Annotated in this window: 70 protein-coding genes, 1 rRNA gene and 1 other annotated feature (1 of these 72 running past the window's edge); of the genes, 45 read left to right on the top strand and 26 right to left on the bottom strand. The window is 44.8% G+C overall.

Going from position 1 to position 86,236, the window contains the following annotated elements:
- The first annotated feature begins 96 nt into the window (after window positions 1-96).
- Window positions 97-198, top strand: a sequence feature (23S ribosomal RNA rRNA prediction is too short).
- A 217-nt stretch (window positions 199-415) separates the two neighbouring features.
- Window positions 416-530, top strand: a 5S ribosomal RNA gene (gene rrf / locus CYL31_RS19670).
- 319 nt (window positions 531-849) lie between these two features.
- Window positions 850-1,416 (top strand): hypothetical protein, encoded by a 567-nt coding sequence (locus tag CYL31_RS19665; protein WP_212916830.1) that lies wholly within the window; start codon window positions 850-852, stop codon window positions 1,414-1,416.
- Here the strand turns inward: CYL31_RS19665 and CYL31_RS19660 are convergent.
- Window positions 1,386-2,354 carry a GlxA family transcriptional regulator gene (locus CYL31_RS19660; RefSeq protein ID WP_212916829.1) on the bottom strand — a complete coding sequence of 323 codons (969 nt, stop codon included), beginning with the start codon at window positions 2,352-2,354 and terminating at the stop codon, window positions 1,386-1,388. The two genes, CYL31_RS19665 and CYL31_RS19660, sit on opposite strands and share 31 nt — an antisense overlap.
- A 196-nt stretch (window positions 2,355-2,550) precedes the next feature.
- Window positions 2,551-3,510: a class 1 fructose-bisphosphatase gene (locus tag CYL31_RS19655; protein WP_212916828.1), complete on the bottom strand. Its 960-nt coding sequence runs from the start codon at window positions 3,508-3,510 to the stop codon at window positions 2,551-2,553.
- 147 nt (window positions 3,511-3,657) lie between these two features.
- On the opposite strand from CYL31_RS19655, the gene CYL31_RS19650 reads away from it, so the two are divergent.
- Window positions 3,658-4,626, top strand: coding sequence for a zinc transporter ZntB (locus CYL31_RS19650; protein ID WP_212916827.1), 969 nt, complete (start codon window positions 3,658-3,660; stop codon window positions 4,624-4,626).
- Between the two features lie 42 nt (window positions 4,627-4,668).
- Here the strand turns inward: CYL31_RS19650 and rpiA are convergent, their stop codons facing one another.
- Entirely contained in the window at window positions 4,669-5,340 is a 672-nt protein-coding gene (gene rpiA / locus CYL31_RS19645) for a ribose-5-phosphate isomerase RpiA (protein ID WP_212916826.1), read from the bottom strand.
- Between the two features lie 298 nt (window positions 5,341-5,638).
- Here rpiA and ilvA point away from each other — a divergent pair, with 298 nt between their 5' ends.
- The 4 genes from ilvA to CYL31_RS19625 all read left to right on the top strand — a co-directional run bounded on the left by ilvA (window position 5,639) and on the right by CYL31_RS19625 (window position 11,022).
- Complete coding sequence (gene ilvA / locus CYL31_RS19640; RefSeq protein ID WP_212916825.1) at window positions 5,639-7,144, top strand: threonine ammonia-lyase, biosynthetic; 1,506 nt, start codon at window positions 5,639-5,641, stop codon at window positions 7,142-7,144.
- A 133-nt stretch (window positions 7,145-7,277) separates the two neighbouring features.
- Window positions 7,278-9,011: an arginine--tRNA ligase gene (argS, locus tag CYL31_RS19635; RefSeq protein WP_212916824.1), complete on the top strand. Its 1,734-nt coding sequence runs from the start codon at window positions 7,278-7,280 to the stop codon at window positions 9,009-9,011.
- Between the two features lie 134 nt (window positions 9,012-9,145).
- Window positions 9,146-10,129 (top strand): asparaginase, encoded by a 984-nt coding sequence (locus tag CYL31_RS19630; protein WP_212916823.1) that lies wholly within the window; start codon window positions 9,146-9,148, stop codon window positions 10,127-10,129.
- A 23-nt stretch (window positions 10,130-10,152) separates the two neighbouring features.
- A complete protein-coding gene (locus CYL31_RS19625) occupies window positions 10,153-11,022 on the top strand; it encodes a DMT family transporter (RefSeq protein WP_212916822.1) in 870 nt (289 codons plus the stop codon).
- A 39-nt stretch (window positions 11,023-11,061) separates the two neighbouring features.
- On the opposite strand, the gene CYL31_RS19620 is transcribed toward CYL31_RS19625, so the two are convergent.
- The 6 genes from CYL31_RS19620 to CYL31_RS19595 all read right to left on the bottom strand — a co-directional run bounded on the left by CYL31_RS19620 (window position 11,062) and on the right by CYL31_RS19595 (window position 17,178).
- A complete protein-coding gene (locus CYL31_RS19620; RefSeq protein ID WP_212916821.1) occupies window positions 11,062-11,682 on the bottom strand; it encodes a ubiquinone biosynthesis accessory factor UbiJ in 621 nt (206 codons plus the stop codon).
- Between the two features lie 38 nt (window positions 11,683-11,720).
- Window positions 11,721-12,104 carry a gamma-butyrobetaine hydroxylase family protein gene (locus CYL31_RS19615; RefSeq protein ID WP_212916820.1) on the bottom strand — a complete coding sequence of 128 codons (384 nt, stop codon included), beginning with the start codon at window positions 12,102-12,104 and terminating at the stop codon, window positions 11,721-11,723.
- A gap of 80 nt (window positions 12,105-12,184) precedes the next feature.
- On the bottom strand, window positions 12,185-13,507 hold the full coding sequence (gene hslU, locus CYL31_RS19610; protein ID WP_212916819.1) for an ATP-dependent protease ATPase subunit HslU: 1,323 nt from the start codon (window positions 13,505-13,507) through the stop codon (window positions 12,185-12,187).
- Between the two features lie 73 nt (window positions 13,508-13,580).
- A complete protein-coding gene (hslV, locus tag CYL31_RS19605; protein WP_212916818.1) occupies window positions 13,581-14,132 on the bottom strand; it encodes an ATP-dependent protease subunit HslV in 552 nt (183 codons plus the stop codon).
- A 120-nt stretch (window positions 14,133-14,252) separates the two neighbouring features.
- Window positions 14,253-14,870, bottom strand: a complete 618-nt coding sequence (locus CYL31_RS19600) for an SPOR domain-containing protein (protein ID WP_212916817.1) — start codon at window positions 14,868-14,870, stop codon at window positions 14,253-14,255.
- Between the two features lie 76 nt (window positions 14,871-14,946).
- Complete coding sequence (locus CYL31_RS19595) at window positions 14,947-17,178, bottom strand: primosomal protein N' (protein WP_212916816.1); 2,232 nt, start codon at window positions 17,176-17,178, stop codon at window positions 14,947-14,949.
- 266 nt (window positions 17,179-17,444) lie between these two features.
- Here CYL31_RS19595 and rpmE point away from each other — a divergent pair, with 266 nt between their 5' ends.
- The 4 genes from rpmE (at window position 17,445) to CYL31_RS19575 (ending at window position 20,563) form a co-directional block, all read left to right on the top strand.
- Entirely contained in the window at window positions 17,445-17,660 is a 216-nt protein-coding gene (gene rpmE / locus CYL31_RS19590) for a 50S ribosomal protein L31 (protein WP_072840831.1), read from the top strand.
- 8 nt (window positions 17,661-17,668) lie between these two features.
- On the top strand, window positions 17,669-18,451 hold the full coding sequence (locus tag CYL31_RS19585) for a thermonuclease family protein (RefSeq protein ID WP_212916815.1): 783 nt from the start codon (window positions 17,669-17,671) through the stop codon (window positions 18,449-18,451).
- Window positions 18,452-18,621: 170 nt separating this feature from the next.
- Window positions 18,622-19,890 carry a malic enzyme-like NAD(P)-binding protein gene (locus tag CYL31_RS19580; protein WP_212916814.1) on the top strand — a complete coding sequence of 423 codons (1,269 nt, stop codon included), beginning with the start codon at window positions 18,622-18,624 and terminating at the stop codon, window positions 19,888-19,890.
- Window positions 19,891-20,002: 112 nt separating this feature from the next.
- Window positions 20,003-20,563, top strand: a complete 561-nt coding sequence (locus CYL31_RS19575) for an LOG family protein (protein WP_212916813.1) — start codon at window positions 20,003-20,005, stop codon at window positions 20,561-20,563.
- Window positions 20,564-20,631: 68 nt separating this feature from the next.
- On the opposite strand, the gene CYL31_RS19570 is transcribed toward CYL31_RS19575, so the two are convergent.
- Window positions 20,632-23,076 (bottom strand): penicillin-binding protein 1A, encoded by a 2,445-nt coding sequence (locus tag CYL31_RS19570; RefSeq protein WP_212916812.1) that lies wholly within the window; start codon window positions 23,074-23,076, stop codon window positions 20,632-20,634.
- Window positions 23,077-23,245: 169 nt separating this feature from the next.
- Between CYL31_RS19570 and CYL31_RS19565 the strand changes: the two genes are divergently transcribed.
- The 9 genes from CYL31_RS19565 to CYL31_RS19525 all read left to right on the top strand — a co-directional run bounded on the left by CYL31_RS19565 (window position 23,246) and on the right by CYL31_RS19525 (window position 36,199).
- A complete protein-coding gene (locus CYL31_RS19565) occupies window positions 23,246-24,208 on the top strand; it encodes a hypothetical protein (RefSeq protein ID WP_212916811.1) in 963 nt (320 codons plus the stop codon).
- Entirely contained in the window at window positions 24,180-24,890 is a 711-nt protein-coding gene (locus tag CYL31_RS19560; RefSeq protein ID WP_212916810.1) for a hypothetical protein, read from the top strand. Before CYL31_RS19565 ends, CYL31_RS19560 begins: the two co-directional genes overlap by 29 nt.
- On the top strand, window positions 24,883-26,064 hold the full coding sequence (locus CYL31_RS19555) for a secretin GspD/PilQ domain-containing protein (protein WP_212916809.1): 1,182 nt from the start codon (window positions 24,883-24,885) through the stop codon (window positions 26,062-26,064). The genes CYL31_RS19560 and CYL31_RS19555 overlap by 8 nt, the downstream gene beginning before the upstream one ends.
- A 42-nt stretch (window positions 26,065-26,106) precedes the next feature.
- Window positions 26,107-26,655 carry a shikimate kinase gene (locus CYL31_RS19550; RefSeq protein WP_072840823.1) on the top strand — a complete coding sequence of 183 codons (549 nt, stop codon included), beginning with the start codon at window positions 26,107-26,109 and terminating at the stop codon, window positions 26,653-26,655.
- Window positions 26,655-27,761, top strand: a complete 1,107-nt coding sequence (gene aroB, locus CYL31_RS19545; protein WP_212916808.1) for a 3-dehydroquinate synthase — start codon at window positions 26,655-26,657, stop codon at window positions 27,759-27,761. The genes CYL31_RS19550 and aroB overlap by 1 nt, the downstream gene beginning before the upstream one ends.
- Window positions 27,762-27,803: 42 nt before the next feature.
- Complete coding sequence (locus CYL31_RS19540) at window positions 27,804-29,360, top strand: SPOR domain-containing protein (RefSeq protein WP_212916807.1); 1,557 nt, start codon at window positions 27,804-27,806, stop codon at window positions 29,358-29,360.
- A gap of 518 nt (window positions 29,361-29,878) precedes the next feature.
- Window positions 29,879-34,330 carry a glutamate synthase large subunit gene (gene gltB / locus CYL31_RS19535; protein ID WP_212916806.1) on the top strand — a complete coding sequence of 1,484 codons (4,452 nt, stop codon included), beginning with the start codon at window positions 29,879-29,881 and terminating at the stop codon, window positions 34,328-34,330.
- Between the two features lie 118 nt (window positions 34,331-34,448).
- Window positions 34,449-35,870, top strand: coding sequence for a glutamate synthase small subunit GltD family protein (locus CYL31_RS19530; RefSeq protein ID WP_212916805.1), 1,422 nt, complete (start codon window positions 34,449-34,451; stop codon window positions 35,868-35,870).
- 158 nt (window positions 35,871-36,028) lie between these two features.
- The gene (locus CYL31_RS19525; protein WP_212916804.1) at window positions 36,029-36,199 is read left to right on the top strand and encodes a DUF6435 family protein; all 171 of its coding nucleotides are present in this window, start codon (window positions 36,029-36,031) and stop codon (window positions 36,197-36,199) included.
- 77 nt (window positions 36,200-36,276) lie between these two features.
- On the opposite strand, the gene CYL31_RS19520 is transcribed toward CYL31_RS19525, so the two are convergent.
- Entirely contained in the window at window positions 36,277-37,863 is a 1,587-nt protein-coding gene (locus CYL31_RS19520; protein WP_212916803.1) for a cation:proton antiporter domain-containing protein, read from the bottom strand.
- 294 nt (window positions 37,864-38,157) lie between these two features.
- Between CYL31_RS19520 and chvE the strand changes: the two genes are divergently transcribed.
- From chvE to CYL31_RS19485, 7 genes are all read left to right on the top strand, one after another.
- A complete protein-coding gene (gene chvE, locus CYL31_RS19515) occupies window positions 38,158-39,219 on the top strand; it encodes a multiple monosaccharide ABC transporter substrate-binding protein (RefSeq protein WP_212916802.1) in 1,062 nt (353 codons plus the stop codon).
- 125 nt (window positions 39,220-39,344) lie between these two features.
- The gene (mmsA, locus tag CYL31_RS19510) at window positions 39,345-40,883 is read left to right on the top strand and encodes a multiple monosaccharide ABC transporter ATP-binding protein (RefSeq protein ID WP_212916801.1); all 1,539 of its coding nucleotides are present in this window, start codon (window positions 39,345-39,347) and stop codon (window positions 40,881-40,883) included.
- Window positions 40,884-40,896: 13 nt separating this feature from the next.
- Entirely contained in the window at window positions 40,897-42,096 is a 1,200-nt protein-coding gene (gene mmsB, locus CYL31_RS19505) for a multiple monosaccharide ABC transporter permease (RefSeq protein WP_212916800.1), read from the top strand.
- 23 nt (window positions 42,097-42,119) lie between these two features.
- Window positions 42,120-43,088, top strand: a complete 969-nt coding sequence (gene araD1, locus CYL31_RS19500) for an AraD1 family protein (RefSeq protein WP_212916799.1) — start codon at window positions 42,120-42,122, stop codon at window positions 43,086-43,088.
- A complete protein-coding gene (locus CYL31_RS19495; RefSeq protein WP_212916798.1) occupies window positions 43,085-43,855 on the top strand; it encodes an SDR family NAD(P)-dependent oxidoreductase in 771 nt (256 codons plus the stop codon). Before araD1 ends, CYL31_RS19495 begins: the two co-directional genes overlap by 4 nt.
- Window positions 43,852-45,612 (top strand): L-arabinonate dehydratase, encoded by a 1,761-nt coding sequence (gene araD / locus CYL31_RS19490; RefSeq protein WP_212916797.1) that lies wholly within the window; start codon window positions 43,852-43,854, stop codon window positions 45,610-45,612. Before CYL31_RS19495 ends, araD begins: the two co-directional genes overlap by 4 nt.
- A gap of 170 nt (window positions 45,613-45,782) precedes the next feature.
- The gene (locus tag CYL31_RS19485) at window positions 45,783-47,291 is read left to right on the top strand and encodes an aldehyde dehydrogenase (NADP(+)) (protein ID WP_212916796.1); all 1,509 of its coding nucleotides are present in this window, start codon (window positions 45,783-45,785) and stop codon (window positions 47,289-47,291) included.
- A gap of 104 nt (window positions 47,292-47,395) precedes the next feature.
- Here the strand turns inward: CYL31_RS19485 and CYL31_RS19480 are convergent, their stop codons facing one another.
- Together CYL31_RS19480 and CYL31_RS19475 are read right to left on the bottom strand one after the other, a co-directional pair.
- Complete coding sequence (locus tag CYL31_RS19480; RefSeq protein WP_212916795.1) at window positions 47,396-48,340, bottom strand: LysR family transcriptional regulator; 945 nt, start codon at window positions 48,338-48,340, stop codon at window positions 47,396-47,398.
- Between the two features lie 132 nt (window positions 48,341-48,472).
- The gene (locus tag CYL31_RS19475; RefSeq protein ID WP_212916794.1) at window positions 48,473-49,483 is read right to left on the bottom strand and encodes an ABC transporter substrate-binding protein; all 1,011 of its coding nucleotides are present in this window, start codon (window positions 49,481-49,483) and stop codon (window positions 48,473-48,475) included.
- 565 nt (window positions 49,484-50,048) lie between these two features.
- On the opposite strand from CYL31_RS19475, the gene CYL31_RS19470 reads away from it, so the two are divergent.
- From CYL31_RS19470 to CYL31_RS19445, 6 genes are all read left to right on the top strand, one after another.
- Entirely contained in the window at window positions 50,049-51,407 is a 1,359-nt protein-coding gene (locus tag CYL31_RS19470) for an amidohydrolase family protein (RefSeq protein ID WP_212916793.1), read from the top strand.
- Window positions 51,408-51,470: 63 nt separating this feature from the next.
- Window positions 51,471-52,715, top strand: a complete 1,245-nt coding sequence (locus CYL31_RS19465) for a multidrug effflux MFS transporter (protein ID WP_212916792.1) — start codon at window positions 51,471-51,473, stop codon at window positions 52,713-52,715.
- A 106-nt stretch (window positions 52,716-52,821) separates the two neighbouring features.
- Window positions 52,822-54,156, top strand: a complete 1,335-nt coding sequence (locus CYL31_RS19460; protein WP_212916791.1) for an MATE family efflux transporter — start codon at window positions 52,822-52,824, stop codon at window positions 54,154-54,156.
- An 80-nt stretch (window positions 54,157-54,236) separates the two neighbouring features.
- On the top strand, window positions 54,237-55,064 hold the full coding sequence (locus CYL31_RS19455; protein ID WP_212916790.1) for an AraC family transcriptional regulator: 828 nt from the start codon (window positions 54,237-54,239) through the stop codon (window positions 55,062-55,064).
- Window positions 55,065-55,137: 73 nt separating this feature from the next.
- On the top strand, window positions 55,138-55,722 hold the full coding sequence (locus CYL31_RS19450) for a LysE family translocator (RefSeq protein WP_212916789.1): 585 nt from the start codon (window positions 55,138-55,140) through the stop codon (window positions 55,720-55,722).
- 147 nt (window positions 55,723-55,869) lie between these two features.
- Window positions 55,870-56,094 carry a DUF1127 domain-containing protein gene (locus tag CYL31_RS19445; RefSeq protein ID WP_212916788.1) on the top strand — a complete coding sequence of 75 codons (225 nt, stop codon included), beginning with the start codon at window positions 55,870-55,872 and terminating at the stop codon, window positions 56,092-56,094.
- A gap of 43 nt (window positions 56,095-56,137) precedes the next feature.
- Here CYL31_RS19445 and iadA read toward each other — a convergent pair whose 3' ends face one another.
- Complete coding sequence (gene iadA, locus CYL31_RS19440) at window positions 56,138-57,307, bottom strand: beta-aspartyl-peptidase (protein ID WP_249411634.1); 1,170 nt, start codon at window positions 57,305-57,307, stop codon at window positions 56,138-56,140.
- Between the two features lie 185 nt (window positions 57,308-57,492).
- On the opposite strand from iadA, the gene CYL31_RS19435 reads away from it, so the two are divergent.
- The 10 genes from CYL31_RS19435 (at window position 57,493) to CYL31_RS19390 (ending at window position 66,433) form a co-directional block, all read left to right on the top strand.
- Window positions 57,493-58,164 carry a GntR family transcriptional regulator gene (locus CYL31_RS19435; RefSeq protein WP_212916786.1) on the top strand — a complete coding sequence of 224 codons (672 nt, stop codon included), beginning with the start codon at window positions 57,493-57,495 and terminating at the stop codon, window positions 58,162-58,164.
- Between the two features lie 271 nt (window positions 58,165-58,435).
- Window positions 58,436-59,455 (top strand): amino acid ABC transporter substrate-binding protein, encoded by a 1,020-nt coding sequence (locus CYL31_RS19430; RefSeq protein WP_212916785.1) that lies wholly within the window; start codon window positions 58,436-58,438, stop codon window positions 59,453-59,455.
- 97 nt (window positions 59,456-59,552) lie between these two features.
- Window positions 59,553-60,686, top strand: a complete 1,134-nt coding sequence (locus CYL31_RS19425) for an amino acid ABC transporter permease (protein WP_212916784.1) — start codon at window positions 59,553-59,555, stop codon at window positions 60,684-60,686.
- Between the two features lies 1 nt (window position 60,687).
- Entirely contained in the window at window positions 60,688-61,806 is a 1,119-nt protein-coding gene (locus tag CYL31_RS19420) for an amino acid ABC transporter permease (RefSeq protein WP_212916783.1), read from the top strand.
- 12 nt (window positions 61,807-61,818) lie between these two features.
- Window positions 61,819-62,562: an amino acid ABC transporter ATP-binding protein gene (locus CYL31_RS19415; protein ID WP_212916782.1), complete on the top strand. Its 744-nt coding sequence runs from the start codon at window positions 61,819-61,821 to the stop codon at window positions 62,560-62,562.
- 295 nt (window positions 62,563-62,857) lie between these two features.
- Window positions 62,858-63,811: a magnesium/cobalt transporter CorA gene (gene corA / locus CYL31_RS19410; RefSeq protein WP_212916781.1), complete on the top strand. Its 954-nt coding sequence runs from the start codon at window positions 62,858-62,860 to the stop codon at window positions 63,809-63,811.
- Between the two features lie 196 nt (window positions 63,812-64,007).
- Complete coding sequence (locus tag CYL31_RS19405) at window positions 64,008-64,688, top strand: MotA/TolQ/ExbB proton channel family protein (RefSeq protein WP_212916780.1); 681 nt, start codon at window positions 64,008-64,010, stop codon at window positions 64,686-64,688.
- Window positions 64,678-65,103, top strand: a complete 426-nt coding sequence (locus CYL31_RS19400; RefSeq protein WP_212916779.1) for an ExbD/TolR family protein — start codon at window positions 64,678-64,680, stop codon at window positions 65,101-65,103. Before CYL31_RS19405 ends, CYL31_RS19400 begins: the two co-directional genes overlap by 11 nt.
- Window positions 65,100-65,531, top strand: coding sequence for an ExbD/TolR family protein (locus CYL31_RS19395; RefSeq protein ID WP_212916778.1), 432 nt, complete (start codon window positions 65,100-65,102; stop codon window positions 65,529-65,531). The genes CYL31_RS19400 and CYL31_RS19395 overlap by 4 nt, the downstream gene beginning before the upstream one ends.
- Window positions 65,528-66,433 carry an energy transducer TonB gene (locus CYL31_RS19390; protein ID WP_212916777.1) on the top strand — a complete coding sequence of 302 codons (906 nt, stop codon included), beginning with the start codon at window positions 65,528-65,530 and terminating at the stop codon, window positions 66,431-66,433. The genes CYL31_RS19395 and CYL31_RS19390 overlap by 4 nt, the downstream gene beginning before the upstream one ends.
- A gap of 97 nt (window positions 66,434-66,530) precedes the next feature.
- Here the strand turns inward: CYL31_RS19390 and mltA are convergent, their stop codons facing one another.
- Window positions 66,531-67,718 (bottom strand): murein transglycosylase A, encoded by a 1,188-nt coding sequence (gene mltA / locus CYL31_RS19385; protein ID WP_212916776.1) that lies wholly within the window; start codon window positions 67,716-67,718, stop codon window positions 66,531-66,533.
- Between the two features lie 143 nt (window positions 67,719-67,861).
- Window positions 67,862-68,440: a DNA-J related domain-containing protein gene (locus CYL31_RS19380; protein ID WP_212916775.1), complete on the bottom strand. Its 579-nt coding sequence runs from the start codon at window positions 68,438-68,440 to the stop codon at window positions 67,862-67,864.
- 110 nt (window positions 68,441-68,550) lie between these two features.
- Here CYL31_RS19380 and CYL31_RS19375 point away from each other — a divergent pair, with 110 nt between their 5' ends.
- Entirely contained in the window at window positions 68,551-69,228 is a 678-nt protein-coding gene (locus CYL31_RS19375) for a zinc metallopeptidase (protein ID WP_212916774.1), read from the top strand.
- Between the two features lie 389 nt (window positions 69,229-69,617).
- Window positions 69,618-71,552: a bifunctional 2',3'-cyclic-nucleotide 2'-phosphodiesterase/3'-nucleotidase gene (locus CYL31_RS19370; protein WP_212916773.1), complete on the top strand. Its 1,935-nt coding sequence runs from the start codon at window positions 69,618-69,620 to the stop codon at window positions 71,550-71,552.
- A 131-nt stretch (window positions 71,553-71,683) separates the two neighbouring features.
- On the opposite strand, the gene betA is transcribed toward CYL31_RS19370, so the two are convergent.
- The 10 genes from betA to CYL31_RS19320 all read right to left on the bottom strand — a co-directional run.
- Window positions 71,684-73,351, bottom strand: coding sequence for a choline dehydrogenase (gene betA, locus CYL31_RS19365; protein WP_212916772.1), 1,668 nt, complete (start codon window positions 73,349-73,351; stop codon window positions 71,684-71,686).
- Between the two features lie 35 nt (window positions 73,352-73,386).
- Complete coding sequence (betB, locus tag CYL31_RS19360) at window positions 73,387-74,844, bottom strand: betaine-aldehyde dehydrogenase (RefSeq protein WP_212916771.1); 1,458 nt, start codon at window positions 74,842-74,844, stop codon at window positions 73,387-73,389.
- 307 nt (window positions 74,845-75,151) lie between these two features.
- Window positions 75,152-75,457, bottom strand: a complete 306-nt coding sequence (locus CYL31_RS19355) for an isoamylase early set domain-containing protein (protein ID WP_212916770.1) — start codon at window positions 75,455-75,457, stop codon at window positions 75,152-75,154.
- Window positions 75,458-75,981: 524 nt separating this feature from the next.
- Window positions 75,982-77,712, bottom strand: a complete 1,731-nt coding sequence (gene olsF, locus CYL31_RS19350) for a bifunctional ornithine lipid synthase OlsF (protein ID WP_212916769.1) — start codon at window positions 77,710-77,712, stop codon at window positions 75,982-75,984.
- A gap of 262 nt (window positions 77,713-77,974) precedes the next feature.
- Entirely contained in the window at window positions 77,975-79,477 is a 1,503-nt protein-coding gene (locus CYL31_RS19345; protein ID WP_212916768.1) for a CoA-acylating methylmalonate-semialdehyde dehydrogenase, read from the bottom strand.
- Between the two features lie 82 nt (window positions 79,478-79,559).
- Window positions 79,560-80,459 carry a myo-inosose-2 dehydratase gene (gene iolE, locus CYL31_RS19340; RefSeq protein ID WP_212916767.1) on the bottom strand — a complete coding sequence of 300 codons (900 nt, stop codon included), beginning with the start codon at window positions 80,457-80,459 and terminating at the stop codon, window positions 79,560-79,562.
- Window positions 80,460-80,501: 42 nt separating this feature from the next.
- Window positions 80,502-82,352: a 3D-(3,5/4)-trihydroxycyclohexane-1,2-dione acylhydrolase (decyclizing) gene (gene iolD / locus CYL31_RS19335; RefSeq protein WP_212916766.1), complete on the bottom strand. Its 1,851-nt coding sequence runs from the start codon at window positions 82,350-82,352 to the stop codon at window positions 80,502-80,504.
- An 11-nt stretch (window positions 82,353-82,363) separates the two neighbouring features.
- Window positions 82,364-84,301 carry a bifunctional 5-dehydro-2-deoxygluconokinase/5-dehydro-2-deoxyphosphogluconate aldolase gene (locus tag CYL31_RS19330; RefSeq protein WP_212916765.1) on the bottom strand — a complete coding sequence of 646 codons (1,938 nt, stop codon included), beginning with the start codon at window positions 84,299-84,301 and terminating at the stop codon, window positions 82,364-82,366.
- A 442-nt stretch (window positions 84,302-84,743) separates the two neighbouring features.
- Window positions 84,744-85,754, bottom strand: coding sequence for a bifunctional inositol 2-dehydrogenase/D-chiro-inositol 1-dehydrogenase (gene iolG / locus CYL31_RS19325; RefSeq protein WP_212916764.1), 1,011 nt, complete (start codon window positions 85,752-85,754; stop codon window positions 84,744-84,746).
- 52 nt (window positions 85,755-85,806) lie between these two features.
- Window positions 85,807-86,236, bottom strand: the end of a protein-coding gene (locus CYL31_RS19320) for a sugar phosphate isomerase/epimerase family protein (protein WP_212916763.1). It continues 467 nt past the right edge of the window; 430 of the gene's 897 nt are visible here — the last part of the coding sequence; its start codon lies off the right edge, out of view; the stop codon is at window positions 85,807-85,809.

Below are 86,236 nucleotides of genomic sequence, written 5' to 3'. Positions count from 1 at the left end.
GGTTGTCACGCCAGTGGCATTGCCGGGTAGCTATGTTCGGACGGGATAACCGCTGAAAGCATCTAAGCGGGAAGCCTCCCTTAAGATAAGATCTCACTGGGACATAAGTCCCCTAAAGAGCCGTTCGAGACTAGGACGTTGATAGGTTGGGTGTGTAAGTGCTGTGAGGCATTGAGCTAACCAATACTAATTGCTCGTGAGGCTTGACCATATAACACCAAAGTGGTTTTTAAAACTACGACACAGATTACGATTAAGCATCAGCAATGATGCACATCGGTTTGACCTTGATTATCGCTATTTCAAAAAAGAATTGTTAAAGATCCAAGCACGTATTCGCGTGTTTTGAGACAAGCTAACGATAAAAAGTCAGCGCACAATACAGTGCACCTCAAAACAAACGCAAAACGAATTGCTTGACGATCATAGAGGCGTTGAACCACCTGATCCCATCCCGAACTCAGAAGTGAAAAGCGCCATCGCCGATGGTAGTGTGGGAGATCCCATGTGAGAGTAGGTCGTCGTCAAGCTTTATATTAAGAAGGCCCTGATAGCTAACGCTGTCAGGGCTTTTTTTCGTCTGCAGAAAATTCTTTTGCCTGTAGGAATGCCATCTTGTCATTGCCTTCGCTTGCGCCTGTTTCGCAAGCTCAACGCGTCTGCGTGAATCCAGTACTAAAGTGCCTGTTCTCTTTTACTTAAGTTACTAGTGTCTGAAACAAAGTGTTTTTTGTCACTTATTCATCTGTTTGTAAAAAACTTCATTCCGTAATATAGATCGAAAGTCATATCGATTTCGTTAGCTATTACGAGATTATAAGTTCTTGTAAATATTGGAGCAGAGTTTTTATGGATGCATTGCGAACAGTGTTAATTTTCCTTCATTTGATTGTTTTCGCATTTGCTATAAGTAAATTATATATAAGTGATTTTAATCTGTTTTTCCGACGTTCGAATTTATTTGAGTTGCAGTTATTGGGACGTCAGATGAGCTTCTTGCTTGGTGGGCTGTGGATTACAGGGACTGGAGTTGTTTTTATTGATACGTCTTTTGACCCTGTGTTGATTCTTGCATCTGATAAGCTTTTGGCGAAATTGGTTTGTGTGAGTGTTTTAACCATTAATGCGACTCTGATACATAATATTGTTTTTAAAAAGGCCCAGAAAGCTAAACTAAGTTATACAGATATGCTGGTCATGACCATCCCTGGAGCCATTAGCACATGCTCATGGACATTTGCTGGTTTCTTGGGAGTGGCACGTCCATTATCAGAGTATTTATCTTTTCAGCATTTTCTGATCTTATATGGTGTCTGCTTGTTTTTGGCAATTGCTTTAATGGTCTTTATCTCTCCTATTATTAGAAGAAATTGGAGTGAAAAGGGTTATGTTAAAGGCCCACTTTCTTTTTCATGATAAGGCTTGTTTGCTAGGTAAAAACGTTCCCGGAAAGCTTTAGGTGTTAGTCCCATTTCTTCGATAAAGCGTTTGCGGAGTGCGCTAGCGCTTTGGTAGCCCATAGAATAAGCAATACTTTCGAAGGGTTGTGAGGTGGTTTCGAGTAAATCACAGGTTTTTTGTATCCTAAGGTTTTGTATGTATCGAGTAGGTTTCAGTCCTGTTGCATTGAAAAATCGACGTTGGAGTGTGCGTTCACTTAAACAGGCTTTTTCTGCTAACATCGTAATGGAGAGGTGTTCTTGGTAGTGAGTGCCAAGGTAGTGTTGTAGATTTAATATAGTATCATCACCATGATTAAGGCGAGGAGTGAATTTGTGGTAATAGCGCTGTTCACGTTGGGATGTGTCTATAACAAGAATATGACCAAGTTCTCTTAATACGCTTGATTTACTGTATAGGGTAACCAACTCAAAACCTAGATCCAACCAAGACATCATTCCGCCTGATGTTATAACATCTCCTTGGTTGATTATTATTTCTCCTGTTTTTAAGGTTATATGAGGAAAAGTTTCTTTAAACTGATTTTCCAGCTTCCAATGAGTTGTACATGCTTTACCTTCTAATAAGCCGGCTCGGGCTGCGATAAACGCCCCTGCGCAGGTTGTTGCTACTATGGTTCCTTTTTTATGTTGAGAGTTTAGCCAATCAAGTAACTCTGGTGCAGGATTAATATAAAACTCTTCATCGTAGCTAGGGAGCAGCATCAACACATCTAAATTAGCATCAGATCTTAGTGTGTGAGAGTCGATAATTTGTGGTTCGAAGACGACATTAACACCTTGTTCTGTACAGATCTGGCTAGCCATTAAAAATAATTCTTCCAGTCCATAAAGTGCGGATCGTAATGTTCCTGGATAATGAATTAAACCAAGTTTTATTTTTTTATCTGCCATAATCTATCTATACAACCTTTTTATTTCGCGGAATTCAACGTCAGGCCATGTTCAGCCAAAGTATTAAATATAATTTTTAATAAGCAGTGTTTCTATTTAGAAAAATATATGACATTAGTGAAGTTTGACTATGATGAGAAAATGACTAATAAAAAAGGAGCCGAAGCTCCTTTTTTATTTTAAAACAAAGTTAATGTTAATAACTTAGGCACTTATCCACTTCGTTCGCGGCACCTAGTATGACGGCAACGCGTTGGTGAATAGCTTCTGGCTGGATGTCTAGAATGCGTTGAGTGTGAGTGTGGGCTTTACCGCCAGCTTGTTCTAGCAACATTGCCATTGGATTAGCTTCATACATTAGACGTAGTTTGCCAGCTTTAGATGGATCTTTGTTATCCCAAGGATAGATGAAGATACCGCCGCGACAAAGGATACGGTGTACGTCACCCACCATAGCTGCTACCCAGCGCATGTTAAAGTTCTTACCACGAGAACCTTCTTTTCCTTTTACTAAATCATTCACGTAGCTCTGCATATTCGCAGACCAGAAACGCTGATTAGACATGTTAATAGCGAACTCTTGAGTGTCTTTTGCCACTTGCACTTTTTCATGGGTTAACGTGAAGACACGTTTGGTTGGGTCGTAAGTAAACATATTGACGCCATTGCCAGTGGTAAGAACCAACATGGTTGATGGGCCGTAGAGAACATAGCCTGCTGCGACTTGTTCTTTGCCAGGAATCAAAAAATCAGCTTCGGTTGCTGGTTTGTCACCTGTTTGGTGATAGATCGAGAAGATAGTCCCGACCATTGCGTTGATGTCGATGTTAGAAGAGCCGTCTAATGGATCAAAGGCAATGAGGTATTCGCCATCTGTGTTTGCAGGAACAATGTAATCTTCTTCTTCTGAAGCAATGGCTCTAACAGCCGAACAAGCAACGAGTGCATCTTTCAACATGTCGTTAGAGATGACATCCAGCTTTTTCTGTTCTTCGCCTTGAACATTTTCATTACCAGCCATTCCTAGAATACCTGCAAGCGAGCCTTGTTTTAGCGCATCTGAAATAGCGATGCAGGTGTCAGTAGTAACCGTTAACACATCTTGTAATGTTTTCGGTGTCGCGCTGGTTGCTAAAACATCGGGTAGGTTTTGCATGGTTTGGCATTTCCTTGTTATTTGAAGTTGCTTAAATTATGCCACTCTAGACATTGAGTGTCAGCCAAGGTAGGAATATGAAGGCAAAATAAATAGGGAAAACCAACGTTTTCAGATAATCTACGCAAAATGTTGAGAGGAATAAATATGTCTGCGTTTGTTGTACACAACCTAGAACTGGATGGTCAAGGCGGCGCTACGTCGTTACCTGTTTCGGAGTTACCAAAAATCTTGCCTGATCAAGGTTGTCGTTGGGTGCATTTGGATGCTCTCCAAGACGATGGCTATGATTGGTTATCTAGCTTAGAAGGTATACCTGAGACGGCTATAGAGGCTTTATTTGCTGAGGAAACTCGCCCTCGTACGGTAAAAATGGGTAAGGGGTTATTACTAACTCTGCGTGGGGTGAATTTAAACCCAGAGTCTAATCCTTCTGACATGGTGTCTTTACGTCTTTGGGTAACGCCTCATTTTATTGTTTCTAGTCGTCGTCGTAAGTTGTTGTCTGTACAAGATGTCGTAAAGGATCTGGCTAATAACGAAGGCCCAACAAATACAGGTGATATTGTTGCAACGCTGACAGAAACCCTGACTGGCCGCATGGCGAAAATCATTACTGGCTTAGAAGATGAGCTAGCGGATTTAGAAGAAAGTATTGGTGAAGGCATAGAAGCTGGCCAGCGAGATTCACTTGTTCAGCGCCGTCTTGAAACTATTCGCCTAAGACGCTTCTTGGTTCCACAAAAAGAAGCCATTAATAAATTGTCGCAAGAATCTATTACCTGGATGACACCGGAGCAAACCGCACAAGTGCAGGAAGCTGCCAACGATATCACTCGTTATGTGGAAGGATTGGAGTCGCTGCGCGAGCGTTGCTTGTTGATGCAAGAAGAGTTTGCCAACTTACAAGCTGAAAAAATGAATGCTCGAATGTATGTACTTTCGATTCTGTCAGGTATTTTTATGCCGTTGGGCTTCTTAACTGGCTTGTTTGGTATCAACATTGGCGGTATGCCTGGAACTGATAGCAGCGCTGCTTTTTGGTTGTTTTGCGTAGTTTTGGTGGTGTTAGGCGGTGGGCAATTTGTGTTAATGAGAAAAAGCCGCTGGTTTTAATTTAGCGGCTTTTTCATATCTTATGCTTTAAAGCACTGAAGATTATTTTTTCAGTGTTTTAACGCCATCTTTCGTGGCTAATAGCAAAATGTCCGCGGAGCGTTTTGCGAACAATCCATTCGTCACTACACCAACAATGCCGTCGATGCTTTTTTCTAGTGCTATTGGATCAAGAATTTCTAAATTGTAGACATCAAGAATATGGTTGCCGTTGTCCGTAACAACGCCTTCACGATAAACCGGGTCTCCGCCTAATTTTACCAATTCGCGTGCAACATGGCCGCGTGCCATTGGAATTATTTCAACTGGTAACGGAAAATCTCCTAGGATTTTTACCAACTTAGATTCATCCGCGATGCAGACAAACTCATCACTGCATGCAGCAACGATTTTCTCGCGAGTGAGCGCAGCGCCACCGCCTTTGATCAAATGCAGATTGTCATTCGACTCATCCGCACCATCAACATACACGCGAATGCTGTCAACGCTGTTCAAATCATAGACAGGAATGCCGTGTTTTTTCAGACGTTCTGTAGAAGCTTCAGAGCTTGCCACTGTGCCGTCAAATAAACCTTTGTGCTTGGCTAATTCATCAATGAATAGATTTGCCGTAGAGCCTGTGCCAACACCGACGATAGTATCGGCTTCTAACATAGGAAGAATGTAAGCAACCGCAGCTTCTGCAACGGCTTGTTTTAATTCGTCTTGAGTCATGGTGATGTTCACCTTCTATTATAATTTTACTAGGGGGCGGTATTATTCGGCTTATCTTTTATGATAAACCACCTCTGATGGTGGTGATATTATAGGCGCTTCAAGATGTGATTGTTACCCCGCCTGATCAAGCTAATTATCGATTTTATGCCTTTTTGATGTGGATTTAGACGTGATCTATCTTTGCGCCAAGAGAGGTGAAAGAGTATATTTCCTACTCGGTTTTTTTTGACTAGCAGTCAGCGTAGATGTCGTTAAGAACATCGTGTTGTCGATTTATATTCGTTTAGGAAACACTATGCCTCATACCATGATCAAAAAGATTCTACAGGCGCGCGTTTATGACGTTGCCGTAGAAACACCACTGTCTCGAGCCAATCAATTGTCGAATCGATTGGGTAACGAGATTATTTTGAAGCGAGAAGATTTGCAGCCAGTTTTCTCTTTCAAAATTCGTGGGGCATACAACAAGATTTGTCAGTTAACACCGGAAGAGCGTGCTCGTGGCGTTATTGCAGCATCGGCTGGTAATCATGCGCAAGGCTTGGCTTTGGCGGCGAAAAAGCTTGGCATTCAAGCGACGATTGTGATGCCAGCGACCACGCCAGAAGTAAAAGTTAGCGCTGTACGTAATCACGGAGCAGAAGTGATTTTGTTTGGTGATGCCTTTGACGAAGCCTCGGCAAAATCACGTGAGATCATGGCGAAAACGGGTCAAGTTTACGTTCATCCATTCGATGATTTGGATACGATTGCGGGTCAAGGTACGATCGGCATGGAAATCCTGCATCAACATGAAGGAAATATTGACGCGATTTTTATTCCTGTTGGTGGCGGTGGTTTGATTGCTGGGATTTCTGCTTATATCAAGTACCTTCGTCCTGATATCAAAATCATCGGTGTAGAACCTGAAGATGCTGCTTGTCTAAAAATTGCTTTAGAAAAAGGCAAACCAACTCGTTTAGCGACTGTGGGTATTTTTGCGGAAGGCGTCGCGGTGGCTGAAATCGGACAAAACACCTTTGCTATTGCAAAAGACACAGTCGACGAAGTGATTACTGTTACCACAGATGAAATGTGTGCGGCGATCAAAGACATCTATGATGATACTCGCGCGATTACTGAACCTGCCGGTGCGTGTGCCTTAGCTGGCTTGAAAAAATACATCGAGCGCGAAGGTGCCAAAGGCCAAACACTTATCGCTATTAATAGTGGTGCTAATGTGAATTTTGACCGCTTGCGTCATGTATCCGAACGCGCGGAATTAGGCGAAAAACGCGAAGCCATTATTGCGGTGAAAATTCCAGAGCATCCAGGTAGCTTTAAAGATTTCTGTCAAGCCTTGGTAGGCCGTAACATCACTGAGTTTAACTACCGTTATGGTGACGATCAAGAAGCGGTGATCTTTGTTGGCGTCGCGCTAGGTGGTAGCCCGCATAGTCGCAAAGAGCTATTGGAAGATTTAAAAGAATACGAAATCACAGATTTAACTGATGATGAAACAACCAAAGTTCATGTTCGTCACATGATTGGTGGGCATTTACGAAGCGATAAAGGCGAGCTGTTGTATAGCTTTGAGTTCCCAGAGCGCCCAGGTGCTTTGTTGAAATTCTTGAACACGCTTGGCGGACAATGGAATATTTCCATGTTCCATTATCGCAATCATGGTGATGCTTATGGTCGTGTATTGGTGGGCTTGCAAGCGGTAGGCGAAGAAACCGATGTAACTCAATTCTTAGATGAGCTAGGTTATCCATATCAGGATGAAAATAACAACGAAGCTTGCAAGCTGTTCTTTCGCTAAAAGCGCGAAAATCGTTTATCATTAGCGCAACTATTTTTTGAATTCAGCCCTCTGATTGGTAACGATCAGAGGGCTGTGTGATTCTAGTAAGTCGCTATTGTAAGCGACAAACTTACTGCTTAAAGGTCTCCCTGTGAATATTCAAACACTTCTAAATCAACGCATTCAAGCGGCTATGGTTGCGGCTGGCGCGTCTGATACGGCACAAGCGTTAGTTCGTCAATCGGCAAAGGTTCAATTTGGTGATTACCAAGCTAATGGCATTATGGGCGCAGCGAAGGCGCTAAAAATGAATCCTCGTGATTTTGCCCAAGCCACACTAGAGAAATTGGATCTGTCTGATCTGGCAGATAAGGTCGAAATCGCTGGGCCAGGTTTTATTAATATTTTCTTAAAGAACGTTTGGTTGAGCAAAGAGTTGGTGCAATTGCGCACCAGTGATCGTCTAGATGTCAGTACTGTTGAAGCACCAGAAACGGTTGTTGTTGATTACTCTGCACCAAACCTTGCCAAAGAGATGCACGTTGGTCATTTGCGCTCTACCGTTATTGGTGATGCTGTTGTGCGTACGTTAGAATTCTTTGGTCATCACGTTGTTCGTCAAAACCACGTAGGTGATTGGGGTACGCAATTCGGTATGCTGTTGGCTTACATGGAACGCTTACGTGCGGAGAATACCAAAATCAGCATGGCGCTTTCTGATCTTGAAACCTTCTATCGTGCGGCGAAAACCTGCTTTGACGAGGACGAAGCTTTCGCTGCTCGTGCTCGTGAATTGGTTGTGGCGCTGCAGTCTGGTGATGAAGAATGTTTGGCGCTTTGGGATGAGTTTATCAATATCTCCATGACTCACTGTGAAGAAACCTACAAGATGTTAGGCGTTTCTTTAGAGCGTCAGCACGTGATGCCAGAAAGTGCTTATAACGATGACTTACAGAACGTTATCAATGAGCTAAAAGATCAAGGTTTGCTGCAAGAATCCAATGGCGCACAATGTGTTTTCATGGAAGAGTTTGCCAATAAAGAAGGCGAAATTACGCCAATTATCGTCCAAAAAACCGGTGGTGGTTTCTTGTATGCCACAACCGATTTAGCAGCGGTGCGTTTCCGTCAACATACCTTGAATGCCAACCGTGTGTTGTATTTTGTGGACGCGCGCCAGTCTTTGCATTTTCAACAGATTTTTACTTTGTCTCGTAAAGCGGGCTTTGTGAAACCAGAAACACAACTGGAACACATGCCGTTTGGTACGGTAATGGGCAGCGACGGTAAGCCATTCAAAACTCGTTCTGGTGGTGTTGCGAAATTGTCGTCTTTATTGGAAGAAGCCCAAGAGCGTGCTTATCAATTGGTGGCATCGAAGAACCCAGAAATGAGCGAAGAAGAATTGCGCAACATTGGTCGTGTGGTCGGTATTGCTTCAGTGAAATACGCTGATCTATCGAAAAACCGTACCAGTGATTATGTTTTCAACTGGGATACCATGTTGAGCTTCGAAGGCAACACAGCACCTTACTTGCTGTACGCTTATTCTCGCGTAGCGAGCATCGTTAAACGCTCTGAGATTGATGTGGCGAGCTTGACCGGTGATATCGCTATCGATGAGCCGCAAGAACGCGCCTTGGCGGTTAAGTTGTGCCAGTTTGAAGAAGCGATTCAACAGGTTGCTAACGACGGTATGCCACATTTCTTGTGTGCTTACTTGTACGACTTAGCGGGAACCTTTATGACTTTCTATGAAGCTTGTCCTATTTTGAATGCTGAAGACGAAGTGAAACATAGCCGTTTACAATTGGCGTTGAACACGGCTTCAACTCTGAAACTTGGCTTGTCTTTGCTAGGGATTGAAACCTTAGAGCGCATGTAAAATCTCTCTACCGGTTTGTTTTAATGAATAAAATAAAAGGCGCTTTTCTGCTCGATTAGCGCCTTTTATGTTTTAAATCTTAAGTGACATAATCCGCACGTAAAATAGGATTAATAAAGAGGAAGAATCAGCAGATGAAAATTTATATTGCCTACACAGGCGGCACGATTGGTATGGTGCCTTCGGATCAAGGCTTAATTCCCGATGCGGCCTTTGCTGATCATCTTACCCAACATTTAAACGAATCCGATGAGCTTGCCCACGATTTTGCGATTGCAAGTTATGCAACTTTGATCGACTCTTCTAACGCTACGCCAAAAGACTGGCAAACCATCGCTCGTGATATTGAAAGCAAATGGCATGACTTCGATGCTTTTATTGTTTTGCATGGTACAGACACCATGGCTTATACCTCAGCGGCGTTGTCTTTTATGTTTGCTCACAGTGACAAACCTATTATCGTGACTGGCTCGCAAGTGCCCATGTATAAGGTGCGTACTGATGCGATGATAAATGTCATGGGCGCCATCTCCGCTTGTGAAGAACTTAACTGTGAAAAGAATAGCAATGGCGTGTTTTTATTCTTCGCAGGGCGATTGATAGAAGGCGACCGAGCTCATAAAGCTCACACCAGTGACTGGCAAGCTTTCAGCTCGCCAAACTGTCCAGAGCTAGGCGTGTTAGGTATTGATTGGCGCTGGCGCTCTACGGATGTTGTGAAGCAACCAATGACCATTCAGATTCCTGAGATGAACGAAGGCGCAGTGACTATTCTGCCTGTTTTCCCAGGTGTGCAGGTCGCTCACTGGCAAGGCTTGTTGAGTGAGAATGTAAAAGGTGCTGTGTTGTTAAGCTATGGCGCAGGCAATGCCCCCGATAAAGATCCTGCTCTTTTAGCGCTATTAAAAGCTGCGACAGACCGCGGTGTTGTTATTGTTAATGTGAGCCAATGTGGCGCTGGAAGCATCGCCGCGGGCGCTTATGCGGCGGGTTCGGCTTTGGTGAAAGCGGGCGTGGTGTCAGGAACAGATATGACTTACGAAGCCGCGTTTGTGAAATTGAGCTTCTTGATCGGTTTAGGTCTTTCGAGCGAAAAAATTAAAAAACACTTTTCCTAATGGAAAGCTAAAAGGGAATTTACATGGCATTTTTATATGTGCTCTTAGTGCTGATTTGGTCAACAGGTTTTATCACGGGCAAACTCATCGTGGGTCTGATTGATCCTAACGTCTTTTTGAGTATTCGTTTTGTTTTGGCAGGTTTGCTGTTTCTTGCCATTGCCTTGTGGCAGCGTCGACGCTTTCCTTCATTGAAAGAGTTACCCAAGCACATCATTGCTGGTATGTTGATGAATGGTTTCTACCTTGGCTTTGCCTATGTGGCCATCGCCAAAGGCTTACCCGCTGGCGTTATGGCCTTAATCGGCGCATTACAGCCAGCATTGGTGACCTTGTTAGCCTTCTTGTTGATCAAGGAAAAAACGTCCTTTAAAGGCGTCATTGGCATGTTGGTTGGTATCGTAGGGCTCGTGTTAGTAATCAGTCCAGCACTAGAGTTAGATATGAGTCACGGAGGCGTTACTTTGCTGACGTTTACCTTGGCTTGCACAGCGATATTTGCCTTGTCACTTGGTGTCACCTACCAAAAAATGTCGATATCATCATCTGATATTTTTAGTTCTATGGCGATACAAAACCTTGCGGCTAGCGTCGTCTCCATTGGCTTTATGCTGTTGCTGGGTGAAACCTTATTTGCAGTTCAGCTGGAATCTTTCTTACTCGTCATCTGGGGCGTGCTTGTGTTATCTGGCGGCGGTGTTTTCTTAATGGTGTGGTTATTAAGAAAAGTTCGAGCCTCACAAGTTTCCACTATGTTGCTGTTAGCCCCACCGTTAGCAGCGGTAGAAAGTTATTTCTTATTCAATGAATCAATGACAAGCATTCAAATTATCGGCTTTGTGATAACGATTGTTGGTGTGTATTTCAGTCGGGCAAAATCCAGTGATAATTGAGAAGAAAAGCGAGGTTAGCCTTTCTTTTCTCAAGGACTCTTAGGCTTTCTTCTCTAGAATCCTCAGCTTAGCTTCAGCACGATCAATCAAGGTACTGAAGCGTTCCATTTCATCGACGAAGTTGTCGAATTCGATTTTGCTTGGCAGTAGCTGACTGTCAGTTTGTAGGTGATGAACCATCTGCATTCTGGCGTTGGTAGCGAATTCTTTGCTCCAAGACCATTGGGCGCGAAGTAGTCGAGCCATGGCCGCTGCGGATAAATCGCCAATATGATCAGCAAGTAATCCTTCCCAATCGAATTCAAAGTTCTCCATCACTTTATGCAGTGTCATTAAGGCTTGAGCATTGCCTTGAATGCGTAGGTCACCGTCAAAGAAACCATCGCCATCTAGCAATTTTCGGTACGCCGCGCTCGGCCCTTGAACAAGTGTGTCCAATCGAGGATCTAGTTCGATCTCATCTAGACTTTCAGGGCGATTAAGCATCACACCTTGTTCGAGAATATGGATCTGCAAAATAAAGGTGAAGTCTTCCACATAAAGAAAAACTTGTTGCCCTGCTAATTTGCTTAGGCGGTCTTGGGAAGGTGTGTCTTGTTTAAGGGCGAGGTTGATCGCATTTTCAATGGCGCTGAGTGCCGATAAACTGATTGAGCCCATAAAAAATCTTCCCGATGATGGTGTGAATGCGATTAAAACTAAACTTGGTGAATTTGAATTACCGAAGTGTCACGCGTCTGGCCTTCTTTTTCAAGGCGATCTAGGTACATTTGCCAGAGTTCGTCGTGATTTTTGCCAATATTGTAGAGATATTCCCAAGTATAGAGGCCAGTGTCGTGACCATCGTCGAAGGAAATTTTCAGCGCATAATTGCCCGCACCTTCTATATTGTTTATGCCAACGTGTTTTTTGCCGTATTGCAGAATTGGCATTTGCATACCGTGACCGCGTACTTCGGCAGAAGGCGAGTGGACGCGTAAGAACTCAGCGCTAAGTCGAAAACTTTGGCCATCGGCGAAAGTGAGTGCCAATTCACGGGATTGCTTGTGGTAATTGATAGTCGTAGGCGTAGGCGTTGTCATGATCTCAGTATCCTATGGAAGCCCCTTCAATGAAGGGGCTGTTTCTAAAGAAACGCTTTTCTTGTAGAAGTATGAGTCAATTACAGAATGTATTGGCTTAGGTCTTCGTTTTCAGCGATTTCGCCAAGCTGTTCATCAACGTATGCGGCGGTAATGTCGACCGTTTGGTCATTCGGCATGTCGCTAGCGGAATAGGACACTTCCTCAAGTAGACGTTCAAGTACCGTGTGCAATCGACGAGCACCGATGTTTTCTGTGCGTTCGTTCACTTGGAAAGCGATCTCGGCGATACGATGGATGCCTTCTTCAGTGAAGTTTAAGTTGATGTGCTCTGTTTTAGCGAGAGCAACATATTGCTTAGTTAACGACATACTTGGCTCGACCAAGATACGTTTGAAGTCGTCTACGGTTAGCGCATCTAGTTCAACGCGAATTGGCAAGCGACCTTGTAGCTCAGGAATTAAATCCGATGGTTTAGACAAGTGGAACGCGCCAGACGCAATAAATAGGATGTGATCGGTTTTGATCATGCCGTATTTTGTGCTAACCGTGCAACCTTCGACCAAAGGCAATAGATCACGCTGCACGCCTTCGCGGGATACTTCACCGCCAGAGCGTTCAGAGCTTTTTGCGACTTTATCGATTTCATCTAAGAAGACGATACCGTTTTGCTCAACGGCTTCAACCGCACGCGCTTTTAGTTCTTCTTCATTGACCAGTTTAGCAGCTTCTTCGTCACGAACTTGGCGCAATGCTTCTTTGACTTTCAATTTACGTTTTTTGGTTTTTTGTGAACCAAAACTAGAAAACATGTTTTGCAGCTGGCTAGTCATTTCTTCCATGCCAGGTGGTGTCATGATTTCTACGCCCATTGGTGAATCGGCAACGTCGATGTCGATTTCTTTGTCATCCAATTGACCTTCGCGTAATTTCTTACGGAAAGTCTGACGTGTGCTGTTGTCTTCTAGTTCTGGATCACCACCACGAGCTGGTGGTAATAGCACATCTAGAATGCGGTCTTCCGCAGCATCTTCGGCTTTGTGACGCAGTTTCGCAGTTTCTTGTTCGCGAAGCATCTTGATCGCCATCTCGACTAGATCGCGGATTATTGACTCAACATCGCGACCAACATAGCCCACTTCGGTGAATTTAGTTGCTTCGATTTTGATGAAAGGTGCGTTAGAAAGCTTAGCCAAACGACGCGCGATTTCGGTTTTACCAACACCGGTTGGCCCTATCATCAAAATGTTTTTAGGGGTGACTTCCGCACGCATTTCTTCAGGAAGTTGCATACGACGCCAGCGGTTACGCAGAGCGATGGCGACCGCACGCTTTGCTTTTTGCTGACCAATAATGTGGTTGTCTAAGGCGTTAACCGTCTCTCTTGGGGTCATGCTGCTCATTATCAATTCTCTTCTATGTTCTTGAATGATGGTTGCGTTGCTTTAAAGTCTGCTTTTCTATGTTGATAGAATGTTACTTAGACTTATCTTCAAGCTGTGCATCTATAGTGATTTCTTCGATAGTTAAGCTGTGATTAGTAAACACGCAAATATCAGCAGCGATGTTGAGGCTTTTCTCAACGATTTCTTTGGCTGATAAGTCAGTGTTGTCAATCAAGGCGCGAGCCGCTGCTTCTGCGAAGTTGCCGCCCGAGCCAATGGCTAATGCGCCGTGTTGTGGTTCGACCACATCGCCAGTGCCGGTAATGATTAGGGTGCTTTCTTTGTTGGCGACAATAAGCATGGCTTCTAGTTTGCGCAATGCTCGGTCTGAACGCCAGTCTTTAGCAAGATCTACCGCAGCACGCACAAGATGGCCTTGGTGTTTTTCTAGCTGACCTTCGAAGCGTTCGAATAAGGTGAAAGCATCCGCTGTACCGCCAGCGAAGCCAGCAATCACTTCACCACGGTATAGACGACGCACTTTACGAGCGTTGCCTTTCATCACAGTGTTGCCTAAAGATACTTGTCCATCGCCGCCTACGACGACTTGATTGCCTTTGCGTACAGTAAGAATCGTTGTCATGGTCTACTCCAGTTTCGATTCTAACGAAATGGGGGCAAGCCGGAGGATTTCAAGCAAGGATTGCATACAGAGTCAGCTTTCACTTTCCGTATGCAATCTATACGAGATGGTAAAGGAGGGTTATTGCTCTTTTTTGACTTTATAAGAGTAGGACGCAATATCCATAGAAACGAGCTTATCTTCTGCACGGTTCATTTTAGAGCGTGATTCATAAGGGCCAAGTACAACACGATACCAAGGTTGTTCGCCTTGACCGGTCGTTTTGCGAATACTCGTTTCTACCATTCCAGAAAGAATCAGCTTTGCGCGCATGCGGTCAGCATCTTCTGGATTACGGAAGGAAGCTGCTTGCAGCATGTAATAAAAATCTTGCTCGCCACGAGGTGTAGACTGATAGGCATCAACGTGACTGGTATCTACTTCGCTATTCTGCAGTATTTGATAAAATTCAAAAGTGTCTTTTTTCGGTGCCGCTGGCACGGGGATTGGCGCTTTCTCTTTTACGGGGGCAGCTGTTGGTTTAGGTGCTACGGCCTTAGGTTTTTCTATTACTATCGGCTTTGGTTTGGGGGCAACTTGGTTCAGTTGCGTTAACCCGTAAATAAAAGCCACGAGGATTGCGGGGACCAGAAGCCATAACCACCAGGCGGTTTTTCGTTTTGGCGGCGGCGGAGTGCGACGTGTTGCGCCTTTTTTTGGGCGACTTCCTTTTGCTGCAATTTGAACAGGATTAAACATAATTTGGGCTTTTTGCTTTTAGCTTTAGCGTAAATAAATAAACAGAGTGAGAGTTGCGCACATTATGCGTGCAAGATCAGTAAGTTTCCAGTGGATCTACATCAATTGCGAAACGAATTCTATGTTGTTTTGTAGATTGCTCTAACCATTCGGTCATCATTTGCGTCGCCTGATGTAAAGGCGCACGCTGCGCGGCTTTGATCGAAATCAGAGCGCGGTGCTGTCCCGCTTTGCGAACAATGATGGCAGCATAAGGGCCAACCAAATAAACGTCCTTGGCAAAGTGGGGTTCAAGGTCGTTTCTCATAGCGGCTAAAAGCTGCATGGCTTCTTGTTCATTGCCTGATTCGGCGCGAATGATAACTTGGTGATAAAAGGGGGGAAGTGAGAGCGATTTACGCTCCGACAAGCCATCAATAGCAAAGTGTTCGTAACCGAGATTGCATAAACATTCAATAGCCGCATGATCTGGGTGATATGTCTGTAGCAAAACGTGTCCAGGCTTTTTGGCGCGACCTGCGCGACCTGCGACTTGGATGATGAGCTGAGCGGTGCGCTCCATACCACGAAAGTCTGAAGAAAACAGACCTGCGTCAGCATCCATGATGATGACGAGTGTGACGTTAGGAAAATGATGACCTTTCGCCAGCATTTGTGTACCGATTAGAATAGCTTGATCATGTTCATGGATTTTCTGGGTCAGCTTTGCCATAGCAGATTTTCGCTGAGTGCTGTCACGATCAATACGCAAAATAGGTACATCTTTAAATAGTGTGCTTAGCTGGGTTTCTATTTGTTCCGTGCCTTCACCAACGGTAAATAACTCTTCTGACTGACACTCAGGGCAAGTATGAAGCAATGCTTTTTGCGTGTCGCAATGGTGACAATGGAGTTTGTTTGCTCGCTTATGCACCGTTAGGTTGACGTCACAATGATCACAAGCGGCAATCCAGCCACATTGGTGGCACATTAAGGTTGGCGCGTAGCCGCGGCGGTTTAGGAACACCAAGACTTGTTCTTTGCGTTCTAAACACAGTTTCATACTGGCAAGAGCATGTTCGCTAAAACCATGAATGAGAGTCTTGCCTCTTAGGTCCACTCTTTCCATTTCTGGGATATGGGCATTGCCTGCTCGTTGACGAAGTTTGAGCCAAGCAAAGCGCTTTTGCAGGGCGTTGGTTAGGCTCTCATAAGACGGTGTAGCCGAGGCAAGTAGCACCGGAATATTTAGTGCTTGGGCGCGTTTAACGGCAAGATCGCGAGCATGATAACGAAAGCCTTCATGCTGTTTGTAGGACGTGTCGTGTTCTTCATCAATCACTATCATGCCAAGGTTCGGCGCAGGGATGAAAGCCGCGGATCTTGTGCCGATAATAATTTTGGCATGGCCGCTAGCAGCCAATAACCAAGCATCCAGACGCTCTCTGTCACTCATATTGGAGTGCATTAAGACGATGTCGGTATTGAAGCGGATTTCAAAGCGTTTCAGCGTTTGAGGTGTCAGGCCTATCTCTGGCACCATGACAAGAATTTGCTTTCCTTCCTCGATCAAGCGTTCCATGACTCGAAGAAACACTTCCGTTTTACCGCTGCCTGTCACACCGTCCAATAACGCAACGTTAAATTGATGACGGTAATCTAATAAATGTTCTGTTGCGCGCATTTGTTCAGGGTTAAGTGTCGGTGGGACTTGAGTCTGATGTGCGTGCTTTTCTCCCCCTTTATTAAAAGAGCGAGGCTCTCGGCGCAGCAAACCTTTCTCTTCTAGACTTTTTCCGGCGGCAGGGGCAAGGTCTAAAACTGATGCAGCATGTTGGCTTAAGCCATTGGGGTGCTGTTGTACGGCTTTTAAAAAGTCTTGTTGGCGTGGTGCTCTACTGAGTTGTTCAAGAGACAATGATTGCCCTTCTGGCGTGGTAAGCCACCAGTTCTCCGTTCGAAATTCAGCACTTTCACCTTTGCGCAGTAGAACGGGTAAAGCATGAAAAATCACATCACCAATCGGATGATGGTAGTAACGCGCGGCCCATTCGCATAATGCCATCAGCTCTTCGGTAATGACTGGGCTTTGGTCGTGCATCGATGTCAGAGGTTTGACTTGTTCAGGGTCCCAATCACTGGTGTCGCTAAGTGCGACAATAACGCCAAGACGACTGCTTTTACCAAAAGGAACTTTGACACGCATGCCAGGTTTTAGCTCGTGTCTTAGGGCAATCGCTTTGGGGACTTTGTAGTCAAACAGTGTGCGCATTGGCACAGGTAAAGCGACTTTGATGAAAGGATAAGGAGTAAGAAGCGCCTCTGACATGCGTTAGGTTAGACCTTGTTTAGTAAAGCAAAAATAGGATGTCTTGATCATTTCTTAAGTGTACGTCAGAGTAGTGGGTCGGTGCGAGCCACAATTTTATGAGAAAAGCATGAAAAAAGGTTGCTGATTGGACAATAGATCCCTAAAATACGCGACTCTTGGCTCCACTGTACAATGTCTGTACAACGAAACGTGCGGTGCTTGACGCGGCGAAAGCCCATTTATATCGATCAAGTGGCGGCACACCAAACCTAAAGGTATATACGATGAAAAAAGATATCCACCCAAATTACTCTGCAGTTACTGCTACTTGTACTTGTGGTAACACTCTAAACCTAAATTCTACTTTAGGTAGCGACCTTCACGTCGACGTATGCAGCAACTGTCACCCATTCTACACAGGTCAACAGAAAATGGTTGATACTGGTGGTCGTGTTGATCGCTTCAACAAACGTTTCGGAGCACGTCGTACTACTAAGTAATTGGTGGCATGATAGTGATCGCATTAAAAAAGCGCCAAGTTCTCTTGGCGCTTTTTTTGTTTTTGTCCTTTGTCGCTCAAGCCAATGAAGCTTGTACGGCAATAGGCGAGCTCGAAAAAGCTCAGATCAAGAGAGTGGTGGATGGTGACACTATACATCTTGCCGATGGCCGAAAAGTTCGGCTGGTGGGTATAGATACACCTGAACTTGACCACAAAAAAGGCAATCATGAGCCTTATGCTGTCGCGGCAACAGACTTTCTCCGCTCTCGCCTCGATCAATTTGTCTACATACAAAGAGCGAAAAACGATCAAGATAGATATGGTCGTTATTTGTACTACCTTTTCGATAAAGATCGTATTTCACTGACGAGTCAGTTATTATCCGAAGGACTTGGTTATCGTATTGCTGTCCCTCCAAACTTAGCCTATCAAGACTGTTTCGAGGCGGCTGAAACCGCAGCTCGCAATGCGCATAAGGGATTATGGCAGCAAAATTTGCAATGGCAGCCAAAAGCTGGGTTTGCAATCTCCCGTGTCAACATCACTTCAATTACTCAGAACCGAGGAGGTTGGTGGCTAGAAACCGATCAGGATCTAGTGATCAATTTACCACTAGGCGTTACTGATTATTGGCCCGCCCAAGAAGTGTTTTATCTTGAGGGTAAGGAAATTGAAGTGCGTGGTTGGCAACATCAAAGGAAAAGTCGACATTCAGACTTTAAGTCTTGGGTACTTTCTGTAAGACATCCCAATGACTTGCTTGAAATCAAAGCTTCTCTCAAACATTGATTGATAGAATATTCCTATGGTTTTACGCTTTAAAGTATTGAGTAGATCGATTATTCTGACGACACAAAATTATAAGGTGCCACTTTCGAAGCTTTTGTAGGCTTGGGAACAAGGCCCCGTTTGGCTATGATAAAACTAATTAATTACACCAAATAGACGGAAACATCATAATGGCAGAAGATATAAAGCAAGCTGCACTGGACTACCATGAGTATCCAGTTCCAGGAAAACTGAGCGTAACTATTACGAAACCAACAGCGACCGCTCGTGACCTTTCTCTAGCTTACAGCCCAGGTGTGGCTGAGCCTTGTCGTGAAATCGCAAAAGATCCAGAAGCTGCTTACCGTTACACTGGTAAAGGTAACCTAGTTGCTGTTATTTCTGATGGCTCTGCGATTCTTGGATTGGGTAATCTAGGTCCATTGGCAAGTAAGCCAGTAATGGAAGGTAAAGGTTTATTGTTTAAGCGTTTTGCTGGCATTAACTCTGTTGATGTGGAAGTTGAATCTGAAAGCCCACAAGCATTCATTGATACTGTTGCTCGTATTGCGAACACTTACGGTGGTATCAACTTAGAAGATATCAAAGCGCCTGAGTGTTTTGAAATCGAACGTCAATTGATCGAACGTTGTTCTATCCCTGTTTTCCATGATGATCAACACGGTACAGCGATTGTTACCGCTGCAGGCCTTTTGAATGCGCTTGAGCTTCAAGGTAAAAATATTGCAGATGCAAAAATCGTTTGTCTAGGTGCTGGTGCTGCTGCAACAGCCTGTATGAAGCTGATCATTGCTTGTGGCGCACAGCGCGAAAACATCTTCGTTCTTGATCGTAATGGTGTTATTCACTCTGGCCGTACTGACTTGAATCAGTTTAAAGCTATGTTTGCGATTGATACTGACAAGCGCACGCTTGATGATGCGATTGATGGTGCTGACGTATTTATCGGCGTATCTGGCCCAGATCTATTGTCTGCTGATCAGCTTGCTAAAATGGCGGCGAACCCAATCGTTTTCGCTTGCTCAAACCCTGATCCAGAAATTAATCCAGAGCTTGCTCGTGCAACTCGTGATGACTTGATCATGGCGACTGGTCGTTCTGATTACCCTAACCAAGTAAATAACGTTCTTGGCTTCCCTTTCATCTTCCGTGGTGCTTTAGACGTTCGCGCGACTAAGATCAACGAAGAAATGAAATTGGCTGCAGTTCACGCGCTGAAAGATCTTGCGAAAGAAGAAGCGCCTGCTGATGTTGTTGCTGCATACGGCGGCGCACCATTGAGCTTTGGTAAAGAATACATCTTGCCAAAACCAATGGATGCTCGTTTGCTTAATGTTGTTTCTGCAGCAGTTGCTCGTGCAGCGGTTGATTCTGGTGTGGCTATGCTTCCATACCCAGCTTTCTACCCACTAGAGAATCTTGATCACTTCGGTGCTTAATCGAATAGTGATCTGCTAAAAAGGCGGCTCCCTCATAAGGAGTCGCCTTTTTTTGCGAAATTTTTTAGATGAAACACTGTAATAACATGGATAAACGTATAGGAGGAATGGAATGAAAGTGGCTATTTACTGTGGCTCGGCAGAGGGAAACTCTCCTGATTATGTCAATGGCGTAAAAGCTTTAGGCGAATACCTTGCTCGGCAAGGAGTAGATGTTGTCTACGGTGGAGGCAAGGTAGGCTTAATGGGAGTTATTGCTAATTCAGCTTTAAAAGCTGGTGGTAAGGTTATCGGTGTTATTCCTACACACCTTGAGTCCAAAGAAATTGCTCATACAGGTTTAACTGAGCTTCATGTTGTCGCTAATATGCATGAGCGCAAAGCTAAGATGAGTGAGTTGGCCGATGCTTTTGTCGCGCTTCCTGGTGGCGTAGGAACACTAGAGGAAATGTTTGAGATATGGACTTGGGGGCAGCTCGGGTTACACGATAAACCTTGTGCTTTTTACAATATAAATGGCTTTTACGATCCCTTGTTTACTATGGTGGAAAGCATGCAGAAGGCAGGATTTGTGAAACAGTCTTATATCGACATGATCATTAACGTGAATACGCCGGAAACTTTAGTGTCCGCTTTTAAAAATTATCAAGCGCCTCTGGCTAAGTGGAGTTAACGGGTTTACCGTTATAAAAAATGCCAGCGCTTAGGCTGGCATTTTTGGTTAAAAGAGCGAGACTGTAATCAGAATAAGTTTTCTAGTACGTTATTTTCTTGTTTCTCTTCTTGTGCCTCGTTACCAACGTTGTTGTTAAATGTTGGTAAGCTCAGGTCACGCTGTGCTGGCACATGGTCTTTTCTGAATATTTCAAAAATCGCATTAGATTGCCCCGGTAGCGCACGTTCACCTGTATTTGGATCAATTCTCACTGTAACCAAAGAAGACGGTTTCGTCACGAAATCAGGCGGCGTACCTTCTAGTGCTTCGCGCATGTAATCAATCCAAGGCGGTAATGAGACAGAGCCACCCCATTCACCACGTCCTAGAGGCGATGAGTTATCAAAACCGCTCCAAACCGACGTGACTAGATTGCCATTAAAGCCCGAGAACCAAGCATCACGACCATCGTTTGTGGTACCTGTTTTGCCTGCGAGATCATCACGTTGGAGTACTCGTGCGCGTCGACCGGTACCGTATTTAATAACATCTCGCATCATATCGTAAGTGATGTAGTTCACTTCTGGATCAAGCACTTGTGGTGCTATTGGCAAGCTACGAATACCTTCTGTTGTATTAAATAAGCCCATTTGTTGTTCGCCATCGTTGGTTTTTTCCAATGGAGTGCAGGTTAAGCAAACGGTAACAGGATTGGCTTGGAATAAGGTTTCATTGTTCCTATCTATGACTTTGTCTATCAGATACGGTTGTACTTGATAGCCGCCATTAGAGAAAACGGCATAGCCAGTTGCAATTTGCAGTGGCGATAAGTTTGCACTGCCTAAAGATAAAGATAAATTATGTGGTAACTCGTTTGGATCAAACCCAAAACGACGTAAGAAATCTAGTGTTGGTCTAATACCCATCTCGTCGAGCAAGCGAACGGAGACGATATTCTGCGAGCGATAGAGTGCTTGACGTAAACGGGTTGGGCCATAAAATTTTCCGCCATCGTTGGTTGGTCGCCAAGCAGACGCTAGGTTGGAGTCGTTAAAGACAACGGGAGCATCATTGATAATACTTGCCGCAGTGTAGCCTCGGTCTAGTGCGCTTGCGTAGATAAAGGGTTTAAAGTTCGACCCTGGTTGACGCTTAGACTGCGTGACGCGGTTGAATTTGTTTTCGTAGAAGTTAAAACCGCCCACCAACGCTTGAATTGCGCCATCTTTACTATTTAGCGAAATGAGCGCGCTTTGCACTTCAGGTTTTTGCGCGAGTAGCCATTTTTGCTGGTTGTCTGGGCGCAAGCGAACAATATCGCCAGGTACCAAAACATCCGAAACGGTGGAAGGTGAAGCGCCTTGGGAGTCCTCATTAATATAAGGTCTTGCCCATTTGACAGCATCCCATGGCAAGGTGGCACGCTCGCCATTCGCCAAACGCACATCAGCGGTGGTTTCTGTCGTTGAGATAACCAACGCTGTTTGCCAATTTTTGAAACGCTCTACGTCTTGTAGAGCTTTTTCTTGTTCTTCTAATGGTGCGTCAATCAAGTCAACACGAGTCTCAATAGAACCTCGGTAACCATGACGCATGTCGTAATCTAAAACGCCATTGAAAACCGCTTCGTTCGCGGCTTTTTGGCGTTTTGAGTCAATCGTCGTATAAACAGTCATACCTGTACTGTAAAGGTCGTCTCCGAACGTTCCGTAAAGTTCGGAGCGAACCATTTCTGCGATGTAGCCAGCTTCGATATCTGGCATAACGCCGTGGTTCTTAGCTGTAATTGGTGCTTCAACGGCATTTTGGTAGGCGTCTTTATTTATCATGCCGAGTGACAACATTCGTTGCAGAATCCAGTTACGACGAATCAGCGCACGAGAAGGGTTTACGACAGGGTTAAAACGTGAAGGCGCTTTTGGCAAGCCCGCAATCATGGCCAGTTGCGCAAGATCTAGTTCACTTAAGTTTTTGCCGTAATAAACCTGAGCTGCAGCTTCGAAACCATAGGCGCGATTACCCAGGTAGATTTTGTTAACGTACAACTCAAGAATCTCGTGTTTGGATAACTCTCGTTCCATTTTGAGTGCGATAAAGATTTCGGTAAATTTACGGGTGTAGGTTTGTTCAAATGAAAGGAAGTAGTTACGCGCTACCTGCATGGTGATGGTACTACCACCACCTTGTTTTTGACCTGTCGTGATGAGCTGAACAACGGCTCGACCTAAACCAAGAATGTCGACGCCTGGATGGTGATAAAAATTAGTGTCTTCCGCCGCCAAAATGGCATGTTCTAGATTTTCTGGGATCTCTGCATAATCGATAGGGGAACGGCGCTGCTCTCCAAACTCACCAATTAATTTATTGTCGGCGGTATAAATGCGCAGTGGGATTCTTAGCTCGATGTCTTTTAATTCGGCGACGGAAGGAATGCGGTCTTTTACGTTGTAGTAAATCGCGTAGGTAATTCCAATCGCGCAAAGCGTTCCAAATAGACCGAGGAAGAAAAGTATTTTGAGTGTTTTAGCCATATAAGTTCGATTAATGCAGTATGAGAAAATGGCATTATACCTAAGATGATCACAGAATAGGCGGTTAACTTTGCATCAAATCGTGTTATCTTGGTAAATATTTGGCACGGAAGCCAAACTGAAAACAATACTCTGTTGCTTACTATTTCAAGGATGAATGATGAAGCTCATGTCTGACTATTCTGTGGCGGTTTATTCGGCTCAAGAATGCACCTTATATAACTCTAATAAAGCCGCCAGCTTGGTGGACTTTTCTCTCTCAAGTAATACTTCACAGCCCGATTCTCAGCAATTAAGCACCATTCAACAAGGTCTGGTAGTCGATCAAAATCTTAAACTCTCTCGAATCATTATATTGGTTCCCGATGCTTGGTTATCTGTATCGCTGCATAGGGTTGATCATTTCATTCCTTCATCATTACGGCCTTTGGCAGCCTTGAGCTATGCCGTAGAAACGACATTTTCGCCACCTGATGCCTTGATGTTGAGCTATCAATATGAGGAATTGTCAACGCCTCAGTCTGAGTTGACGGTGTTTGCTTGCTCAAATGAATGGGGGGAGCAGCTGTGTTTGCCGTTTCAGTCGATTGCCAAGTTCTGTTTATTAATGCCGTTAAGTCAATGGGCCGCAATGCCGTTGCGTACTCGTTCTTGGGCTTCTTGTTCACGGCGAGCTTTGTCTGTGTTTCATCCTGAAAAAGAAAAACGCATAAAAGCTCGACGGCTTTGTTGGTATTTAATTGTGTGTAGTTTGTTGGTTCACTGTTTTGCTTCTATCCACTTTATTTCCTTGCATCAGCAGTCGGCGCAGGCGCATATCGAGCATCAACAAATACAAGCAACACAATCCGCATGGTCATCAACGCAAAACACCAATGAGTTTTCTGAATCTGTGTTGGGCTTGGTTCAGGCTTTGCCGATGTCTGCTCGACTCACATATTTTGAAAGTGAAGGTGAGCGAGCTTTTCTTCAAATAACATTATTGGAAGAAGATCTTAGCCTTTTGCTAATGGAGTGGCGTAAACATAACCCAGACTGGCGCTGGGAAATCGAGCAACAGCCACATTCTCTTTTTTCGCCAATGAGCCAAAAGGAGGTGGTGGATGTTTCTATCGAAGTTTTTAAAAGCTAATGCTGTGTCATTCATAAATATCAATGCTTCAGTGGTATTTCTTTTGATTCTTTTGCAAATTGCTATCTGGTATCCGTTTTTATCTCAAGCTCAAGATGAGTTAAATCGACAGGCGCGATTAAAGAATCATGCAGAGAACGATTGGAAAAAAGTTCAGCAACAAGCCAATCTATTACGCGACATTAGATCGCTTGACGAATCATGGTTACAACACAGAGTTGAAGACACCAAAAACGGTGTTCCAACGCAATGGTCTATCGAAGGTGTTGCACCACTGATGGAGTGGCAGACCGTACTTGAGAAGATCGAAGAGCGGTTTGCTTTAGGTTTGCTTTCTGTGTCTTGGCAAAGAAAGGCCGATGGCCAGTGGCAAGGGCGTTTGTTGTTTACTGTTCACCCCCCTAAGGCCAATCGCGAATACCATAATTGGTTGCCGACTAAGCTATACATGAATCGCTTTGTGCCAAATCATTGGCAGTTATTATCGACCATGAGGATGGGGGAAAACACATCGGCGCTAGTAGTCTATAAAGATACTCGGCATTGGATTCGAGAAGGCAGTTGGTTGCCCGATGCGGGCGTCTCTGTCGATGAAGTGTCTTTTAATCGCGTTATTCTGATGGCAAAAGATGGCTCTAAACAGGCTGTGGTGGTACGCAGACAAGGTAGTGATAATGAATAAGTTGCTGCTTCAATGTCTATTTATGTTTTCTCTTATTTTTCCTCGTATAGCATTAGCGATGGATGTGTATTTTGAGTCGCGCTCATTACAAGAAGTATTGCCTTGGTTGGCATCACAAATGAATGAAAGTGTGGTGATCAGCCCTGAAATTGACGATGTTTTAACGCTTTCTATCAGAGATGCGAGCTGGAAAGACGTGATGGAAGCGGTAGCTCAACAACCACATCTTCAGCTAGAGTGGCAAGGGCGAGTTGCGGTTCTTATGCCAGCGAAAGAATCAACAAGCGAGAATATTGAAAGTGCATCTTCTGTTTGTCAGCGATCTTATTGGGTATTGAGGCATGCCAAAGCAAAAGACGTTGGCGTGCATTTACGCACCTTGCACCCATCTATGTCTTTAGTTGTTGATGATCGGACGAATTCGATCATTGCCAACTTTTGTGGTTCTTCCGACAGTATTCAAGAAACACTCGCTTGGCTAGACACGCCATTAAGGCAAATTGAGATCAGCGCACAAATTGCTCAGGTAACTCGAAGCGCCCAGTCACAGTTCGGTGTGAACTGGCAAACGACTTTGTCGGATGGCGTTCGGTCATCGATTGGAGGTGCAATTGATTTAGGTGCGCTGACGCCAACGGCAAATCTGGATTTTTCAAACATCGGCGGTTCCGGCTTATTGGCATTTACCTTAGATATGATGGAAAGCGAAGGCCTGGCTGATGTGGTTTCAAAACCCAAAATTGTCACTTCGGAAGGTCAGCCGGCTCGAATTGAGTCGGGAACCGAGGTGCCTTATCAAACCGTTAATGATGACAAAGTCAGCATTGAATTTCGCCAAGCAGCACTTATGTTGGAGGTTACACCCTTTGTGAAAGAGGGTGAACATATTTTGTTGTCGCTGAATATACATCAGGATTCAGTCGGGGAGCTCATTAATGGTATTCCAAGCCTAAATACGAATCGACTAAAAACACAAGTCGTGGTGAAAAACCAAGAAACGCTTGTTTTAGGTGGGATTTTTCGGGAGGAGAGCTTTGAATCTGAGAGTCGAGTTCCTTTCTTTAGCGACATTCCTTGGCTGGGAGAGTTGTTTAAAAGACGTTCAGAACAGCAAGAAAAGGTTGAATTACTTGTATTTATTACTCCAAAGCTGCTACAAATGTCAGTTAACTAGGCCGCAGTCTAAATCTGCTTAATTCCGACGTAATTGAATACAATGATAAAAGCCCCCAATATTATTTTAGTAGGCCCGATGGGCGCAGGAAAAACGACGATAGGCCGTTTGATTTCTCAATCGATGGGCAAAGAATTTTATGATCTCGATAAAGTCATAGAAGACAATGCCGGCGCCGACATTCCTTGGATTTTTGAACGGGAAGGCGAAGATGGTTTTCGTAAGCGTGAAACTCAAGCATTGGCCTCTATAGCTGAATCGGACACCGGCGATTGCGTTTTAGCGACCGGTGGCGGTATCGTGATGCGTGAAGAAAACAGAGACATTCTTCGAGAAAATGCGCTAGTGGTATATTTGTACGCTTCCGTTGCCCAGCAATTATATCGCACCTCAAAAAGTACTCATCGTCCTCTTTTGCAAACGGGTGATCCGAGAGCAACGTTAAAAAAACTATTTGAAGTGCGTGACCCTCTATACAGAGAAGTAGCGACTTTAGTTATTGAAACGGATTCTCGTCATCCTCGTTCTGTTGCTAATAAGGTGCTAGACGCAATCAAGCGCCATCTTAAAATGGAGATAACCGTATCCTAATGCGCACGTTAACCGTTGACCTTGGCGATCGTAGCTACCCTATTTTTATTGGTAGTGGCATTCGCCAGCAGAAAGCTCTTTTTGATGATGCCATTCATGGCAAGCAAGTCATGATAGTAACCAATGAGACCATTGCGCCTTTGTATCTAGAGTCTATGGTGTCAATGTTATCGGTGGACTATAAAGTCGACACCTGTGTTTTACCTGATGGTGAAGTTTATAAGACGCTAGAAACCTATGGCATGATTATGTCAGCTTTATTAGAAGCAAAGCATAATCGAACCACGACTGTTATTGCCTTAGGTGGCGGAGTGGTGGGTGATATGGCAGGGTTTGCAGCGGCGACTTATCAGCGTGGTGTGCCTTTTATTCAAGTGCCAACGACTTTGCTCTCTCAAGTAGATTCTTCTGTCGGTGGAAAAACCGGCGTGAATCATCCGCTTGGGAAAAACATGATTGGTGCGTTTTATCAGCCTCAAGCTGTGATTATTGATACTGAAACCTTGCTGAGCTTACCTCAACGTGAATTATCAGCAGGCATGGCGGAAGTCATTAAATACGGTTTAATTTGCGATGTGCCATTTTTTGATTGGCTAGAGCAAGAAATGCCTCAGTTGATGGCATTAGACAACGACAAAATTAGCGATGCGATTTACCGGTCTTGTTTGGCGAAAGCCACTGTTGTAGCACAAGACGAGAGAGAAGGCGGAATTCGTGCTATTTTAAACCTAGGCCATACGTTTGGTCATGCGATTGAAACCGAAATGGGTTATGGCAATTGGTTGCACGGCGAGGCGGTTGCGGCAGGTAGTGTGTTAGCCGTTGATCTTTCTTGGCGTATGGGCAATTTAACAGAAGAAGATGTCAGTCGCTCTGTGGCACTTTTTCAAGCGGCAAATTTACCTGTTTTACCACCTGCCCAGATGACGCTTGAGTGTTTCATTGAGCGCATGGCGTTGGATAAAAAAGTACTCGATGGCAGTTTGCGTTTGGTGCTGCTTGGCGCATTGGGTGATGCGATTGTAACATCGGATTTTCCAATGGAAGACTTTAACTCTTGTCTTTTAGATGCGCTTGAAGCGAGTAAACAAACTAAGCTTGTTTAACATTGCTTACTCTTGTTAGTTATTTATTGTTGAAGGACGACTATGCCTAAGCCAGACTTTCAGTTTGATCTAGAGGATGCGCTTAATCAGCCCCCAAAAGCCACGCTGAGGGATCCTTTTGGCTCGAAAGACGCCTCGCTGTATTTTGCGTCTGAAGAAGGCAATCAGCAGCTGGCTTTGCTTGAGCATTTGAGTCGTTACAGTAGTTTGTTGTCTGTGGTTCAAGGGCCACAAGGCAGCGGCAAAAGTCGATTTTTGATGGAATTTGCTCGTCACCAAGATGACACGACAGTTGTTAGTCACGTCAAAGCGACTATGCTGATGACGGCAGGGCAGTTGCTGCAAGCCATGTATGCTGGTTTTGCTAGTCATTTCACACAGCCTCCAAATGAAACCACTTTTGGCCCTTTGCTTAAGTTTTCCCATGACTTAGATGAAAAAGGCCAAGCGGCTTTGGTGTTAATTGATAATGCTCAAGAGCTAAACACCGATGCGGTAAGTATGTTGCTAGACATGATGTCGCTGGCAACAGAAAATCAAACCGTTCCTCATATTGTCTTGTTCAGTGAATATTCCTTATCACGCAATCTTGATGCCTATCAGCGCTCTCGTTATGAGCAACTGAGTCATTCATTTACTTTAGCCCCTTACTCATTAGAGCAAACACGTGCTTACTTATTACATAGGGTACGTGCGGTTGGTGGCGGGATTAATTTGCCGTTTAATGACAAGCAAGTGAAACAGATTTATCAAGAGTCTGGTGGCTACCCAGGTCGAATTAATCAGCTTGCTCAGGCCATGATGGGCAATGGTAATAAACCTGCAAAATCTGCTATGCGTTTTAATCTGGCTGTGGGGTTTCCTTTAGCGCATATGGCGCTGCTTTCAGTGGTCATGCTCGGCATTTTAGTCGCCGTGTTATTTTCTGATAAATCAGAGACGCCAATAACTTCCTCGGCCGATAGAAGTAGTAATGTGATCCCTTTAAGCCCAAGGCAAGGGCAATCCTCTGCGGAAACGATTGCACGTATTGATGCAATGCAGCGTAAGATCGGCCAAGAAGGTGAAATTATACTGCCACCAATTCCTGCGGGGTCTTCTTCACTGCCTGCGATAAGCATGTCTAATGCTCCATCTGCAGAACAGCCTAATACGTCATCTATGATAACCCCAGCAATTTCTACTGCACCTATTCGTTCTGAGGCACCTTTAGCGCAAGCCGCTCCAACTGTCGATGCGCCAGCAGAAATGGTGCCGACTAGAAATGAACAAGCTAATCTAAAAGTCTCACAAGATCGCTTCGATAAAACGGAATGGTGGTTATCGCAAAACCCAAATCGTTACACCTTGCAGTTGTTAGGTACTCATAATAAGGGAACCGTACAGGATTTTATTCGTGATCAAGGTGGTGTGGATGCTTTTGGTTACTTTAAGTCGAAGCACAATGGCAAGGATTGGTTTGTCGTGGTTTATGGTTCTTATCGTAATCGTAGCGAAGCTATTGCTGCGGCAGAAACGCTTCCTAAAGATATCCGAGATCTTAATCCTTGGGCACGAAGCGCTCGTGGTATTCAGGATGATATTAAGAAAGCCCAGTGATTTCTGCTGAGATTTCGGCCTCGTCTTGGCTTCGCTCGGGACTTAGCGCAAAGATCTCATGCTGTTTTGCGTTTACTGTTTACGCTTTATATCTCCGATACCGAGTTTTCTGCTGATTCAAAGTGTATAAAACGTCGTCAAAGTCTCTTTTTGTGAGACTTTTGTATAGCAAACCTCTTAATTTAGTAAAAATCACTGTAATTCCCTGAAAAACATGAATGAACAGTGGAATTTTCTGTTTGGAAAAACTCCAGCCATAGATAATTCTCTAAGTCCTCGTTATTTGCCGCTAAAACCCCTGTAAAAACCGCCAAAATAACATAAAGCAGGCCTTGCCTCGTTTGAGTAGTGCTCTTCGTCAGGGTAGTATGATCGTCCATTTCGGTGGTATTTAGGGTAGATGATAGTCATTCTCGAAGCGGAGTTCCTTTACGCTTTCGCTTTTTAGCCCAGCCACCTGATAATCGAATTTATATCTAATTTTAATAATTTTACGTTTTAACTGTGGGAGTTGGTGTATGAATGCAGGCCTTTATCGTCCTGGCGAGTTCAAAGACAACTGTGGCTTTGGCTTAATTGCTCATATGGAAGGCAATACTAGCCATGAATTACTTAAGACAGCCATTGAGTCTTTGACATGTATGACACACCGTGGCGGCATCGCTGCTGATGGCAAAACTGGTGACGGCTGTGGTCTTCTTATCCAAAAGCCGGATCTATTTTTACGTGGTGAAGCACACGCTTTATTTAATCACACCTTGTCTGACCTTTACGGTATCGGCATGGTGTTTCTTGATCAAGATGACACGCTTGCCAGTGAGCAACGTGAAACTTTGACGAAAAAATTGACTGATGAAGGTTTGAATGTGGTTGGTTGGCGTGAAGTGCCAATTGATGCGTCTTGTCTTGGTGTTATCGCGATGGATTGCTTGCCTCGTATCGAGCAAGTATTTGTCGACAGCAACCGTATGGACGCTCGTACTTTCGCAACACGTTTGTTTGTCGCTCGCCGCCAAACTGAAATCGCACTAGCGCAATACGAAAATTTCTACATCTGTTCTTTGTCTGACAAAGTGTTGGCATACAAAGGTTTGATGATGCCAGTGGATTTGCCTTTCTTTTATAAAGATTTGGGCAACGAAAAAATGCAAACAGCGATTTGTGTTTTCCATCAACGTTTCTCTACCAATACGCTTCCTAAGTGGCCATTGGCGCAACCGTTCCGCATGTTGGCGCACAACGGTGAGATCAATACCATCGAAGGTAACCGCAACTGGGCATTGGCTCGTAGCAGCAAGCTACGCACGCCGCTGATCCCTGAACTGCAAGATCTTCAACCTATTGTTAACTTGACGGGTTCTGATTCTTCTTCCATGGATAACATGTTGGAAGTCTTGGTAACCGGTGGCGTGGATATTTTCCGTGCTGCGCGTTTGATTATTCCACCAGCGTGGCAAAACGTTGAAAACATGGATCCAGAGTTGCGTGCTTTCTACCAGTACAACTCTATGCACATGGATCCTTGGGACGGCCCAGCTGGCTTGGTAATGACTGACGGTCGTCATGCTATTTGTATGCTTGACCGTAACGGTTTGCGTCCTGCTCGTTGGGTTATCACTAAGAACGGCTTTATTACGCTGGCTTCTGAAGTCGGTACTTACGGCTACAAGTCAGAAGATGTTGTGTCAAAAGGTCGTGTTGGCCCTGGCCAAATGTTGGTTATTGACACACAAAACGGCAAAGTACTACACACTGATGATATCGATAATCGTCTTAAATCCATGCACCCATACAAAAAATGGTTGAAGCAGGAAGCGATTCGTATTGAGTCATTGTTGGAAGAATCGTCTCTTGAATTCGAACCTTTCACTAAAGAAGAAATGCTGACGTATCAGAAGATGTTCCAAGTATCTTTTGAAGAGCGCGAACAAATTTTCCGTCCATTGGCTGAAAGTGGCCATGAAGCGGTTGGTTCTATGGGTGATGACACGCCGATGGCGGTTATGTCTAGTCAAACTCGTCCAGTGACAGATTATTTCCGTCAGAAGTTTGCGCAGGTAACCAACCCACCAATCGATCCACTACGTGAATCTGTGGTGATGTCGTTGGAAACCTGTATTGGTGTGGAGCGTAACTTATTTGAAGAAACGCCAAAGCACGCAAATCGCATCATCTTGTCATCGCCTGTACTGTCACCACGTAAATACAGTCGTTTATTAGCATTAGACGATCACCGTTTCCGTTTGGTGCGTTTGAATACCAATTACAATCCAGAAAACGTTTCTCTTGAGCAAGCGATTAAAGACTTGCAATTGAAAGCGGAAGAAGTTGTGCGTAATGGCGCGGTAATCGTGGTACTGACGGATCGTGATATCGCAAAAGGCCATTTGCCAATTCCTTCTCCTATGGCAGTCGGTGCTGTGCATCATCATTTGTCTAAGCAAGGTTTGCGTTGTGATTCCAACATCATCGCTGATACTGGTTTTGCACGTGACCCTCATCAATTTGCTGTGTTATTAGGCTTTGGCGCAACGGCTGTTTATCCGTATCTTTCTTATCGCTTAATCAATGACATGATAGATAAAGGCGAAGTATTGGGTGATCCAATTGCTTGTCACGTGAAATACCGTAAAGGTATTAACAAAGGCTTGATGAAGATAATCTCTAAAATGGGGATCTCGACGATTGCTTCTTACCGTGGTGCGCAGCTATTTGAAGCAGTTGGTTTGGACACGAAAGTGGTTGAACTATGTTTCAAAGGCGTTCCAAGCCGCATCAAAGGCGCACGTTTTGAAGATTTCCAAAAGGATCAAGAATCCATCGCGAGCAACGCGTGGAAATTGCGTAAGCCAATTCAGCAGGGTGGTTACCTAAAATACGTCCATGAAGCGGAATACCATGCCTTTAACCCAGACGTGGTTCGCAATTTGCAAACGGCAGTTGGTAGTGGGCGTTTTGAAGATTTCACCAAATACACAGAGCTAGTTAACAACCGCCCAGCGTCTATGTTGCGCGATTTGTTTACCTTGTCTGATAAAGCGAAAGCCATTGCTTTGGACAAAGTTGAATCCATTGAAGAGATTCTACCTCGCTTCGACTCGGCAGGTATGTCTTTGGGTGCCTTGTCACCAGAAGCACACGAAGCCCTAGCGCAAGCGATGAACGAATTAGGCTGTCGCTCTAACTCTGGTGAGGGTGGTGAAGATCCAGCTCGTCACGGTACTGAGCGTCGCTCTAAGATTAAGCAAATTGCTTCTGGCCGTTTTGGCGTTACACCAGAATATTTGGTCAACGCTGAAGTACTACAGATTAAAGTAGCACAAGGCGCAAAACCGGGTGAAGGCGGTCAGTTACCTGGCGGTAAAGTAAATGGCTTAATCGCTCGCCTACGCTATGCGGTTCCTGGTGTTACCTTGATTTCACCACCGCCACATCACGATATTTATTCTATCGAAGATTTGGCACAGCTGATTTTTGATTTGAAACAAGTGAATCCAGATGCGCTAATCTCTGTGAAACTGGTTTCTGAACCGGGTGTTGGTACGATTGCCGCTGGTGTAGCGAAAGCTTACGCGGATTTGATCACCATCTCTGGTTATGACGGTGGTACGGCAGCATCGCCAATTACGTCAATTCGCCATGCGGGATCGCCTTGGGAATTAGGTTTAGCAGAAGCGCAACAAGCACTTCGTTCTAACGATCTTCGTGGCAAAATTCGCTTGCAAACAGACGGTGGTTTAAAAACTGGTTTGGACGTAGTGAAAGCGGCGATTCTTGGTGCAGAAAGCTTTGGTTTTGGTACCACGCCAATGGTTGCCATGGGCTGTAAGTTCTTGCGTATATGTCATTTGAATAACTGTGCTACGGGTGTGGCGACTCAGGACCAAATGCTGCGTGATGAACACTTCATCGGCACAGTAGACATGATTAAAAACTTCTTCCGTTTTATGGCAGAAGATACACGTCAATGGCTAGCGAAGTTGGGCGTTGCTCGTTTACAAGATTTGATCGGTCGTACTGATCTGTTGGCCATCTTGCCGGGTGAAACTGATAAACAGCGTAATTTGGATTTGTCACCGATCTTGAAAAACGATGCAATCCCTGCTGATAAAGCACAATACTGTGAAACACCATTTAACCCACCACACGATAAAGGCCTATTAGCTTTGAAAATGTGGGACACAGTTAAAGACGTGATTGAAGAAAAAGAAGGCGGCGAATTTGCTTTTGACGTGACTAACTGTGACCGTTCTATCGGTGCGCGTTTGTCTGGTGAGATTGCGAAGCGTTACGGTAACCAAGGTATGTCTGATGTGCCATTAACATTGAAGTTGACTGGTACTGCTGGTCAAAGTTTCGGTGTATGGAACGCAGGTGGTTTAAACATGTACCTAGAAGGCGATGCTAACGATTACGTTGGTAAAGGCATGACAGGTGGCAAGTTGGTTATTCGTTCTCCTAAAGGGTCGATCTTCAAATCACAAGATTCTGCCATTATTGGTAACACCTGTTTGTATGGTGCTACTGGCGGTAAATTGTTCGCGGCAGGTACAGCGGGTGAGCGTTTTGCAGTACGTAACTCTGGAACGCATACGGTTATCGAAGGCGCAGGCGATCACTGCTGTGAATACATGACTGGCGGTATGGTAACTGTGCTTGGTAATACAGGTTACAACTTTGGTGCGGGTATGACAGGCGGTTTCGCTTACGTACTCGATTTAGACCGTACCTTCGTGGATAAGTACAACCACGAATTGGTGGAAATTCACCGCATCGGTACGGAATTAACGGAAGAGTATCGTTCACACCTCCGCTCTGTGATCGAAGAATACGTCCGAGAAACTGACAGCGAATGGGGCCAAGAGATCTTAGAAAACTTCTACGACTACATTGGCAAGTTCTGGCTAGTGAAACCAAAAGCAGCAAGTTTAGGCGCGCTATTGGCTAACACTCGTCAACGTCCGGAATAAAACACGCTGTTATGGGGCTTGGTTTGATTGAGTTTAGATCAAGCCCTGTGAACGAATCAGTCTGACCCATTTGAGAGAAGCGCCGCTTGTTTACAGGCGGCCGAGGAGATAGCAGCTTATGTCTGAGCGCTTGAATAACGCATTTCAATTCGTCGAAGTGGATCGAAAGGATCCTAAGAAAAAGCCTTTAATTACACGTAAAGGGCAGTTCGTCGAAATTTATAAACCATTTGAAGAAGCCGGTGCGAAAGATCAAGCACACCGCTGTCTAGAATGTGGCAACCCTTATTGTGAGTGGAAATGCCCAGTACATAACTACATTCCAAACTGGCTTAAGCTAGTGAGCGAAGGTAGCATTTTGGAAGCGGCTGAGTTGAGCCACCAAACCAACTCTTTACCAGAAGTGTGTGGTCGTGTTTGCCCACAAGATCGTCTTTGTGAAGGTGCTTGTACCCTTGGTGAAGGTGGCTTTGGTGCGGTGACGATCGGTTCTGTTGAAAAATATATTACAGACACGGCGTTTGCTTTGGGCTGGCGTCCTGATATGTCTAACGTAGTACCGGTTAATAAAACAGTTGCTATCGTTGGTGCAGGTCCTGCTGGTCTTGCTTGTGCGGACATATTGGTGCGTAACGGCATCAAACCAGTCGTATTTGATAAGTACCCAGAAATTGGTGGCTTGCTGACGTTTGGTATTCCAGAATTCAAACTGGAAAAAAGCGTTATGACACGCCGTCGTGAAATTTTTGAAGAAATGGGCGTTGAGTTTGTACTTGGAACGTCTGTTGGTGACGATGTGCCATTTGAACATGTATTGGAAGAGTACGATGCCGTGTTTTTAGGCATGGGTACTTATAAATACATGAAAGGCGGTTTCCCAGGTGAAGACTTACCAGGCGTTCATGATGCCTTGGATTACCTGATTTCTAACGTCAATCATTGCCTAGACTTCGAAGAAGACGAAGCTGATTACGTGAATCTAAAAGGCAAGCAAGTCGTTGTCTTGGGTGGTGGTGATACGGCAATGGACTGTAACCGTACGGCGATTCGTCAAGGTGCGAAAAGCGTGACGTGTGCCTACCGTCGTGACCAAGAAAACATGCCCGGCTCTCGTAAAGAAGTGCAGAATGCCAAAGAAGAGGGCGTACAGTTCCTTTTCAACCGTCAACCAGTGGAAATCATTGGTAACGGAAAAGTGGAAGGCGTTAAAGTAGTGGAAACACAGCTTGGCGAGCCCGATGAAAATGGCCGCCGTAGCCCTGAAATCATCGAAGGTAGTGAGCAAATTATACCTGCTGATACCGTATTGATTGCCTTTGGTTTCCAAGCTAGCCCAGCGCCTTGGTTTGAAAAATTCGGTATCGAAACAGACGCTCGTGGACGTGTTATTGCGCCTAAGAAAGGTAAGTACATGTTCCAGACAACCAACGAGAAAATCTTTGCTGGTGGCGACATGGTGCGTGGTTCTGACCTAGTGGTAACAGCTATTGATGAAGGTCGTAAGGCAGCTGAAGGGATTATGGATTTCCTAGACGTCTAAGCACCGCTACTACGCTCGAAAGCTTGTACAGCTTTAAGTTAAAACGCCAATCAGAGTAATCTGATTGGCGTTTTTGTTTTGGTAATTTTTCAGTCAAAACGATCTAAATCCCGTTCAGCGTCGTATGAACACTATTAACTCACAACAACAGGCTAATTATGTTTTCTTTTCTTAAGTCCGACCCGATTAAAAAGCTCGATAAAGAATATGGCGAGTTACTAGAAAAAGCCATGCAAGCCCAACGCGGCGGCGACATCAGACTCTATTCAGAATTGACTGAAAAAGCCGAAGTGGTGAAAGCCAAAATAGATGAAGCTAGGTCTGCATAAATAGATTCAATAAAAAAACGCAGTGCCATTTTAATGGCACTGCGTTTTTTGGTTTAGCACATAGCGCTTTTTAGTGACTAAGAAGGCATGGCGTTTTCCATTGGCCGAATCAGCGCCAAACTTTCTTCTGCGAAACCCGTACCCGCTTCGGTGTAGAAGTTGAAGACGTTGTCTATGCCGCTGTTGATGAGGATTTCTCTTTCATCTTGATAACGTGCTATGGCTGCGATTTGGCCTGTGTAGTTGGCTTTACGTAGCTGTATGGCGACATTAGTGGTGTCTTCCGTGGCAGGTAATGCCAACAGAACGAGCTCAATTCTAGATGTGTCCAAACGTTCCCATAAGTCAGCGTCTTCACCGTCCCCGTAGAAGACGTTTTCTTGGTCGGCTTGCATTTGGTTAATACGATTGCGATCCGCATCCATACCAGCGACTGTGTCGCCAACCAGACCTTTCAACGACTCAAACGCACCACGTCCGACTCGACCTAAACCCACCACGAGAATGTCGCTGTTTACTGGTTGTACAAAGCGATCTTCTGGTAAACAATCTGCGCTTTCAAAGCGACGAATGACGTCTTTGTTTTTACGATACATGCGGTGCACATTACGGTACAAAATACTGGTAATGACGAAGGAGAAAGACACCGCAAGCGCTAATACGACGAGCCATTCTTTTTCTAACCAGCCGTTTGCCACACTCAGTGCAACGACAATTAAGCCAAATTCACTGTAGTTAGAAAGAATGATCGATGATAAAAATGATGTTCGGCCGCGCAGTTTCATTTTTGTCATTAGTACGAAGAAGAGTGCGAACTTCAATAGAATCACTAAAGTAATGATCAGGCTGATGCCGATCATGCTTAATGTAGGTAATGCGGTGAAGCCGATGGACAAGAAAAAACCAATTAAAAACAAGTCTTTGAAATTCATTAGCGACTTGTTCATTTCGGCAGCTTTAGGGTGAGATGCTAATAAAATACCAACGATCAGCGCGCCTAAATCGCCTTTTACGCCAACCAGATAAAACAGTTCATAACCACCTAGCGCAAGAAATAATCCTGTTAATGGCAGCATTTCCCCGTGACCCGCTTTGTCGACGATTTTATTGATAAGCGGACGAATCAGCAGTAAACCAAATAACCCCAGTGCCCAGATTGAAGGTACTTTGCCTGTGGCTGCGACAAGAAAAACCACAGCGACTATGTCCTGCATAACCAAAATGCCAAGGGACAACTGTCCGTGACGAGTTTTTAATTCACTGCCTTCTTCTAGCAATTTCATTACACAAACAGTACTAGAAAAGCTGAGTGCGAAACCGATAAGCGCGGCGGTTTTAAAATCAAGCACACCAAAATACGGCAGGCTCAAGGTGCCGAGTAATAAAGCAATACCTGCAAATAGGATAGTGCTTATTCCCATATGACTTAATGTCGATGCCCAGACTTCACGTTTTAGAAGGTCTTTAACATGCAGTTTTAAGCCGATGCTAAATAGCATGAGCGTAATGCCGATATTGGCGAGAGAGTCCAATGTGTTGCTTGGTTCTAAGCCTGCATAGTTAAGTAAAAAACCTGCTAACAAGAAACCAATTAATGGCGGTAAATTGATCATCTTGACGGCAAGCCCGCATACAAATGCGAATAAGATCCAAATAAATTCCATAGATTCCTTCTAGTTTATAACGTGTGTAAAGGGGGTATTTATCATACGAAATTTACGTAAGTAGCGCAGCACGTAATGCCGCGAATTCGGTTTTCTTGTTTAATAAAAGTAACATGACAAAAATGGTATGTTAAGAAGCGTTTATTCTATTTGAATGATATGTTCATTTTGCCTACTCTGCATAACAGGTTTTTCAAGACCTGATTGGCTCGAAAAAATAATCATAAAAATAATTCTATGGCCACCTGAAGCTTGTTCCTGACGGTGCTTGCTTGGCCGTAACAGGAGAAGCTAATGAACTATCTAAAAAATGCCATTGCTGGTTTAGTACTAGGTGCCACTGCGCTGAGTTCCGCTAGTGCCTTGGCTGCTAATGGTTATGTTGGTATTGCTATGCCGACTAAGTCTTCCGCTCGCTGGATCACCGATGGTGACTCCATGGTAAAACTCTTCCAAGACGCTGGTTACAAAGTTGATCTGCAATACGCGGAAGATGAAATTCCGAATCAACTTTCTCAAATCGAAAACATGATCGTAAAAGGCGTCGATGTATTGGTCATCGCCGCGATTGATGGAACGACCTTATCTAATGCACTGGAAAACGCTGATGCTGCTGGTATTAAAGTTATCTCCTATGACCGTTTGATTAAAAACAGCCCTTATGTGAGCTACTACGCGACGTTCGATAACTTCAAAGTCGGTGTGTTGCAGGCTAAGTCCTTGGTAAGCGGTATGGAAAAACGTGGTAAAGGTCCTTACAACGTCGAGTTGTTTGGAGGCTCTCCAGACGATAACAACGCTTATTTCTTCTATAACGGCGCCATGTCTGTGCTTCAGCCAATGATTGATTCTGGCAAGGTAAATGTTGTCTCTGGTCAAATGGGCATGGATAAAGTGGGTACCTTACGTTGGGACGGTGCAACTGCTCAAGCGCGTATGGATAACTTGCTGTCTGCCCATTACACAACCAAACGTGTAGATGGCGTATTGTCACCATATGACGGTATTTCTATCGGTATTTTGTCATCACTTAAGGGTGTAGGTTACGGTTCTGGCAATTTGAAAATGCCTATCGTAACGGGTCAAGATGCGGAAGTGCCATCGGTGAAATCCATTATCGCAGGCGAGCAATACTCCACTGTTTTCAAAGACACTCGTGAATTAGCCAATGTGACTGTTGGTATGGTGCAAGCTGTATTAAATGGTGCGAAGCCTGAAATCAATGATACTAAAACCTATGACAACGGTATCAAAGTTGTTCCAAGCTATTTGCTTGAGCCTGTAACCGTTGATAAATCCAACTGGCAAGATGTGTTGCTAGGTAGCGGTTATTACACGAAGTCTCAGGTCGAATAAGCGCACGATGACTGTGCTTACCAATACTTTGTTAAATTTATCCTGATTCAACAATAATAAACCAGCAGAGGCGTTGTTGACCGTGTGTCGATACGGCAAGAACGCGTCTGCTAATGGGATGTTTTATGGAAAATATTATTTTGGAAATGCGCAGCATTACCAAGACGTTTCCTGGAGTTAAAGCCCTCGATGCGGTGAACCTTAAAGTTCGTGCTGGCGAGATTCACGCTTTAGTGGGTGAAAATGGTGCGGGTAAATCGACTCTCATGAAGGTGTTGAGTGGGGTTTATCCATACGGAAGTTACGAAGGCGATATTCTTTTTAATGATGAGACCGTGGCGTTTTCCGGTATTACGGACAGCGAAGAGAAAGGCATCATCATTATTCACCAAGAGCTAGCGCTCGTGCCGCTTTTATCAATCGCAGAGAATCTATTTTTAGGTAACGAGAATGTAGAAGGTGGCGTGATTAATTGGCCAAAAACCTATTCTCGTACGCAAGAATTGTTAGCCAAAGTCGGCTTGAAAGAGTCTCCTTCGACCTTAGTGGGTCAATTGGGAGTGGGTAAGCAGCAACTTATTGAGATTGCCAAAGCCCTTGCCAAAGATGTGAAGTTATTGATTCTGGATGAGCCAACGGCTGCGCTACAAGAGAACGATAGCGCGAAGTTACTTGACCTATTGTTGGAATTTAAAGCTCAGGGTATTTCCTCCATCCTAATTACCCACAAATTAAACGAAATCAGCCGTGTAGCAGACAGCATCACAGTGATTCGTGATGGCGCTTCTGTATCTACTCTAGATTGTCATGCGCAGAGCATCAGTGAAGCAGACATTATTCGCGATATGGTTGGCCGAGATATGGCGAACCGTTACCCAGCAAGGAAGCACCCGACCCAAGAAGGTCATTTAGGCAAAACGCTCATGGAAGTAAGCCGTTGGAATGTGTGGCATCCCGATGCGTTAGATCGTCAGATGATTCATGATATTGAATTCAACGTGCACGCCGGTGAAATTGTCGGGATTGCGGGTTTGATGGGCTCAGGACGAACTGAATTGGCAATGAGTTTGTTTGGTCAGAGTTATGGCAAAAACATCCAAGGCGAAGTGCGTTTACGCGGCGAAATCGCCGATTTATCAACCGTGCCAAAGGCCATAAAAAGTGGTTTGGCGTACGTCACCGAAGACCGTAAAGAGCTGGGTTTGATCCTAGAAGAAACCATCCAGACCAACACTACGTTAGCGAACCTTGATCGTGTGTCTTCAAATGGTGTAATTGACGGAAACATTGAACGTCAGGTGTCAGAGGATTATCGACAAGCGCTCAATATTCGCACTCCTAGCGTCTTTCAAAAGGTGATGAACCTATCAGGCGGTAACCAACAAAAAGTGGTGTTGAGTAAGTGGTTGTATTCGCAGCCAGACGTTTTGATTCTAGACGAGCCAACCCGCGGCATAGATGTGGGGGCTAAGTTCGAAATTTACAGCATCATCAATGAGCTGGCCGATGACGGTAAAGGCGTGGTGATGATTTCTTCAGAGATGCCAGAGTTACTTGGCATGTGTGATCGTATTTACGTGATGAACGAAGGCCGCTTTGTTGGTGAGTTAGACAAAGCTGATGCGAGCCAAGAGAAAATCATGTCAATGATAGTGAAAGCGTAACGGAGCAATAATAATGACAACAAAAGAAACCTCTACAGTGGTCCAATCGGCACCGTCTGTTACCAGCTACTTGAAATCGCATATGCGTGATTACGGTATGTTGATCGCACTGGTTGTGATCATGGGCATGTTTCAGTTTTTGACCGATGGCACCTTGATGCGTCCGGTTAACTTAACCAACTTATTCTTACAAAACAGCTACATCATCATTATGGCGATTGGCATGTTACTGGTCATTGTTGCAGGACATATCGATTTATCGGTTGGCTCTGTAGCAGGCTTCGTTGGGGCATTGGCTGCCGTGATGTCGGTTAACTATGACTTGCCAACGATTGTTGTAGTGCCTGTGTGTCTTGTTGTTGGTTTGATCATTGGTGGTTTACAAGGCTATTGGATTGCCTACTGGAAAATCCCAGCCTTTATCGTCACCTTGGCGGGCATGTTGGTTTTTCGCGGTTTGACTCTTGCTTTGCTGGAAGGTCAGTCAGTGGGACCATTTCCAAAAAGCTTTCAGCTATTAAGTACAGGCTTTATACCGGATGTGTTTGGTGTGGGGCGTCCAAATGTGACTGCATTGGTGTTAGGTGTGTTGGCAGCCAGTGCAATTGTTTTCTTGGCCGCTCGCAGTCGATCTCGTGCCTTGAAATACGGGATTCAAGATGAGCCTTTTTCTTTCTTCATTGTGAAAAATGCTCTAGTTGCTATCGCTATCATTTATTTATCTTATTTATTAAGTACTTACCGTGGTTTGCCAAATGTGTTGATGACTATGGCGGTGTTGATCGCTATTTATACCTTCTTGACTAATAGCACCACAATTGGTCGTCGCATCTACGCTTTGGGTGGCAATGTTAAGGCGGCGAAGCTATCGGGCATTAATACCGAACGCTTAACCTTTTTGACCTTTGCCAACATGGGCATGTTGGCCGCATTGGCAGGTTTGATCTTTGCTGCGCGCTTAAATACAGCGACGCCAAAAGCGGGTTTCGCCATGGAGTTAGATGTTATTGCTGCCGTATTTATCGGTGGCGCTTCCATGTCGGGCGGCGTTGGTAAAATCATCGGTGCGGTGATTGGTGCCTTCATCATGGGCGTAATGAATAACGGGATGTCGATATTGGGTATAGGGATTGATTGGCAGCAGGTTATTAAGGGCTTGGTATTGCTCGCTGCGGTTATCTTCGACGTCTACAACAAACAAAAAGCGCGCTAAGAACGCGGGTTAAGGAGCGATTTATGTTGTTTTTATCTCAAATTAAACAAGGTGGTGTGGTGTGTCGTGAAGGCAGCGAAGCACACCTTGTTCTTCACGCATCGAGTGTTTACGAACTCGCAAAAGAAGCCGTTAAAAATGGCGTGCCGCTGAAGTCTATTATTGAAAAACATGGTTTGGGTGAGTCGGTAAATTTAGCTGAGCTTGCTAAGAACAATCAGCTTGATTGTCCTGTGCGTCACCCAGACCCAGCACACATGTATCTGACTGGTACCGGTTTAACGCATTTAGGTTCCGCTGCAACACGCAATGCCATGCATGCGAAAAGCGAAGAGCTGACCGATTCGATGAAAATTTTCCAAATGGGTGTTGAAGGTGGCAAACCAAAAGACGGTCAAGAAGGTGTTCAGCCTGAATGGTTTTATAAAGGCAATGGTGCTGGCGTGATTGCACCGGGTGACGCTTTGCCTTCACCATCTTTTGCTTTAGATGGCGGTGAAGAACCAGAAATCGCTGGTTTTTACTTAGTTGGCGAAGACGGCAAAGTGCATCGTCTTGGTTACACCTTGGCGAATGAATTCTCTGATCACATTACAGAGCGCCAAAACTATTTGTATCTAGCACACTCAAAATTGCGTCCAGCAGCGTTTGGTCCTGAGTTGCTGGTGGGCGAATTGCCTATGCACATCGATGGTCATTCGCGCATCGAACGTGGCGAGAAAACCTTATGGGAAAAAGGCTTTTTATCCGGTGAAGACAATATGTCGCACACCTTTAAAAACTTAGAACATCATCATTTCAAATATTCGATTTTCCGTCAGCCTGGCGATCTGCATGTTCATATGTTTGGCACAGCGACCTTGTCGTTTGCTGATGGTATTCAAGCACAAGAAGGCGATGTCTTTGAAATTTCCTCTCCGACGTTTGGTTTGCCATTACGCAACGCCTTGGCGAAAGCGGATCAACTCGACACCGAGGTAGCGCCGTTATGAATAAAACAAAGAGCGCCGTTTACCCAGATTTAAAAGATCGCTCAGTCTTTATTTCCGGTGGTGCAACGGGCATTGGTGCAGCGATTGTTGAGGCGTATGCCAAACAAGGCGCAAAAACGGCCTTTGTGGATTTGGATGAAAAAGCCGGTACGGCGCTCGCCAAACGTCTGACCAAAGACGGTTGTGAAGTGCGCTTTGAAGTGTGTGACATCACCAACATTCAAGACTATCAAAGCAAAATCCGCGCTGCGGCAGAGGCGTTTGGGCCAATTTCAGTCTTGATGAACAACGCCGCCAACGACGTACGTCATTCTTTAGAATCGCTGACAGAAGAGCGTTTTGATGAGCTAGTAGGTGTGAATATCAAACACGCTATGTTTGCCGCTCAAGCGGTTGCGCCGATGATGCGTAAATTGGGTGGTGGTTCGATTATCAATTTTGGTTCTGTGGGCTGGATGATGGCAACGGCCGGTTATCCAACTTACGGCACGAGCAAAGCGGCGACCCACGGTTTAACTCGATCCCTTGCTCGTGATTTGGGTAGTTCTGGTATTCGTGTGAATACCTTGGTACCGGGCTGGGTGATGACTGAAAAACAACTGCGCATGTGGGTTGATGACGCGGCAGAAGAAAAAATTAAACAGAGCCAATGCCTAACAGGCAAAGTGCTTCCTGAACATATCGCCAACATGGCGCTGTTTTTAGGGTCCGATGCGGCGGCAATGTGCTCGGCGCAAAACTTTATCGTTGATGGAGGTTGGGTATGAGTGATTCTGAGAAAAATAAGTTCGTACCGAAAACATGGCCCCGCAAATTACGTTCAACCGAATGGTTTGGCGGTACCTCACGTGATCATATTTACCACCGCAGCTGGATGAAAAACCAAGGCTTGCCAGCGGATTTATTTGATGGTCGTCCAGTGATCGGCATTTGTAATACGTGGTCGCAGCTTACACCGTGCAACGCCCATCTTCGTGATCTTGCTGATCGAGTAAAACACGGTATTTATGAGGCGGGTGGTTTGCCACTGGAATTTCCTGTGTTCTCTGTGGGTGAAAGCTCACTGCGTCCGACGGCTATGATGTATCGCAACATGGCAGCGATGGATGTGGAAGAGGCTTTACGAGCCAATCCGCTTGATGGCGTTGTCTTATTGGCAGGTTGTGACAAAACTACTCCAGCGCTGCTTATGGGCGCCTGTAGTGTCGATATTCCATCGATTGTCGTATCTGGTGGCCCGATGTTGAATGGCTACTTCAGAGGCGAGCGCGTGGGATCTGGCACGGCCTTGTGGCAAATGTCGGAAGACATTAAAGCGGGCAAGATGACCCAAGAAGACTTCCTTGAGGCCGAGCAATCTATGTCTCGCTCAGCGGGTTCTTGTAACACCATGGGCACTGCTAGCACCATGGCGTCTATGGCAGAAGCTTTGGGTATGGCGTTATCGGGTAACGCAGCGATTCCAGCGGTAGACAGCCGTCGTCGAGTGATGGCGCACCTTACTGGCCGTCGTATTGTCGACATGGTGAAAGACGATTTGAAACCGTCTGATATTTTGACTCGCCAAGCGTTTGAAAACGCGATTCGCGTCAACGGCGCGATTGGTGGCTCCACCAATGCGGTGATTCATTTATTGGCTATTGCTGGTCGTGTTGGTGTGGATTTAACCCTAGATGATTGGGATAAATTGGGCCAAGAAATCGCCACCATTGTTAACCTGATGCCATCAGGTAAATATTTGATGGAAGAATTTTTCTACGCAGGCGGTTTGCCTGTGGTAATTAAGCATCTGGCAGAAGCTGGAAAACTACATAAAAACGCCATTACCGTGTCTGGTGAATCTATTTGGGAAGAAGTCAAAGAGGTTCGTAATTGGAACCCAGACGTCATTTTGCCAGTGGAAAAAGCACTGACACAAAAAGGCGGTATTGTTGTATTAAAAGGTAACCTTGCGCCACAAGGTGCGGTACTGAAACCTTCTGCGGCATCGGCGCATTTATTGCAACACCGTGGCCGCGCTGTGGTATTCGAAGACATTGATGACTACAAAGCTAAGATCAATGATGAAGCCTTGGATATCGATGAAAACTGCGTCATGGTGCTAAAAAACTGTGGGCCAAAAGGTTATCCAGGTATGGCTGAGGTTGGCAACATGGGCTTGCCACCAAAAGTGTTGCGCAAGGGCATTAAAGACATGGTGCGTATTTCAGATGCGCGTATGTCAGGAACGGCTTATGGCACTGTGGTTTTACATACCACACCAGAAGCGGCTGCTGGTGGCCCATTGGCGGTCATTCAAAATGGCGACATGATTGAGTTAGACGTAGAAAATCGCCGTCTTCATGTGGACATTTCCGATGAAGAAATGGCAACACGTTTAGCGAACTGGAAAAGTCATTTGGAACCACCAAAAAGTGGTTACATCAAATTATTCCATGACCACGTACAAGGTGCCGATACGGGTGCCGATTTTGACTTCCTAAAAGGTTGTCGAGGCGCTGCGGTACCAAAAGATAGCCATTAAATTAAGTTTTTAAGTCTGACCCTGCCTTGTGATGGCAGCACCGCCCCAACGGACATCCCTGTCCGCGAGGGGCGTAACGCCCATCCTTGGGCTTGATGCTCGCCATCGCTAGGCAACTTCAGCGTTTAACTTAATGCATTGAATTTCATTTATTAAAGAGAGGAGTGAGTATGTTAACGGGACAGCATTTTATTGCCGGTAAATGGGTAAAGGGCGACGCAACATTTTCTTCAACGCCTGCTACAGGATCTTCTCATGAATTTGCCGTTGGTCGCGTGTCTGATGTAGACGCAGCGGTAGAAGCCGCCGAAGCGGCGTTTGAAGAATTTGGTTATTCCACTCGTGAAGATCGCGCGGCTTTTCTAAATGCGATTGCTGATGAAATTGATGTGCTAGGCGATCAAATTACAGAGATCGGTGTACAGGAAACAGGTTTGCCAGCAGCACGTTTGCAAGGGGAACGCGGTCGTACAACAGGTCAGCTGCGTTTATTTGCTGAGCGTATTTTATCGGGCGAATACTTGGATCGTCGTTTTGATGAAGCCTTGCCTGATCGCGCACCGTTGCCACGTCCTGATATGTACATGGTACAGCGTCCGATTGGTCCTGTTGCAGTGTTTGGTGCGTCTAACTTTCCGTTGGCGTTTTCAACGGCAGGTGGCGATACGGCGGCGGCTCTCGCGGCGGGTTGTCCAGTTGTGGTGAAAGGGCATTCTGCTCATCCGGGAACAGGCGAGCTTGTTGCTCAAGCAGTTGAAGTGGCGATGAAACGTTGCAAGATGCCAGCGGGTGTTTTCTCCTTGATTCAAGGCGGTAATCGCCAAGTTGGTCAAGCTCTAGTACAGCATCCGCTTATTAAAGCTGTTGGCTTTACTGGCAGCTTGGCGGGTGGTCGTGCCTTGTTTGATTTGTGTGCAGCACGTCCAGAACCAATTCCTTTCTTTGGTGAGCTGGGTTCTGTGAACCCAATGTTTGTGATGCCGGAAGCGGTTAAAAATCGAGCGGCAGAGTTAGGTAAAGGCTGGGCGGGTTCATTGACTATGGGCGCAGGGCAGTTCTGTACTAACCCTGGTATTGCGGTGATGTTGGATAACGCAGATTCAAAAACCATGATTGCAGCGGCGAGTGCAGCTCTATCTGAGATCTCTGCGCAAACCATGCTGACGGATGGCATTGCTGATGCATACCGTTCTGGTGTTGCTGCAATAGAAAAAACAGGTATTGAATCGGTTGTTCGTAACGCAGACACAACAGATAGAACGGCATTGCCAAACTTGTTTACGGTAACGGGTCAAGCATGGCTAGATCACCCAACTCTTCATCAAGAAGTTTTTGGTCCTCTTGGCTTGGTGGTTCTGGCAGAAAGCGTCGAGCAAATGGTCGAGTTGGCTCGTCATTTGGAAGGTCAGCTGACCTGTACCATTCATCTTGATGAAGGCGATCATGCGGCTTGTCAGAAGCTTTTGCCTGTGTTGGAACGCAAAGCGGGCCGCTTGTTGGCGAATGGGTTCCCAACAGGAGTTGAAGTGAACGATACCATGGTACATGGTGGGCCGTATCCTGCGTCGACAAATTTCGGTGCAACCTCAGTCGGCACCTTGTCTATTCGTCGTTTCTTGCGTCCTGTTTGTTATCAAAATATTCCAAAAGCATTGTTACCAAAAGATCTAGCTGGCTAGTTCTTAAGCATTAAATATCCCAAGGCGGGTTATTAAGCGAGTTCGGTTTTGAAAGCAACCGACTCGCTTTTTTTTACTGTTTCGCAAAGGTTAAGAGCGAGTATTTACGTGTTGGTAGGTTTCTGTTCGAGCTCAGCAAGCACCAAGCGCTTAAGTTGACTGGCAAGAGGCGATAATTGGCGACCGCGCATTTGCAATAAATAATAAGGACTCATGATTATTTTTCGGTCTAGTTTGAGCGCTCTTAGATCCGCTCGTACTTTATGACCAATCAGCAAATCGCTGACTTCTCTTGCGATAGGTGCAATGGCATTTGATGACACGAGAATAGCAATTAAGGCGAGCAAAGACGTACTGTTGGTGATGCTTAATGGTAGCTCCGCGCGCTCTTCCATAAAAGCGGCTTCGACCGCTTCGCGTATTGGCGCGCGATGAGATTGCATAACCCATTCAAAGTGAGCCAGATCTTTTATCCTAACAATATCTAAGTTGGCTAATGGATGATCTTTGCGAACCAATAGATTGACCGATTCAGTGCGCGCTGGGTAAATTTCAAATTCGTTGGCATCGTATTGTTTGGGGATTCGCGCGAGGACGAAGTCATTGTGACCAGCAATTAAATCCCGTACCAAAATATCACTGGTATCAACATTGATGTCAATCTCGGCCTTTGGGGCGATGGCACGCAATTGCTGAATAGCAGGAATCACAAAACCGACGGCCGCGCCTGTTACCGCGCCAATAGCGGTGGTTCCACCGCCGCCTTCTTTTAGCTCGTCCACTTCACGGGCAAGATCGCGTAACTCAACCAAGAGGTTGTGCGCCCGACGTGCCACTGCTTGACCAACTAAGGTTGGTTCCATGCCTTTGGCGTGACGAATAAATAAACGTGTACCGATAGTTTGTTCAATTTCACTCAACATGCGTGATGCGGCAGGCTGTGTCATCGCCATTTCATCCGCAGCAATGCCAAGTTGACCATGCTCGGAAATAACCGAAATTAAACGCAGTTGATTGAGTTTTAAATGCTTGGCCAGACCTATGTCCATATCGACCTCTGTTGTTATTTTTAATGAAGATATCTTACTCCAAATAGAAGGTATTTGCGTCTAATAGCAATAATAAAGCCCAAATAAATGGGCTTTATTACCGTTTCTCTTTTACAAGGTGATGATCTTTATTTAAGGCTGAAACTGGCGATTAACGGCGCTTTCAGGGTCAAAACTTCCGACAGGAATATTCTGTGCTTTGGCGGTCCATTTCCATGTGGTGGCGAGTCGCTCTTTGGTAAATGCACCGTAACCATCTTGATCGCTGACGGCGTTATAAACTAAAGATTTAATGGACTTAATTGTGTCCGTTGCTGTGTTAGCATCGACTTCTGGCACCATGTCATGAACGATTTTTCCGCTTTCTTCTGGATGCTCCCAAGTATATTCGATGGCTTTTTTATAAGCTGCAACAAAGCGTTTGGTCACGTCTGGATGTTTATTAATAAAGCGATCAGATGCAATGATAGAAGTGGAGTAAAACTCTAATCCGGCATCGTACCAAGGCAATACGCGCAAGGTTTGGCCAGCACTTTTGGCTTGTTGTTGATAAATTACGGTGTCAGTTACCCATGAAATAACGACGTCTGTGTTACCAGAAAGTAACATTGGGTTTAGAGCACCGGCGTCTGCTTTGACCAATTTTATGCTGTTTGGATCAACGTCATTCACTTCTAACAGCAAGGGTAAAAAGACATTTGAGGAGGTATAAGGCGAGGTGACGATACGTTTACCTGCAACGTCTTTTACGCTGTTAATGTCTGAGTCAGCAGGTACAAAGAAAGCATGGGGAGCTTTGCTAAATACAGAATAAATCGCAGAAACTGGTACATCGTTTTGAGCTTTTGCCATTAACAGTGCGACCAAGTCGGACAAACCTAAATCGGCATTTCCGGTGGCGAGTTTACTAATAGCGTCGGTGGAACCTCGTCCACTTGCTACAGTTACGTCTAAATCAACGTCTTTGAAAAAACCTTTTTTGATGCCAACGTAAACGGGTGCTTTGTCGCCCCCCGGTAGCCAATCAAGCTGAAACTTCACTTCATCAGCAGCGAATACGGTACTGCCATTCAAAGCTGTAAATGCCAGGGCCCCAGCTAGGCATAGATGACGAAATAGCGGTGTTCTTAGTTGGTTGTTCATTGTTTTCTCCATGCTTCATCATAGATTCGGCGTTGCTTTTTTTAAGCAAACCAAACTCAGTCACTGAAACAACCACAAAGAAAACAAGATGAGGAAAGAGCGAGAGGGCTGGGTACACAGTCGAGTAAGATAGAAACGGCTGTCACTTCCCTTTCGACATCCTCTTTGGGTTGTCGACAAGGCAGTGAGCAATGCCCGAACTTGGTTTGTTGGAACCCGACACCAAATTTGACCGCTTCTACTCATTGCGTCACGCAAACTATTTGCGCTACTAATGACTAAGCAACAAGCAGGCCAAATACACTCGTCTATAAATTCAGCAATAATACGGTTGTTAGTGCTCTGTTTTGCACTTGAATTGGGCGTGTTGCAGTCTCGTCGCACCATAAATATGATTAATAGCATGCGAAATATGATGAATGGTTGGTGCTTGCTGTGTGCTCATTGCCGTTGCATAGACTGGTACAAGGTTTGCTTGGTCTAGTTAAATTGTATGTGAATTAAAGAGTAGAAGCGGTTAAGCCTTTTGGCCTGGACATTGCTCTTTCCTAAAAAGGAGAGTGTTATGCCCCAGTATTTAATCCGCCAAGCCAAAGCCGTTGCAGGTTATGAGCTTCCTCAAGATATTCGTATTAAAGATGGCGTGATTGCCGCCATTGCTCCGACGCTAAATCGCGAGCCTGATGACGAGTTAATAGACGCGTCTCACTGTGTGGTTTACCCAGGTTTTGTGAATACTCACCATCATCTTGCTCAATCGATACTAAAAGGCGTTCCTGCTGGTTTGAACCAAGGTTTAGGGGAATGGCTGGCAAGCGTGCCGTATCGATTTTGGCCACAAATTACGCCAGATTTAATGTATATTGCAGCGAAATTAGGCCTGTACGAGCAATTGCGTTCTGGTGTGACGACCTGTGCAGATCATCATTATTTGTACCATGCGAGCACATCACCAGAATTGGAAGACGCTGTTTGGCGAGCTGCTGAAGATTTAGGTATTCGCTTAGTTTTATGTCGTGGTGGCGCAACGGTGCAAGGCAGTCATAAAGGCATGAAAGACAGCGGCATTGTTCCTGAATCATTAGAACTGTCATTAGATCGTCTTGATGCTTCCTACAAACGCTACCATGATGCCAGCCCATTCAGCATGCGACGCTTGGTCGTCGCGCCGACCAGTTTGGTTCACACATCGCCAGCAGAAGACCTACGTCTTTATGCTCAGTGGGCAAAAGAGCGAAACCTGCTGCGCCACTCACATTTATTGGAAGTGTCTTTTGATGAGCAAATGGCGCAACAAAACTTTGGTATGAGCGCCATTGATTACGCCGCCCATTGTGATTGGTTAGGCGACGATGTGTGGTTTGCTCACTTGGTACAAGCGGATGCTCATGCGATTGAATTATTGGCGCAGACCAAGACGCGAATCGCCCATTGCCCCACATCAAACTGCCGACTAGGCAGCGGCATTGCACCGGTTCTTGCAATGGAAAAAGCCGGCATTCCTATTACCCTTGGTGTTGATGGATCGGCATCAAGTGAAAATGCTTCTATGCTACAAGAGTTGAATCTAGCTTGGTTGTTGCATCGTACTCAAGGCGGCCCAGCTGCCACGAATGTGGCGCAAGTGCTTAAATGGGGAACCCAAAACGGCGCGGATCTTTTGGGGCTTAAAACAGGGCAAATAGCCGAAGGTTATGCTGCTGATTTGGTGCTGTATTCCCTTGATGTACCGCGCTTTTCTGGCGTACACAGCCCGTTAGAAACGCCAATCTTATGTGGTGAACCGGCGCTGATTAAACACAGCTTTGTAAACGGTAAGCGAGTGGTTGAAAACGGCCAAGTGCTCGGAGTGGACGAAGCCGAGTTAATTCATGACGTAAAAGCCGCGGTGCTGGAATTATTGGCAAGAGCCCCATCTAATTAATTGCGAGATACTTGAATAGGCGAGTAAACTATTGATCCATTTTATTCGTCATTAAGGAAAGGGATGTCGCTTTTTCATTCATCACAACCTATTGAATCGTCAGTAAAACGCTTGGCCGAAAAAGAATTGGTGGCGTTGTTTGCCTTAATGATGTCGCTGACAGCGTTGAGCATGGACGCCATGTTGCCAGCGTTTCCCAATATTGCTGAGTCATTGGCGATTGTGGATTACCAAAAAACTCAGTGGATTGTTTCGGCAATGATTCTGGGTATGGTGTTTGGTGAGATCGTTTTTGGTCCGTTGTCGGACGCGATAGGTCGTAAAAAAAGTATTTTAATTGGCATCAGTATTTATATTGTAGGCTCTATCATTGCGCTATTGGCGTCGTCCATCGAGGTGTTTTTACTGGGGCGTATTATCCAAGGATTTGGTGTTGCAGGGCCAAAAATTGCGTCTCGCGCCTTGATTCGAGATTTGTACAAGGGCGCGGCTATGGCACGCATTATGTCCTTTGTGATGATGGTATTTATTCTTGTCCCCATGCTTGCGCCTTCATTGGGGCAGTTGGTTATTAAAGTGGCCGATTGGCGCTGGATTTTTGCGTTATTAATGATACAAGCCGCTGTTGCTGGTGGCTGGCTCTTGTTACGTCAACCTGAAACATTATCAAAAGACAACCGTGTCCCATTGAATAGAACGCGTTTAATGAAGGATGTACGTTTTATATTGAGCCGCCGAGATGTGATGGCGTTTACCATTTTGTTAGGTTGTATTTTTGGTGCCTTGATGCTGTACATAAGTACGGCACAGTCTATTTTTCAGGATGTCTATAATACGGGCGACCGTTTTCCTTTGTTTTTTGGCATGCTGGCGATAGGGTCTTCTATTATCAATTTTTCAAACGGCAAAATTGTCCTGCGAGTTGGTATGCTACGCTGTGTGGTTGGCGCGTTAAGTGTGATGTGTTCGACAGCGTTTGTTCTTTTGGTCGTGGCGGTATTTTTCGCTGGCGTACCGCCTTTTGTTTTTTTCATGGTGCTGGGTATGGTGATGTTTTCTTGCCTCGGCATGGTATTCGGCAATGTGAACGCCATGGCAATGGAGCCATTGGGGGCAGTGGCTGGGCTTGGAGCATCACTGATTTCGTCTTTATCAAGCTTGATTGCCATCGTGTTGGCGACCATCGCTGGGCAGTTCTATAACTTTACGGTTATTCCTTTGGCCAGCAGTTTTGCACTTTTTTCTATGCTTGCCTTAGTCATGCTGAGGTATGGATACAATTACAGCCAACGTCATACTGAAGAATAAGGTTTTTCAGCGCATAGTTAGTTTGGTGAAGATGGGTGTCATCCTGTGTTCACCAAAATAGGTTAGAATATAAGCTCAGTTTTTTAGTAAGAGCACACCTATTTCTATGTCATCCCAAATATCCCAATCTGATTCCTTAGCTAAGCAACTTTTTTCCATGACATGGCCGATGATGTTTGGCATTTTGTCGTTGATGAGTTTCCAGCTGGTGGACAGTGCTTTTATCGGACAATTGGGTATTTTGCCCTTAGCTGCACAGGGTTTTACTCTGCCCATTCAGATGGTTGTCATTGGTCTGCAAGTCGGGTTAGGGATCGCAACAACGGCGATTATTTCTCGTGCGTTAGGGGCAGGTAATACGCGTTATGCCAAGCAATTAGGTGGTTTGGTATTAATGATGGGAAGCGTGGGGATTGCTTTATTTAGTGTGATCATTTGGTTCTCACGTCATCCTATTTTGGCGTTATTGAGTGCGCCGGATTCTGTTTATCCTGTTATTGATTCTTACTGGCCTCACTGGTTACTCAGCGCTTGGGTCGGGGCGCTCATCTATTTTTATTACAGCATTTGTCGATCTAATGGTAATACCATGTTGCCAGGTATCATGATGATTGTGACCAGCGTGCTTAACTTGGTGCTGGATCCAATTTTTATCTTCACTTTTGATCTTGGTTTGAATGGCGCCGCGATGGCAACTACGGTGGCGTTTGCTTTAGGTACTTTGATTGTTGCGCCGCAAGTCGCTCGTAAGCATTGGATTACCTTTGATTGGCAAGACTTAAATATCGGCAAAAGCTTGGCATCGATTGGTCATATTATGGGGCCTGCGATGGTCAGTCAGTTGTTGCCGCCTGTGTCTTCTATGTTAGCCACTAAGTTAATTGCTGGGTTTGGTACGGCCGCGGTGGCTTCTTGGGCGCTGGGCTCGCGATTTGAATTTTTCTCCATTGTGGCCGTATTGGCGCTGACTATGTCTATGCCTCCCATGGTAGGGCGATTATTAGGCGAAGGTCGCTTGGATGATGTGCGTTACGTGGTGCGTTTGGCGTGTCGTTTTGTGTTGTCGTTTCAGTTAGTGATCGCCGTCATTACTTTTTTTATCTCGGGCGTATTGGCAAACCTAATGACCAGCGATGAAGACGTCTCGACGATTTTGCATTGGCATTTGATGATAGTGCCGGTGAGCTTAGGTCTACTCGGCATCTGTATGTTGATGGTGTCTATCTCTAACGCCTTAGGAAAATCCTACACAGCTCTAACAATATCGGCATTGCGCTTGTTTGCTTTCTTCTTACCTTGCTTGTGGGTTGGCTCGGAACTCGCTGGACTCAAAGGACTTTTCTTCGGTGTCCTGATTGGCAATATACTTGCCGGTATTTGTGCTTGGTACATGTATCGAAGAGCGCTTGAGCAGGTGGAGAAAACGCTCAGGAAGGCCTAATACCGCAATATCGTCCAATCTTTTATCGTCTTTCTTCGCTAGTCTATTACTATGGTTTAGGCTAGTTTCGGGAGGTTGTTATGTCAGTAGAAAATCGTTTTCAGTTTGCAAAAAGCGCTGTGCTTGATGAAGTCATGTTGCTGGAAGCTTCTATGAGCGATTTTTCCTATGGCACTCATGCCCATGAGGAGTTTTCTTTCGGCGTAACTTTATCGGGTCGTCAGGATTTCTTCGCTTTAGGTGAACACCACAAAAGTCATGCTGGCAATGTGATTGTGTTTAATCCAGAAGACGCTCACGACGGTCATTCTGGTGCTGACGATCCGCTTCATTACAAAATGCTTTATGTTCATCCTGACCAATTAAGTCCTATGCTTGAGAGTGCTGGCGTTCGCCGAGCACGAGACTTTCGTATCGAACATCCAGTGCAAAACGATAGTGTGCTCAAAACACATATTTTACGTTTGGCGGCTTTAGTGGAAAGTTCGTCAACGTCTGCATTGGAATACTCGTCTGCCTTGTTTGAATTTGCTGAATATTTGGCACGTCAAAAAGGCATCCAAATAGAAGCTAAGCCGCGATTGAAAGATCCTATCTTTGAGCGAGTTCGTGATTATCTACATGCTCATGTAGGGGAAGAAGTGTCTCTCGATGACTTAAGTCAAGTGGCGCATATGTCTAAGTATCATTTATTGCGCTGCTTCCGTGGTTATTTCGGTATGACGCCTCATCAATATTGGCAAAATTATCGTATTAACCGCGCCAAAGAAGCGCTTGAATTGGGTATGCCGTTGGCTGATGTGGCGTTTACCTTTGGCTTCACGGATCTGAGTTACTTTAACCGGCGATTCAAACCCATGTTTGGGCTCACTCCTTATCAATTTAGGCGTACTTTGCTGCGTACCTAGCTGCAACACTCGCTCTAGCTCTCACACTTTTTCCATATTTTGTTTTAATCAAATATCCATTTGAGGGATTCCTATGCTTGAAATACTCATCTATGCCTTTGGCGTTATGTACAGTCCTGGCCCTGCTAATATGCTAGCGCTTTTTGCGGGTGTGAATGGTCAGGGTTGGCGTGCTTTTTTGTATTGTGTGGGCGTAGGGCTTGCCATGTTGATCTTGTTCTTACTTATTGGCTATGTAGGTGGCGAAATCATTCCCAAAGAATACCAATCGGTTATTGCCATATTGGGAGGAATTTATATCGCCTATCTTGGTGGGAAAATCCTGCAAGCGAGCTTTCAGTCTGCAACGATGAAGGCTAAAAATACAGAGGTGAGTTTTAAAACAGGGCTGATATTACAGCTTTGTAATCCTAAAGCTTTAGTCGCAATCGTGCCTATTGTCACTGTGCAATTTCCTCGAGAGCAGATTGCAGATGGGCAAATTGCTGTATGGTCATTTGGGCTGGCTGTCATGGCTTGCGGGGCGCCGAGCGTTTATTTAGCAGCCGGTTCCTGTCTTAAAAAAGCCGCGATGAACCCCAAGGTAATGGCGTGGGTTAACCGTGTGATGGCGCTATTGCTATTCTATGTTGCCTATCGATTTATTGTTAATCCGTAAAACACACAGAATGTGTGAAAAATGACAATACAGATTGTCTGTATTGAATTCTGTGTGCCTTTTTAATGATCTGTCTGCGTCTGTTTGGCTGGTATTAAGCCATCTATCATTGCTCACTCAGACAGTTTATTTGATTAGGGGATTGGTATGATCATTATTGCGTTACTTAAGCATTTTTCTAGTTGTTTTGAGCGTTATAAGACGCGTAAAAAACTCAGCGCGCTGTCTCATGATTTACGCAAAGACCTTGGCATCATGCAAGACAGCTTTGAGGCCGAAGTTGGCAAAGGTAATGTGTTTACTCTGATCAAAGAGTTGATTGCTGCTCCTCAGTTAGCAGCTGCAAAAAAGAACAGCGCTGAGGGGGAGTAGGAGACTCCTTGCTCTCAAAAAAAAAGAGCAAGGAGTTTTTTGTTTAGTCCTCAAACGTGCCTTTGATTTGAGTTATCGCACCTCTTACATGGCAAACGCCTTTAGCAAAGGTGTGTTGTATGTCGAGGTTTTCATCAAGGATCAAAAAGTCAGCGTCCTTTCCTAACGATATTTCTCCTTTGTCATTTGCCAATCCTAGGCATTGAGCTGGTGCTTGAGTGAAAGGAATAACCGCGTCAGTGATCGACATATTTTCGACCTGAATCATTTCTTTTAGCTGATGGAGTAAAGAGCCAAATCCCGCCACTTTTAGACCAATAAGCTCGCGTTTTTCATTGAATATTGGCACAGAGCCATTACCGTCTGAGCTAATGCAAACTCGGCTAGTATCAATGTTTTGTGTTTTACAGCGAGTGAGGAACGTGGATACTTTAACGCTGCCTGTCGCACCTTTGTCTGGGTTGATGCCAGCGGTCAAATCAACAAAACCACCTTGCTTCAACCACTCCATACCTTGCTCTGCCAGTAATTCGGTGCGATTGACGTGAGTCGGGATGAACTGAGAAACTGGAATGTCAGACTGTTCTACTACCTCAAACAGCGGTCCAAAGCCTTTCTGGGAATTGCCAAGATGTACGACAACGCGACCACACTTTCCAGAAATAAGACCCGCAACGCGGGCTTCTGAAGCCATGCGAGATAGTTCTTCGATTGTTGGTTGTGAAGATCGATGGTCGGAAAGGGCGGTTTTTAAGCCAATGACTCTGTCGATAAAAACAATATCTCGCTGAATTGATTGAGTAATTGTTTCGGTTGGAACCTTGTAGCCGCCAGTAAACATATAGGCGCTTACACCTTCGGTAGTCAGGGCTTTTGTTTTAGCGTACAGGCTTTCATTGTGGCGCGTTGCACTGTCAGTTCCTAATAAACCAACAACCGTGGTAATGCCTGCTCGTGTTAAATGACTGAGTAGCACTTCGGGCGTACGAGTGTGATAGCCGCCTTCGCCACCGCCACCGATTAAGTGTACATGACCATCGACAAAACCAGGGATGAGTGTTTGTTCTTGTGCATCAATAATATCGATATCAGCGATGCCTGTGATATCAATCTTGCTTTCTATCTTTAAAATTTTGCCCGCAGCGATCAAAATATCTTTGATACCAAGTGCCTCAGGTGCATACACATTTGCATTTTTGACGAGAGTGAACATATATAAAACCATAATGGATACATTTTGTTGGTATTTTTATATCAAATGGGTACATTAATCAAGTTGCAATCGTCTGTATTTCTCTTGTCTACAGTCGCAGATATAACGACTCTATGTTAAAATCTTGTTCATATTTTATGCGGTTTTATTCAGAAACTTCATTAATCTCAATTAGATAGGCTTTCATGAGCGAAAATAACAAACAAAAAGCAGTACTGTCGGTTACGGAAGACATACGAGCTAAGATCTTGGATGGTACTTATCCTGAAGGAATGGCACTTTCGCAAGTGGATATTGCCAGCACTTATCAAGTTAGCCGCACGCCAGTGCGCGAAGCTTTGCAGATACTAGCAGGAGAAGAGCTGGTTGAGATTCGTGACACAGGCAGGGCAACGGTTACAACAATTTCCCCGGAAAGTTTCCTTGAAAAATGTGAGCTTAGAGCTTTAATTGAAGTAAAATTGCTAGAATTATCGATTCCTTTAATGGGCACTGAAGATATTGCAAAAGCCCGTGAAATCAATGAAAGTCTGAAAAAATGCGCACCTGAAGAGTGGACGCCATTGAACTATCTGTTCCATGAAGTCTTATATAAACCAGCCAATCGTCCTTTGATGCAAAATGTGATCAAAGACCTACATCATCGCCATTATGCGCGCTTAAAGTCTTTTATTTTGAGTCACCGTAATACGCCGCGCTCATTGCGCGAACACGATGAATTGATAGATCGGTGTGAACGGCAAGACATAGAAGGCGCTTGTTACGCGCTGGAAAGCCATATCATGATGAGTGCTTATGCACTGGCCGAACAGTTAAAAGCACAGCAATTAAAACGTCGTCAAACCGCTTCACTTTAAACCTTCCAGTATCAACTACATGTATTTTCTCAATGGCCTTTGCAATAGTCTTCTTAGGGATTTTCTTTAGGAAGGCATTGTTATTCATCTACCAAACTCCTTGTGCCAATACTCCTTATTTGGGTTTACCCTTATCTTATTTTGAGTCAAGTGTGTTCTAAATTTTGTAATTAACTTGAATTTATGTATCCATTTATTCATTATTGACTCTTAATATGTATCCAAAGTATTCTTTATTCGTCACATCGGAACTCAATATAGGATTACAACAATGAAAAAACTAATTGCGACTGCGATCATTGGTGCTGGGGTTTTATCCGCTAGTGCTTCTGTTTACGCAGCGGACAAGCTAGAAGAAGTAAAAGCACGTGGTGTTATGAAGTGCGGTATCCATCCTGGTAAAGCGGGTTTTTCAACGCCTGATACAAAAGGTAATTGGACTGGATTGGATGTTGAGCTTTGTAAAGCTGTTGCTGCGGCTGTATTTGGCGATGCCTCTAAAGTTGAGTTCATTACAATGAACTCGCGTAACCGTTTGACGGCTTTAGTGACAGACGAAATTGATATGTTGGCGCGTTCTACCACTTTCACCGCAACGCGTGATGGCTTGAATGGTGTTGATGTCACTACACCTTGGTTCTATGACGGCCAAGCCTTGATGGTTAAAAAAGAATTGGGTGTGAACTCGATTGAAGAATTAGACGGCGCGACTATTTGTACTTACCCAGGTACGACGAGCGAGAAAAACATTAACGACTACTTTGAGTCGCGTGGTTTAAGTTATAAAGCACTCATCGTAGAGGGTAGCGCAGAATCTACAGCGGCTTATCTAGCGAATCGTTGTGATGCTGTGACCAATGATGCTTCTGCACTGGCGGCTGATCGCCAAGGTATGCCAGACCCATCAGCAAACGTCATTCTACCTGAGCGTATTTCCAAAGAACCACTTGGTGCTTATGTAAAACAAGGCAATGATGAATGGCGTCAAGTAGTGACTTGGACGGCTATGGCATTGATTGAAGCCGAAGAAATGGGCATTACTCAAGGCAATATAGACGAAAAACTAAAAAGCACAAAACCTGATGTTATGCGCTTACTTGGCACTGAAGGTAGTTTAGGTAAGAACTTTGGCTTGGATGATAAATGGGCTTACAACGCCATTAAGGCTGTGGGTAACTACGGCGAAATCTTTGATCGTAACTTAGGTAAGGATTCCGCGCTTAAGTTCGATCGCGGCTTAAATAACCTTTATACCAAAGGCGGTCTGTTATACGCCTACCCGTTCCGTTAATCATAATCTTAGCCAGTTTACCCTTAGGTAAGCTGGCTTTTCATTGTCATTAGCGTTTGAAAGCTCCACTTGTAAGCACCATCTATGGCAGTTGTTTATGCATTCTTTTTTATATAACCGAAAAGTTCGAGACACTCTGATACAGCTCGTATTTTTTGCAGTCATTTGTTTTGGGATTACTTATCTTGTCCTAAATGCTGCGACCAATATGCGCGATGCGGGTTTGACTAGCGGCTTTGATTTTCTCTTTCAGCGTGCAGGCTACGATATTAGCTATAGCTTGATTCACTATGATCCAAAAACCTCTACGCATTTAATGGCGTGGGCAGCGGGTATGGTCAATACGATTGCGTTTGCCGTTGTGGCTATTTTGCTAACAACTGTGCTTGCTTTGTGTTTGGCTATTATGCGTTTGTCGCAGAATTTCTTATTGTCTAAAGTGTCTCTTTGCCTTGTTGAATATGTTCGTAACGTACCTATTTTGGTGCATATTTCAGTTTGGTATACCTTGTCGCTGATGCTGCCAAGTGTGCGTCAGGCGTTTAATTTTGGAGATGTATCGTTTCTTTCAAATCGTGGTTTATCCATTCCTAGTGTTGAATGGAATTACGGTCTGCTGGCATCTTTAGTGTTTGCTGCGTTATGGATTGTATTGTGCTTTTTGGTCAACAAAAGAGTCTCTACAGCAGGACGACGTATTGTCTCTGTGCTGCTGATGACCGTCGTTTTGGTGGTGTTGGCAAGCCTCGTATTTACGCCAGTTATTAGCTTTACTTCACCTAAATTAGTTGGCTTTAACTTCAAACATGGTTGGACGCTTCCTCCAGAATTTATAATGCTTATAATCGCAGTGAGTACTTACTCTTCGGCGCATGGTTCAGAAGTCATTCGAGGCAGTATTTTGGCTATTTCAAAAGGGCAAATGGAAGCCGGTTTAGCGCTTGGCGTTAAACCTAATGTGGTGATGAATAAGGTGATTATTCCGCAAGCTCTACATTCTATTATTCCGCCAATGACGTCTATTTATATCAACGTACTAAAAGCCGCTGCATTGGGTTCGGTGGTTGGCTTTATGGACATTATGGGCACCATGGGTGGGAGTAGTTTAAATATTACAGGCCAAGCCATTGAGTGCATCGTGATCGTGATGGTGAGTTATGGGATTTTGAATCTGATACTGGCGGCCATTATGGGACGTTTCAACAAAGCTATGCAGTTGAAAGGGCGATAAGATGAATCATCAAGCGAGCATCGAAAAAATAACCGGTAAGCCGATTGAAGCGAGAGCAAAAAAATCGACGCCTTTAAGTTTTAGCCGAGTTGTTGTGTGGATAAAACGTAACCTTTTCAACACTTGGCTAGACAGTTTAGTCACTTTGGCCATTATTGCACTCTTGTGTTTACTGTTGCCAAAAGCTTTAGATTGGCTGTTTTTCTCTGCCACCTTTAGTGGAACAAGCCGTGCGGATTGTGCTCCGGGCGCTGCGTGTTGGATTCCGATCCGACAATACATGGATTATTACATCTACGGACCTTTTCCTGAATCAGAGCAATGGCGAGTGAACTCGGCATTTGCCGTGGGGCTTTTTGCCTTTCCTTTATTGTTTAGCCAACGAATTCCACAAAAATGGATCGTGGTTTATATCCTCGTTTTGCCTGTTGTGCTTTGGTTGTTGCTTAAAGGTGGCTTTATCTTTGAAGACATTTCAACCAGTGCGTTGGGTGGCCTGACGCTGACCTTCTTCTTGGGCATTATTGCCATGTGTTTATCATTGCCTGTGGCCATTCTTTTAGCATTGGGCCGGCGTTCACAGTTGCCTATCTTGCGTTGGGCTTGCATCGGCTACATCGAGATTATTCGTTCTGTACCTGTGATTACCTTCTTGTTCATGGCGTCTTTAGTGTTGCAGCTTTTCTTGCCAAGTGGCGTATCTATCGACGTATTGTTCCGAGTCTTGTTCGTGCTGATTTTCGTTTCGGCTGTGTACAAAGCAGAGATCATTCGAGGTGCGATCCAAGCTGTGCCAAAAGGCCAAATTGAAGCCTCTTATGCGATGGGCTGTGGCTACTGGAAAACTATGGCGTATGTAGTTATGCCGCAAGCATTACGTAATTCAGTCCCTGCGCTAATTACTAACTTCATTGGTTTATTTAAAGAAACCACCTTGGTGATGATTCTTGGTTTATTAGAAGTTATGGGCGCGATTAATGCGACTTTTCATAACGCGGAATGGCTTGGTCTTCATGCAGAAGGTCCAATCGTTATTTCGGCGTTTTTCTTCATCGCTTGTTTTTCTATTGCACAGTACGGCGCGCATCTAGAGCGACGTATCAAACGCACAAAACATTAATTGGAATGCATTATGTCTGAACAAACAGTAGTAAAGCTGGATCAAGTTAATAAATGGTACGGTAAATATCATGCGCTGCGCGATATCGATTTAGCAGTAGCCAAAGGCGAAACCATCGTAATTTGTGGACCTTCTGGTTCAGGGAAATCCACCTTGATTCGTTGCCTTAATAATTTAGAGCAACACGACGAAGGAGATATCACTATTTGCGATATCACCATCCGTGACAATGTTAAAGACATTGAGAAAATTCGTCGTCATACGGGGATGGTGTTTCAGCACTTTAATCTTTTCCCCCATATGACGGTGCTAGATAACTGTACTTTTGGTTTACGTCATGTGTTGGGTATGTCAGTGGCACAGGCGAATGAAGTCGCGCGTGATTTGCTTGATAAAGTGAAAATCGGTGATCAAGAGCAGAAGTATCCAGGTCAACTGTCTGGTGGTCAGCAGCAGCGTGTTGCCATCGCCAGAGCGCTAACTATGTCTCCTGACATTATGTTATTTGATGAACCAACCTCAGCACTTGATCCTGAAATGATTTCTGAAGTGCTGGAAATTATGCGCTCATTGTCGAAAGACGGTATGACAATGATTTGTGTAACTCACGAAATGGGTTTTGCCAAAGAATTCGCGGATCGAATTGTCTTTATGGAAGCGGGCAGTGTAATTGAGATATCACCGCCAGAAGAATTTTTCGTGAAGCCAAAAACAGAGCGGGCCAAAGTTTTCTTGGATCAAATTTTAGCGCATTGATTTTTTTTGGTTTTAGCAATGAAATTTAAAGTTTCTTATCCAACTCGATAAGAAGTGGACCATCTCCTCCCAGGGAAAAGGTCTTTTTGGGGGTAATTCAGTTCACACTGTATTGCCTCTTTTTTTGTCCTGCTGTTTCTTTCCTGCGTGAGATACAATAAGTGCTCTTGCAACCATACAAACCTATTTCAACGTCATAAAACACACATCTCCAGTGTTTATTCTATAGGTTGCGAGCCGTGCCAAATTACGTGATTAGGCTGAAATAAGGTGCCGAGCATATCGAGGAAGTAGCATGTTAAGATTTTTTAAAATCCGCAATGGATTGATTCAAGAAATTTCCAAAGAAGATGAGAATTTTGCCACCCTTCAAAAAGAGGCGAACTGGATTGACGCCGCAGAACCCGATGACGATGAGCGATTACAGCTTAAGGCGTTATTGAGAACAGACCTTCCCGAATCCGATGATGTCGAAGAGATTGAAGCGTCCGCTCGTTGCTTCGTTGACCAAGCAGGCATTCATGTTCACTCATTGTTTTTAAATCAAACGGAAGGGCGCCATAAAACGTCAACCGTTGCTTGTATCTTGCAGCAAGGCAGGCTGATCACCATTCGTGAAACAGAATTAGCTGATTTTAGGTTGTTACGTATGCGTGCGCGACGAGGTCACATTGTGGTGGATTCAGCCGCTCATTTGTTGGTGACTTTACTTGAAAATAAAGTCGAGAACCACGCGGATACGCTAGAAGATTATCATCGTCAGTTGGAAGGTGTGAGCCATCTTGTACTCGAAGACGACGAGACAGAGCTGGATACGATTATTGAAAAATTGGCGCGCTTAGAAGACAGTAACGGCAAAATTCGTCTTTGTCTGATGGATACGCAACGCAATATTTCTTTTCTGCTGCGTCACTTACCTAATCGACAAGACTATTCAGAAACTCTTCGTGAGGTCATGCGTGACGTGGAAACCTTGATGTCTCATACGACTTTCTTGTTCGATAAAATCAACTTCTTGATGGATTCGACACAGGGTTTTATTAACATTGAACAGAATAAAATCATCAAGATTTTCTCTATCGCTTCGGTGGTGTTTTTACCGCCAACTTTGGTTGCCAGTATTTACGGGATGAACTTTAAAATCATGCCTGAATTGGGCTTTGATTACGGCTATCCGGCAGCGTTAGGCTTGATGGTGTTTTCAGCATTTGCACCTTATTGGTATTTTAAACACCGCGGCTGGTTGTAAGCCGCTTATTTTCTTTCTTCTATAAAACTGCATGATCTTGTTGAGTTTGACATGGTTATGCAGCTTTTCTTGTTAGCCTTTACAGTTACTGTGCATTTCTGCCCTGTATATCTTTTTATTTGAGTAATTACTTATTGAAAATGCGGTTGAGAATGACTACCATTTGTTTAATGTTTTTTATTCTTTGGAGAGTGTCGTGGAAGATTCAGTACAGCAGAAAATAGTCGACTTTTTGCAGGTCGGTGGACCTGTGGTATGGATACTGATGGTATTTTCTGTCGTTGCTTTGACAATTGTTTTGTTAAAACTGTGGCAGTTTTCTTCACTTCGCGCGGAGAGTTTAAAAACCAGTAATTTAGCCTTAGATGAATGGCGTAGTGACGAAAATGGTGAAAAAGCGCTTGAGCAGTTAGATGAAAAACGTCCTATCGATGCTTTAGTAGGTTATACCATGCGCGCTTTGTTAGCCGCGAATACCAGTGCCGATTTGATTCGTGAGGAAGTAGAGCGCCGAGCGATGAATCAGCTAAATCAACTTCGCTCTTTTCTACGTCCTTTAGAAATTATTGCGACCTTGAGCCCATTGTTAGGTCTGCTAGGTACCGTATTGGGTATGATCACCGCTTTCCAGCAAATGGAAGGTGCGGGAAACCAAGTTGATCCTTCCGTATTATCTGGTGGTATTTGGCAGGCGCTGTTAACCACCGCAGTGGGTTTGGCAGTAGCGATTCCCGTCGTCACACTGCAAAGCTGGTTAGAGCGAAAAGTAGAACGTATTGCACACAACATGAATGATGCTGTTACTCAGGTTTTTACTAGCAAGCAGGCTAAGCATCTAGTCGAAAAGGCCAACCAAGAGATGTTGCATGCCGCTTAACCTTTCTCAGCCCAAACGTAAAAACGCAATTAGCCTAACACCACTAATCGATGTGGTGTTTATCTTGCTGTTGTTTTTTATGTTGACCTCAAGTTTTGTGCCTTGGCGCATCGTTGATACACCGTTATCTGTGGCATCCGATGTTCAAACGCCGCCTCAAGAAAAAGACAACCTTATCCTGACATTGAAGCAAAATGATGATCAGGTTTGGGTTGATGGAAAAGCAGTTAGTTTCTCCGATCAGTCCCGTTTTCAAACACTCGTCACAGATCATAACGAGGGTGTTTTTATCATCAAAGCAGAAGACGGAGTGACCTTACAGACCTTGATGCATCTTGCTGATCGCTTAAAACTCAATGGCGCAAAAACCGTGTCTATTGCGAATGCTTTTGCGATGCCGCCGGAGACAAAATGAAAATAGGTCAAAAATACGCCGCGAGAAACGCCAGCAGCGACGACAACATGGTGCCACTGATTAACGTGGTGTTTCTGATGTTGGTGTTTTTTATGGTGGCGGGGCAAATTCAAAAAGCAGATCCTATTCCTGTAATGCCTCCACAATCTATTAATGATAACCGCGCTGTTACAGATCCCAATATTGAAATTGTATTGGGCGCCGATGATAGTCTTTATGTTGATGACAAGCTGTTTGCCATCGATGATGTTCAAGCCTATCTAGAGCAGCAGTTTGCTTCTGCTTCAGATAAAGAGGGCTTTTGGGTACAAATCAAAGCCGATGGTGCTATTTCTCTAGAAAAGCTACGACCGATATTTAATCAGGTGCGTTTAGCGGGTCTTACAAAAGTAAGTTTGGCGACACAGCTTGAGCGAGGGAATAAATGATTTCCAAGCGTCATTGGATTATTGCTGGTGGTCTGGCTCTCTCTGTTCACGCTGGCGCTTTCTATGCCGTATTTTATGCCCCAACAGCAGGTAGTCAGGCCGCAGGTAATCAAGGCATTGAGTTCGATTTGGGAATGGTTGGTGATCTTGGTGCTGCGGCACAAAATACAGCTGCTCAAGAAGAAGTAAAAGAGGTTGAGGAAGCAGTAGAAGAGCCGATTGAAGAGGTTCAAGAAGAAGTTGAACCAGAAGTCGAGCCTGAACCTGTGGTTGAGCCTGAACCTGTGGTTGAACCAGAGCCTGTGGTTGAACCAGAACCAGTCGTTGAGCCAGAACCTGTTGTTGAGCCAGAAATCATCAAAGAGCCAGAGCCTGTTGAAATCAAGCAAGCATCACCAATCGAAGTTAAAAAGCCTGAGCCTAAGCCAAAACCAGAGCCAAAACCAGAGCCAAAACCGAAATCGAAACCTGAGCCAAAGCCAGAGCCGAAAAAAGCGGCGCCAGTGGTAAAAGCCGCTCCTAAACAAGTTGCACCGCCATCAATGGCGAATCAAAAAGCAACAACAGGAAGCTCAAACGCGGCAACGAGTGGCGGTAATCCTGGCGCTAAGGCAAACTATTTTACACAGTTAACATCGATATTTGCTCAGAATAAACGTTATCCAAGAGCATCCCGTCGCCGCAATGAAGAGGGCGTTGTTTCCTTGTCTTTTGTTGCTCACGCGGATGGTTCTGTATCAGACGTAAAGATCACCGAGAGTTCAGGTCATAAACGTTTGGATAATGCGGTATTGGATATGATAAAGCGTTCTACGCCTTTGCCTAAATTTTCAAAGGAAATGGCGGAAACTGAGTTACGGATCAACTTACCCGTGTCCTTTAAGCTAAGTGACCTTATGTGATGATCAAACTAATATAAAATCAAGAGCTGGATAACAAAGAAACGCCGCGCTTTGAATATCAAAGCGCGGCGTTTTCGTTTCATTGTTGGAAATAAGGTTAGCGTGCGATCAGCTTTTCAGGTGTTGGATTTTTTGGAAGCAATAACCAAACCTTGCCAAAATGTTTTAACTGACCAGCATGAATGTGCGCTTCCTCGCCTACGCCTTGGTACCAATCGATATGCCCTGGTCCTTTAATTGCGCCACCTTTGTCTTGGGCGAGCAAGAGACGAAACTCATGACCGATTAAATTACCATAAACGTCTAGTTTAGGAACTTGAGCCAACAGAATAGAGCCAAGAGGAATGACTTTTGGATCCACTGCAGCAGAATACAAAGGTGTTAATGGCACGTTAGCTGCGCCAACAGGATTTTGAGGGCCTTCGCTAAAAAACAAATAACTTGGGTTGGTAGATAGAATTTCACGATTACGATCTGGGTGATCACTTAGCCATTGGCGAATGCTTTGAGCCGAAATATTGGCTCGGTCAATCTCGCCTTTTTCAATAAGCACTTTTCCTAAGCTTCGATAAGGATGTCCGTTAACGCCGCCCCAAGATAAGAGTTTGCGTTCGCCATTTTCATACTCGACTACGCCGGAACCTTGTACGTGCAAGAAAAAATTGTCGACTAAACTGGATGTATAGGCGATTTCCAATCCTTGTCCGGCCAGTGCATTTTCAAAATCTATCTGTTCACGAGACGGGTATTTTCCGTCGGCATTTCGTTGTGCTGGTTTACGGTAAAGCGGATAGCGGTAAACTTCATCTGGTAAGTGTCGGACTGGCAAAATAGGCACATAGTAGCCAGTTATTTGTACGTTGCCTCTTTGATCTTGCCCTGCTAATTGGTGAGCAATTAATTGCGGTTGCTGTGCGGGATTGTGTAGCCATTTACCAATTTCTTGTGCAACGATTTTCAAATCCGCCACACTGGTTTGTGTATTTTCAAGTACGAAATCTTTATCGCCAATACGGTTCAAGTACTTTAGTTGTTGCTGTAAGCCACTTTCGAAACTGGCATCTGGCATTGGCAAGCCAGGTGGAAGACTTTCCTTTAAATATAAGGTGTCACGCTTTAGTGCCGCGGTGTCTCGACCATTGTTTTCAAAGTCATTGGAGTTGTCGATTTCGTTTACACTGCAACTACTAAGTAGAGTAAAAGAAATGAGACAAAGTGGGCGGATTAGGAAGCGGCGATGTGTTTTAGAGGGTAAAAGGTGTCGTAAAAAAGAAGAAAAAATCATAAGCCCTATTTCTATAAAATGAATCGGTAAAGTAACTATATGCAGCATTTTGACCGCACAAGAAGAGCGAGGTTCATCTTGGATTTTTATAGAAATGAAAGCAATGACTGAAGGGGAGTTTTACACTTTCCCAGCGTTAGTGTTTAGAACATCAGGTATTCGTAGGCTTGCCTGAGTCCAATGAAAATGTCTTGGTCGCCGCCTCTGTCTGGATGATGTTTTTGGGCCAGCTTGCGGTACTGTTGTTTTATTGTTGCTTTGGTTGGGTTATTGCTGTCGATTTGTAGGGTTTTGAGTGCAGAGTCTCGGTTACCAGGTAAACTAATGCCTTTGTAGAAGCTATTGAGAAGGCGAGAAACTTCATCTTCATCGGTTTTTTCGTACTCCTCCCAGTCTAAATAGTAAGCAGCTAACTTTGCGTCTACGCTGTCGTTTAAACTGGTACTGGCAGACAATTGGATCTCTGATGCGCTAAGTAGATGGATTCGAAGTGCACTGATGTTTAACATCAGGTTTTCTTCTTGCCAAAGGCTGCTTTGTAATTGATACAAAGCATTCATGATAAGAAAATGCTGGCGAAATAGCTGCAAGTTGGCATCGTCGGCAAGCTTGCTAAATTCTGGTAGCTGATCTTTTAACGCTTTTAGTATGTCAAACTCACTCATACCATTTGGATGGTTTTTTAGGATCGCGAGAATCGGACCAACTAAAGGATTTTTCATATCTAGCTCGTATACTTTAGGCATTTATTACAGTGTATGTGATGAACCTAAAAAGGGTCAAAGTTGAGCCAGATATTTTTTGTTAATTTGGATAGTAGAAAGACAACGTTATGTTATGGATTATTGGTATTGTCATTGCTCTTTTATTATTTGTTGGGCCAAGCGCTTGGGTAAAATTTACCTTAAAACGCTACGCCACGGATCGTGACGATTTAGCGGGCACAGGTGGCGAACTCGCGACCCACTTAGTGAAACGGTTTGAGCTGAATGACGTAAAAGTAGAAGCAGCAAAAGAAGGCCAAGACCATTTCGACTTTGGCCAACATGCGGTTCGCCTTAGCCCGAGTGTACTTAATGGTCGCTCATTAACTGCTGTCGCCGTGGCTGCTCATGAAGTAGGGCACGCCATTGCTCATGAAAAGAAACAAAAGATCTCTCATTTAAGTTCTCGCTATTTACCCTTGGCGCATTTTGCCCGTCGTATTACCGCTGGGCTGTTACTCGGCTGGCCGCTGATTTCGGTGCTGCTGCATTTGCCTTACGCCGTAGCGCTTCATGCGCTGGTGGTTGGCATGTCAGGTTTATTAGCCGTGCTGGTACAAGTCGCGATACTGCCGGAAGAATGGGACGCCAGCTTCAACAAAGCACTACCCATATTGAGAGAAGGCAACTACATCCCACAGGAAGATCTACCCAAAGTGAAACGCATCTTAACCGCCTGCGCCATGACCTACGTCGCTGCTGCGTTAATCAAAGTACTCTTCGTGTGGCGATGGTTTAAACGCTAACTCCCTTCTTTACTCCGCCTCGTAGGTCGGATGAGGGAGGCACGACCGTAATCCGACGTGTTGATGTAAGTCGCGTCTTCAGGCCGACAGATCACGTCCTCACAAGACTCGAACCAAACGGCGTTTATCTTCACTCTCTAACTTAAGGAAAGTACGCCTACCTCATCAAAACGCCGTTTGGTTCTCATTGTATGGATGCATTAAACCTTGTAGGTCGGATGAGAGAGGCACGAGCGTAATCCGACGTATTTGACCTTCTTATACACACAAAATCGATAAACAACTGTCATAAAAAAGGCATGAACTTCGCATAAAATCGTCTTAATATGAAAACTGACTTTTTGGTTAGTATTTTGATACGCAGATGATTGTATGAATGGAGTTTTTGCATGACGTTTTTTGTTCCTAAGGGCGCGACGCTTTTCGCCTCTTCTTTGTTGTTTGCTGCGATGGCGCAGGCTTCTACTATTGACTTGCGGGTCATGGAAACCACGGATATTCACATGAATTTGGTGGATTACGATTACTACGGCGATAAGCAAAGTGATGCGGTTGGTTTGTCTCGTGTTGCGACCTTGATAAAAGCGGCGCGTGCGGAAGTGACGAACTCTGTGTTGGTGGATAACGGTGACTTATTACAGGGCACGCCGTTGGGCGATTATGTTGCCAAAGGTCGAGTGCTGCGCTTTGGTGAGACGCATCCTGCGTTTAAAGCGATGAATTTGTTGGATTACGATGTGGGTAATATCGGTAACCACGAATTTAACTATGGCTTAGACTTTTTAATGAAGAGTTTAAGTGGCGCTAATTTCCCTTACGTTAACTCGAATGTCTATGTGGACGATGGCGATAACGATGCGTCTAACGATCAGCCTTACTTCCAACCTTATATCATCAAAGACAAAACCTTCGTCGATTCTGACGGCAAAAAACAAACGGTCAAAATCGGTTACATTGGTTTTGTACCACCGCAAATTATGACCTGGGATAAAGACAATTTAACCCATAAAGTTATTGCCAAAGACATTATCGAAACCGCTAATAAATACGTGCCTGAAATGAAAGCCAAAGGCGCGGATGTGATTATTGCGATTCCACACAGTGGCATGATGAACTCGCCTTACATGAAAGGCGAAGAAAACGCGTCTTATCATCTTGCAAAAGTAGACGGCATTGATGCGATTTTATTTGGTCACTCTCATCGCATTTTTCCTGGCGACAAAGCATTAGACGCTTTTGAAGGTGTGGATGGCGAAAAAGGCACGGTGTTTGGTAAGCCTGCCACTATGCCTGGGTTCTGGGGATCTCACCTTGGGGTGATTGATTTAAAACTAGAGCCAGCGGGTAATGGTTGGAAAGTTGCCGATGGCAAGGCCGAAGTGCGTGCCATCTCTCGCCGTGAAGGCCGAACTACTGTAGCTTTGGTTGAAGCCGATGCGAGCATTAATGACGCTGTGAAAACCGAACACGAAGGTACTTTGGCTTATATGCGTCGCAAAGTGGGTGAATCCACTGCAGACATTAATAGCTTCTTTGCACTCGTGCAGGATGATCCATCCATTCAGATCGTGAACAATGCGCAGATTTGGTATGTGGAAAACATTGTTCGTGGTACGTCTTATGAAGGCTTGCCTATTTTATCTGCGGCAGCGCCGTTTAAGGCTGGTGGTCGCGGTGGTCCAGACTATTACACGGATGTGCCAAAAGGCGATATCGCCCTGAAAAACGTCAGTGATTTGTACATCTACCCGAACGATTTAAAAGTGGTGAAGTTGACTGGTGCGCAAGTGGTGGAATGGTTAGAAGCGGCTGCTGGGCAGTTTAATCAGATCGACCCTAATGTAACTGAGCCTCAACAGTTGGTGAATGCGTCTTTCCCAACCTATAACTTCGATGTGATTGATGGTATTTCTTACAAGATCGATGTCACCCAGCCTGCTCGCTACAACGGAGATGGGGAAGTGGTGAATAAAGACGCGCATCGTATTACCAAGGCGATGTTTAACGGCGAACCATTAAGAATGAAAGATGAGTTCTTGGTAGCAACCAATAACTATCGCGCTGGCGGCGGCGGTCATTTCCCTAACCTGAATGGTGAAACCATCGTGATTGATGCCCCAGACAAAAACCGTGATGTGGTAGCAAATTACTTACTGAGCCAGACAACCATAAATCCAGCGGCTGACGGCAATTGGTCGTTTACCGAGTTTGGCAAAGCAAAAGTCTTGTTTACAAGCTCGCCAAAAGCAAAAGAAGCCGCGGCTAAAAACATGATGTATCAGTCTTTAGATGAAAATGGTTTTGCTGTGTTTCAGATCAAATAGCTCAGATGAAATAGCTCAGATGAAATAGCTGAGTTGCAATAACGGCTATTGAAATAGAACGAAGCGCCTAAACAAAAAAAACGCCTGCTAGGATTTAGCAGGCGTTTTTTTGTGAGCTTTTTTGCCTTTTATTAACGCTGTTTGGTTTCAAACTCTGGGTGAATCCAAACGGGCGCGTTTAGGCTTGGCAAGGCGTCTTTGCCCAAAATCATGTCGGCGGCTTTTTCTGCCACCATGATAGTCGGCGCATTCAAGTTACCGTTGGTGATAGTCGGGAAAATAGACGAATCCACCACTCGTAGGTTTTCGAGACCTCGCACTTGGCACTGCTCGTTTAACACGGCCATTGGGTCGTTGTCGTCGCCCATCTTACAAGTACAAGATGGATGATAAGCACTTTCCACGTTTTCTTTTACCCATTGGTCGATTTCTTCATCGCTCTGGATATTCATGCCTGGCTGAATTTCATCGCCACGATAATCGTCTAGTGCGGATTGTTGCAACACTTCACGAGTTAGGCGGATGGTGTCGCGCCAGTCCTGCTTGTCTTGTTCGGTAGAAATGTAGTTAAACAAGATGCGCGGCTTCGCCGCTGGATTAGCAGATTCAATCCATAACTTACCACGGCTTTCTGGCTTGTTTGGGCCAACGTGTACTTGGAATCCATGACCTTCAACTGCTGCTTGACCATCGTAACGCATGGCGGCTGGCAAGAAGTGATATTGAATGTTTGGCCATTTAAGACCCGCACGAGAGCGAATAAAACCACAGGATTCAAAGTGGTTGGTTGCGCCAAGGCCCGTTTTAAATAACATCCAGCGGGTACCGATCAAGCCTTTGCTGATCAAGCCAAGTTTGCTGTTTAACGTCACAGGCTTCTTGCAGTAGTACTGGAAGTAGACTTCCAAATGATCTTGCAGGTTTTCACCCACGCCTGGTAATTCGTGAAGCACAGGAACGCCAGCTTTTTCTAGTACGTCTTTTGGACCTACGCCAGACAGTTGCAATAATTGAGGTGAGCCAACTGAGCCTGCTGAAAGAATGACCTCTTTGCTGGCCGTTGCTTGTTGGGTTTGACCGTTTTTGCTGAATTCAATGCCTGTGGCGGTTTTGCCATTGAACAATACTTTATGGCTTAGCACGCCCGTTTTTAGCGTCAAGTTAGGGCGTTGCATAGCACGACGTAAATAGGCGTTAGACGTAGAAGCACGCACGCCATTTTTTACCGTCATGTGCATTGGGCCAAAACCTTCCTGACGAAACGCGTTGTAGTCGTCAGTTTTGCCGTAACCGGCTTCTTCGCCTGCATCGATAAAGGCTTGGTAAAGCGGGTTGTAGGTCATGTCGTTGCCGTTGTTGGTCGACAATGGGCCGTCGCCGCCACGGTATAAGTCCGCGCCGCCTTTCCATGTTTCGGCTTTTTTAAAGTAAGGCAGGCAAGTTTGGTAGTTCCAACCTTTGGCGCCGTTTTCTTCCCACTGGTCGAAATCACACGCATGACCACGCACATAAACCATGCCGTTAATAGACGATGAACCGCCTAGTACTTTGCCGCGTGGACAATGCATTTCACGGCCATCAAGACCTGGTTCTTTGTCTGTGTGGAATTGCCACGCGTATTTTGTCGTGTTCATTGGGTAAGACAAGGCGGTTGGCATTTGGATAAAGACGCTCTTGTCTGAGCCGCCCATTTCCAATAGCAACACCTTGTGTTCGCCACTTTCTGTCAGTCGATCGGCTAGCACACAGCCTGCGGAGCCAGCACCGACGATAATGTAATCGTACGTTTCGTTTGCCATGACTGTTCTCATCTATTAAGAGTTAAGCGCTTCGCTTAGTAAGGGCTTTGAATGTCGTTTAGGTCAACAAAGACACTCTTGGTTTGTGTGTAGTGGTACAAAGTTTCGATGCCGTTTTCACGACCGATACCAGACTCTTTGTAACCGCCCACTGGCATTTCAGCAGGAGAAGAACCCCATGCGTTAATCCAGCAAATACCAGCCTGCATTTGGCTGATAACGCGATGGGCGCGAGCAAAGTCTTTGGTGAAGACGCCAGCGGCCAAACCAAGTTTGGTGTCGTTAGCGCGAGCAATAACTTCGTCTTCGTCGGTGAAGCTAAGCACAGACATCACAGGGCCGAAGATTTCATCACGTACCTGTGGCATGTCGTCGGTGCAATCAGTGAAGACAGTCGGAGCAACAAAGGCGCCTTTGTCTAAGCCGTTTTCAGTGACTTGATAACCGCCGCATAACAAGGTCGCACCAGCGTCTTTCGCCGCTTGAATGTAGCCCAAGACTTTTTTCATGTGGTCTTTGGAAATCAACGCGCCGACTTGCGTGTTCATATCCATTGGATCGCCAATAATCATGGCTTCAGTACGTTCTTTTAGTTCTTTAGTGAAAGCGTCCAGCATGTCAGCGTGAACGAATACACGAGTACCGTTGGTGCAAACTTCGCCTTGTGTGTAGAAGTTGGCTAGCATCGCCGCAGAAACTGCTTGATCGACAGGCATGTCTGGGAAGATGATCATTGGCGATTTACCACCAAGTTCCATGGTTACCTGCTTCAAAGATTGCGCAGAAGCGGCCATGACTTTTTTGCCTGTTCCCACTTCACCAGTGAAAGAGACTTTGTCGATGTCTGGGTGGTTGGTGATCATTTGACCTGTACGACCGTCCCCTTGAATGACGTTGAAAACACCATCAGGCAAGCCTGCTTGGGTGTATATTTCAGCCAGTTTAAGCGCAGTAAGTGGTGTTTCTTCTGATGGTTTGAAGATCATCGCGTTACCCGCAGCCAGCGCAGGACCAGATTTCCACATAGCGATTTGAATAGGGTAGTTCCATGCGCCGATGCCAGCGCAAATACCAAGTGGCTCGCGACGAGTGTAGAAGAAGTTGCCATTGCCAAGGTCTTGGTAATCGCCTTGGATTTTATCGGTTAGGCCTGCGTAATATTCGATCACGTCAGCGCCCGTTTGAATGTCTACGCAAATGGCTTCTTGAAGTGGCTTGCCTGTGTCCAATACTTCGAGACGTGCAAGTTCTTCATTGTTTTCACGCAATAGCTCAGCGGCTTTTTTAAGGATGCGTCCGCGTTCAACAGGGCTCATTGCGGCCCACACTTTTTGACCTTGTTTTGCAGACTTAATAGCAGCATCTAGTTCAGCTTGTCCTGCGTGTTCTACTGTTGCAATCACTTCGCCTGTCGCAGGGTTGATTGTCTCAAAGTGTTCACCGCTGGTGGATGCATGGTAGCGGCCATGAATGTATTGCTGCTGATGTGCCATGATGTGCCTCTTTATGTCTGTTCAATGCTCTGTTTGGAGGGCATTGAGATATTTGAGTTTTTATTAAACGCGCGTTTAATAAAAACAATTGTACATATTTTGACTATAAATTGCAGCTTGAATCCATGAATTAGTGGTTTTGGGGCAAAAAGATGACGTTATGGTACGAAGAGTATTACTGATTGAATGTGGGAATATTGGGCATAAGACATCCCTCAAAGCAAGGCAGAGAGAGGCAAAACGTCTCGGCTTAAAGTCTAAAATCGAGACGCATTGTTTGTGGCAGTATAGAAACTAAGAAGTGCTACTACAGGCTGATGACGCCGTTGGTGTCGTAGCTGATAGGGCTTGGAACATAGGCGTCAGCCATGTCATCGTTTAGCCATTCTGTGCCGTCCAGAACATAACGAAATTGGTACGAGGTTTCGATATCCAAGTTAAGAGTCGACACAAAAATACCAGACTTCTGTTTTTTCATTGGGTTGGCTGTGCTGTCCCAATTATTAAAGTCACCAACGACAGCGACGCTTTTGGCATCACCAATCGCTTCAGCAGGTAAGGCGAATTTCACTTTGCATTCAGGTTTGGTTTTTAAATAGGTTTTCTCAATCATTTCCAGCTCCATGGTCTAACGATAGACAAATTTGTAAGGCTACTGCAAAAGCCCGAGGGTAGATGAAACGTGTTTTTTAAACGATTTTTTGAATAAGCTCTTTTATTCGTAAAGCAAAGCTTACGCCATATTTTATAACTGATTAATTCTTAAACAAAAATCTTGATTGCTTGCTTTGGGTTTTATCTGCCCCGATCCATTTTAGTGTCTAACATGATGTTAGATGCGCTATTTCAGGGCTTACAAAACTGTATGCGTTTTAAACAGTAAATTCACATTTTAGACAGTTTTCATGTCCTATACTCAAATAACACCAACAAAAATAACGAGGTGTTTTTATGGAAATTCAAACAGTCGTTCTTATCCTATTAAGTGTAATGCTGATCATTAAGATTGTTTATCTTGTTTTCTTCAAACGATCTGGGCAACAAGAAGACGACCATTCACATGGACATCACGCTCATGGTCATCATGCCCATAGTCGCCACTATCGTGGACATCACCATGATTCGCGATAGTTAGAGTTAGGGTTGATTGCCAGCGTTGTGACCTCGGTAACGTTTGTTTTTCGCTTCTTTGACTGTATTTAGGTCTACTAGGACTAAACCGTCCACGCAGTAGCCAAAGTCGGCATCGACACCAAAGTCTAAGAAGCGAACTCCGCCCGTCTCGCACAACTCACTATATTGTTTGAACAGTGTCGGTACGCTGGCGCCAAAGTGGCTGAGCTGTTCTTTGAGTATTCTAAAGTCTTCTTCATAGTCATCGCCGCTGAACATGCCTGAAATGATGTCAGAGTGCTCTGCGTTTACTTGATAAGGCGTGAATGAACGCGCCAAGTGCTCCTTGTCTGCATAATAGAGTTTGTAGAAGGAGACGATGAAATCTTTTGCCACTTGTGGGTAGCTGTTGCTTAGACTTACAGGACCAAACATGTAGCGGATTTCAGGGTGTCTGTCTAAATATGCGCCAATACCGTACCACAAATAATCTAAGCTGCGTTTGCCCCAATATTTTGGTTGAATAAAGCTGCGTCCAAGTTCAATGCCTTGTTCGAAGTAGGGCTCCATATCGCAAGAGTATTGGAACAATTCGGCGCTGTAGATACGATTTGGCGTGTCTGATTTCATATATTTAGCGACTTCGCCAATTCGATAAGCGCCAACGATTTCGAGCTCTTCTTCATCCCATAAAATCAAATGACGATAATATTGGTCGAACTTGTCTAAATCAGAGCGCTCGCCTGTGCCTTCACCGACTTTACGGAAGGCGATTTCGCGCAAACGACCAATTTCTTTCATCGTTATCGACATCGGATCGTAATCAACCAAGTAAATTTGTTTGTTGTCTTTGGTGCTGCCAAGATGCTCGGCTATTTTGAGCTCTTGTTTGATCATCTGTCTATTTTGCGGATGCTCAACGGTTTTTTCGGTTTTTAACAGTGGCTTTTTGCCTTTGGCTATACGGTACAAATGGCGTTTTACTAGTTTGTTTTTCTCTTTATCACTTAAAGGTAATTTTGCCAGTTCTTGAATCGGAATGGCTTGGCCAACTTGCATGGGGATTTTACGATTTCGTTGGCGGAACATCTCGTTAGCTAGCTGTATTGTGGAAAGCGGACGATACAAAATAGAGCTGGTGTAAAACAGCATAGAATTTCGGCCGCCAATGTGAACCGGTAACAAGGGGCTGTTGGTTTTTTGCGCTAGCTTAAGATAGTTCTGATTCCAGTGCTGATCTTTTACGCCGCTTGGCGACATTCGAGACACTTCGCCGGCAGGGAAAATAATCACCGCTTCTTCATTATGTAAGCAGCTCATAATGGCTTTCAGCTGTTGGCGTCCGGTTTTTCCACCAAGGTTATCGACAGGCAGCACCAGCTGCTTTAAACCGTCAAAGCCCATTAATAAATCATTGGCGACAATTTTCACATCTGGGCGGATTTCACCGATTAATCGAAGTAAAGCGAGACCATCTAAGGCGCCAAGAGGGTGATTGGCGATGATCATCACCCGTCCACTAGCTGGGATATTTCGACGATCAACTTGGCTCACTTGATAGCTAAAGTTGAAGTGATCCAGTACTCGATCAATAAATTCGAAGCCGACACAGCCGTTGTTTTTTTCCAGGAATTGGTTTACTTCACTTTCGTGGAATAAGCGCTTTAGCACGCTTAACGTTGGGCGAGTGATAAATGGGCTTTTATCGAAAAACTGAGGGGATTTACTGGCAATCATTTGCTCGACTTGTATCACAGTGACGCTCCGCTCTAATAAGTTTTAGATATCTTATTAATGAGAGTAGAGCGTTAATATGACAGAAGCGTGACGTTTGTATGGCGGATATATGACCTGAAATATTAATGAATACGAGATAAAAAAAAGCCCACCAAAAAGTGGGCTAAAAAGTCGCTTACTAGAGAGTTAGACAATAAACAATCTGCGACTGAGCTAGGGTGATCCCGTTACATAGAATAGTATTGGGAAAAACTTTGCTTGGTACTATGTCTATAAATGCTTACTTCATCGTTGGCATTGAGAATTCTGCACCAGCGCGAAGGCCTGTTGGCCAGCGTGCTGTGATGGTTTTCATGCGAGTGTAGAAGCGCACGCCATCTGGACCGTGCATGTGCAATGGGCCAAACAAGGAGCGTTTCCAGCCACCAAAACTATGGAATGCCATTGGCACAGGAATTGGCACATTCACGCCAACCATGCCCACTTGAACGTCTTCACAGAATTGACGAGCGGTATCGCCATCACGAGTGAAGATCGACGTGCCATTGCCATATTCGTGGGCATTGATCATATCCAATGCTTCTTGGTAACTGCTAGCACGAACAACACATAAAACAGGGCCAAAAATTTCTTCGTTATAGATGCGCATGCCTTGTTTCACATTGTCGAACAAGGTCGGTCCGACGAAGTAACCATTTTCATTGCCTGGATAGACAAAATCGCGACCATCACGAACCAAAGTTGCGCCTTCTTCCACCCCGATACCTATGTAGTCTTTGATTTTTGCGCAATGCTCTTTGGAGATAACTGGGCCCATGTGAGCCTCTTCTGGCAAGCCGACACCTGGGCCGACGCGCATTCCGTCGATTTCGATACTTAAGCTGTCGATCAAATTATCGGCAACGTCATCGCCTACACAGACAGCAACAGAAATCGCCATACAACGTTCCCCCGCTGAGCCGTATGCTGCTCCCATTAGGGAACCAACGACTTGGCTTGGATCTGCATCTGGCATGACGATCATATGGTTTTTGGCACCGCCAAGCGCTTGCACGCGTTTACCGTGAGCAGAGGCCGTTGCATAAATGTATTCAGCAATAGGTGTGGAACCGACAAAACTAACCGCTTGTACTCGTTCATCCGTTAGTAAAACGTCTACCGCTTCTTTGTCACCATTAACGATATTGAAAACGCCGTCAGGAAGACCCGCTTCAGTAAGTAACTCTGCCAAACGTAGAGGAACAGAAGGGTCTTTTTCTGATGGTTTCATCACAAAAGTGTTACCGCTGGCAATGGCAACAGGGAACATCCACATTGGAACCATGGCTGGGAAGTTGAACGGTGAAATGCCCGCACAAACGCCAAGAGGCTGCATCAAAGACATGCTGTCTACACCGCGACCAACGTTTAGGCTATGTTCGCCTTTTTGTAGGTGTGGAATGCCACAAGCAAATTCTACTACTTCGATACCACGGGTTAACTCACCTTTGGCATCGGAAAATACTTTACCGTGCTCGCTGGTGATCATCTCTGCGATTTCGTCTGCGTGTTGTTCTAACAATGCTTTAAATTTAAACATGACACGAGCACGATTAAGTGGTGTGACCTTGCTCCATGTTTTGAACGCTTCTTGTGCTGATTCAATCGCAGTGCGAGTTTCGTCGGCACTAGAAAGTGCAACACTAAGACTTTGTGCGCCAGTTGCTGGATTGTAGACTGGACCTGTACGGCCGCTTTGGCTGGCAATTTGCTGACCGTTAATGTAGTTACCTAATGTTTTCATGAGAATACCTAACGTTTGCATGTGTTTTTGTTGAGGCTAACACTATTCATCTAGCGTTAGCCTCATGAATAAAAGAGGGCGATTATTTTACGATTTCTAACCCAGATTCAGCGCATAGCGCTTTTAGGTTGTTTGCTCCAAGCGTTGCGTAAGTTAATGGGTGCGCAACGGCTGGATCTTGTTCTGCTTCTACCACTAACCAACCTGAATAGTTGCTGGCTTTAAGTTGTTTGAACAAGCTGCTGTAATCGATAAAGCCATCGCCAGGTACAGTAAATACGCCATTTAACATCGCATTCAAGAAGCTTATATCGCGGTTTTTAGCGTCTTTTAAGATCTCAGGGCGGAGATCTTTGCAATGCACGTGAATGATACGATCCGCGTGTTTTGCTTGAACTTCTAATGGATTACCGCCTGCAAAAGTCATGTGGCCCGTATCTAAAAGTAAGCCAACAGAAGGGCCGGTGTATTTCATCAACAAGTCAACTTCGTGTTGGCTTTCAATGACGGTTCCCATGTGATGGTGGTAAGCAATTTGAACGCCTTCAGATAGGCAGTAGTCTGCGACTTGAGTCAGCTTCTTACTCATTTCAGCGATCTTTTCTTCGCTGATAATAGGGCGGTGCGACAATGGGGTTTCTATTTGTCCATGGATACAGCCTGTTACTTCGCAGTACACCATGGCTTTCGCACCAAGGGATTTTAATAAGTGAAGATGAGGTTTAATGGCTTCGATCTCTTCTTCTACACTGCGAGTTAATAATTCGCCGCTGAACCAGCCTGAAACCAAGTCCAAACCATGCGCTTTTAAGATAGGGCCAAGCACTTCTGGCGTGCGAGGGAATTTTTGGCCTAATTCGAAGCCGCTAAAGCCTGCTTGTTTGCCTTCTGTCAAACAGGTTTCAAGGGAGGTTTCTGCTCCCAGTGTTGGTAGATCGTCGTTTGTCCATGTTAATGGGTTAATGCCGATTCTGACGCTCATATTATTATTCTCCGATCAGTAAATGCTAAATGATGTTGAGTGTTACAAATTTTTAAATTGGCGTTCTTTATGAGCGTCGTAGTTTTTTCTTGCTTGGCGGACTTGCTCGCGCTCAGACACTTCTGGTATAGCCACATCCCACCAATGACCGCCACCTTCTGTGACAATGGTCGGATCGGTATCGAGCGTAATTAGGTAGCTAATCGGCGATGCTTTTGCACGCTCTAGAGCTGCTTCTAGCTCGGAAATAGTACTCACTTTTTCTGAGTTCGCACCGAGTGCTTTGGCATGAGCTGCAAAGTCTGTTTTTGGTGCACCTTCTGGTGTAGTTAGGCAGTCGTCCAACATATTGTTAAAACCAGGGCCACCACAAAACTGTTGTAGGCGATGGATACAGCCAAAACCGCGGTTATCCAATACAACGGCGATGATTTTTTTCCCTAACATCACCGAAGTAGCTATTTCGGAGTTCAGCATTAAGTAAGAACCATCGCCTACCATAACGAAAACTTCGGACTCTGGACTCGCCATTTTTGCGCCTAAACCGCCAGCTAATTCATAACCCATGCAGGAATAACCGTATTCCATGTGATAGCCGCGGTTATAACGAGTACGCCACAGTTTTTGTAGTTCACCAGGCAAACCTCCTGCTGCACAAACCACCATGTCTTTTTCGCCAGCGGCACGGTTTACAGCTCCAACAACTTCGGCATCGCTTGGTAAACTCGTTCCTCGATCAGTTGTCACTTTGTCGACAACCTGTTGCCAATTAACGCGTTCTGCTTCGGCTTTTTTGATCCAAGATGGTTCTATTTTCCAACCTTGCAGAGCTTTACTTAATAGAGGAAGCGTTGATTTGGCGTCACCTACTAATGCTTGGCTCTTATGTTTGATCGCATCAAAGGAAGCCACGTTTAGGCTCACTATTTTTGCATTTGGGTTTATAAGAGAACGAGAGCCTGAGGTGAAATCCCCAAGGCGTGTGCCTACCGCAATAATAAGATCTGCATCGGCGCATAGATTATTCGTTGATGCAGCACCAGTTACACCTATGCTGCCCATGTTGTGTTTGTGGTCCCAAGGAAGCGCACCTTTGCCGGCTTGTGTTTCGCCAACTGGTAGTTGGAACTGACTGACAAATGCGTCAAATTCTTTTAATGCACTAGAATAATGAAGACCACCACCAGCAATAACGACTGGCTTTTTAGCTTGTCTAATTAGTTTTAAAGCATCATTTAGCTCATAAAAATCAGGCGTTTGGCGACGTAGACGATGGATTTTTTCATCGAATAAACTCACTGGGTAGTCGAACGCCATGGTTTGAACGTCTTGCGGTAATGCTAACGTTGCAGGGCCACATTCAATTGGATCGGTCAATACACGCATGGCTTGTGGCAATGCTGTGATTAGTTGTTCTGGACGAGTAATACGATCGAAAAATCGGCTAACTGGGCGGAAACAATCATTCGATGTGATGGTCATATCCTGAAAGCTTTCTACTTGCTGTAATACTGGGTCAGGCATGCGAGTAGCAAAAGTATCGCCAGGAAGAAATAAAACCGGAATACGGTTCACATGGGCAACAGCAGCAGCCGTTACCATGTTTACGGCACCAGGGCCCGCAGATGCAGTGCAGGCCATCATTTGTTGGCGATTTTTCGTTTTTGCATAAGCAATAGCAGCGTGTGCCATGCCTTGTTCATTGTGCGCGCGATAAGTCGGAAGTTTGTCTTTTACTTGATAAAGCGCTTCTCCAAGGCCTGCGACGTTGCCGTGACCAAAAATCCCCCATACACCTGCAAACATAGGCTGGATGCCGTTATCTGTTTCTATTTTTTGCGCCATCATGAATCGGACGACGGCTTGGGCCATGGTAAGTTTTATTGTTGTCATGTGGATTTCCTTTAAGCCTGTTTCTGTTGTGGCTGAGTGTTGTGGCGTTCTTTCCAGTAGGACACTAATTCCAAATAGTTCGATACGATGGCATCGATAAGTTGTTGGTCATCAAAACGATTGCCCAACCACGCACGGCTTGGCTCACTAAAAATAGAGCGACCAACGGCAAAGCCTTTGCAGATATTAAATCCTGCACTGTTAGCAAAACCTTCTTTTAGTTCGTTCATTGGCGCATCCAGCCCCAACATCACTACACCACGGCAGTGTTTGTCATGATGATGAATAATGTCTGTAATGGCCTGCCAGTTCGATTTAGACTGAGGTGGTAGTTTCCACCAGTCTGGGCGCACATCTAAGTGATAGAAGCGTTTGATCGAGTCAGTGAATAGACTGTCGTCGAAGTCTTTGTCGCGTGGAGGAATAATTTCCAGTAAGAGTTCGTGGCCAGAAGCACAGCAGGCTTTATACAACTCTACAACTTGACGTTCTTGAGCGGCACGCATTTCTATTTCATCTTGAGAGTGATAGAAAACAAGGCATTTTACGATGTGTTCTTTTGGCCAGCTCTTTAGACGTGAGCCAATACTGCGGCCACCTTCTAATTCGATAGGACGAGAGCTTGGCAACTCGACAGGGCGACCAATCCAAAGGCCACGACCTGTAACGGCATTTAGTGCATCTTGACCATAAGTGTCGTCGATTAATACGCCGTATTGGCTACCGCCTAGCTCGCGAGCGCCAACATCTAATGCATCAACCAATAGACGTTTGAGTCTTTTAATGCGAGAAGGATCTGCACCTTCTTCACGAGCCATATCAAAGAGTTGTTTACGATGATCAAAGGCAAAAATACATAGATCTTGCCAGTCGTAAGGTAATCGTTCTGTGGTGACACGATGTAAATGATTTAGTTCACGATCTAAATCTGGGCGTTTAATTTGTGCTGCACGAGCTATGTAATTATCTAATTCTTCTGCACTTGGAATCGCTGGAGCACAACCATGGCGAGATACAACCAAAGCGCCACATGCATTTGCATAAGTGCAAGATTGCTCTGCTGACTCGCCTCGAATCCAGCCTCGCAAGAAACCACTCATGAAAGCATCGCCAGCACCAAGCACGTTGAGTACATCTACGCGAACGCCAACATGCAGTTCAAATTCATCCATAGAGTCAGGGATTGTACCTTCAAGTACTGTACAGCCTTGAGAACCAAGTTTAAGTACGATAGTGGCACTACTTAGCTCACGGATCTTTTTCAGGGCCGTGATAGTGTCTGTGCTGCCACCTGCAATATGAACTTCTTCTTCTGTCCCAACGATAAGATCAAAATCAGCCAAAATACTTTGTAAGTGAGCAGAGACTTTTTCATTGGAAATAAAACGTGTTTCGCCATCGCCAGGGCTGGTTAATCCCCAAAGAACTGGACGGTAGTCGATGTCCAAAGCGCATTTTGTGCCCGCTTGTTTAGCGTAGGCAATAGCTTGTTTACTGGTTTCGTAAGTGCTTTCTGTAGAGAAGTGAGTGCCAGTAATAACAAGCGCTTTTGCTGAGCCAATAAAATCAGCGTCAAAGTCGTCTTTACTGACGGCCATGTCGGCACAATCATTGCGGTAGAAAATTAATGGAAAAGTGTCTTGGTCTTTAATGCCGAGTACTACCAAGGCCGTTAAGCGCTCTGGATCAGTAATAACGTGGCTGGTATCGACACCGGCGCGGGCTAATTCTTCTTTTACGAAGCGCCCCATGTGCTCATTACCAACGCGCGTTAACATAGCACTTTTTAAGCCAAGACGCGCTGTACCAAATGCCATGTTGCCTGATGAGCCACCAAGGTATTTTGCAAAACTGCTAACGTCTTCTAAACGGCTGCCTATTTGCTCTGAATACATATCGACTGCTGCGCGTCCAAGACAAATAAGATCTAACGTTTTATCTTTGAGCATGGTTCTTCATCTCCCATATCAGCCGAAATGACAACAAGGTGAATTAGTACTTTGTCGAAAATGAAGTGGCTGTTTTTTTTATTGTTAAATATATCTGAGATGATATTAGAATATATATTCCATATTTTCAATAGATTAGAATGAAATATTCGATATTGATTTTAATATATAAAAGCTGTTTAAAAACAAATGCTTGGGTGTTTTATTTGGTGTTTTTATCGCCTTTTCATGCCAGCGAAATGAAACAAATATTTTAATTTTTTCAAAAAAAAACGTTTTTTATGTTTTAAGCGGCAAATCTATATCTTGTTAGGTGTGTGAACTCGGTTGCTTCCAATAAAATGTATAACGACCAAATGAACGCTACTGGTCATTTATTAATTTGGAAATAATAAAAGAATCCCACCTTAATCTAACTTAAGGCGGGATTTGCGTATCATGTTTAACTGTAAAATACCGGGCGATCTGGCAAGTTGATTGGTTCGATTAAGCCACTTTCTTGTGCTTTCACACAGGCATCGCCAGATACCGCAGCCGCTAGGCCATTCCATGATGACGGACCGGTTAATTTGCCAGCTTGCACGCCATTAATGAAGTCTTGCAGTTCAACATCATAGGATTCTATAAAGCGGTCTTTCCAATCAGTTAGGATGGATTGTCCTAAGTTGGCGTTTTTACGCATGGTAAGAGCTTGAGGTTCAGGCAAATTCGCGACACCTTCTTCACCCACTACTGAACATTGGATGTCGTAGCCGTATTGGCAATTGACGAACACTTCCACGTCTATACGAGTGCCTTTCTTCGTTTCCAGCATGACGATTTGTGGATCGGCAACTTTGCTGTGAGCGTATTTTGATTTACGAGGGAAAACGACTTGTGCAGATACATATTCGTCATCTAGTAACCAGCGGAATACGTCCAATTCGTGGATAAGCGTGTCATGAATAGCCATTGGTGTAATGTACATTTCTGGTACGCTTGGGTTGCGGTGTGCCGCGTGAATCATTAATGGTTCACCAATAGCACCTGAGTCAATGGCTTCTTTTAGCATTTTGTAGCCAGAGTCGTAGGGGCGCATGAAGCCAACTTGTACAAGGCGTTTTCCTGCGGCCATTTCTGCGTCCACTATGTTCTGACAGCCTTGAGCTGTAGTTGCTAGTGGTTTTTCGCAGAATACATATTTACCGGCTTTGATGGCTGCTAGAACATATTCTTCATGAGTGCCGCCCCAAGATGTTACGAGGACAGCATCTACTCCGCTCTTTTCAATCAGCTCATGACCATCTTTATAAATAGTCGCCTTGAGGCCTAATGATTGTTTTACTTTTTCTGCCTGTTCTTGGTTTACATCCGTCAGAGCAATGACTTCTGCACCAGTTAATGTATTTGTGATGCGTCGAGTGTGGTCTGCGCCGATAGCGCCCGTGCCAATTACGCCAATTTTAAGTGTCATGTTGGTTTCCTTTTCATTATTTTTGTTGTTGGTTGTCGTCAATAAATGGTTGTTATTTCCAGTATTTGTCGACATAGCGTTGGATTTCATCACGCATGAAGCGCGATGACTGTTCAGCTCTTTCATCCCATGCAAAGACGCAGCTGGATAGCACGCCATTAAAGCCAATTTCATGCAGGGTTTTAAAGAATATGTCCCAATCTATTTCGCCTTCTCCTATGTCTAAATGCTGGTGGACGCGAGCATTAGAGCCAGGTGGGTTGACGATATAACGTAGCTGTGACGAACCTTTATGGTTGTAGGTGTCTGCTACTCGTGCATGCTGCAAAACACCTTTGGTGGCGCGAATTGTCTCGGCTAAATCATCCCCATAGTAGAAAGAATGGGGCGCGATATAAGAGCACTGAACCGCCGACGAATTAATGGTTTTGATGATATCGATAGCAGGCGCCATCTCTTCCACCCAATCTTCTGGGTGCGGC

It is taken from the genome of Marinomonas sp. A3A, assembly GCF_018336955.1.
GTDB classification, from domain to species: Bacteria; Pseudomonadota; Gammaproteobacteria; order Pseudomonadales; family Marinomonadaceae; genus Marinomonas; species Marinomonas lutimaris.
This window is presented reverse-complemented; position numbering and strand designations above follow the sequence as displayed.

What these genes read in the sequence shown, in the direction of transcription:
- CYL31_RS19445 (WP_212916788.1), top strand. Translation starts at nt 55,870, where the DNA reads ATGATCATTATTGCGTTACTTAAGCATTTTTCTAGTTGTTTTGAGCGT.
- corA (WP_212916781.1), top strand. Translation starts at nt 62,858, where the DNA reads ATGTTAAGATTTTTTAAAATCCGCAATGGATTGATTCAAGAAATTTCC.
- mmsB (WP_212916800.1), top strand. Translation starts at nt 40,897, where the DNA reads ATGACAACAAAAGAAACCTCTACAGTGGTCCAATCGGCACCGTCTGTT.
- aroB (WP_212916808.1), top strand. Translation starts at nt 26,655, where the DNA reads ATGCGCACGTTAACCGTTGACCTTGGCGATCGTAGCTACCCTATTTTT.
- araD1 (WP_212916799.1), top strand. Translation starts at nt 42,120, where the DNA reads ATGTTGTTTTTATCTCAAATTAAACAAGGTGGTGTGGTGTGTCGTGAA.
- CYL31_RS19460 (WP_212916791.1), top strand. Translation starts at nt 52,822, where the DNA reads ATGTCATCCCAAATATCCCAATCTGATTCCTTAGCTAAGCAACTTTTT.
- CYL31_RS19525 (WP_212916804.1), top strand. Translation starts at nt 36,029, where the DNA reads ATGTTTTCTTTTCTTAAGTCCGACCCGATTAAAAAGCTCGATAAAGAA.
- betB (WP_212916771.1), bottom strand. Translation starts at nt 74,844, where the DNA reads ATGGCACATCAGCAGCAATACATTCATGGCCGCTACCATGCATCCACC.
- rpmE (WP_072840831.1), top strand. Translation starts at nt 17,445, where the DNA reads ATGAAAAAAGATATCCACCCAAATTACTCTGCAGTTACTGCTACTTGT.
- CYL31_RS19380 (WP_212916775.1), bottom strand. Translation starts at nt 68,440, where the DNA reads ATGAAAAATCCTTTAGTTGGTCCGATTCTCGCGATCCTAAAAAACCAT.
- CYL31_RS19480 (WP_212916795.1), bottom strand. Translation starts at nt 48,340, where the DNA reads ATGGACATAGGTCTGGCCAAGCATTTAAAACTCAATCAACTGCGTTTA.
- CYL31_RS19660 (WP_212916829.1), bottom strand. Translation starts at nt 2,354, where the DNA reads ATGGCAGATAAAAAAATAAAACTTGGTTTAATTCATTATCCAGGAACA.
- CYL31_RS19395 (WP_212916778.1), top strand. Translation starts at nt 65,100, where the DNA reads ATGAAAATAGGTCAAAAATACGCCGCGAGAAACGCCAGCAGCGACGAC.
- CYL31_RS19390 (WP_212916777.1), top strand. Translation starts at nt 65,528, where the DNA reads ATGATTTCCAAGCGTCATTGGATTATTGCTGGTGGTCTGGCTCTCTCT.
- chvE (WP_212916802.1), top strand. Translation starts at nt 38,158, where the DNA reads ATGAACTATCTAAAAAATGCCATTGCTGGTTTAGTACTAGGTGCCACT.
- CYL31_RS19650 (WP_212916827.1), top strand. Translation starts at nt 3,658, where the DNA reads ATGTCTGCGTTTGTTGTACACAACCTAGAACTGGATGGTCAAGGCGGC.
- CYL31_RS19570 (WP_212916812.1), bottom strand. Translation starts at nt 23,076, where the DNA reads ATGGCTAAAACACTCAAAATACTTTTCTTCCTCGGTCTATTTGGAACG.
- CYL31_RS19470 (WP_212916793.1), top strand. Translation starts at nt 50,049, where the DNA reads ATGCCCCAGTATTTAATCCGCCAAGCCAAAGCCGTTGCAGGTTATGAG.
- CYL31_RS19465 (WP_212916792.1), top strand. Translation starts at nt 51,471, where the DNA reads ATGTCGCTTTTTCATTCATCACAACCTATTGAATCGTCAGTAAAACGC.
- CYL31_RS19665 (WP_212916830.1), top strand. Translation starts at nt 850, where the DNA reads ATGGATGCATTGCGAACAGTGTTAATTTTCCTTCATTTGATTGTTTTC.
- CYL31_RS19370 (WP_212916773.1), top strand. Translation starts at nt 69,618, where the DNA reads ATGACGTTTTTTGTTCCTAAGGGCGCGACGCTTTTCGCCTCTTCTTTG.
- iolD (WP_212916766.1), bottom strand. Translation starts at nt 82,352, where the DNA reads ATGACAACAATAAAACTTACCATGGCCCAAGCCGTCGTCCGATTCATG.
- iadA (WP_249411634.1), bottom strand. Translation starts at nt 57,307, where the DNA reads ATGTTCACTCTCGTCAAAAATGCAAATGTGTATGCACCTGAGGCACTT.
- CYL31_RS19600 (WP_212916817.1), bottom strand. Translation starts at nt 14,870, where the DNA reads ATGTTTAATCCTGTTCAAATTGCAGCAAAAGGAAGTCGCCCAAAAAAA.
- iolE (WP_212916767.1), bottom strand. Translation starts at nt 80,459, where the DNA reads ATGAGCGTCAGAATCGGCATTAACCCATTAACATGGACAAACGACGAT.
- CYL31_RS19415 (WP_212916782.1), top strand. Translation starts at nt 61,819, where the DNA reads ATGTCTGAACAAACAGTAGTAAAGCTGGATCAAGTTAATAAATGGTAC.
- CYL31_RS19495 (WP_212916798.1), top strand. Translation starts at nt 43,085, where the DNA reads ATGAATAAAACAAAGAGCGCCGTTTACCCAGATTTAAAAGATCGCTCA.
- CYL31_RS19455 (WP_212916790.1), top strand. Translation starts at nt 54,237, where the DNA reads ATGTCAGTAGAAAATCGTTTTCAGTTTGCAAAAAGCGCTGTGCTTGAT.
- CYL31_RS19475 (WP_212916794.1), bottom strand. Translation starts at nt 49,483, where the DNA reads ATGAACAACCAACTAAGAACACCGCTATTTCGTCATCTATGCCTAGCT.
- CYL31_RS19425 (WP_212916784.1), top strand. Translation starts at nt 59,553, where the DNA reads ATGCATTCTTTTTTATATAACCGAAAAGTTCGAGACACTCTGATACAG.
- CYL31_RS19375 (WP_212916774.1), top strand. Translation starts at nt 68,551, where the DNA reads ATGTTATGGATTATTGGTATTGTCATTGCTCTTTTATTATTTGTTGGG.
- CYL31_RS19625 (WP_212916822.1), top strand. Translation starts at nt 10,153, where the DNA reads ATGGCATTTTTATATGTGCTCTTAGTGCTGATTTGGTCAACAGGTTTT.
- CYL31_RS19485 (WP_212916796.1), top strand. Translation starts at nt 45,783, where the DNA reads ATGTTAACGGGACAGCATTTTATTGCCGGTAAATGGGTAAAGGGCGAC.
- CYL31_RS19400 (WP_212916779.1), top strand. Translation starts at nt 64,678, where the DNA reads ATGCCGCTTAACCTTTCTCAGCCCAAACGTAAAAACGCAATTAGCCTA.
- CYL31_RS19565 (WP_212916811.1), top strand. Translation starts at nt 23,246, where the DNA reads ATGTCTGACTATTCTGTGGCGGTTTATTCGGCTCAAGAATGCACCTTA.
- araD (WP_212916797.1), top strand. Translation starts at nt 43,852, where the DNA reads ATGAGTGATTCTGAGAAAAATAAGTTCGTACCGAAAACATGGCCCCGC.
- CYL31_RS19655 (WP_212916828.1), bottom strand. Translation starts at nt 3,510, where the DNA reads ATGCAAAACCTACCCGATGTTTTAGCAACCAGCGCGACACCGAAAACA.
- CYL31_RS19450 (WP_212916789.1), top strand. Translation starts at nt 55,138, where the DNA reads ATGCTTGAAATACTCATCTATGCCTTTGGCGTTATGTACAGTCCTGGC.
- CYL31_RS19550 (WP_072840823.1), top strand. Translation starts at nt 26,107, where the DNA reads ATGATAAAAGCCCCCAATATTATTTTAGTAGGCCCGATGGGCGCAGGA.
- mltA (WP_212916776.1), bottom strand. Translation starts at nt 67,718, where the DNA reads ATGATTTTTTCTTCTTTTTTACGACACCTTTTACCCTCTAAAACACAT.
- hslU (WP_212916819.1), bottom strand. Translation starts at nt 13,507, where the DNA reads ATGAGCAGCATGACCCCAAGAGAGACGGTTAACGCCTTAGACAACCAC.
- mmsA (WP_212916801.1), top strand. Translation starts at nt 39,345, where the DNA reads ATGGAAAATATTATTTTGGAAATGCGCAGCATTACCAAGACGTTTCCT.
- CYL31_RS19620 (WP_212916821.1), bottom strand. Translation starts at nt 11,682, where the DNA reads ATGGGCTCAATCAGTTTATCGGCACTCAGCGCCATTGAAAATGCGATC.
- CYL31_RS19575 (WP_212916813.1), top strand. Translation starts at nt 20,003, where the DNA reads ATGAAAGTGGCTATTTACTGTGGCTCGGCAGAGGGAAACTCTCCTGAT.
- CYL31_RS19345 (WP_212916768.1), bottom strand. Translation starts at nt 79,477, where the DNA reads ATGAAAACATTAGGTAACTACATTAACGGTCAGCAAATTGCCAGCCAA.
- CYL31_RS19555 (WP_212916809.1), top strand. Translation starts at nt 24,883, where the DNA reads ATGAATAAGTTGCTGCTTCAATGTCTATTTATGTTTTCTCTTATTTTT.
- betA (WP_212916772.1), bottom strand. Translation starts at nt 73,351, where the DNA reads ATGGCAAACGAAACGTACGATTACATTATCGTCGGTGCTGGCTCCGCA.
- CYL31_RS19430 (WP_212916785.1), top strand. Translation starts at nt 58,436, where the DNA reads ATGAAAAAACTAATTGCGACTGCGATCATTGGTGCTGGGGTTTTATCC.
- CYL31_RS19630 (WP_212916823.1), top strand. Translation starts at nt 9,146, where the DNA reads ATGAAAATTTATATTGCCTACACAGGCGGCACGATTGGTATGGTGCCT.
- gltB (WP_212916806.1), top strand. Translation starts at nt 29,879, where the DNA reads ATGAATGCAGGCCTTTATCGTCCTGGCGAGTTCAAAGACAACTGTGGC.
- CYL31_RS19420 (WP_212916783.1), top strand. Translation starts at nt 60,688, where the DNA reads ATGAATCATCAAGCGAGCATCGAAAAAATAACCGGTAAGCCGATTGAA.
- CYL31_RS19330 (WP_212916765.1), bottom strand. Translation starts at nt 84,301, where the DNA reads ATGCTCAAAGATAAAACGTTAGATCTTATTTGTCTTGGACGCGCAGCA.
- CYL31_RS19540 (WP_212916807.1), top strand. Translation starts at nt 27,804, where the DNA reads ATGCCTAAGCCAGACTTTCAGTTTGATCTAGAGGATGCGCTTAATCAG.
- rpiA (WP_212916826.1), bottom strand. Translation starts at nt 5,340, where the DNA reads ATGACTCAAGACGAATTAAAACAAGCCGTTGCAGAAGCTGCGGTTGCT.
- CYL31_RS19355 (WP_212916770.1), bottom strand. Translation starts at nt 75,457, where the DNA reads ATGATTGAGAAAACCTATTTAAAAACCAAACCTGAATGCAAAGTGAAA.
- CYL31_RS19530 (WP_212916805.1), top strand. Translation starts at nt 34,449, where the DNA reads ATGTCTGAGCGCTTGAATAACGCATTTCAATTCGTCGAAGTGGATCGA.
- CYL31_RS19615 (WP_212916820.1), bottom strand. Translation starts at nt 12,104, where the DNA reads ATGACAACGCCTACGCCTACGACTATCAATTACCACAAGCAATCCCGT.
- CYL31_RS19435 (WP_212916786.1), top strand. Translation starts at nt 57,493, where the DNA reads ATGAGCGAAAATAACAAACAAAAAGCAGTACTGTCGGTTACGGAAGAC.
- CYL31_RS19595 (WP_212916816.1), bottom strand. Translation starts at nt 17,178, where the DNA reads ATGTCAGAGGCGCTTCTTACTCCTTATCCTTTCATCAAAGTCGCTTTA.
- CYL31_RS19520 (WP_212916803.1), bottom strand. Translation starts at nt 37,863, where the DNA reads ATGGAATTTATTTGGATCTTATTCGCATTTGTATGCGGGCTTGCCGTC.
- ilvA (WP_212916825.1), top strand. Translation starts at nt 5,639, where the DNA reads ATGCCTCATACCATGATCAAAAAGATTCTACAGGCGCGCGTTTATGAC.
- CYL31_RS19580 (WP_212916814.1), top strand. Translation starts at nt 18,622, where the DNA reads ATGGCAGAAGATATAAAGCAAGCTGCACTGGACTACCATGAGTATCCA.
- CYL31_RS19585 (WP_212916815.1), top strand. Translation starts at nt 17,669, where the DNA reads ATGATAGTGATCGCATTAAAAAAGCGCCAAGTTCTCTTGGCGCTTTTT.
- hslV (WP_212916818.1), bottom strand. Translation starts at nt 14,132, where the DNA reads ATGACAACGATTCTTACTGTACGCAAAGGCAATCAAGTCGTCGTAGGC.
- iolG (WP_212916764.1), bottom strand. Translation starts at nt 85,754, where the DNA reads ATGACACTTAAAATTGGCGTAATTGGCACGGGCGCTATCGGCGCAGAC.
- CYL31_RS19560 (WP_212916810.1), top strand. Translation starts at nt 24,180, where the DNA reads ATGTTTCTATCGAAGTTTTTAAAAGCTAATGCTGTGTCATTCATAAAT.